Genomic DNA, 114,933 nt, shown 5'->3' with positions numbered 1-114,933 from the left:
CAGATCGCCGGAACCGAGGTGCAGGGGTTTCGGGACAGGGCGGCGCAAAAACACGCCGGTCAGGGTGTCCGGATCTGCCTGCGGGGCGGGTTTTGTTGCAATCTCTGGTTGAGTAACTATGGGCGCCGACATGATGCGGGGCACCTCGCGCGCGGCGATCAAGCGTAGCGCATCGCGGTTGCGGTCGGGATTATATAGAGAGGGACGGACCTTTGCCTCGGGCGAAGAACGCGACATCGCGTGATCCGCCAGAACCGCGAATGCGAAGGATATCGCTGCCGCCGAAACGCTTGCGCCGAAGAACAGGATGGGCTTCATGGTCCGTATGCTCCTTATCAGTTGACGCTAACACACGCAGAAAAAACGCTCAATCAACGTCAGGGCGAAAATGCTTCCGATTATGACAGTTCGCGCATCATTTCTGATCTTGCTGGCATGCTGGGTGCCGCAGGGCGCATCGGCGTCCTTAAGTCTGTGCAATCAAAGCTTTGACGTGCTGAACATTGCCATTGCCGAACCCTCTGGCGGGCAGTTCAGGACCCGTGGCTGGTGGCGGGTTGCGCCGAATCAATGCGCGACATTGCTGCATGACGCGCTGCATTCCCGCTTCTACTATCTGTTCGCTGCCGATGTGTTCGGAAACGAGGCGCTTCCGGGATCGACACCAATGTGTATCGCAACCGCGAAGTTCGACATCACGGGGCAGCAGGATTGTCTGATACGCGGCTATCTGGATGCACGTTTCTACGAGGTCGACACCCAGGAACAGGACAGCTGGACGATCTTCGTCTCGCCGCGGCCATAGCTGTTCAGTTGCCCGGTGATCCCGCAGCGGATTCGTCGGGCGTATCAGGTTGCACGTTCTGCGTGTCCCCGTCCGGTGTTGATGGGGTTGATGCCGACCGGATGTCGAGCGCTGAAAGCGCGGCGGCCGCAGATGCATCGCCCGACTGCAATTCCTTCAGCACGGCTGGCAGGACGGTGGCGGCACCCGCCCCGGCAGGTGCCGCCGCAAGCGCGATCGGCGGCTCGTCCGATGCGAGCGCCAGCAGCAGGTATGACCCTGCATCCGCGCTTGCACCCGGCGGCAAGTCGATCCGCGCGCCCATATTCACGGTACCATCGGCGGCAGCGGATGATTGCGCGGTCATGTCATAGACGGCCCCGTCTGGCGCGATCAGTGCGAGCCACAGGTTGCGTCCGCTCAGCCTGGCGACAGTCGCCTCGATCTGAAAACCCGATTCCGTCGCACGCGCGGCGGAGCCCAGAAGCGGCGGCGCGGCGCTGCGCCCGCTCAGCATATTCACGAAATCGACGACCGGGCATTGCGACGCGGTGACGCGTTGCTCGGTCAGGGTCGGGCGCGTTGCGAATGCCTGCTCGAATGGGTCGAGCACGCGCGAGGCAGCGACAGGTTCGGCCGCGTAGAGCGCGATCATGCCGCTTTGCGGCCCGCTGGTGATGCGCTGCGCCATCGCACATGAACCAAGCGGCAGTTCCGCCAGCACGCCGTCGCGGCTTGCAGGATCGCGCGGAGGCAGCGACGGGATATCCGTTGCGGCGACGGTTTCCGGATCGACAGGCGGCGGCGCAGAGGGTCCGCGCAGCAAAAGAAAGGCCGCGCCAGCCGCGGCAATCAGGGCTGCCGCACCGACAGCGATGGCGACCGGCGCGCGGCCGCGACGGCGCGGCTCTGGCGGCGGGGCGGCTGGCATTTGCGGAAGCGGTGCCGGATGATGCGTCCCGAAAGGCGACTCTGATATGCCAGCCGCGTCCATCGCAGCGGGCGGCGTCGTCGTTTCCGCCTGCCAGAGCGGCAGGCGATACCGCGCCGGAATGCGCATCGGATCGTCCAGCATCGCAATGACTTGCCCCATATCGGCGGGGCGGTCTGCAGGGTCCGGTTCCAGCATATGTTGAAGCAGCGGGAAAATCCGGTGCGAGAGCCCCGAGAGATCGGGTATCGCCTGACGCGCGGCAGAGGCGCTGACAACCGAATCCCCCATATCGAGCGGCTGGCCACGGATCACCGCAGCCATCAGAAGCGCCAGCCCGTAAGCATCGGTCGGCGGCCCGACGACACCATCGTAATGGCCAAGCTGTTCTGGCGCGATATATTTGAACTTGCCGGCGAAACGCCCAGCCAGCCCGTCGCCGAGTTCTGTCGAGCGCGCGATGCCGAAGTCGATCAGCACCGCCTCGTCCACGCGATCATGGCGCAGGATGACATTGTCGGGGGAAAGGTCGCGATGCGTGACACCTCGCGCATGTGCGCGGCGCAACCCGCTGGACAGACGCCGCAACAGTCGCACCGCCTCGTCATCCGCCATGACCAGACGCTCGCGGATGCGGCTGCCCAGATGGGTGCCCTCGACAAACTCCATGATCAGGCAGTAACGGTCCAGACCCTGATCGAGAATGAAGTTGTGATAGCTGACAATCGCGTCGTCGCGAAGCTGGACAAGAACGCGCGCTTCGCGACGGAACAGGTCGATGATGTCGTTATCGCGGGCGAGTTCGGGCAGGATCACCTTCACCGCGACGGGATCGCCGGTGAACACGTTGATCGCGCGATAAACCTCGCCCATGCCGCCGGCGCTCACCAGGGCTTCGATGCGGTAATTGTTGTTGATGAGCGTCCCGGCCTCGACCAGACGGGACGGCATGCTGGGAAGGGCAGGCGCGATGTCGGCGACAACCGTCGGCATCGGCGGGGGCAGGCCATGCGTCAGCGCATCTTCGCCAGCCCGCGAACCGGGCCTGCCTTGCGCGGACCCGGTGCCGACGCCAGAGATGCGCGTGCGCTCTGCACCATGCTCATCGGCGATATTGCCCGAGATCCGGGTGCGCTCATCCGGCTCGGGGAAGCCTGTGACCGATCTGCGTCGATCCGTTTCGGGCAGCGCGTCAGACGCGGGCGCGGCTTCGGCCTTGTCAGGGGGCGGGCGGGCAGGGCGGTCTTGCGCGGCTTTGGCCTGCGGTGCGGCAGGTGGGGCCGTGGCCCTATCTTCAGCGCGGTCTGCGTCCGTCAACCGCGCAGGGGCGTTGAGGTTTTTTGACGCGGGCAGGGCATCAGCTTTGCCGTCGTTTACCCGATCAACGGGTGCCTGATCCTCTGCGCTTTTCTCATCCTTGGGCGTGCTGGACATGTTCAGCCATCCGTGTCGATCTCTTCGCCCGCCTCGGCGCAGTCGATGACCACGACCGTCACATTGTCGCGCGCGCCGCGTTCCAGCGTCACGCCGATCAGCCGGTCTGCGGCCTCGGCAACGGCGTGGCGCGGATCAAGGATCAGTGCGATTTCGGCGTCGGTCAGATGCTCGGTCAGGCCGTCGGAACAGATCAGGAAGCGGTCGCCGGGCCGGGCGACGCCGGTCACGACGTCCGCCTGTGCCTCCGGGCCGATGCCGATGGCACGGGTGATGACGTTGCGGCGCGGCGAATTGCGCGCTTCATCTGCGGTGATCGTGCCCTCGGCCAGCATGGCCGCAACTTCGCTGTGATCGGTCGTCAGCGCGGTCAGGTCACCCTTGCGCCGCAGATAGACACGGCTGTCGCCTGCCCAAGCGCAGGACAATTCCGTCCCGAAGACAAGCATCGCCGCGACGGTCGTGCCAACCGTGTCCAAACGGTGTTCAGCGGCGTGGCTGCGAATGCGATGATGCGCGCGATCCAGCCGCTGAAGAAATCGCGCGCGCTGATCGGCCGCCGCGACCGCAACGCCGACCGAGGACATTTCTTCGACGATAATGGCGCTGGCAATATCGCCTGCTTCATGGCCGCCCATGCCGTCGGCCACAACCCACAGGCCGAATTCGGGAAGCACGGCGAAGCTGTCCTCGTTATGGTCACGCACACGCCCTTCATGACTGCGCGCCGCAGTCTGGAAAACGAGCGACGGGTTGGGCGCATTCATGCCTTCGCCTCGTCTGCCGTGGCGCTGGTAACGGCGGCCTCGATCTCGGCCTGCGTGCTGTTCCCGCGCCCGAGAAGCCAGCCGATCTCGGCCGGGCCGGGCCAGCCTGCGCAGGCAAGCAGTCCGCTTGGCGTGGCCGCGCGTTCGTCGGCGGCGAACCACCAATAGCTTCGCGCGGCCTGCGCATGCGCGATATCGGTTGTCTGCAACTCTGCCAGCAGCTCCTGCGCGCTGCGATTAGGGTTCAATGCCCAGAAGCTTGCGCCGCCTGCACCGGGCAGATCCGCGGGTTGAGGCAGGGCGGCAATCAAGTCAGAGGCCGCTTCGCGCGGATCGAAACGCTCGGCCCCGGCGAGATCGCGAAGGGCGGCTTCGGCATGTTCGTGAAAGCCTTGATCGCTGTCGGTGACGGGGGCCACCCCGTGTGTCGCCTGCGCAATCGCCAGCGGAAAGCGCCGCCCGCTGCGATCACGCGACGGGATCAGCACACCGCGAAGCGCCGTGCCGTTGGAAAGCTGAGCCCCGATCCAGAAGCGCAGCGCCGGGGCGTTGTCGAAGCTGGCCTGCCAGCCATCGCCCGCGCCGTCGCGCCAGCCCCCCAGCACCTGCGCCAGCCAATCCATGATCTGGCCCGAAGCTTCGCCCGGAAGCGTTCCCGCGATCACGAAATCGCCGAAAGCCTGGTGCTTGCCGAAAAGGGCGGCCGCGTTCAGTTGACGCTCTGCGGACATTCGAATTCTCTCAGTTCAGGCATGGTGAATGGGTTTACTATGGCGTTGATGGTAAAATTATAGGTGATGCTCCGCCCGCCAAGCGTATAGGTCGCCCGCAGGGTATCCCCGTTCTGCTGGCGGGTGCTTGCGGCGTTCAGAAACTCGATGAAGGTCCAGGCACTGCCGTCGAACCGCATCTGCGAAACATCGGCTTGCTGTGGCGAAAGCTGAAGCAGTGTCGATTTTCCGGTGCCCGGCCAGACCACGGTGCGCGGAAGCTGACCGCTGACGGTCGGGACCAGCGTGTCATTGATCGACAGAAGCGCACTTTCGACCGTGGGGCTGGCATCCACCTGCGCCACGGTGATTTCGATTGACGGCTCGGCACCACCGCCGGCAAAGAAGGCGCTGCGTATCTTCTCGGCCCGCTCGAACTGCTTCAGCGTATTGACCGAAAGGCGCTGCGTGATCTCCTTGTCGCTGCGCCAGACAAGACCGTCATCAGTGCGCTCGACATATGGGTCGAGATATTCGGTGAAATAGCGGTCCATTGCGCCACCTGCGCCGAAGAAACGCGAGAAGGCGTCGATGGACAGGCTGCGCGGCGAATCCGCGAAGGGGAATGACACCGCAATCGTATCGCGGCAGGTAAAGGTGATCTGATCGCTCAGCGCGCGGTTCATCTCCTCGATTGTCGAGTTGGAGGCGCCGGTGCGGAAATCGTCCTCGGCGCGGGTGACCATACCCGACAGCGATTCCGGCAGGCGCGAATTATCTCGCGTCAGCGTGCTGAGAAGCGTCGGAAGCGCGGCATCGGCAGGGCCGGGATTGCTGACGGAATCGCGCCGGTTCATCCAGATCGCGCCCAGATTTCCAAGCAGGGTGTCAATCGGCCGGACATTGTCGCTGCCCGGCAGCAGCATCGCATGCCAGTTCTCGAACTCATTCGAGATCGCCTCGATCGGGGCAAGCACCCCGCCGCCGCCAGCGCCTTGCTGCGCGCCGTCCCCGCCGGAAGGATTGTCGCTGGGACGCACCTGCGTCTTGCGCGCATTGGCCGTCAGTGCCTCGCCGATGATCCGCTTGACACCCGAGGTGCGCGACAGCATCCGGCTTTGAACCTGCGTTGCGACAGAGCCCGCCACGCCGGACGCGCCGGCTGCGCCTTCACCTTGTCCTTCAGCCGCGGGAAGGCCGAAGACCGTGGGATCGACATTTGCCGCCTCGTCGATCTCGCGTTTCAGATATGTTTCGCGGTCCACGGCCTCCACCAGTCGCAAAAGCGGCGATCCCTGCGCGGATGAAGCGGTGCCGAGCGCCGCATATTGCGGCTTGTCGGCGACCATCGAAACAAGCGTCAGATTGCCGAGCATTACCTTCCACGCGGCGACGAATTCGGCGCGATACCGCTCCATCAGATCGCGGTCCAGCCGTTGAAGACGGCGCTCGATATCGCTCGACGCAGCCTGCTCGCCCAAGACCCACTGGTCGCGGCGCAGCTGTTCGCCGACGACCTCAAGCTGGTTGAAGAAATAGCCCCAGAAACCTTCATATGTGTAAAGCGCCGGCACGCTGAGCGTCGACAGATCGCTTCCATCCACCGTTGCGAAAACGCTGCCCGCATCGCCTTCGATCTTCTGCGTCAACTGCCAGTCGCGCAGATCGCTGTTGATCGAGTTGTCGACGATCAATGCATAGGCCTGTTCGTCCAGCGGAAGCTGCGCAATGGCAGCGCGGGCGCGATCGACCGTTACCTGATCCAGCGCGACCAGCGGCTTGCGCTTGTCATCCAGCGCCAGCATCGCATCCAGATGCTGTTCAAGCTGGTCGCTGAAATTCAGCCCTTCGAGACCGGGATATTCCTCGGCCCAGCTTTCGGCAAACCACGCCTTGATGGCGGTGTCGTCCGTCGTCTCTCCCTGCATTCCGAGCAGAAGATAGACCTTCAGCGCGCGATAGATCTGCGTCATCTCACCCGATCCGATGATCTGCGGCATGCGCTGTTCCAGATCAAGGATCAGCCGCGGGCGCAGCATCCGTTCCAGGGCCTGCGAATAGGTCTCGGTCGCGACGACGTTCAGCCGGTCGCGCTGACCGAGCCCGACTTTTTCGGTGATCGGGGCATTCGCGCTGTCGCCGAAGCCGGCCGGCATCGCGCGCATATCGTTCAGCAGCGGCACGATGGGGCGAAGGTCGGTATCGTCGATCACATCGCTATTCAGTTCGTCCACCGCTGCACGCGCATAGGCGGCAGTCTCTGCCTCGGCATTGCGCACGAGGCGCAGGTTCTGCCAATAGCTGTACCCGAGCGCCCCGGCCGTGCCGACCGTCAGCAGCGCAATGGCCGACAGCAGCGCCGTGCGGATCACCATCGCGCGACGGACGGCCTTGCGGTCATGGCTGACCCAGCCCTGTTCGGGGATGATGACACGCTTCAGCAGATCGTGGATGAAGAAGCTTTTTCCCCGGCCCGACATGAAGGCAGGCTGAAAGACCGACGGGCCGTCGCTTCCGGAATTGATCGCCCCGAGAACCTGGTCAATCGGCGTGCCTTCCTGCGTCCCCGAGGTGAAATAGAAGCCGCGAAGGATCGCATTGGTCTTGTAGCGCGTGGGTTCAAACACACGGCGCAGGAAGTCCGAGATATTGTCGCGAAGCAGCGCCATCTGACCGGGCAGACCGAAAATCGCGATCCGCGAAATACCGTCGGGTTCTTCGGACAGGCGGTCGGCGACTTCGTCCGAAAGTCGCGCGACGAGGCGGTCGAACTCCTGCGGCACCGCCTCATGCGTGATGGCTTTGCGGTCCGCGGTCTGAAAGGTGTGACCCCAGACGAGCTTGCGGCGGTTCTGGCTGAAGCTGGCGAAATACTCACGAAAGCCGGCGATCAGGTCGGCCTTCGTGAACATGACATAGACGGGGAAGTCGATCTTCAACTGTTCGTGCAGTTCCGCAAGCCGGGCGCGGACCGTCTCTGCATGGCGGTGCAGGGTTTCGGGGTTCTCGTTCAGCATGTCCTCGACCGAGAAGGACAGGATCACGCCGTTGATCGGCTGGTTTGGCCGGGTCTTCTTCAGCAGTTCAAGAAACGCATCCCAGCTTGCCTTATCCGCCGTCAGGTCGCTGTCCTGCGTCGTATAGCGACCGGCGGTATCGATCATGACCGCATCTTCGGCAAACCAGAAATCCATGTTCCGGGTGCCGCCGAAGCCTGACAAAGCGCGGTCCTGCGCAAGCGGAAACTCCATGCCGGAATTGGCGATCGCAGTCGTCTTGCCGGCACCTGGCGGGCCGATGATGACATACCAGGGCAGGTCGTAAAGCGAGGCAGAGCCACCGGATTTCTTCAGAACGCCAAGCGCGTCCTGCATCTTCTCGGCAAGAACCTTGCCGTCGCCCTCGGGCTCTGCGGGGATCAGGGCTTCTTCGATCGCGCGCGCGGCGCGCACGCGGCGACGCCAGCGGATGAACACGATCAGGAGGAAAATGCCAAGGATCGCCCCGATCAGCGTGGCGCGCAGCCAGACCGTCGTCAGCGGACCCCAGCCGGTCATCGGACCGCCAAGCCAGATTGCCACGCAAAGGCCGGTCAGCCCGAGGATCGTCAGAAGCCAGCGCCACCACGCATGTTCGCGCCAGCGAGGGAAACGGAGATAGTAGCCGAAAATTCTCACTGAGCCGTCTCCGTCTGGGCTGCCGGCGCCTGATCCGCTGCGGGCTGACCGGCATCGGTCGGCGCTGCGCTGTCACCCGCCGCCGCCAGATTTCCGTCAACCTCTGCGACGGGGGCGCCGAAGGTGCCTTCGCGGGCGAGCATGATCTCGACACGGCGGTTTTCACTGCGTCCGGCATCGGTCGAATTATCGCCGACCGGGTCATCCTCGCCGCGACCGGTGCTGGTCATGCGCGCTGCATCGCCAAGCAGCGGTGAAAGGACGGTGCTGACGGCATCCGCGCGGGCCTGCGAAAGCTGATAATTGTCCTTATACTGACCAAGTCCCGACATCGGCACGTTATCGGTGTGACCCTCGATCAGGATCGGGCCTGTTTCGGCGTTCAGAACCTCGGCGATGCGGGCCGCAAGCTCGGTGAAGCCGGGCTTCACATCGACATTGCCGGTATCGAACAGTTGAAGGTTGCCGACGCGGATAGCGATATAGTCACCCTTCTCCTCGACCGTGACGCGGCCATCGGCGATCTCGTCTGCGAAAGCGTCGCGAATACGCTGCAACTGCGTCGTTGCAGGCGCCTCATAGGCGATCTGCGTCGTGCGGTCGATCTGAAGGGCAGGCGCGCCTTGGTGCAGCGCCCTCATTTCTGCGGCCACCGCAGAGCCGTCACGATTGATGAGTGTCGAGAGCGTCGCGAAGATCGCCAGCAGGGCAACCGCCGCGATCCCCGCCATCGCCGGGATCGGGATCGCCCCGAACCGCCGGCGCCGCCCCTGTTCGACCGGCGCCCATGTCACGGAAATATCCTCGTCCGGGCGCGGCTTCACGCGGCGCAGGCTTTCGTAAATCGCACCACGATACCGGGCAAGCTGAACGCTTCCATTCGGCGCGGTTCGAAACTGCCCTTCGAAACCGAGTGACAGACAGACCAGCATCAGCTCCAGCAGGTTATAGCGCTGTGCGGGTGCCTGAAGCGCCTTCTCGACCTCCTGAAAGAAGCCAACACCGGAATCGCGTTTGTGAAAGAAGCGCGCGACCATCGAATATTGCTGCCAGTCGCCGCGATTTCCGCCGGGCAGGTTCTGCACGATATCGTCCGCGGTCCCCGACAGCGCGTATTTTGCAACCAGCACTTCATGCGGGTCGGCACCGGCCGCACGGGCGTTATGTTCGAAACGCTCGATCTCTCGGGTGACATGTTCCATCAGGGGCGCGACCTGCAACTCGACCAGACCCGTGCGCAACCGGCCAAGCAGGATCAGCAAACTGGCCGCCGCCGCAAGAAGGGGGTTCGAGGACGAGGCCGCACCCAGATCACGGACCTGAAGCGCCTCGTGCAGCGGAATACGCGGGGTCGCGGCGCGCGGGGTGGTGTCGGGCTGATGATATTGCGGAAAGAACCCTTCGTCGCGCTGACCTGCGGCGCGACCGATCTGACCCGATTGATCGAACGGGCTGGCCGAGCCGCCGCCCGCCGCAGACTGAGGGCCGGGCTGATATCCGCCCGGATACCCCCCCTGATAGGCTTGCCCCCCGGACGCGTTGCCAGGCGCGCCCGGAAATGGCGATCCTGAGGGCGCGGGCGATGATGACGGTGCGCCGACCCAGGTTCCGCCCGATGGCTGCGAGGCGGCGGGGCGATAGCCGCCCTGCGCCTGTGGCGTCGATGCGGGATATCCGCCGGGATAGGGCGGTTGCTGGCCGGGCGCGCTTAACGGACCGCCGATCACCGTTCGGTCATCGGACCCGGCTTGCTGGTATCCTCCGAACGGCGATTGCCCCTGTGCGCCGGGCTGTCCCGTCCCGAACGGAGAGCCTGCCCGACCCTGATCGCCTGCATCTGACGGACCCCGACGCGCGCCGCCCTGCGGATCGCGATGGGGCCGGGCAGGCCCGCTGCCCAGATCGGTGCGATCATCGTCGTCCCCGCCGCGTCCGGCCATCACGAACCCTCCGGTACGGCCCAGAATTCAAGCTGCAGGTCCGGCCAGTCGCCCGCGAAATGCATACCTACAGCCGGCGCGACCGAAAATTCGCGCCAGAGCGGCGAATTCTTTTCGAGGCGGAAATAGACATGGCTCGACAGCACGCGAATCTGGCGCGGCGGGTTCGGCATATGCTGAAGCTGGATGCCGGGCAGGTTGTTGTTCACGATCTCGGCCATGCGGGTATTCGGGCCGACCTTGCAAAGTTCCGGGAATTGCGACTGAACCTGCGTCAGCGGTTTGGCACTTTGCACCTCGATGATGAAAGTGGCCTCGCGGAACAGGTTGCGGTCGGCGATCTGCGCGAGATACGAGTTCTGGCGCACCTGTTGCAGCGGCAGACGGATCGCGCGGCCGATATCGCGCGACAGGAAACGCTGAATATCCGCGACGATGGGCGAAAAACTTTCCTTCGGGTTTTCATGGTCATAGGCCGGATAATCTGCCGCCATGCGGTTTGCCCCGTCAAAGGTCGCAAGCTCTCCGGCGAGCGAGACGAGATAGCGATAGAGCATTTCAGGATGAAGCGCGAAGGTCTTGGACAGGTGGCGCAGCAGCCCGATATTGCGGTTCAGCACCATCAGCATCAGGTAATCCGCCGCCTGCATCCCACCCCCGGCAGACGGATCGGCTGCAAAGCGCGCAAGGCTTTCCAGCCGCGCTTCGATCCAGCCGATGACGCGGGTCAGATAGCCAAGGATCTGCGGATGCGCCCCGATCACCAGTGCTGGCGGCGGTGCCGTCTCGTCCAGCGTGACGACGCCATCGCGGACCTCGGAAATCCGGGCGAGGCGCAGGTTCTGATAGCCCGGCCGTGGTGTCTTGCGGACCACGACCTCAAGCCGCGGGACAGCCAGTTCAAGAACCTGCTCGTTGCGGCTTGCAGCAGAGGTGTCGGCCACAGCTTCGGTCATGACGCCCCATCGTGTCGAACTGCCCTCTTCCTGATAAGGGGCCATGTCGCGCATGTTGGGCGAACTGTCGGGCAGGGTCAGCCAGACAAACTGGCCCGCTGAATCGTCCGGGACATCGATGGGAACGGGCAGGGGACCGGTGCCGGGCGCATCGAAAGGCGTGCCGTCGGGCATGACCCCGGAAATCGCACGCAGACTGATCCGGCCCTGCTGACAGGCATCGCGGTCGATGGTCAGATCGCTGACACCCCAGGGATAGGGCGTAACCAGTCGCGTGCGGGCGTTGACCAGGTTCTCGACATAGCGGTCAGCCTGTTGAAGATGCTGAGGCTGCATGAACAGCCCCTCTTTCCAGGCAACCTTACTGAACCACGACATCGGGACGCTCTCCCCAGGTAATGAAATCGACCAGGCCGGGCAGGATGGGTCTGCCCGGATCAGCCCCGCAGACTAAATCACTGTCCGCCGTATGCAATCAGAACTGCCACCGGATCTGGCCGGTTACGCCGACGCTGTCGATCGCACTGCCGAAGCGGCCGTCGATGCGCGCACTTGCCGAGAACTGGCGCCCGCCGCCGGCCCGGCCGGGATCAAGAACCTTGACATAGCTCGCGCCCACACTGATCTCGCCAAATTCCTTGAGGTTTTCAGAGGTCATCGTCTGCGTCTCGAACCCTTCGAGGGTGTCGTTATACAGCCGCGACACCGCCGAATCCGCGAAATCCTTGTAATAGGTGCCCGTCGCGAAGGTCTGCAGAGCAGAGTTCGCCTCGACATTGACGAAGGCCTTGCTGACGGTCGCGCCAAGAAAGCCGATCTTGCGTTCGGAATCTTCGAACGTCATCAGGAAGTTGTCGTCGAAGATAATGTCGTCGGTGCTGTATTTCGAATAGGCGAAACCTGCGGTCGGTGTGAAGTTCCATCCGGTTTTCGCGATCGGCATCGAATAGCTGACCGAGCCGGAAAGCGTGTAACCTTTGCTGCCGAAATCCGGATCGGCAATACCAAGCCCTGCCTGCGACGATACCGGCTTGTTCTTCAGCTCGAAATCCGTGTTCTCGACGCGGAACTGCAGGTCGGCAGTCCAGCGATCCTTGCTGGCCGTTGCATAGACCCCGCCATAAACCTGCTGGAAGTCCGTTGTCGTGATGCTGGCGAGCGTGTTCGTCGTGGCCTGCGAATTGGTTCCGTCCACGGCAAAGATCGGCTGGTAGGAATCGCCGATGTTGACGCCGGCAAGCACGCCGAAGGCCATGTTCCAGCCATCGAAGCGATTGTCGAAGCACGCCAGATCCATGCCGGCCTGCATGCCGTAATAATCCGCCGATACCTCGTTATCCAGATCGCTGATCTGGTTGTTGGTCTTGCCGCGAACGGTGGCATTACCGCCTGTCGCACGGCCCCAGCCGCCGATCCCGCATGGCTTCTCGCCCGGATCGGTTACAAGGCCCGACACGAACGGGCTGGTCGGGCGGTTGACGACCGCACCGATCAGCGACTGGACGAGGGTGACGTTGGCAAACATCGCGCCCATGGCCGGGTTAAGCTGACTGACCAGCACCAGATCGCCGTCCGCGCCGACCTGATCGACCGAGAAGACGATTTTCTCGGATGCCTGGCCGATGGGGTCGAAACTGTAGCTGAAATTGTTCGTACCACCGAAGTTGTCATCGACCTCCAGCACCGTGGTCTTGTCGCCGATGGTCGAGCCGGTCACCCCGACATTGTCGCTGAAGCTCAGATGAACCGTGCCGGTGGTCGCACCACCCGATACGACCACCCGGTCCGAGGTCAGCTCTTCTGTCGTGATGTCCATTGCGATGTTGGTGGCACCTGACAAACCGCCTGTGCGCAGAACGGTCGATGTGCTGCCATTCCGCAGATCAACCGTGCTGCCAGTGGCGTTGCGCAGGTTGCCGCTGATCGTGGCAGCGTCATCCGAAACCTTCAGCGTGCCGTTATTCCTGACAGTGCCGTTCAATGTCCCGCCAAGCTGAAGGGTGCGGCCGCTGGCGATCTCGGTCGAGGCGGCGTTTATGGTCAGGCCGTCAGCGATCGCATAGTTGCGGTTCAGCGCCAGCGTTCCACCGATCCTCAGCCCGTCGGAAAGGCTCAGCACCCCCCCGCCGCGCGTATCGTCGCCATATATGACATTGCCGGTCACCGTGCCGCCAAGCGAGGCACTTCCCGCAAGAAGCCCCAGATCGCCGTTCAATGTCCCGGTCTGCAGGTAGATGCCGCTATTGACGACATCGCTGACCAGCGTGCCACGCACGTTCAGCGTCCCGCTTGATGTATTTGTCGTACCCTTCGCGACCTTGACCGTGGCACCCTTGCGGATTGTAACGACGCCATTCGGGCCGGTCGCGGCGACAACCGACGACGCGTTCAGCGAACGCTGCGTCAGCGCCGTATTGTTCGCAAGCGCACGAGAGTTGATGATCCGGCCTTCGATCGTCAGGTCACGGCTGAAGTCGATGTTTCCGCCCCGGTTTTCCAGATTACCGGTTATGGTGCCGCCCAGATTGGTGGTCGATCCGGTGCGTGTCGTCAGCGTACCGTCCAGCCGGCCCGTGCCATTCAGCGTGCCGAGGTTGTCGAAATCGCCTTTGATGGTCCCGTTGCGCAGAATGGTCGTCCCGCGTACCCCGTTGGTGACATCGGCGGCGAGCGTCCCGTCGACCGTCGCACGACCAGCATTCGTTACCCGGCTGTCAGACGTCAGCACAGTGCCGAAACCGACATTCAGCGTGCCGTTATTGGCAAGGCTCGTGACTTTCAGATCGCCCAGACTGTTGGACGTGCTGAGCGTCGCGCGGTTGTCGACCCTGGACAGCCTGCCGGCGAGCGTCGCTGTGCCGCGGTTGGTCAGGGCGCCGTTGATCGTGGCCCTGCCGGTCATGCTGCCGTCATTGACGACCGCACCGGAAATAGTGCCGCCCGAAAGCGTCACATTTCCGCCGTTCGCGAGCGATGCGTTCAGCGTCCCGGCAATCGACATTGTGCCGTCATTGGCGACATTGCTGGCCGAGGTCAGGACGTCGCCCGACCCGATCGCCACGCTGGCATTTGCCCGGTTCACCAAAGAATTGACCGAAAGCGCGCCGAGCACATCCAGCTTCCCGCTATTGTCCACGTCAGCGGCTTTGCCACCGATCGTCGCGGTGCCGCTGTTCGTAAGCCGGCCTGACAGTGTGCCAGTCCCCGTGATCGTGCCCTGATTCTGGACAGGTCCGATCAGCCTGCCGCTGTTCAGCACGATCTTGCCGCGCTTCCAGTTGTTGATCTGATCGCCGGACACCACACCCGCGACATTCATTGTTCCGCTATTGCTTGTCGTCGTCGTCGAAAGCCTGTCACCGCCCAGGACATTCACGATCCCGCTGCTTGCAAGCGTCCCGACGCGAAGATTTCCGGCGGTCGTCAGCGTGCCGGCATTGTTGAACTGCTGCACGGTGCCGCTGATCGTGGCCGTCCCGGTATTGTTCACCGCGGTGACAGAACCGCTTCCGCGCAGGGTGCCCTGATTGTTCACGGTGCCGACGATGGCGCCGCCATCGCGCAGCGTCGTCGTGCCGGCCGTCAGGTTGTCAACCTGCCCGGTCAACTGCCCGGCGATTGTCAGGTTGCGCGCGTTCTTGGTCGTGTTGACCGCCAGCACGTCATCCGCGGCGACTGACATGACATTGTTGTTCGTCACCGTGCCGTTGACCGCACCGCTCCCTTGCAGGATGCCCGCATTCAGGACGTCGCCCGCAATCGTCCCGCCGGCCATGACCGTCCGCGAATTCGCAAGATTGTTCACCGAACCCTGCAGCAGATCTCCGGCCTCGACCCGCACGGTGCCGCTATTGCCGAGCGAGGCGACCGTCAGATCGCCGGCGGTCGCGAACACTCCGCTGTTGCGCACGGCCTGCAAGGAGCCGGCAAGGATCGCGGTGCCCTGGTTGACCAGCGTTCCGGTGATCGTGCCATTGCCGCTCAACCCGCCCTTGTTGGTCACATCGCTGGCGATGGTTCCGCCAATCAGGCGCGTCGTCTTCTGGGCTGCGTTCTCGAACTCGGTCGCGGCCAGTGTTCCGGCAACATTCATCACGCCGTCATTCGTGACCTTCGTTGCCGAGTTCAGGCTGTCGGCATCGGCAATCGTCAATGTGCCGGTATTTGTCAGGTCGTTGACGTCAAGATTGCCGTTCGTTCTGAACTGCCCTTCATTGTTCAGCGTCGTGATAGAGCCGCCAAGGCTCGCAGTGCCGCTGTTGTTCAGGGTTTGCCGGATGGTGCCGGTTCCGCTGATATTGCCTTCGTTGCTGACATTGCGGGTGATCGTGCCGCCGTCGAGCCGCGTCGTCGCGGTCTGCGCGTTGAACAGCCCGGCATCAAGCGTGCCCGCAATATCAAGCGTCTTGCGGTTGATGACAGGCTCGCTCACGATCAGCGTGCGTCCGCTGCCGATCCCGGCTGTGCCGTAATTGGTCAGCGTCCCGTCTATATTTCCGCCACCGCGCAGGACACCGTAATTGTTCACTGTGCCGGTGACAGTGCCGCCGGCCATATGAACGGTCCCGTTCGCGGTCGTCGTCAGCGGAGAGGTCAGCGATCCGGCGATGGTCATGACGCCGCCGGTGACATTGGTCTGGTTCGCGCTGACAGTGCCGGTGCTGTCGATGGCGAAAGTCCCGTTCCCGGCATTGGTCAAGACATTGACATTATACAGGTTGCCGGTCGAATTGCTGTCCGCCGTAACGCGGAAATCACCGTAATTGGTGATGTTATAGTTGTTCGCGTTCAGCGCCGCAGAGACCGTGACCTCGCCGCTGGCCTCGTTTGTCAGTCCGCCATTGTTCAGCGTTGCAGCCGTCTCGTAGGTCAGAACGCCGCTGTTCGAGATGCTGCCGTAAAGCGTCACGCCGGTATTCGCGACCTGCGAACCCGCCCCGAATTTCAGCGTGCCTGCGGTGATTGTCAGGTTCTTGCCGGGTTCGACATTGACCACGCCGTCGTTCAGGAATGTGCCTGTCACATCAAGCGTCGTCGCGTCCGAAGCGCCGGTGATGGTCGCCCTGTTCGTCAGATCGCCCGAAATATTCGACCCGCCGGTCAGCCAGACCGTGCCTTTATTCGTCACGTTCCCGATCACGCTGCCGCTGTTCAGCGAAACCAGATCGTTGTTCAGAACGTCACCCGTCAGCGTGCCGCTGAGATTGACAGTCTGGTTGTTCACAAGCTGCGTGCCGGTGCTCAGCCTTCCGGCGACGCTGATCGTGCCGGTATTGGTGATCTGCCCAGACGAGGTGACCTCGCGGGCAGCGTCCACATTGAACGTTCCGCTGTTGACCAGGCTTCCGACATCCAGATCGCCGGTCAGAACAAGCCCGGCCGACCTGTTCTCAAGCTCGCCGGTGACCGCGCCAGAGATCGATGCCGCACCGTCATTGGCAAGCCCGCCAAGCGTTCCGTTGCTGATAAGCTGCGCGCCAGCGCGGTTGGCGACCGTGCCGCCGATGCTGTCATTGTTCGTCAGCACTGCGCCGCTCAGGTTATCTGCCGAACCGGTGATCGTCCCGTCATTGACCAGACCCACGGCCGAGCGGTTGACCACATTTCCGTCGATAAGGTTGTTGTTCTGTGCGGAGCCACCTGCCTGATTGTCGACCGAACCTCTGATCGTGTTGTCGTTGACCAGCGTGCCACTGTTGACGACGTTGCTGGCCAGTTCACCCGCAACGCTCAGCGTACCGCTGTTGCGCGTCCCGCCGGTGGTGGACAGGGTGATGTTGCTGTCAACGTCAAGCGTGCCGCTGTTGACCACGGAACCCGCATTCAAATCGCCGCCGAGATCGAGCGTATTCGTGCTGTTATCCAACCTGCCGGTAACAGTGCCGGAAATGGTCGCGGCGCCATCGTTATCCAGGCTGCCAAGGGTGCCGGTGCTGGAAAGCGTGCCACCCGCGCGGTTCGCGACAAATCCGCCGATCGTTCCGGAGTTGTTCAACTGACCACCGCTCATGTTATCGACAGAGCCGGTGATCGTGCTGTTCAGGTTATTGTTAAGCGTCGCGCCAGCGCGGTTGACGACATTGCCTGCGATACGATTCGCATTGGTAATCGTCGCGCCGTTCTGATTGTCGTAGCTGCCGGTCATCGTGCCGGTATTGGCGATGATCCCGCTGTTGAACGCGTCGGCGTTCAGCCCGCCATACACATTCAGGACGTTCGTATTCTCGATCTTGTTGGCAGAGGTCAGTGTCGCCGCGCCGTTGATGTCCAGACGGCCGGTATTGATCATATCGGCGACGCCAAGATTGCCGGTGACCTGCACATCAAGACCGCTATTGTCGAAAAAGCCGTTGATCGTGCCGGCCAAACGCGCTTTGCCGTTATTGTCCAGGTTTCCGTTGATCGTGCCGGTACTGGTCAGGTCGCCGCCTGCCGCGTTGCTGACAGGACCGGTAATGGTGCCGCTGTTGTTCAGGGTCGCCAAGGTTTCGTTGACGACGCTGCCCGTGATCGAGCCGCTATTGCCAAATGTCGCGCCGGTATAGTTGGTGATCGCGATGCCCGCCGGGTCATCATCATTCGCCCGAAGCTCGCCGCCATTATTGACGATCCCGCGGTTAGCGAGCGTATTCGCCTCGATTGACGATCCGCCCGACAGGGTCAGCGTAGCGCCCGCGCGGTTATCAAACTGGTCAAGCCGTTCGACGAAGCCGCCGCCATAGATGTTGAACGTGCTTTCGTTGGCGATGTCGTAAAATTCCAGGTTGGACCCGGAGGCACCGTTCCAGCCGCTCAGGCCTGCATAGATATTGAACGTGCCCTGATTTCGGACCCCGCCATCCACCGCGCCTTCGCGCAGGCGGCTGTAGGTCAGGATATCGACCGTGCTTTGAACGACTTCGGTCCCGCGCAGGATCACATCGTCATCAATAGAGGAATTCCCGAGCAGCAGGATTTCGGCGGCATTTATCGTGAGATACCTGTTCCCGCCGCCCCAGCCAGAGACGATCCGGCCGTTATTCGTCAGTCGGCCATCGATCGTCAGCGTTCGGTCTGTGCTGCCATCCGAATAGATCAGCCCGTCATTGCCGCTGGCATTCGTGTCGGTGCGATTGAAGAAATCGCCCGTTACCACGCCGCCCGATGCCACGACGTTGAAATCGCCCTCGTTCAGAACGCTACCGTCCAGCGTTCCGTCCTCCATATAAACGAAGCCGTCATCGGTCGATGTCACATCGGCCTTCAGCGTCGCGCCGGACTGGACAAAGACCGCACCGGAATTCGCGACCCCGCCCTGAATCTCCAGATCGCCGGTCGTGCTGTTGGCCGATACGCGCCCGCTGATATTGTTGGTGACGCTGCCGATGACGGTGCCGCTGCCGGACAATGCGCCATAATTCACGACAGAACCTGTGATCGTCCCGCCTGCCAGACGCACCACACTGTCGGTATTGCCAAGAATATCGACATTGCCGCTGTGCTGACCGGCGATATTGACGGTCCCTCCGGCATTCATTTTGCCCTGCGTGATACCCGATGCGGTCACATTCAGTACGCCGCCTGTCCGGACATCGGCATTGGTCATGCCGGTTGATTGGCCGCTATAGGTCAGCGTTATGCCGTCATCGACGATGAGATAGGCGTTCAGCGCTGTGCCGACGAAAATCTCTGCATCCACGGTGTCCGCGCGCGCAAAGGTCAGCCCTGACCCGGTGCCCTGGAAGCTGCCGCCGGTCAGCGTAAAGCCGGTCTGTTTCACACGGATTTCATCGACTGAAATCGTGCCCACCACGGTAAGCGTCGCGCTGGTATTGCCGCCTGCGAAATCACCCAGAACCGCGATGCCGCCATTCGACAGCGTCGTATAGCTGCTGCTCGCCACGTCATACCAGATCGCATCCGACGCGCCCCAGTTGCCGTCCACTGCCTCGTAACTGGTCGGATCGGTATTGGCGTTATCGAGATAGACCTGTGCCTGACCGGGCTGCGCAGAACCGATCATCGGAAGCAGAGATATCAGTGCGGTGGAGCGAAGCAGAGAGGCGTGGCGCGCGGCGCGAGAGACAGTCAAAAGGCGAGGGGACATGGTTACTCGGTCTCGTCTGAACAGCATTCAATGGGCAGAAATAATTCGCCTTAGTATCGCGAAGATTTTACGGATCACAAGGTTTTGTGCGCTGATTTGTCGGTGCTGGAACAACCCGTTCAAATTGCATGGCGAATCTGGTCAATCGCGGCGATGAAGGCGCGCACTTCGGGCGAAACCGGTGCCTCTGTAACACCCGCTGGGGCGGAATCGCCCGCAACCGCGCGCGCGCCGCTCATCTTGCGCTCGGCCCAGTTTTGCAGGTCCGCGATACGGTAACTGCGCAGGAACGGGTTCGCCCGGATCACCGCCTGGCCCATGACCGCCGCGACGGAACTGGCCGGATCGGCGCGCAATGCCTGATCGGCACCCGCGGGACCGAGGAAGTGCGCCAGATACAGCCGCCCGGCCGTGATCTGATGCCCGCGCGCACGCAGATAGGCCTCGTTCTCCTGCGCGAGATGGCGCACCATCTCGCGCGACAGACCGGCATCGAAGCGCAGATCCAGAACCTCGCCGCGCGTCATGCTGGACAGCAGGTCTGGCCGATAGGTGCGCATCATCCGCAGCCATGTGCTTTCGATGAACTGGCCCAGACCCGACGCAGTCGAAAGCGGGTTCTTCGCGCGTGCATTGCCGGCGCTTTCGACATGGATGATCCGTCCGATCAGCGCCTCGACAGCGCCGGAACCGCGTGCCTCGACGGCCCCGCCAAGGCGCGCCGACGGATCGACCGCCGCGCCTGCGACGACAAGCTGGAAGGCGATGCCCGGTTGATTTTGGCCGGGCAGCCTGCCAACTGTGCCGATCTGCGCGCCAGCTTCGAGCTCGGCGCCTTGCACTACGGTTTCGGCGATGCTGCCAAGCCCGCGATAGCGCGAGATGCTGCCATCGTCATGGGTGATCTCGACCGACGCTCCGACCGAAGGGTCGAGCGTCATGGCCGTGACCCGACCCGCTGCGACCGCGCGCACGGGACTGCCTTGCGGCGCAGACCAGATGACGTGGCCGCGCTGAAGATCTGCGGCTTGCGCCCCGGACCCGCTTGCCGCCTCGGCGCCGGTCAGGGGCACGAAGCGCTGCGTGACGATACCCGAAACCGGCGGGATCAGTGTGCTGGCGACCGACGCATCGGCCGCAACGCTCTGACGCGTGAAGCAGCCGGGACCGGCATCCTTTTCTGCGCCTTCGCCGACAATGTAGCAGGGCTTGTCGCCCGACGGCCCGCTTACGCCGATGAACAAGACCTGACCTGTCAGCCCCGGCGGGGTTTTTTCGCGGATCACGGTAAGCCGGTCTGCGGGATCGGCAAACCCGTCGAGATCGTGGATCTTGGCCATCATCGCCAGCGCCGAGCCGGCTTCTTCGGGGCTGAGATTGGATCTCAGCGCCGCGGAATAGATCATGTCGAGCAGTCGCTGCGGCTTGTAGTCATCCTGTGCATCGCTTGCCAGAACCTCTGTCACCTGCTGCTGTTCGGCCCAGGGGTCTGCGGCGGGCACAAGCTGACCCGACGCCGCCATCCCCATCGAGCCGATATATGCACCTGGTCGGTAAAGGCTAAGCTGAATAAGCTGTCGAGAGTCCCCCTCGCCACGATAGCGCATCATCAACAGGCTGCCCGGTGCGATCGTCTCGCCCAGATCGAAGCTTGCCGCCATGCGCTGGCTGATCCGGGCCGCGTCGTCTTCGCTCTGGCCGCTCTCGGCCAGAATCGCGGCAAGGCTGCGCGGCGTCGTGACCCGCACCACGCTGTCGGTCCAGATCGGCGTGCGGTAGGCCGGTTCGCGAAGATAGACGGTGCCCGAGACGGCAGGCTCATCAATAGCCGCGAGCGCAGCTTGCGCGCCGGTCGCATCGGCACCTGCGATTGCCGCGTCTTCGGCCGCGCGGCGCGCGCGGCTGCGCTCTGCCTGAAACATCGCGAATTCCTCGCGGGTCGTCGGAAGCGACGCGACGAGGATCTGATCGGGTGCGCGCAATTCGGTATTCAGCACCGACAGCTCTCCCGCGCGGTCCATCCCGACGCGCGCATCGGCATTCGCTTTTATCAGGGCTTGCGGCGCAATGACTGTCTTGCCAGCCGCAGCCTCGTCCTGCTCCATGCGCGGGATAATCATCGGATCGCCGGGCACGTCTGTAAATCCGTCGCCGGGTGTGACGGGGGCGATGTCGAATTCATCGGCGACTTGCGTCATCTGGTCGGTGCCGTTCAGCCGCGTCCACAGATCCGTGATCCGGGGCGAGAACTGCCAGACCAAAGCCCCGCCGACGGCCAGCACCACGACCGATGCGATACCGCCACGCAGCGCCCCCGCCCTGCGCCTGCGTCTGCGCGCAGTCCGGCCCATCTGGCGAAAACGGGGGTCGACCTCCACGGCGATCTAGCGCGGCACACCCGAGCCGAGCCCGCCGACGCGGTTCGGGTCGATCCTGGGTCCGCCCGTCGTCGCGGCTTGTGTCGCAGCAGGCTGCTGGCTCGGCTGCCTTTGCGTGGGCGTGCGCTGCACGCGCGGCGTGTTCTCTGTGCGCGTGCTGCGGCTGCCGCCACCGCCAGTTCTTCGCGGGCTGGTCGATACCGTCGTCGGCTGCGCGCGCGGCGTGGTGACACGGGGTGCGGGGCAGGTTACGGACTTGTTCGTGATGATCTGGCGGTAAAGCGCCGGGCCGGGCACCGTCGCGGCCTGGGCGCTGCCAAGCGTGCTGAAATAGCGCTGAAGCGCGCTCAGCGATCCGCCGCCCCAATCACCGTCGATCGCACCGCTATAGCAATTCATCTGCTGAAGCTCGGTCTGGATCGCGGCGGCATATTGTTCGCCGCGCGGGTCGAAACGACCGTCTCTCATCATCGTGTCGAAAAAGTCCGGGTCAATCTGGCGGATGCGGTCGCGCACCTCGCGCGGGACACCCATTTCGCCGCGCTTGTCCGCACCGAGAAGGCTGGCCAGCTCTCCGACGATGATCGCGGGCTCGGGCTGGTCGGCGCGGCGGGGCAGGGTGGCGGGAACCGCGACTGATGTGGTGGATTGTGTCGCAACTGCCTGCGGCGCGGCAGGGGCGCTGGCGCGGATCACCGTGGCAGGCGCCCCGCTGAGCGCTGCGCCGGGCGGCAAGGCCGAGATCACCAGCTTGCCGCCAAGTGACGCGGCCGCATTCTGTGCCGGGTTCGGGTCGCGTTGACCGGCGGTTGCCGACGCCTCGCCAGTCGAAGGACCGATTCCCGACAGCGTCATGCCGCCGCCGATCAGCACGGCAAGCCGGTCACGCGCCGGCGCATTCGTGGCCTTGCGAGCGACCGACGCAATCTCATCGGATTTGCAATCCGCACCCTGCGGCTGCACTAGCCAGACCGGGCCGGGAAAACGCTGGCGAAGTGCGCCAAGCTGCGCTTCCGGATCCTGCCAGCCGCAACTGTTGGCGACGACAATCACGGGCGCCGCTGGCGGACGCCCGGCAAGGCGTGCGGGCGCGGCCGGGGCAGGGTCGCCCGCAACCGGAGGAGCGTCGATGTAAATCATGCGGATCGAGCGGTCGGCGATGCCCTTCAGCGTCGTGGCGAAATCGTCCCCGGCGTCAGGAATTGCGACATCGCCCCGGTTCTCCGACAGGGCCGGACCGGGAAGCGCACTCGTCAACAAACTCATAGCCAAAACAGCATGCCGCATGGGCCGGGTTCTCCGCTAATCGTTCCGTTCTAGCAGAGCTGATTGTCCCGTTGAACCCTGCAACTTGGGCGGGCAATGAAAATCCGGTGAGGCATTGCGGACCGGCCGGGCGCGCGCTGCGACCGGCCGGTTCACCGAGGTCAATGCGCCTCGGACACGCCGAAAACGCGGTTCCAGCGGATCGAGGACCAGAGCGAGACACCGATCAGCGCCGCCCCGCCAAGGCCGGTAATTACTTCGGGGATATGCACGAAGCTTTGCAGGAACATGATAAGCGACAACGCGATGATCGCGTAGAACGCGCCATGTTCCAGAAAACGATACTGCGTCAGCGTCCCCTTCTCGACCAGCATGATGGTCATGGAGCGCACATACATCGCACCGATCCCGAGGCCGATGGCGATGACGAACAGGTTCTGCGTCAGCGCGAACGCCCCGATCACCCCGTCAAAGCTGAACGAGGCATCCAGCACCTCCAGATAAAGGAACGCGCCGATACCGCCCTTTGCGCCGGCCGTCATCATTTCCTGACTGCTGTCCAGAAGGCCGCCAAGCACCTCGACCAGCAGGAAGGTCAGAAGCCCCCAAATCGCGGACTTGAAGAATATCTGCGATTCCGCGGGTTCGAGAAAGCGCGCGAAGACCAGAACCATTACCAGCGCGATCGCGACTTCGATTCCGCGGATCGTGGCGTATTTCTGCATTCTGCGTTCAAGCCAGCGCACCCAATGGACCTCTTTCTCGTGATCGAAAAAGAAGCTCAGCCCGACCATCATCAGAAATGTGCCGCCGAAGGCCGCGATCGGCAGATGCGCATCATGCATGATACGGGCGTATTCCTCGGGTTCCGACGCGGCAAGAACCATGGCCTGCCACGGGCCGATCTTGGCCGCGATCACCACGATCAGAAGCGGAAAGACAATCCGCATCCCGAAAACGGCGATAACGATACCCCAGGTCAGAAAGCGATGCTGCCATTTCGGCGTCATGTCTTTCAGCTTGTTCGCGTTGACGATGGCATTGTCGAACGAGAGCGAGATCTCCAGCACGGCGAGCACCGCGCAGATGAAGAAAACGGCCAGCATTCCGCCGACCGTTCCGGTCATCTGCCAGCCAAGCGCCGCCCCGAGCATAAGCCCGATTACGGTAACGATGAATGCCCATTTGAAATAGTGCAGCATCCCCTTCACGGATGCTGCGGCGTTGTCGGTCTGCATGGCAGACTCCCCCTGCGGCGGATCACGAATTAAGTGCCGACATCACGAATGTGCCGCCACATCCGCCAGAGGGGCCCGGTCACCAGGCTTATCCGCAGGTCCGCGGATGCTGCGACAGATGGGCTGCCGGTCACGAATTTGCAAGCGATTCCTGGCCAGAGCGGCGCTGGCGGCAAGGTTTTGCTAGCGCTTTGTGGCCTTCTTGCGACGGCCATAGCCCTGCGCATAGACGCCGACCAGCCACAGCACGCCGATGGTCCACAGATCGACCGCAAGCCGACGCACCCAGCTTGTCATGCCGGGCGTGTTCATCAGCGCATCGCCCAGAACCGACAGCAGGACGCAGGCGACAAAAGTTATCAACCCGCCGCGCCCGATCAGCGCCAGCGCGCGGCCGGGTGCGCTTTCTGCCACCCAGGCAAGCGGACGCGCCAGCGGCACAGCCACCAGCCAGCTTGCGGCTATGATCGAGACATAGCGCATCTCGTCCAGACCCCATTTGTTCACGGGTCCGACCAGCTCCCACAGCATCTTCGAAATGGCCTTGGCTTCGGGGCCGTAGCGCCAAAGCTGCGCCATCGCGAGCGAATACAGCACGATCACCGTCGCAATGGCGGTCAGCCATGTCCGGTAACGCAGCAGGAACGGCATAAGCTGCTTGCGGAAGGCACCCATCGCGATGCCGGTATGAAACAGCACCTGCCACCCGAAGGGGTTAAACAGAAGTCCGCCTTCGACGCGCTGATTGGGCAGCGCCTCGTTCAGCGGACCCGAGACAGCCCACAGCGCCAGCGAACAGATCGCGAAGGCGAACGGGTAGCGCAGAAGAAGCGGCACGGTAAGCGGGACAAACGCCAGCAGGATGACATACAGCGCCAGCACATCCAGCAGGTTCGGCTGCATCCAGAGCGTGGCGAGCGTGACAATATAGCCGACCGGAAATTCGATGATCCAGCGGGCATATTCAGTCCAGACGGCGGTGTGCGGAAAGCCTGCTTCAAGCAGACCGCGAGACAGCAGCGCCAGAAGAATGCCGCCGGCCAGAAGCGCAAGCCAGACCTGCCCGGCGCGGCGCAGAAAGCGCCACTGGGCGGCGCGGCGTCCCTGCTTGGCCTCGATCGCGACCCAGACGAGGCCGACAAGAAAGCCCGACAGAAGGACGAACAGCTCTGCCGCGTCGAAGACCGCAAAATTCGCGAGCGTATAGCCGCGCAGCACGCCGACCGGCATATGGTCGAGCATGATCGCAACCAGCGCGTAGCCGCGCAGCATATCGAGCGCCAGAATTCGGTTCATTGTGGCAGCCGCGCCCATAGTTCAAGCAATTCGGGGTCGTTCAGCAAGGCGCTCCGCTCGGCACGGTCAAGAAAGCCGAGGGCTTCGGTCTGGCTGGACGCAACACCGATCTTCGCCTTTGCGGAAATCTCGGGCAGGCGCTTCGAAACCGGGCGTTCTGGCATGACCGGCACCATCGAGACATAGCTCGCAAGCGCCGCCGGATCGCGCCCGAGTTCCGCCGTTGCGTCGGCAGGCACCCGAAGATGCCGGGCCTGCGTGGTCGCGGCGCTGAGGATCGGCGGGACGTCGCGTTCTTCCGGGGTGACAAGAAGCCCTGCCGCACGCGCCCAACGCCCCAGCACTGCAGACGCGCTCCACCGCGAGGTGAGGGGGGCGAGAACGAGCCCGATCAGGATCGGCGCCAGCCATATCAGTTGCGCGGGCGACAGATAGGCGATGAGCGCGCCGACCAGCAGACCCGCAAGGACGTGAATCCAGTGGCGCCGCAGAACCACGCCCCAGGGGGGCATGGACCCCTTGCGGACCTGGCTTTCCCAGCCGGAACTGCGGCCCATCAGGATTTCCGAGATCTGCCGCGTCTGGATCAGCATCTGCACGGGCGCAATCAGCGCCGACATGATGATCTCGAACACCGCGCTCAGCGCGACCATCGGCTTGCCGCCGGAATTCTGCGCAAGCGGACGCCGCCAGGCGCGCACGATGGCAATGGCCTTGGGCAGCAGAAGCAGCGCCGCCGACGCGGCCAGCAGCCAGATCATGCGCCGCGCGTCGAAGGTCGGCCAGTCCGGGAAAAGCTGGTAAGTGCTGGGAAAATACACCGGGCTCGACAGGATCACATAGGCGGTCAGGATCAGGCCCGAGATGATGAGCGCAAGCCAGATCGGGCTCATCAGGAATCCCAGAATACCGATCAGGAAATGCACCCGCGTAATCGCGGTAAATCCCCGCGCACCCAGAACGCGCACATGCTGCAAATTGCCCTGCGCCCAACGACGCTCGCGGACTGCCATGTCCAGCAGCGTGGGCGGGCTGCCTTCATAGCTGGCGCGCAGATCCCAGTCGAGCCGCACCTTCCAGCCGGACCGGCGCAACAGCGCTGCTTCGACGAAATCGTGCGACAGGACCGTTCCACCCCAGGGCGGACGACCCGGCAGTTCCGGCAAGCCGCAACATTCGGCAAAGGCGCGCACCCGGATCATGGCGTTATGGCCCCAGAAATTGCCGTTATCGCCAGACCATGCCGCCACACCGCGCGCGACCGCCGGGCCATAGACACGGGCCGCGAACTGTATCACGCGCGCGAAAATGGTCTGGCCCTGCACCAGCACGGGCACCGTCTGGATCAGTGCCAGCGCCGGATCGGCGGACATGCGCGCCGACATCTGCCTGATGACATCGCCAGACACGACGCTGTCGGCATCAAGCACGACCATCTGATCGTATCGCCCGCCCCAGCGACGCACGAATTCTGCGATATTGCCTGCCTTGCGACCGGTATTTTCGATGCGGCGACGATACCAGACCGGGATCGGCGCGGCCTCGCGCAGCTTGCCCGCCGCAAGCGCTTCGGCCGCGAAACTGTCGGGATCGCGGCTGTCGGACAGAACGAAGATCTCGGTACGCGCGCCCAGACCTTCGGCTGCAATCTCGTCGGCGAGCGCGGCCAGAAGGCCCATCGTCTCGGAAGGGTCTTCGTGATAGACCGGCATCACGATCGCGATGCGGGCATCACCTTCGTCTGCAGGCGTGCTGTGCTGCGGTGCCAGAAGCCCGGCCAGCATCGAGCAGAAACTGAAACCGATCCAGGCAAAGGTGATCGTGAACAGGACCAGCAGCACATATTGCATGGGCTGAATATTCGTCCCGAAAGCCGCCCACATCTGCCATGCACCCAGCACCGTCACCGCCAGCGCGCCGCCGAACGCGATCAGCCGCGCGATGCTCACCTCCAGCGCGGGGCGCTGGAAGCCGGGGCCGGGGGGCGGTGCTGCGCGAAAATCCTGGACTGGCATCTCCAGCGGCGCATCGGGCGGGACCGCGGCGCTCGGTTCGTCCCTCGCAGGCGTGGCACGGTGCACCTGCGGCGTATTCTCAGCCGGGTTCGTCACCGATCAGCCCTCGGACCAGCGAAACAGCCAGGTTTCGGTCAGGTTCGTCTCGCCTTCCTTCAGCACGGCGCTGATGTCGGCCATCGCCGCCCCGTCGGGTTTGTATTCGAAGGCCAGCCGCATCAATCCATGCTCCGGCAGCCGCAGCAGATACGGATGCTCGACCGTGCCGCTTGTCGCATTGACCTGAATCGCAGGATCGTCCCGCCCGTCGAAAGGGGTAAGGTCGAAGTCGACAAAGAAGCTGCGCGCGCCCTTGTTGTTGATGGACACGCCCGAGCGGGTCGCGACGACCTGCGCGAGCGTCGTCGGCGCGATCACGTCGTTTCCAAAACCGAGCGTATATGCGAAATCCGTACGGTTGCCGGCTTCAAGCGGCGCGGCGGGCTGCCAGAAGCTGACGATATTGTCGTGGAACTCGCTGTCGACCGGGATTTCGATCAGCGAGACATTGCCCTTGCCCCAATCCCCCATCGGGCGAATCCAAGCGGAAGGGCGGCTTTCGTAATTCGCTTCGGCGTCCTGATATTCCTCGAAGTTTCGCGGACGCTGTATCAGCCCGAAGCCGCGCGGTCCGTCATCGACGAAGGCAGATATCTGAAGCTTCGCCGGATTGGACAGCACACGCCAAAGCCACTGACCGGCCCCTGTCTCCATCTGCAATCCGTCGCTGTCATGCACGGCCGGACGGTAATCGTCCTGTCCGGCGGCATCCGCAGGTCCGAACCAGAACATCGACGTCAGCGGCGCCACACCGAAATTCGTCAGCTCCCGCCGTGCAAACAGGGCGACACGCGTGGTCAGCAGGGTCTCCGCGCCGGGGGCGATGACAAATTCGTAACCGCCGGAAACCGATTTGCTGTCCAGAAGTGCCTGAATCGTGATCGTGCCCGTCACCGGGTCGGGATCGTGAATCCAGAATTCGCGGAAGACCGGAAACTCCTCGCCCTCGGCGGTGCCGGTGCCGATAGCAAGCCCCCGTGCCGACAGCCCATAAAGGCTGCCGCGCCCGAGAACGCGGAAGTAAGAGGCGCCCTGGAACACCGCCATTTCGTCCAGAATGTCAGGCTTGTTCAGCGCGCTGCGGATGCGGAACCCCGACCAGCCCATCTCGTCGGGGCTGGACTGCGCGGCATCGGGCGGGAAATGCGCGGGGTCGAAATCGAAGACCGACGGATCGAAGGGCATTGGCTGCGGAACGCCGTCGCGGACGATATTGATCCGCACCGGCTCGTAAAAGATCATTCCCGGCGACAGCAGATCAAGCCCGAAGCCGGGGATATCCTTCCATGGGTCCGCATCACGCTTGAAGCGGATCGCCCGATAGGCGTCATAACCGATGTCCTTGAAAGGTCCGGTCAGCGGCGCGGCAGGCGATTCCCAGTCCCGCGATGCGACACCGGCGGCAATGGCGGCCACGCTCTCGAAGCCGAATGGCGCTGCCGGTTCGGTCGACGGTTGAGGTTCCGCATCGGCTGGCGAGGTTTGCCCAAGCGCGCCCGAGCTGTGCCCGAGTGCGATGACCGCCGACATGGTCCCGAGGAAGTTACGACGTTTCACGCTGATAGATCCGGCATAATGCTGTTACCCGTGTGTTATGGCATCCCCGCGGCAACGGCAAGAAATCGCGTTCATCCTAACAACATTTGGGCGGAAATTCGACCCTTTAGCATCATCTTACGCCAGTCTGAAGGTGTTATCATCGGCTGCGCGGCGTTGCGATGCAATCGTCGTCGCAAGCGGGGCCGGCGTTTATGTTGACAGTTATTGTCAGGTTTGAAATACGCTCTGTCAGCCCACTTGCCACCAATCACGGCCCAGCAAGCGAGAAACTTCATGCCGCAGACTGCATTTCATCGCGTTACCTTTGTCGCCTGCCTCGCGATATTTTCGCTCGGCGGTGGTCTCATGGCGCAGACCCCGCCTGCCGACAGTCCCGCCATTGCGGCGCCGACACCCGTTGCGGATGCAGCTGACCCAGACGCGGCAGCACAGGACGCGGCAAGCCCGAGCGCCCCTGATCTGAATGCGCGCCCCGATGCGGCTGGAAGCGACGAAGCTGTGCCGCCTTCCGCCGAACCTTCAGCGGATAATCGGCGCGCCGCACTGTCCGGGCTTGCGGCGAGGTTGCCCCATGACCTTTCGCCCTGGGGCATGTTCATGAATGCCGATATCGTCGTGAAGGCGGTGATGATCGGGCTGGCCTTTGCATCCGTCGTCACCTGGACCGTCCTTGTCGTCAAACTGCTGGAGATCGTCGCGGCGAACCGGAACGCGTCCCGAAGCGCCGAACTGATCGCCCGCGCATCCAGCCTTTCCGACGCCGTCGCCGCGTCCGGCAATCGCAAAGACCCGGCAAGCCGCATGCTGCGCGCCGCCGCGACAGAGCTTGACCGCTCCACCCCCGCGCTTGATCGTGCCGGCTCGGCCGGGCTGAAGGAGCGCGTGACGTCATATCTTCGCAGTATCGTGTCTTATTCAGGGCGGCGCGCGGGTGTCGGGACGGGTATTCTTGCCACGATCGGATCGACCGCGCCCTTCGTCGGTCTTTTCGGCACGGTCTGGGGTATCATGAACAGCTTTATCGGCATCTCGGAATCGCAGACGACGAATCTCGCCGTGGTGGCGCCGGGTATCGCAGAAGCGCTGCTGGCGACGGCACTGGGCCTTGTCGCGGCAATTCCTGCCGTGGTGATCTACAATTTCTTTGCGCGCCAGATTTCCGGCTATCGCCTGCGCCTGACAGAAGCTGCGGCGGGTGTCGAGCGACTGCTTAGCCGCGATCTGGATTTCCGCACGATATCCGGGCGCTGACCGATGGCGGGCGGGATACAGGACGACGACGCGCTTGTCGAAAATCACGAGATCAATGTAACGCCGTTCATTGATGTGATGCTGGTGCTGCTGATTATCTTCATGGTCGCCGCGCCGCTTGCGACAGTTGATATCAACGTGGATCTGCCGGCCTCGCGCGGGGTTGCCTCGCAGCGCACGGATGACCCGGTCTGGCTGACGTTGTCGGGCGATGGCGCGATTGCATTGGGCAACGACGTCGTGGCGCGCGATAATGTCATTGCCAGCATTGATGCGCAGACCGGCGGCGATCACGAGGCGCGGATCTATCTGCGTGCCGACAGGCAGGCCAGCTATGGCGACGTGATGGAAGTGATGAACCTGCTGCGCGACGCGGCCTATACGAAGATCGCGCTTGTCGGGCTGGACGCAGCAACCACGGGCGATGTCGCCGCAGACGCAGCGGACCCCGTGCAGTGAGTGCGGCCGGCTGGATGGGCGATGCGACGCGGTGGGGTGCCGCAGGTGCGGCCGTTCTGGCCGCGCATATCGCCGCCGGCCTGTGGCTGATCGATGCAACGCGGCAAAGCACGGTCATGCAGCCGCCCGAGCCTGTCTTTGCCGAACTCGTGCCCGCGCAACAGATGCAGCCAGCAGCTGCACCCGCGCCTGATCCCGTCGCGCCAAGTGCAGCCGCAGTCGAACCTGCCGAGACAGCCGCAGAAACTCTGCCTGACTTTGCCCCGCCGCCGATGCTGGAATTGCCGCCGGTTGACGATGTCACCGATCTCGTCCGGGACGAGCCGCCCCCCGATTTTGCAACGCCACCTCTGATGGAGTTGCCGCCAATCACCGATTTCGCGGAACTCTTGCCTGACTCTGCTCTGTTGCTGAGCACGTCAGATCGTCCGATGGCGCGTCCGGTGCGACGCAAATCCGCACCGGAACCCGAACGCCGACAGGTCCGCGAGCAGAAACCGCGTCAGGAAACCCAGACGGCGCCTCGGCGCGCGCGCGCGGCTGAACCGTCGCGGCAGCAGACGGGGCAGCAGGCGGGGCAGCAGACCGATCAACGGGCGCGCAGCCAGCCACAACGCGGCACACCGACGCGCCAGAGCGCGGGCGCGAGCCAGCAGCAGATGGACCGCTGGATCTCGCAGGTCCGTTCCCGCGTGAACCGCCACATGCAACGCGCCAACATCCAGGCCAGGGTCCGGGGCGGGCTTCAGGTTCAGATTGATGTCACGATCGCCGCGAATGGTGCCGCGAGCGGAAGGATGCTCGGGTCCACTGGTGATGCGCGGATCGATCAGGTGCTGGCGCGTCAGGCCGCCCGCCTTCCCGCGATGCCAAGGCCGCCGAATGGCCGCGCTGCAAGTTTCAGAGGCGTGGTGAATATCGTTCGCTGAGAAAGGGTTTTGCCGATATGAGACACGATCCCCTGCCGCCCTTCCAGTCCGAAGCGACGGTCGGCCTAGATTTTAAAATTCTCGACGCGAGACTGCGCCGCGAGGCGGCGGAACACGGGCTTGACCTGCATTCCGGGCATGGCCGCTCGACCTGGATTGTGCTGGGGACAGGGGAATTCGGCGCGCGCAAGCAGGGTAATGGCGCGGTTGTTTATGCCCGCGCGCATGAACGGGACTGGCTGTTCACGCTGAAAGAGGCCGTCGCACATCATGTCGCGGCTATTGCAGGCGCGGTGCCCCTTGACTGGTCTGGCCCGGAACAGGCCGGAGAGCTTCCGCCGAATTTCAGTCTTGCCCGCGTCGCCTCGGTCCGCAGGCTGAGCGCGCATTTCCTTCGTCTCCGGCTGGAGGGGCAGGGGCTGGGCCGGCTGGCACGTGACATGATTCATTTTCGCCTTGTGCTGCCTGTTGCCGAAGGGGCGACCGAGTGGCCGCGTCTTTCAGAAACCGGGCAGACGGTCTGGCCGCAGGAACTGCACCGGCCTGCCTATACGGTTGCTGCGATCGACCCGAGTGCGGGCTGGCTGGAGACCGACATTTTCATTCATAGTGGGGGCCGGATCTGCGCATTTGCGGCAGAAGCCGTGACGGGGACCGAGATCGGGCTGACGGGGCCGGGCGGTGGCGGCATCCCGCAATCCGACATGCTTCTGATCGGCGGCGATGAAACCGCCTATCCGGCGCTCTCGCGCATTATCGCCGCGCAGGCGCCTGACGCCCGGATCACCTGCCATCTGTTCGGCGCCACCGCTGACTATCCGTTCGCGGGGCATCCGAACCTGCATCTGTGTCATGACCCTTCCGGCGAGGCGCGGCTTGCGCGGCGTCTCTCGACCGAAGGCACGCACGCAAGCAGGGCGTGGATCGCGACGGAAAGGGCGCGGCTCCAGCCCCTGAAGCAGGCGGTTCTGGCGTATCTGCCGAAGTCACATGCCCATCTGGCCGCCTATTGGAATGCCGACAGTGACAGATAACAACGAGGGTGCCTGAACTGAAAGCGGGAGGGGACGCGCCCCTCCCGCAGTGTTTCAGCCGAACATGGAGTTCGGGATCAGCAGCGCGATCTGCGGGATCATGATGATAAGGATCAGCCCCACGATCATCGCCAGCAGAAACGGTGTGACACCGCGGAAGACGGTCGTCAGCGGCACATCGCCCGCGACGCCGCGCACGACAAAGACGTTCAGACCGACGGGCGGGGTAATCATCCCCATCTCGATCACGATCACCGCGACAACGCCGAACCAGATCGGATCGAAGCCCATGCCGGTAATCACCGGAAATACGACGGGGATCGAGATCACCAGCATCGACAGCCCGTCCATGAACATCCCCATGACGACATAGGCAAGGATGATGACCAGCAGCGTGCCGTAAGGCCCGAAGCCAAGCGACTGAAGCGCTTCGCCGAGTGTGGCGGGGATCTGGGTCACCGCGAAGAACGGGTTCAGCACATTCGCGCCGATGACAATCATATAAAGCATTGCCGTCGTTTTCAGCGTATCCAGCATCGCTTCGTAGAAGCCCGCCCAGTTCAGCTTGCCGGTGACAAGCGCGAGCAGAATGACCAGAGCCGCGCCGATCCCCGATGCCTCGACCGGAGTGAAAGCGCCGATATAGATTCCGCCGATGGTCAGCACCATGACCGCCAGCAGCGGCGCGGCCTGACCGAGGATGCGGAAACGCTCTGCTATCGGGACATTCGGGCCGGCCGGTGCCTCGGCGGGATTGCGCAGTGCGACCAGCCAGACGGTCAGGATGAACAGCGCCATCAGCAGGACGCCCGGCAAAATACCCGCCATGAACAGCCGGCCGATGGATTGCTCGGTCAGGATGGCATAGATGACGAACCCGGTCGAAGGGGGGATCAGGAAGCCAAGCGTGCCGCCCGCCGCGACCGATCCGGTGGCGAGCCCGTCGGCGTAGCCCAGGCGTTTCATCTCTGGCAGCGCGACCTTGCCGATGGTCACGGCGGTCGCGACAGATGAGCCCGAGACGGCCGAAAACGCCGCGCAGCCAAGCACTGAGGCTGATGCCAGACCGCCCCGGAAATGCCCGACCCACGCATATGCCGCATCGTAAAGCCCGCGCGAAAATCCGGCCACCGAGGCGATATTGCCCAACAGAACGAACATCGGCACGACGATCAGCGTCTCTGAAGCGATGGCACCATAGCTTTCGGTCAGGATAAGTGCCCCCGCCGTGCGCAATCCTTCCAGCGCCCACATGCCGATAAAGCCCGCCAGAAGCATGGCGAAGGCAACAGGCGTGCGGAAAATCATCAGCAGGAACAGCAGAGCGATGCCGAGAAGGCCGATTGTCGTGCCGCTCATTTCAGTTCTCCGCGCTTGAAGATATCGAGAAGCTGGACAGCGAAAACCGCCACGCAAAGCGCCGCGCCAATCGCGAGGACCGTGTAGAACGGCCATATCGGCAGGTCGAGCATATTGGTCGCGTCCTCGTATTCCCAAGCGTCCAGTGCCTTCAGGCCTGCGCGCCAGACCAGAACCGACAGCACGAAGATGGACAGAAGGCGCGATCCGACATCGCCGATAAACCGACCGACAGGTCCGATGGCATTGTCGAACACATCGACGCCGACATGCCCGTTATGCAGCGTGCAATAAGGCAGCGCCGCCATGACGAGAACAACGGCAGTCAACTGGTTGATTTCGTTCAGACCCAAAAGGGGCGTGCCGAACATATAGCGAAGGACCACGCCGGTCGAAATGATGACGACCATGAAGATCAGCGCCAGGCCGGCCAGCCATGCGAGCCACACCGTGAAGCGGTTGAGCAATCTGGCGCGGCCCTGATCGGTTATGTCGCGCATGGTCGTTCCTTTCCTGTTGCGGCGCGTGCGCCTGACGCGCATTCTTGTTTCGACATTGCTTATCCTCCTGCGCGGAAATTCGTTGGAACCGGCATCTTTGCCGGACAGCGCCCCGCCATGACGCAGACTAGGCCCGTCACAGGAGTTTCTGAAATAGAAACCGCCGGTGCGTGCATAAATTTGCGCTATAGATGCGTCTTTGCTGCGGTTCGTTTCGACTGGATTTCTGAATCTGCATAGCAGAAATTTATGGATAACGCCGCGGTTCCAATTTGCCTGGCGCGGCGTCTGGCGGCATGCTGATCGCCAAAGGATCATTGCCCGCTTCCCGGAGGAAAATCATGGCCGACAAATCCGCACTCGTCATTTCCGCGCATGCTGCCGACTTTGTGTGGCGCTGCGGCGGTGCCATCGCCCTGCATGCCGAAAAAGGCTATGACGTGACCGTAGTCTGCCTGTCCTTCGGCGAACGCGGCGAATCCGCGAAGCTGTGGAAGCACGAAGGCATGACCATGGACAAGGTCAAGGATGCCCGGCGCGCCGAATCCGAAAAAGCGGCAAAGGCGCTTGGTGTGCATGATCTGATCGAATTCGATCTGGGCGATTACCCGCTGCATCTGACGCAGGACGACAAGTTCCGGCTGGTCGATGTAATCCGCAAGGTCCAGCCCAGCTTCATGCTGTCGCACAGCCAGTATGATCCCTATAACACCGACCACATGTATGCGACGCAGGTGGCGTTGGAATGCCGCATGATCGCGCAGGCTTGGGGCCACAATCCCGGCGAGAAGGTGCTGGGCGCGCCGCAGCTTTACCTGTTCGAGCCGCATCAGACCGAACAGATGGGCTGGAAGCCGGATACCTTTCTGGACATCACCCCGGTCTGGGAAAAGAAGCGCGCCGCCATCGAATGCATGGAGGGGCAGGAACATCTGTGGGACTATTACACCCGCGTCGCTGAAAACCGCGCCAATCACTTCATGCGCAATTCCGGCGGGCAGGGCGGCGGCCGCAAGGCGAAATATGCCGAAGGTTTCCAGTCGATCTTCCCGCGCACCGTTGACGAGTTGTGACGCGCGCGCCCGGTATCGCCGCCCGCGTCTGATACAGCCACGACTTCAAGGATGCAGACATGCCTGATCCGACCAATTCCAGCATGGACCTGGCCCATCTGGGCCATGTCGAGATGCTGACCGACAAATTCGATGAAAGCCTCGATTTCTTTACCCGCATCTATGGGTTGAAACTGTCGGGGCAGGACGCCGAAAGCGCCTATCTGCGGGCGTGGGACGATTATGAATATTGCAGCCTCAAGCTGACCCGCGCGGACACGACGGGTGTCGCCCATATCGGCTATCGCGCCGCCTCGCCCGAGGCGCTGGCGCGACGGGTGCAGGCGATAGAGGCGTCGGGTTACAAGATGCATGGCTGGGTGAACGGCGATCAGTCGCATGGGCGCGCCTTCCGTTTCGAGGACCCGTTCGGCCATGTGTTCGAGATCTATTATGACACGGTCTGGTATGAACCCCAGGAACAGGCGGAACGCGCTGCGCTCAAGAATACGGCTAGCGCGTTTTCGGGCGCCGCGCCGCGCAGGCTCGATCACCTGAACCTGCTGGCCGATGATGTGACCGAATTCCGTCGCTTCATGGAAACCTGCCTCGGCAGCCGCGTGACAGAATATATCGAACTGGATAATGGCCGGCTGGGCGGCTGCTGGTTCACGATCAACAACAAGACATATGATCTGGCGTGCACCGAAGAACATGGCGGCGGGATGGCGCGGCTGCATCACGTCACCTACGCCACCGATCAGCGCGAAGACATTCTGCGCGCCGCCGATATTTTCCTGCAGAACGGCGTTCATATCGAAACCGGCCCGCACAAGCACGCGGTGCAGGGCACGTTCTTCCTATATGTCTGGGAACCCGCCGGAAACCGGGTGGAACTGGCCAATGCCGGTGCGCGGCTGGTCCTGGCACCTGACTGGCAACCCATCAAGTGGACGCAGGACGACCGCAAGAAGGGCCAGGCCTGGGGGCTGAAAACAATCGAAACATTCCACACTCACGGCACACCGCCGGTCAAGAAAGGCTGATGACATGCCCAAAGTCGTCCAGAATATCGAACGCGCCTCTGCCGGGACCATTGCAGGTCTGTCCGAGGCAGGCGTCGCCACCGTTCACGAAGCGCAGGGCCGCATCGGCTGTCTGGCAAGCTATATGCGTCCGATCTATGCCGGCGCACGTATCGCCGGGTCGGCGGTGACGATCAGCGCCCCGCCGGGCGATAACTGGATGGTTCATGTGGCGATCGAGCAGCTGCAGGAGGGCGATGTTCTTGTCCTCGCCCCGACCTCGCCCTGCGATAACGGCTATTTCGGCGATCTGCTTGCGACGAGCGCGATGGCGCGGGGCTGCCGGGGGCTGGTGATCGACGCGGGTGTCCGCGATGTGCGCGACCTGACCGAGATGGGTTTCCCTGTCTGGTCAAAGGCGATCAGCGCACAGGGCACCGTCAAGGAGACGCTCGGGTCGGTCAATGTTCCCATCGTCTGCGCCGGGCAGGCAATCGGGGCGGGCGATGTGATCGTTGCCGACGATGATGGTGTCTGTGTGGTGAAACGCGCGGACGCAGAAACTGTACTTGCCGCAGCACGGAAGCGGCTGGACGCCGAGGAGGCCAAGCGCAGGCGGCTGGCCTCGGGCGAATTGGGATTGGACATCTACGACATGCGGCCTCGGCTGAAAGAGAAGGGGCTGGATTACATCTGAAACAGGGCAGCGGGTGCCTCGCCCGGTGCCGGACGGTCGCCCGCAATGTCACGGGCCACCCAAGAAGGAGCGGTTGATGAGCGTGATGGACGGCATTCCATGCCTGTGGATGCGGGGCGGAACCTCGAAGGGGGCGTATTTTCTTGCCTCGGACCTGCCGGGCGATGAGGCGGCGCGCGACGATTTGCTGCTGCGGATCATGGGCAGCCCTGACAAGGCGCAGATTGACGGCATCGGCGGCGCCGACCCCCTGACCTCGAAGGTGGCGGTGCTGAGCCCGTCCTCGCGCGCGGACGCAGATGTCGACTATCTGTTTCTTCAGGTATTCGTCGATCAGGCACTTGTGTCGGGTGCGCAGGGCTGCGGCAATATCCTGGCCGGGGTCGGGCCAGCGGCGATAGAGCGCGGACTGGTCCAGGCGCAGGAAGGTGCGACAGTCGTGCGCATCCATATGGTCAATACCGGCGAGGTCGCGACTGCGACCATCCAGACGCCGGCGCGCCGTGTCAGCTATGTAGGGGACACCGCGATTGACGGGGTGCCGGGCACGGCGGCGGCGATACCGCTGATGTTTCAGAATATCGACGGCTCCATGACCGGGGCATTGCTGCCGACCGGAAACCCGGTCGACAGGATCGAGGGCGTTGACTGCACGCTGATCGATAACGGGATGCCGATCGTGGTCATGCGCGCGTCCGATTTCGGCCTGAACGGCAATGAAACGCGCGACGAACTGGAAGGGAATGCCGATCTGAAGGCACGGATCGAGAAGATCCGGCTGGCCGCAGGACCGATGATGAATCTGGGCGACGTCACCGCGAAATCGGTGCCGAAGATGACGCTTGTTTCGCCACCCGCGCATGGCGGCGCGATCAGCACCCGCAGCTTCATTCCTCACCGCGCCCACGCCACGATCGGCGTGTTCGCCGCCGTCAGCGTCGCCACCGCCTGTACGCTTGAAGGCTCTCCGGCGGGGGCGTTGGCGGTCATCCCCGCTGATGGGCGATTTCTGATCGAACATCCGACAGGCGCGGCCGAGGTTCTTCTTGAAACCGGTTCCGACGGCCAGATGACCGCCGCCGGAACGATGCGCACCGCGCGCAAGCTGTTTGACGGGCGCGTTTTCCCACGTTTGTAAGATTATTGGAGTAATGGCCATGAAATTACTAAGAATTATATCCCTATGCACGATTGGCATTGTTTTGTGCGCGGCTTCGCGTGGCGATGCGGCGACGCTTGAGGCAGTTGCGCCAACAGCATCGTGCGAGAGCCTTGCCGAAACCGATATGACGGCTATCGGCGGGGCAGGCAGCACGATTACTGCGGCCACCGAGACGACGAGCGACGGAATCGCCGTCTGCAACGTCACCGGCACATTGGCGCCACAGGTGAATTTCCAGGTGGTGCTGCCGATGGAAAGCTGGACGCAGCGCTACCTTCAGGTCGGTTGTGGCGGGCTTTGTGGAAATATCACGCTGACCTCAGGGGCATCGACGGGATGCAAGGTGTTGAACGATGGCGGCTTCGTCATGGCGGCAACCGATATGGGGCACACCGGCAATGACGGGAAATGGGGCCTCGACGAAACGCAGAGGGCCGATTTCGCCTATCGTGCGCAGCATCTGACGGCCGAGGCCGCGAAGGCGCTGATCGCAGCCTTCTATGGCCAGCCCCCGCAATACAGCTATTTCAACGGTTGCTCGGATGGTGGACGCGAGGCGCTGATGGAGGCGATGCGCTTCCCCGACGATTTCGACGGCGTCATTGCCGGTGCCCCCGCAATGCTGTTTCAGGTGCAGAACACGCTTTATCACGGATGGATGGCGGCCTCTAATTACGATGCCGATGGTGAGGTGATCCTGACCTCGAGCAAGCTGCCGGCGCTGCATGCGGCGGTTGTTGCCGCCTGTGATGAGAGCGATGGGGTGACGGACGGACTGATCGCGCAGCCCGCGCTGTGCAGTTTCGATCCGCAAAGCATTGCCTGCGCGGCGGATGCCGCAGAAAACGATCAATGCCTCAGCCCCGCGCAGGTCGAGGTGGTGCGCAAGTTTTACGCTGGTCCTCAGGATGCCGAAAGCGGCGCATATCTGACCGCCGGGCAGCCGCAATACGGATCGGAACTGGAATGGCAGGGCGTCTATGTCGCAGACAATGCCGATAGCGAATTGTTTTCGCAGATGATTGTCGATCCTGTATTGAAGTATCTTGCCTTCGATCCGGCGCGCCCCGAGATGGAATTGGCCGATCTGAAATTCACCGAAGCGACGCTGACCGAACTTCGCACGCGGCACCCGTTTTTCGATGCGACCAACCCGGATCTCTCGGCGTTCGAAGCTGCAGGCGGCAAGCTTATCATGTGGCACGGGCTGGCTGACCCGCATATCTCGCCCGCCAATACGCTGGCCCTGCATGAGGGGATTGCGGCGACGCTTGGGGCGGATTCCGCTGCCGGTTTCGAACGCCTCTATCTGTTGCCGGGCGTCGGCCATTGCGGCGGTGGCCAGGGGCCGGGAAGCCTGGACCTTCTGAGCCCGATGATGGCGTGGGTCGAGGACGGGACCGCGCCCGAGGCGGTGATGACATCAAGCTCGGGCGAGGAGTCCGGTTTCGGGCAACCCGATGGTGTCGGAAGTGACGGCGGCGAGCGGGGGCAGGCGCTGGATCTGGGTGTGGAACCTCTGCCGGCGATGACCCGTCCTGCCTATCCTTACCCTCATGTCGCGAGCTGGTCGGGCGAGGGCGACGTGAATGACAGCGCGCAATGGTCCATGGGACCGGCCACGGAAATCGTCTCGCTTCGGGACTGGCCGGGGGCTGATTTCTTCACACCCTACGCTTTCTCCGAATAGCAAAACCGGGCTCAACAACGGGGCGGCGGGGCGTATGTGACGCTCCGCCGCATCATGGTAACGCGATTTTATGAATAAAATCGTGGCGTTGCGCGAGAATGACGGCTACAATTGCACGAATTCCCGGAGAGTTCGATGCAGCCCAGCATCCGCCACTTGCGCATGTTCCTGACCCTGGCAGAAACCCATTCTGTCACCCGCACGGCCGAGGCCTGTCATGTCTCGCAGCCGGCGGTGACGCAGGCGATGAACAAGCTGGAACATGACGCCGGCCAGGCGCTGTTTCATCGCAGCAATCAGGGCATCTACCTGTCCCCGGCCGGCGAAGCGCTGGCAAAGCGGACGAGGCGGGCGCTGTCATTCCTTGATGGCGCAATGGCGGATATGTCGCGCAATATCCGCCATCACGCGACGCGCGCACAGCTTTCCGCGCTGATCGCCGTGACCGAGCTCGAGAATTTTACCCTCGCCGCGCGCCAGTTGGGGCTTGCGCAGCCAACGGTCCACCGATCTGCCAGCATGCTGGAACAGTCGGCAGGCGTTCAGTTCTTTGAACGGACCGCACATGGGCTGATCGCGACGCGGGCGGCAAGGCAGCTGTCACAGGCCGCGAGACTTGCTTTCGCCGAGATGGAGCAGGGCGAAACCGATCTCGCCGCCCTTGCTGGCCGCGAGGTCGGGCGCATCGTTGTCGGGGCGCTGCCACTTTCGCGTTCCAGCCTGCTGCCTGCTGCCATGCTGCGTTTCAGGGCGCTGAGACCGAGTTTTCCTGTCGAAGTGATCGACGGGCGTTATGACGAATTGCTGACCGGCCTTCGCCGGGGCGAGATTGACATGATGATCGGCGCGCTGCGGATTCCCAGCCCGATTGCCGACATCACACAAGAGGCGCTGTTTGACGATTCTGTCGCGATAGTGGCGCGCAAGGATCATCCGCTGACGAAGCGTGCCAGCGTCTCGGTCGAGGAGCTTTCTGAATATCCGTGGGTCATGGCGCGCGCTGGCACGCCCATTCGCGCTGCGCTGGAAGATCTTCTGCCCGCGACGGTTATCCGCAGTGCTGTCGTGACCTCCTCGGTCATTCTGCTGCGCGAACTGCTTCGCGACAGCAACAACCTTGGCGCGCTGTCGCGTATCCAGACCCTCGCAGATGCAGAGGCGCATTCGCTTGCCGTGCTGCCCGTCGACCTGCCACATTCGCGCCGTCCGATCGGCATTACCACACGCGCCGGATGGGAGCCGACGGCGGCACAAAGCGATTTCATCGGCCTGCTGCGCGAAAAAGCCGCCACCATGGGAGAGCCGGCGACACAGGTGAACGCCGATCCGATGACGGAAATGGCCGAGCTGTCGCCGCGCTGATGTCGCCGGAATCGGAGGCTGCGCGGGTGAAGCGCAGAATGGCTGGCATATCCGGCGCTTTCGCCGAATCTGTCAGAGTAGTTCGCCAGAAAAATCGGCGGTGCAGTTACGTGCTTTGACTAAACCTGATGTTGCGACCTTTGCGAAGATGCGGTCATTGAAAAGGCGGGGCGCCTTACGCACCTTGCGCAGAAAGATGAGCGAAACGCCCACGCCACGTCAGCCAGATCGACACGGTCAGCGATCAACGCGCGCCCGGCATGCAACAGGACCAGCCGGCGATAGACCAAGCACGACCGGCAACAACCGAACCGACAGACCCATGAAGTAGCATGTGACAAAGGCCGAATTTATGCGGCTCCGGGCCTTCGGCATCATGATCAATAAGCGAATCCCGCTCCAGCACGAGAGGGCGCCCCGAGATCTACGTGTCCGGGATCGCGGCGCTGAGTCATGTCACCGATTTTCGGGTGAATGCGGCCGGCCAGATCACCCAGACCATGCGCCATGACGAGCTGATCGAGTTCCGAGAATATGACGCCATAGTCGTCTGACTCTGATCCGCGATTTCAACAGCGCCGAGAGGCAAGCCGCTCTGGCGCGAGCCGGGCGATGGACATGGCAATGCGCTTATCGCCGCCGAGGCCGGGCCTGACGCCGTCGGCATCGAACCTGCGGTGGTCAGGACAATGACGGTTTTGCGTGATGCAATGCCCGACGCCATCGCCGCCAGCCAGCGTCCCGGCACGAAACAGGCGCAGCACGTCGCGATGTTAGAGGCGCCAGAAGGCGCGACCATCGCAAAGATCGCCGAATCGATGGAATGGCAGGCACATTCGATTCGGGGTGCCATTTTCCGGATCGCTGAAAAAGAAGCTGGGACTGCCGGTGACCTCTAAAAAGATTGAGGGGTGTGGCCGTGTGTACAAACCGGCAGAGGGGCGAGGCACCGCCTCGCCCGACCATCTCATCCATCGTCCAGCAGCTGATGCGCCGGAGCGCAAAGCGCATACTGTACAACCAGCGGGACCACGCCGTTGCCACAGAGGCGGAGCCGGTCCACCCGCCGACCTGGGCCCGTGCATCTTGGCGTTTCGGGCATAGGTGCGCAGCCGTTCGGACTTCTTCCTGCCGGTCCGGGTGCTGCCACCCCTGTTCAGACGGGTGTTTCTGCAGGCGCTGCGTGCGGCCTTCGACGCCGGACAGTTGCAGTTCTTCGGCGAGATCGAAGGGTTGGCCGATCCACAGGCCTTCGCCCGGCTTCTGACGGCAGCAGGCCGCCGCGACTGGGTGGTCTACGCCAAGCCGCCCTTCGGCGGGCCGGAACAGGTGCTGGCCTATCTCAGCCGCTACACCCATCGGGTCGCCATCGCCAATTCCTGCCTGATCGGCATGGAAGATGGCAGAGTGACTTTCCGCTGGCGCGCCTACCGTCATGGCCGCAGGCCCAGAAAGATGACCCTCGATGCCGATGAGTTCATCCGACGCTTCCTGCTGCACAGCTTGCCGGACGACGTTCATCGCGTCCGCCATTATGGCTTCCTCGCCAATGTCCAGCCCACTACCTGCCTCGCGGCCTGCCGGGCCCTGGTGGCAGCACAGGTTCCGGCGACGATGGTTCGCGCCGGACCGACAATTAAGGCACCACCCGTTCCGCATCCTTGCCCCTGCTGCGGTCGCCCGATGGCAACACTCGCCGTCTGGTATCACGGGCAGGCACCGCCTCGCGGCCCCTTCTGGAACGACAGCTCATGAGTCCCCGCGACAGACCACTGCAAAGCGATCCACAGCTGATCCGCACACGGACCGGAAAGATGGCCTGTACGTCGGCGACCCGTTTCCGACCGTCGCGACAGCTGATCTGCCACCAGAATGGTCCGTTGCGGCCGGTCATGGGGGACGATACCGTCATCGGAAGCACCCCGGGCACCATCATTCACTGCCGCATCCGCCGTCGCGCACCCCATTCCGGACCAGCGCCCAAGCCACAATCACCATAGCGCCCCACAGGCCCGCAGCTTCGTTCAATCCGGCTTCAATGAGGTCCGCGACAGCACCCGGCATCGACCTCACCAACACGGACCTCACGGAATCCACCAGATTCCAAGGGGATTCCCCGGTGAAAACGGCTGACGCTGGCAAGCTTCCGCGCTGTGCCCCCCGAATACGGGTGCGGCCCAGAAGGAACCATGACAGGGGGAGGGTTGGAAGTTTTGCGAAGAGCGTCTGAAGCGGGTCTGTTCTCCGGGCGCTCGTCTTCGATATTTGATTCATGAGTCAAGAGGGGCACCAATGTCAAAACTGTTTTGTTGCCGATCTGTTCGCAGCCTTTCCGGGGCACCCACGGCGCCCGTTTCGGCATGGCATCGGTCACGTCGATACTTCGCAGCATGCCACCGTCGCGCAGTCCTTCCCGCACCCAGCCCAGCGCCGGCCACGACTGTTCGTAATGCCGATGCGCGGCGGCGATCTGATCCGGGTGCGGCGAGAAAGTCACCGGGCAGTCCCGCAGCTCGACCGTGCGCCACTTGCCGCGTGACACGATCCGGGCGGTGCCGACGGCGATCGTGATCGACCGTTCGCCGTGCTGGTCGCGCTTCATCTCGACCGGTACGCAGCGCGGAACGGTGCCGGGCATGCAGTCCGGCGTCAACCCTGCCCGAGCCAGTTCGGCGATGCGGATTGCCATGCGCAACGCGCCCACAGAGGTCGGCAGGCCCGCGACACAGGCTGCGATGACCTCGGCACCCTCGTGGGTGGAGCTGTCCGGCTTGTACAGTTCACCGTAGATGCGGCAGCCAAGCGCGGCGCGTTGCATCAGCACATATTCGAGCCCAAAGCCCAGGCCTTCGCCGCGTTCAAGTCGGGTGCTTCGGGGAGTTCCAGCCGGGCCTTCTCCAGGAGCACGGACAGGGGGATCATGGAGCGGGTGAAGGGAATCGAACCCTCGTCGTAAGCTTGGGAAGCTTCTGCTCTGCCATTGAGCTACACCCGCATCACGCCTCCGCTATCCCAGCGGTGGCGCCGCGTCAAGCCTTGGCCGAAAGACCTAGCGCAGCCCCATATCGGCCAGCTCAGCAGCAAGCGCCGCGGGAAGCGCATCGTCGTGGGCGCGCTCGGCGGCAAGATCCGGGGGCGCATCGCCCGCGTCCAGATAGCGCCAGCCCTGAAACGGGCGGCGCGGGACGGCGGCGGTGCGAATCAGGTCCGGATCGAGGATCAGCGCGCAGCGGCGTATCCCATCCGTTCCGATACGCTCTTCAAGGCTGATCAGGCGTTGGCGGGCCAGCAAGACGCCCTTGAATACCCAGTAAAGCGATCCGCCGGCCAGAAGCTCTGCCTCGCGGCGGGGCCACATCCGGGTGACATGCGCGGCCGGCTTGCCGCTGAACCGCTGCTTCTGCCATGCCTCGAGATCGTCTGGCCCATCGGCGCCGACACAGAGTTTCACAAGATTAACGTGCTTGACCATGACATCGATATAGGGGACTGCGGGGTCAGGGCAAAGGGTGATCGGGATATGTCTACGCGCAAGCAGGTAATCTGGTGGGGAACGGCGGGCGCGGTGCTGCTGCTGGTGCTTTGGCTGCTTGGGCAGGCCATTTTGCCATTCATCATCGGCGCAGGCGTCGCCTATCTGCTGGACCCGTTGGCAGACCGGATGGAACGCGCCGGGCTGAGCCGGACGATGGCGGTGGTGACCATCACGCTGGGTGCGCTGCTGGTTTTCATCACGTTTGTCCTGTTTCTTGCGCCGATCGTGCTGCGTCAGGCCTCCCAGCTTGTCGAGGCAGCGCCCGACATGATCAACCGGCTGCAGGAGTTTCTGGTCGCGCGCTTTCCCAGCATTCTGGCCGAGGGTGGGCCCGTCGAATCCTCGCTGAACAACCTGTCTTCGCTGATCGGCGAGAAGGGGGGGCAGGTCCTGACATCGGTGCTGAGCTCGATCTCGGGCGTCGTCGGGGTGATCGCACTGTTCGTCATCGTCCCTGTCGTGGCTTTCTATCTGTTGCTGGATTGGGACAGAATGGTTGAACGTGTCGACAAGCTGCTGCCGCGCCAGCACGCGCCGACCATTCGCCGCCTTGCCGCCGAAATCGACAATACGCTTTCGGGTTTCGTCCGGGGGCAGGGCACCGTGATGCTGATACAGGGCACCTTCTATTCCGTCTCGCTGATGGCGGTCGGGCTGCCCTATGCGGTTGCTATCGGGATGGGTGCCGCAATCCTTGGGATCATTCCCTATGTCGGAACGCTGATCGGCGGGGCGACGGCCATCGGTGTCGCGATGTTCACCTTCTGGGACGAACCGCTCTGGATCGCCGTTGTTGCCGCGATCTTCATTATCGGGCAGGTGGTCGAGGGCAACTATCTTCAGCCCAAGATCGTCGGAAACCATGTCGGCCTGCATCCGGTCTGGCTGCTTCTGGCCTTGTCCGTATTCGGCTCTCTGTTCGGCTTCGTCGGCATGATGGTCGCGGTGCCGCTGGCGGCGGCGCTTGGCGTTCTGGTCCGCTTCGGGACGGATCGTTACGTCGAAAGTCCGCTTTACACGGGCGTCGACCCCGACCCCGAGCTGCCAGAGCCGGTTCTGGTCGAGATGGTGCCTGCCGGGACGCTTTTGACGATGATGCGCGAGACGGCGGGCGACGACACGCTGCCGGTCGCAGGGCAGGCCCGCGCGCAGCCCGCCGATTGAGCCGCCTGCCAGATGCCAAGGCAACTGACACTCGATCTCGGCCACAGGCCCGCGCTTGGCCGTGACGATTACCTCGTCACGCCGGCCAACGCGCTTGTCATGGCCGCGCTTGATATGCCGGATGCCTGGCCGCAGGGCCGGATGCTGTTGCTGGGGCCAGAGGGCGCGGGCAAAACCCATCTCGCATCGATCTGGGCGGCAGAAACAGACGCGATCTGGCAAGAGGCATCCGCACTGACGCCCGAAAAGGCTGATCGTCTGGCCGTCGAGAATGGCGCGGTCGTGGTGGAAAATGCCGATCTTGCCGCTGGCCTTGGCGCGGCGGAACAGGCGATGTTTCATCTCTGGAACCTGTGCGCGGCGCGCAGCTGCTGGCTGCTTCTGACCGCAAGATTGCCGCCGCGCGACTGGGGGCTCTCGCTGCCCGATCTGCGCAGCAGGATGTCGGCAATGGCTGTAACGCGCATCCAGCCCCCCGATGAGACGCTTCTGACAGCCGTGCTGGTCAAGTTATTTGCCGACCGGCAGCTTGTCGCGCCGGCAGGGCTGATCGAATGGCTGGTGCCACGCATGGATCGTGATCTGGGCCTGGCGCGACACCTTGTCGCGGCGCTGGATACCGAAACCATGGCAGAGCGGCGGGGTCTGACGCGAACCCTTGCAGGCGACCTGCTGGCGAAGCTGAGCGCCGAGCGCGACGCGACCGATACGCCCGACTGACTGGCGCTTCATGCACCCGGTATGACTGGACATCATGCGCCCGGCTGACGCATGATCCTGTCGATATTTTCCGGCCCCCAGATGACGCAAGCAGACTTTCTCAAACATCCCGCGCCCCCGCCAAAATCGCTCGACAAGGTCAGCCCGACCGATCCCGGACGGTTCTTCAACCGCGAACTCAGCTGGCTCAGCTTCAACTGGCGCGTGCTGGACGAGGCGCGGAACAGCCGGGTGCCGCTGCTGGAAAGGCTGCGTTTTCTGGCAATTTCTGCGACCAATCTGGACGAATTCTATACCGTGCGCGTGGCGGGGCTGCGCGAACTCGCGCGCGAAGGAAACACCTCTCTGTCTCATGACGGGCTGAGCCCTGCTGAACAGCTGCGACACATAAATGCCGACGCGCGACGCCTGATGCGTGCGCAGCAATCGGTGTGGAACGCCCTTCGGAAAGAGATGGAGGCCGAGGGCATCGTCATCCTGTCACGTTCGCGGCTGACCCGGTCCGAGGCGGATTACCTCAGCCGATATTTCTTCGATCAGGTCTTTCCGGTTCTGTCGCCGCTGGCAATTGACCCGGCGCATCCGTTCCCGTTCATCCCGAATGCGGGCTTCTCTCTGGCGCTGGAACTGGCGCGCGAATCCGATGGACGCAGGATGCAGGCGCTGCTGCCGATCCCCGCGCAATTGCCGCGCTTCGTGCGACTGCCGGGAACATCGCGCTTCCTGCGGCTTGAAGATCTTCTGCTGATGAACCTCGCCAGCCTTTTCCCGGGCTATCGCGATACCGGCTCCTGCGCGTTCCGTGTCTTGCGCGACAGCGATCTGGAGGTCGAGGAAGAGGCAGAGGACCTGGTCCGCGAATTCGAAACCGCGCTGAAACGGCGTCGGCGTGGCAGCGTGATCCGCCTGAAGATCACCGAGGGCGCGCCTGACGCGCTGCGCCGGATCATCATGGAGGAGTTGCACGTTCACCCCGAAGAAGTGGTCGAGGTGTCCGGCCTTCTGGGCGTCACTGACCTGAAAGAGCTTGTTCTGGACGATCGCCGCGACCTGCAATGGCCAGCGTTCACCCCGCGCGTGCCTGAACGGGTGCAGGACCATGACGGCGACATGTTCGCGGCGATCCGCCAGAAAGACATGCTGCTGCATCACCCCTATGAGACTTTCGACATGGTGGTGCGCTTTCTGGCGCAGGCGGCGCGAGATCCGAATGTGCTGGCGATCAAGCAGACGCTGTATCGCACCAGTCGCGACAGTCCGATTGTCGAGGCGTTATGCGAGGCCGCCGAATCCGGCAAATCCGTCACGGCGCTGGTAGAGCTGAAGGCGCGCTTCGACGAGGCTGCCAATATCCGCCAGTCGCGACGGCTGGAACGCGCGGGCGCGCATGTCGTCTATGGCTTTGTGAACTACAAGACCCACGCGAAGATTTCGACTGTGGTGCGCCGCGAGGGCGACGCGCTTGTGACCTATACCCATTACGGGACCGGAAACTACCACCCGATCACTGCGCGCATCTATACCGATCTGTCGCTGTTCACCTGCGATCCGGCGCTTGGCAGGGATGCGACCAAGATCTTCAACTTCCTGTCCGGCTACGTGCAGCCCGAAGGGCTGGAAAATATCTCCATCTCGCCCATCTCGATGAAGGAACGGCTTATCGAACTGATCGGGCGCGAGGCGGAATATGCACGCGCCGGAAGGCCGGCCGCGATCTGGGCGAAGATGAATTCGCTGATTGAGCCAGACGTTATCAACGCGCTTTACGCCGCCAGTCAGGCAGGTGTGAAGGTCGATCTGGTCATCAGGGGCATCTGCGGTCTGCGGCCGGGCATCGCCGGCCTGTCGGAAAATATCCGCGTCAAGTCGATCATCGGGCGCTTTCTGGAACATTCGCGCATCGTCTGCTTCGGCGCGGGGTTCGGCCTTCCGTCGCGCAAGGCGCGGGTTTTTATCAGCTCCGCCGACTGGATGGGGCGCAACCTGAACCGGCGTGTCGAAACGCTTGTCGAATGTCTTAACGATACGGTGAAGGCGCAGATCGTCAGCCAGATCATGGCCGCGAATATGGCGGACGAGGCGCAAAGCTGGATATTGCAGCCGGACGGACGTTATTTGCGCCATCTGCCCGCTGGTCGCGACGACCTGTTCAGCTGCCATCGCTTCTTCATGGAAAACCCGTCGCTTTCGGGTCGCGGGCGGGTTGGTGCTGGCGATGTGCCCGCCTTGACCCATAGCCCTGATTAGGCAAGAAGTCAGTCAGTCACGACGCCGTGACCAAGCAATCCAGGAGTGACGCCATGAACGGCAAGGCGAAAACGAGCGATCCTTTCGAGGGCCTGTTCGAGGATGCCGCGGCGCGCGCGCTGTCCCGTGTCGGCGTGGTCGATGTCGGCTCGAACTCGATCCGTCTGGTGATCTTCGATGGGGCCGCGCGCTCTCCTGCCTATTTCTACAATGAGAAGGTCATGGCGGGCCTTGGCAAGGATATGGCCACGACGGGCCGGCTGAACCCCGAAGGGGTAGAGCGCGCCTTTGCTGCCCTCAGCCGTTTCGCAACCATTGCCGAAGGGATGAAGGTGCGCCCGATGACCGTCGTCGCCACCGCGGCCGTGCGCGAGGCGGATGACGGCCCCGCATTCCGCAAGCGCGTCGAAAAAGCGACCGGGCTGAAGCTGACCGTTATCGACGGCGAGGAAGAAGCGCGTCTGTCCGCGCAGGGTGTGCTTCTTGGCTGGCCCGATGCGAAGGGTCTGGTCTGCGATATTGGCGGCAACTCGATGGAGCTGGCCGAGGTTGATGGAGAGGGCGGCATCGGTAGGCGCGTTACCTCGCAGCTTGGCCCGTTCCGGCTGCAACAGGTCAAGGGCGGCGAGGACGGGCTGAAAAAGCATATTGCGGGGATCATGAAGGATCTCGGCAAGGCGGTCGGCACCGATCATGACCGGATCTATCTGGTCGGCGGGTCATGGCGCGCCATCGCGCGCCTTGATATGGAGCGGCGCGGCTATCCGATGACCGTGCTGCACGAATATCGGATGACGCCTGACGATGTGCGCGAGACGGTCGAATGGATCGCCGACCATGACCTTCAGAAGCTGCGCAGCAAGGTCGGCATCTCGAATTCCCGGATGGAACTGGTGCCGCTTGCCAGCCTTGTGCTGCGCGAACTGGTCGATACGTTCAAGCCGAAGGAACTGGCGATTTCGTCCTATGGCATCCGCGAGGGGCTGCTGTACGAACACATGTCGAAAAGCCTGCGTGCCCGCGACCCGCTGCTGGAATCGGCCAAATTCACCGAAAAGCAGATGGCGCGGATGCCGGGCTTCGGCAAGAAGCTGTATCAGTTTCTGTCGCCGCTTTTCCCGGATTCTCCGCCGCAGCGTGATCGCCTGATCCGCGCGGCCTGTCTGCTGCACGACACGGCCTGGCGAACGCATCCCGATTATCGCGCCGATGCCTGTTTCGACAACGTGACCCGCGCCAACATGGCCGCGCTTTCGCATCCGGAGCGTGTCTTTCTTGGCGTGGCGCTGCTGCACCGCTATCGCAACTCGCGTTCTGACTCGGCCATGATGCCGCTGTTCGGACTGCTTTCCGACGAAGAGCTGAACGACGCCGAGGTGCTGGGCAAGGCGATGCGCTTCGGGGCGATGTTTTCTGTCAAGGACCCCGACGAGGCGGGCGAGCTGAAGCTGTCCAAAAAGAAAGACAAGCTGGAACTGTCCCTGACCAAAACCGGCCGGGCGTTGTTCGGAGAGGTCGCCGAGGCGCGCTTCCAGTCGCTGTGCAAGTCGATGGGGGTTGAGGGAGTTGTGAAGGGGTGAGGGCGTGCAACCACCGATCACACACTTGGTTGAAGTTAAGCAGTCAATGGAGCGTAAATGCTCCTTGCAGCATCTTACAAATAGTTGTTGACCGCTGCCTCAATCGCGGCTGCATGGTGATAGATGTCAGCGATCCGGTCAATTTTGACTTTGGTCTCGCTTTTGTCTGCATCGAACAGCCCGATCTGCATGTTTTTCTCAGAGTTGAAATATAGACGACACACGGGCTTGCGGTTGTTGTCATCCATCAGAATTGCGCAATAGCTTTTGGCGTCCCGCAGATTGATCCGTTCGACAGCGGCAACTTTAGCAGCGATCGCGCGAATTATCATGAAGCCTTCCCGCTCGCTGTCTGTCGTAATGATATCTGGGTCAGCGGCATCAGCTCCGGGATCTTTTGAAACAGGTTCGGACGAGAAGGTAATGCTCAGCTTGTCTTGAATCCTGTTGCGCACCAGTTCGTCCAGAGCGCCGGTGATGGCCGGTCGAACCTGCTCCAGGACATTCTTCGTGATTGACCCGTCGTAAATGCTCTTGGCGACCAACCGAATGAAATCATCTTCTGGGCTGCTCAACTGGCGTTTCAGGTAGGACGCAGCTTCGCGCATATATTTGAGGTTCGACGCAGCTTCGATAATGGATTCAATTGCGAAACTACCCTTTTGAAAGCGCGACAGCTCTTCGACTTGCGCGGGGTCGTGTTCCTGAAGGTCGAACTTGAAGAAGGGCTTCTTGTCCATCTTGTTAGGCTCGTCGGTGTCGGAAAAGAACCAAGCTTCACGACCATTCATCAGGATAGCAAGTCTGGCGTCGGTCACAGCGAAGTAGCGAAACAATTGCGAATATTGTGTTTCGCCCAGCCTGGCATGTATCGGCTTGGCTTCAATAAGCATTGCCACCTTACCGTCGATCTTTACAGCAAAGTCTACCTTTTCGCCCTTCTTGATCCCGACATCGGCGATATATTCAGGAACGACCTCATCAAGATCGAACACATCGAAACCAAGAGCTTGCAGGAATGGAAGTATAACCGCGGTCTTTGTAGCTTCTTCTGTCTCAGCCTGCTTTTCCGCTGATTTCGAGCGCCGCGAAAGCGCTGCGATCATTTCCCTGAATTCCATTTATCCCTCGGAGTTTTGTCTGTTTGATCGGATGATGGGAGAGGACATCAGATTTATCTATCGCTAAGGTTGAGTATGCGCATGAAAAAAAGCCGCCCCTCTCGGGACGGCCTCTCCATTTCTGCCACAGATGGCAGAGGATGATTACATCATCCCCATGCCGCCCATGCCACCCATGCCGCCCATGTCGGGGGCGCCGCCCTGGCCTTTCGGCTCGGGCTTTTCGGCGACCATGGCTTCGGTGGTGACCAGCAGGCCGGCGACCGAGGCTGCGTCTTCCAGCGCGGTGCGCACGACTTTGGCCGGGTCGATGACGCCGAACTTGAACATGTCGCCATATTCTTCGGTCTGCGCGTTGAACCCGAATGCCTTGTCGTTCGATTCGCGGATCTTGCCCGCGACGACTGCGCCGTCCACACCAGCGTTTTCGGCGATCTGACGCATCGGGGCTTCCAGCGCGCGGCGAACGATCGAGATACCGGCGTCCTGATCCGAGTTCGCACCCTTCAGGCCTTCCAGCGCCTTGCCGCCCTGAACCAGCGCGACGCCGCCACCGACGACAACGCCTTCCTGAACGGCCGCACGGGTCGCGTTCAGCGCATCGTCAACGCGGTCCTTGCGCTCTTTCACTTCGACTTCGGTCATGCCGCCGACGCGGATCACGGCAACGCCGCCAGCCAGTTTGGCAACGCGTTCCTGCAGCTTTTCCTTGTCGTAGTCGCTGGTGGTTTCTTCGATCTGCTGACGGATCTGGGCCACGCGTGCCTCGATCTCGGCCTTGTCGCCTGCGCCGTCAACAATGGTCGTGTTGTCCTTGTTGATGGTCACGCGCTTGGCGGTGCCCAGCATGTCGACGGTCACGTTTTCCAGCTTCATGCCCAGATCTTCGCTGATGACCTGACCGCCGGTCAGGATCGCGATGTCCTGCAGCATGGCCTTGCGGCGATCGCCGAAGCCCGGTGCCTTGACGGCAGCGATTTTCAGACCGCCGCGCAGCTTGTTGACGACCAGCGTTGCCAGAGCCTCGCCTTCGACGTCCTCTGCGATGATCAGCAGCGGTTTGCCCGACTGGATGACCGATTCCAGCAGCGGAACCATCGGCTGCAGCGACGAAAGCTTCTTCTCGTGCAGCAGGATATAGGCGTCTTCCAGCTCAGCGACCATCTTGTCGGGGTTGGTCACGAAATAGGGCGACAGATAGCCACGGTCGAACTGCATGCCCTCGACGACTTCGACGTCGGTTTCCATGCCTTTGTTTTCTTCGACGGTGATGACACCCTCGTTGCCGACTTTCTGCATGGCTTCGGAAATCATCTTGCCGATGCCTTCTTCGCCGTTCGCCGAAATGGTGCCGACCTGAGCGACTTCTGCCGAATCCTCGACAGGACGCGAGGCGGCCTTGATCGACTCAACAACCTTCTGCGTCGCCAGATCGATGCCGCGCTTCAGGTCCATCGGGTTCATGCCGGCGGCAACCGCCTTCATGCCTTCCTTGACGATGGCCTGGGCCAGAACCGTCGCGGTGGTGGTGCCGTCGCCGGCCTCGTCATTGGTGCGCGAAGCGACTTCACGGACCATCTGGGCGCCCATGTTTTCGAACTTGTCCGACAGCTCGATTTCCTTGGCGACCGACACACCGTCCTTGGTGATACGCGGCGCGCCGAAGGAACGGTCGATCACCACATTGCGGCCTTTCGGGCCGAGCGTGACCTTGACCGCATCGGCCAGGATGTTGACGCCTTTCAGCATGGCGTCGCGGGCAGAGGTGTTGAACTTGACGTCCTTACCAGCCATTTTTCTCTCCTAGAATATCTTGTGAAATTAGGCGTTTGCTTGGAAATCCGGCGATCAGCCGATGATCCCCATGATGTCGCCTTCCTTCATGATCAGCAGTTCTTCGCCGTCCAGCGTGACTTCGGTGCCGGACCATTTGCCGAACAGGACGCGGTCGCCTGCCTTGACCGAGGGTGCGATCAGCTCGCCCGAATCCTTGCGGGCACCTTCGCCGACGGCGACGATTTCGCCTTCAGCAGGTTTTTCCTTGGCGCTGTCGGGGATGATCAGTCCGCCCTTGGTCTTCTCGTCCGATTGGACGCGCTTGACCAGAACGCGGTCGTGCAGTGGTTTGAAGGCCATTTGAACACTCCGGTGTTTCAGGTTGCAGTGTCGTGTTGGCACTCGGACTTGCTGAGTGCCAATGCAAGCCGATCTAGGGTTTGCTCACGCGCCTGTCAACGGGAAGCAGCGGGAAAATTCCTGCAGGGCGGCTGGTCTTTGCCGTGCCACTGTGGAAGCCTGCGCTTGAACCGACGGGGGATCGCATGAAACATCTTTTAGCCGCCGTAGCACTGTCTTTCGCCGCGCCAGCCGTATCCGCCAATGAATGCGTTGGCAACAACCTGATCGACGAGTTGCCGGCTGCGGATCAGCAGATGATCCGGGCGGCGACGGACGCGCAGCCATATCATGAAGGGTTGCTGTGGCGGGCCACGAAAGGCCCGGCGCAGATCACCATGGTCGGCACCTTTCACTTTGATTTGCCGGAACATCAGTCGATGGTGGACAGGCTGGCCCCGGTCATCGCCGAAGCCGACACGCTGCTTGTCGAACTTGGCCCGGCGGAAGAAAAAGAACTGCAATCCGCACTGCAATCCGACCCCTCGCTGACCATCGACACAACCGGCCCGACGCTGCCGGAACGACTGAGCGCGGATGACTGGGCACAGGTTTCCGAGGTCATGCAGGAGCGGGGCATTCCGGCCGTCATGGTCTCGCGAATGAGGCCCTGGTATCTTTCGATGATGATGTCGATCTCGCCCTGCATGATGGCTGAGATCGCCAAGGGCGGCGGCAATAACGGGCTGGACTGGCAGTTGATGGAGGAGGCAGAGGATACAGGCGTCCCGATCCGCGCGCTGGAACCGTGGGACACGGTTTTCAGCATGTTCGGGGATATGACCCCGCAGGAAGAGCTGGACATGATCGTCTATTCGCTGTCGGCGGCACGCCACGCCGATGACTATGCGGCGACATTGACCGATGCGTATCTTGCCGAAGACGTCTGGCAGATATGGGAATTCGGTCGCATCGACGCCTATCGCAACTCTGGCCTGCCCAGGGCCGAGGTCGACCGCCTTACTGCCGAGGCTCAGGTGCTGATGATGGATGCCCGCAACGAAAGCTGGATTGCGCCACTGACCGAAGCGGCCAATGATGCGGCAGCAAAGGGCAAGGGCGTGGTCGCGGCCTTCGGGGCGCTGCATCTTCCGGGTGAAAAGGGCGTGCCGCACCTGCTTGAGATGGACGGCTGGACCCTTGAAAGGCTGACGAAATGAGCGATGAACTGTGGCGGCTTGAACAGATGTGGTGGACCGGCGGCGTCGCCGAGGCCCTGCGTCATATGGCGCCGAACTGCATCATGGTATTCCCCACGGCGGTCCTGCAGGGCACCGAAATTGCGCAATCCCTCTCGGGCGTGCCCCGCTGGGACGACCTGACCATGACCGACAGGCGCACCGCCGAGAGCGATGATGTCGTGGTCCTGAGCTATCGTGCCGAGGCACGTCGCGGGTCAGAGCGGCCGCACCGTGTCAGGTGTTCGTCATGCTGGGTCAGGCTGGGCGGCTGGCGGCTGATCTGTCATCAACAAACGCCTGTCTGACGATGTTCGGTGATCTGCGCCGCCACAAGCGGTTCCTGGGCGCAGCCCTGTTCGGTATTCTGATTGGCGCGCTTCTGTGGCATTGGCCGATGACCGATCGCATCCTGCTGGGTGCCGATATGTTCTTCGCGGTCTTTCTGGCCCTGACCCTGCAGGCGCTTCCGCAGAAAAGCCCCAGCATGCTGCGCAAAAACAGCGACGATGTTGACGAAGGGCTGCCGATCATCCTGCTGATCGCATTGACCGCCATCGGGCTTAGCCTGTTCGGTATCATCGAAACGATGCGCGGCACGACCGGCGGGTCGCATTTGCGCAGCGGGCTGGCGCTCGCCTCTATCCCGCTTGGCTGGGCGACGCTGCACTGTGTCATGGCGTTCCACTATGCAGGGATGTGGTATGCGCTGACCGGTGACGGGCAGGACAGGAAGGCGCTGGATTTCGGCCCCGGCCAGCCCGATCCCGATATGTGGGACTTTTTCTATTACAGCTTTACCATTGGCATGGCAGCGCAGACCGCGGATGTCGCGTTGCGCAGCCGGCACTTTCGCAAGATCACCCTGATGCATGCGGTGCTGTCCTTCTTCTTCAACACGGTGATCGTGGCGCTTGCCGTGGGCGCTGCCTCGACGCTTGTGCAGTGATGGACTTTGCGGGCCGGGCGCGATAGGAGGACGGCAAATCCCAAGGCCCAGATCTCTCGAGGAGACATGCGATGATTACCGTTCTTGCCCACAAATCGCCCGACACCGACGCCACCGGCTCTCCGCTGATCTGGGCGTGGTATCTGAACGAGGTTCGCAAGAGCCCCGCACGCGCAATCCTGCAGGGCACGCCCAATACCGAAGCCGCCTGGATGCTGACCCGCTGGGATCAGGACATGCCCGAGATCGTGACCGAAGTCGGCGCGGGCGATCAGGTGGTGATCTGCGACACCAACAACCCGGCTGAACTGCCCGCGGCAATCAATGATGCCGAGGTGCTGGAAATCATCGACCACCATATGCTGGTCGGCGGCATCAAGACCCGCACCCCGATCAATATCACCATCCGCCCGCTGGCTTGCACCGCGACCATCATGCATGACCTGATCGGCGACGATCTGGCGGCGGCGCCGGAATGGGTGAAGGGCGTGATGCTGACCTGCATCCTTTCCGACACGCTGGAATTCCGCTCGCCGACCACCACCGCGCATGACAAGGCCGTTGCAGAAAAGCTGGCCGCTGATCTGGGCATCACGATCGGCGATTACGCGTCCGAGATGTTCGCCGCCAAGTCCGATGTCTCGGCCTTCGGCGACGAGGATCTGCTGCGTATGGACAGCAAGGAATTCGAACTGGAAGGCAAGAAGCTGCGGGTTTCGGTTCTGGAAACGACCGCGCCGCAGGTCCTTCTGGACCGCAAGGACGCGCTTCTGGCTGCGATGCCCGCCGTCGCCGCGGCAGACGGTGCCGATGAGGTGTTGCTGTTCATCGTCGACATTCTGAACGAAGAGGCGACGCTGCTGGTGCCGAACGATTACGTCAAGCAGGTCGCAGAAGCCTCGTTCGATGCCAAGGTCGATGGCGACAGCGTCGTTCTGCCGGGCATCATGTCGCGCAAGAAGCAGATCATCCCGGCGCTGAAGCTCTGACTTCGGCGGCGACGCGTTTCGGGTCCGGGGCATTCGCGCGCCCGGACCCCACATTTCCCGCACAGGTGAACGACATGACCCGCATCATCGGATCTCTGGCCGAGGTCGCCTCTGACTATGACGTGCTGTTCTGCGATCTTTGGGGCTGCGTGCATAACGGCATCCGCGCCTATCCGGCGGCGGTCGCAGCACTTCAGGCGTTCCGGGGTGGCGGCGGTCAGGTCTGCCTGATGACGAATGCGCCGCGACCGGCGGCCCAGGTCGAGGCGAGCTTTGAACGTCTGGGCATTCCGCGCGACGCCTGGGACGTGATCGTCACCTCGGGCGATGCGGCGCAGGATGCCATGTTCGCAGGCGCAGTGGGGCGCAAGGTCTGGCATCTGGGACCGGCAAAGGACGATGCCTTTTTCGAAGTGCCGCCCGAATGGAAAGATGCCGCACCGATCGAGCGCGTCGATCTGGAAGAGGCCGAGGGGATCGTCTGCACGGGTCCTTTCGACGAAGAGAACGAAGCGCCAGAGGATTATCGCGCCCGTCTGATGATCGCGCGCGAAAAAGGTCTGGGCCTGCTTTGCGCCAATCCCGATATCGTCGTCGATCTGGGCGAGCGGCGGATCTATTGCGCCGGCGCAATTGCCGAATTCTACACCGAACTTGGCGGCGAATCCCTCTACTTCGGCAAGCCGCATCCGCCCATCTATGATCTTGCCCGGCGCAAGCTGGGAATCAGGGAGGGGGCGCGGGTTCTCGCCATCGGTGACGGGATCAATACCGACATCGCAGGCGCGACAGGTGAAGAGGTCGATTCGATTTTCATCACCGGCGGACTTGCGGCAGAGCATATGGGCGCGGATGTCGAAAACCCGGACGCCGCGCAGATGGATGAATGGCTGCGCCAGCGGCTGATTGCGCCAACCTTTGCGATGGGCCGGCTGCGCTAGGTGGCGCTTTATTTTGCCTATGGCTCCAATATGCTGACGGCGCGCCTGAAGGCGCGCTGTCCGTCTGCGACGGCGCTCGGGGCCGTTTTCCTGCCGGATCACGATCTGGCTTTCGACAAGATAAGTGCCGATGGATCGGCCAAGGCGACACTTGCGGTGGCCAAAGGCAGCCGGGTTGCTGGTGTCCTGTTCGAACTGGACGAGGGTGATCTGGGCGCGCTCGATCAACTGGAAGGCACGGGGTTTGGTTATGACGCCGCACGGCTGGCCCTGCCTTGGCAAGGTGCGCCGGTGTTTGCCCGCAGCTATATCGCCCCGCCGGGATTTCGCGATGCGAAGCTGCGGCCCTATGATTGGTATCTTGGGCTTTGTGTGGCAGGGGCGCTGGAACATGGGCTGCCCCGCGATTGGATCAGGCGGCTGATCGCCACGCCGCGCTGTCCCGACCCCGACCCGGCCCGACCGCGTCGTATCGAGGCGGACGCGCTGTTGGCGTCCTGTCCGGCCGAATGGCGGCTGTCCTGACGCTTGCAACCTGTCCGCCGCTGCGCGATACGCGATGGAACGAGGCGGGCGATCACCCGCAGGACTGACCATGCCGGGGCACAATATCACCGGAAGGGGGCGCATTGGACATCCATCACCACTGGACCGGATTGCCGGCCGACGCCCGCGGGACCACCGTGGCGATGGGCAATTTCGATGGCGTTCATCGCGGCCATCGCGCGGTGATAGACTGCGCGCGCGCAGCCATTGATGCCCCGCTTGGCATCGTCACATTCGAGCCGCATCCACGCGAATTCTTCGCCCCCGACGCGCCGCCTTTCCGGCTGATGAACTCGGAAGCGCGCGCGAACCGCCTTCGGCGCCTTGGCGTCGAACACCTGTTCGAGTTGCCCTTTGGTGCGGTGCTTGCAGGCCTTTCGCCGGAATCCTTCGCGCGTCAGGTGCTGGCCGAGGGTCTGGGCGTCGCCCATGTCTGCGTCGGTCAGGATTTCTGTTTCGGCAAGGACCGCGCCGGCGATGCGCAAACCCTGCGCGAGATGGGCGCGCGCTTCGGCTTCGGCGTCACCATTGCGCCGCTGGTCGGCGAGGAAGGGCGGGATTTCTCATCCACAGCGATCCGTCAGGCGCTGAGCGAGGGGCGGACGCGCGATGCCGAAAAGATGCTGGGCCACTGGCACAGGATCGAAGGTGAGGTGCTTCACGGCGAAAAGCGCGGCCGCGAGCTGGGCTATCCGACCGCGAACATGTCCGTTGAAGGGCTGCACCTTCCGAAGCTCGGCGTTTACGCCGTGATCGCGGATGTTCTTGGCGGCCCGCATAAGGGAAGCTGGCCAGGCGTCGCAAGCCTGGGCGTGCGCCCGATGTTCGGCGAAAATCACCCGAATCTGGAAGTGCACCTGTTTGATTTTGACGGCGATCTTTACGGCGAACATCTGTCTGTCGCGCTTGTCGAATATCTGCGTGCCGAGGAGAAATTCAGCGGGCTGGATGCGCTGATCGCGCAGATGGATCGGGACAGCGCTGCCGCCCGCGCGATCCTGTCGGCACGCTGATGCGCGCGCAATTCTGGAAACTGCCGCTCAAGGACCTCGACCCGCAAGAGTGGGAGGCACTTTGCGACGGTTGCGGCAAGTGCTGCCTGAACAAGCTGGAATTCGAGGATACCGAGGAACTGGCCTTCACACGCATCGCCTGCCGCTTGCTTGACGGCGAAACATGCCGGTGCACGCGCTATGAAACCCGGCATCGCTACGTGCCGGAATGCGTGACGCTCTCGCCCTCGAAGATCGACAGCATCAGCTATTGGCTGCCCGCGACCTGCGCCTACCGGCTGCGTCACGAAGGGCGACCGCTGCCAGAATGGCATTATCTGATCTCGGGCGACCGCGATGCTGTTCATCGCTCGGGCGAATCGGTTCGCGGTCGCACGCTTTCCGAGGCCGAAATTCCCGAAGAGGATTGGGAAGATTACATTATCGAGGACCTGTCATGAACTTTGCCTCTGACAATGCATCCGGTGTTCACCCGGCAGTAATGGCGGCAATGGCAGCCGCCGACGATGGTTATGTGCTGGGCTATGGCAATGATGCGCTGACGCAGGCCGCGCAGGAACGCGTGCGCGAGGCACTGGAAGCGCCGGAAGCGGCGGTTTTCTTCGTGACGACGGGGACTGCCGCAAATGCCATCGGCCTTGGCGCAGCGGTCCAGCCGTGGCAGCGGATTTTCTGCCATGAGGATGCCCATATCGAAACTTCGGAATGCGCCGCGCCCGAATTGTTCACTGCCGGTGCGAAACTGACCCTCATGCCCGGCGAAGGCGGGCTGATCGACGCCGATGCATTGGATCACGCGGCAGAGTTCTGGGCCGGCGAAGGTCTGGGCGGCGGCAAGCCGGGGGCCGTTTCGATCACCAATTCGACAGAATGGGGCCGCGTCTGGATGCCCGAAACGCTGGGAGAGATTGCCGCCGTCGCCCGACAGCACGGATTGGTATTCCACATGGACGGGGCGCGATTTGCCAATGCTGTTGCCGGCAGCAGTCAGGCCCCGGCTGACATTACCCACCGCGCCGGTGTCGATCTGCTGAGTTTCGGCGGCACCAAGAATGGCGCGATGGGGGCCGAGGCCATTGTCGCCTTCGATCCCGCCATAGCAGAGCGCATGGCCTATATGCGCAAGCGCGGCGGACATCTCTGGTCGAAGCACCGCTACCTCGCAGCGCAATTCTATGCGCTTCTCGAAGGCGATCTGTGGTTGCAGCTTGCCGGACATGCCAATGCAATGGCGACCCGTCTGTCAGCAGGATTGGCACAGGTTGACGGTGCGCGGCTTCTGCAGCCCGTCGAATCGAACCAGGTGTTCGTGACCCTTCCCGGCGATGCTGACGACAGGGCGCGCGCCGCCGGCGCCAATTATTACAAATGGACCTCGCTTGGCGAGGCGAGTGCCGATGAGGTGACGCTGCGATTCGTGTGCAGCTGGAACACCCGCGAAGCCGAGATCGAGGCCCTGATCGCAGCACTTCAGGGCTGACGAAGCGCGCGCCGTCAGCTGCGTTCCAGATTCATCCGCGTCAGATCGGCAAACTGCTCGGCATGGGTCAGGGGCAGCATATGCCCCGCACCCGGCACAGTCGCGCGCCCCACATCGGGCAACCGCGCGGCAAGTGCTTCGGCGATTTCATGAACGATGGGCGGTGATTGCGCACCGGCGATCAGCATCACCGGGGCGTCGATGCCTTCCAGTCCACCCGCGCGCAGGATATCCGAGCGATCCTGCATAAGTGCGCGGTTGGTATCGACAACCATGCGCATCTGCTTGCGCAGACGTTCCAACCTCGGGCCTTCAGTCGGGATCTCGCCGCCGGGGGCACCCCAATCCGACAGGAACTGGTGCAGCATCCCGTCGATGTCTCCTGCTGCCTCGAACGGGGCGAGGCGATCATTTTCGGCTTGCCGTGTCGCGGGCGATGCGGCGGCGAACAGAACTGGTTCCACCAAAGTCAGGCTGCGCACGGCCTGCGGTGCCCCGACCGCGATCCGCAATGCGACGGTCGCCCCGAAACTATGCCCGATCAGGTCCAGCGGGCGCTGGATCATCGCAGCCGCATGGCGCGTCACAAAGCTGTGCAGGTCCGGGTCATCGCCGCCCGGCCAGTCAGGGCTGCGGCCGTGGCCGGGAAAATCAAAACTGCGCAGATCGACGAGACCGCCCAGATGCGCCATCAGCGGCTGGAACAGCCCGGTGCCGCCCATCATGCAATGAAGTCCGATCGCCGGGCGTTCCGGATCGCCGGGAAAGTGCCGTTCGTTCAGCTTCATAGCGAGGCCAGATGCGCCTTCAGGAAATCCAGCCGGTCCTGTCCCCAGAACTTCTGCCCGCTTTCGCGCACGACATAGAAGGGCGAACCGAAGACACCCGCTGCGACGGCGTCTTCAAGGTTGCGGCCGTATTGCTCTGCCCCGACAAACAGACCCTTGTCGGCAATTGCGGGATCAAAGCCATTTGCGGCAAGCACGTCGCGGATCACCTCATCATCGGCGATATCGCGATCCTCGGCCCAGCAGGCGCCAAGAAAGCCGCGCACCAGACCACCCAGATTGCCGCCCCCTGCTTCCTGCGCAGCGATCACGGCATAGGACGAGGGCGCCATATTCGTCGGGAAATGCGCGGGGTGCAGGTTGAAAGGCAGCTTCAGAACGGCAGCCCAACGGGTCAGTTCCTGAAGCCGGTAATCCTTGCGGCTTTCATGCCGTTCCGCCGGTTTCAGCCCGCCGGTGCGCGGGAAAAGCTGCATCAGATCGACCGGCTTATAGGTGATCGTCGCCTTGTGTTCGCGCGCGATGCGTTCCAGCCGGTCGCCGGCAAGATAGGCCCAGGGGCTGATCGTGCCGAGATAATAGTCGATATGGGCCATTTGCTGTCCAATCGGTCGGTTGAGGTTTGCGGCAAGGCTATCGCGGTGATAAGTCCGCTGCAATCGCCCGAATCCCGTGCCTGAAGGATGCCACCATGCCTGCGATGACCGAACCCAAGCTTATTTCCGGCAATGCCAACAAACCCTTGGCGACGTCCATCGCGCGGCGCATGTCCATGCATCGTGGCATGAACGTGGCGCTCGTCGATGCACGGGTAGAGCGTTTCAACGATCAGGAAATCTTCGTCGAGGTTTTCGACAATGTCCGGGGCGAGGACATGTATATCATTCAATCGACCTCGAACCCGGCCAATGACAACCTGATGGAACTGCTCATCATGACCGACGCGCTGAAGCGGTCGTCGGCCAATCGCATTACCGCCGTCATTCCGTATTTCGGCTATGCCCGTCAGGACCGGCGCGCAAAGGCACGGACGCCAATCTCGGCGAAGCTGGTGGCGAATATGCTGACAAAGGCGGGCGTCGATCGGGTGCTGACAATGGACCTGCATGCGGCACAGATTCAGGGTTTCTTCGATATTCCGGTGGACAACCTCTATGCAGCGCCGGTCTTTGCGCTGGATATCAAGCATCACTTCAAGGGTCAGATGGACGATCTGATGGTCGTGTCACCTGACGTCGGCGGCGTTGCACGGGCGCGAGAGATCGCGCAGCGCATCAATGTCCCGATGGCCATTGTCGACAAGCGCCGCGAAAAGGCGGGCGAGATCGCGGATATGACCGTGATCGGCGATGTCGATGGCAAGACCTGCATTATCGTTGATGACATCTGCGACACTGCCGGCACGCTTTGCAAGGCGGCGCAGCTTCTGGTCGATCACGGCGCGAAAGAGGTTCACGCCTATATCACCCATGGTGTCCTGTCCGGGCCGGCGGTCGAGCGGGTGCAGAAGTCGGTCATGAAATCGCTCGTCATCACCGATTCCATCAACCAGCCAGAGCCGGTGAAGAACTGCCCGAATATCCGCATCGTCCCCACCGCGCCGATGTTCGCGCAGGCGATCATCAATATCTGGAACGGCACCTCGGTAAGTTCGCTCTTTGACCTCGACACGCTCGGCCCGATTTATGAGGGGCTTTACAGCGACGGCTGACCCAGCCGCGCTTCGGAGGTTTCAGGCGGCGATCCGTCAGTCCCCGGCGTCGAAGCCGTAGGTTTCGGTCACATAGTCGATATCCTTGTCGCCCCGGCCCGACAGATTCAGCAGGATGGTCTTGCCGGGGTTCTTCGGTGCCTCGCGCAGCGCGAAGGCCACGGCATGGGCGCTTTCCAGCGCCGGGATGATGCCTTCGCGGCGTGACAGGCGATAGAAGGCATCCAGCGCCTCGCGGTCGTCTGCGGCGACGTAATTCGCCCGGCCTGTGCGATGCAGATAAGCATGTTCCGGCCCGACACCCGGATAATCCAGACCCGAGGCAACCGTATGGACCGGCGCTGGATTGCCGTCCTTGTCCTTCAGCACCATGGTCTTGAAGCCGTGAATGTCGCCATCCTCGCCAAAGGTAATGGTCGCGGCGTGATCGCCCATATCGGACGAGGTGCCAAGCGGTTCGACCCCGTACAGCGCCACGCCGTCATCGTCGATGAAACCCGCGAACATGCCCATGGCGTTCGATCCGCCGCCGACGCAGGCCGCGACCATGTCGGGCAGGCGGCCGGTCATGTCCAGAAACTGCTCGCGTGCCTCAATCCCGACGACGTGCTGGAAGTCGCGGACCATCATTGGGAAGGGGTGGGGGCCGACGACGCTGCCGATGGCAAACAGCGCGTGTTCGGCCTGCGCGACATAAGATTGGAAGCAGCTATCGACGGCTTCCTTCAGCGAACGACCGCCAAAGCCCACCGGCACGACCTCTGCCCCCAGAAGCTTCATCCGGGTGACGTTCGGGGCTTCCTTGGCGATGTCGATCTCGCCCATATGGATTTCGCATTCCAACCCGAAATAGGCCGCCGCCGTCGCCAGCGCCACGCCGTGCTGGCCGGCACCGGTTTCGGCCATGACCTTGGTCTTGCCCATATGCTTGGCCAGCAGGGCCTCGGCCATGCAATGGTTCAGCTTATGCGCGCCGGTATGGTTCAGATCCTCGCGCTTGGCATAGATCTGCGCGCCGCCGCAATCCGCCGACAGGTTGCCCAGGAAGCTGACGGGCGTCGGACGGCCCTGAAAATGCTTGCGGATATAGCGCAGCTCATTGATGAAATCGGCAGAACGCGACAGCGTCAGATAGGCCTTTTCGATGGCCGCGAACTGGTCAACCAGAACCGGCGGCAGATCGGCCCCGCCATAGGGACCGAAAAAGCCCTTCGCGTCAGGATGCGAATTCAGATAAGTCATGTTGTCCTGCCTGTCAGCGTCCGTCGAGACGCACGAAATCCATGACGCTGCCGTCGCCGGGGCGGACGTCTTTCCAGTCGTCGATCTGGAAATCCACAACCAGTGTCGCAGCAGTCGGGAATTTACGGAATTCGGGGTCAAGCGGCACCCGCGCCGGCAGGCTGGCTGCGAATTCGGCGATGCCGGGATTATGGCCGATCATCATGACGGTCGGTTCGGTCGCCGATTTCAGGATGTCCAGCATATCCTGCGGGCGCGCATGGAAAAGCTTGTCTTCGAAGCGCAGGATGGGGCGCACTTCCAGCGGGGCCCCGGCAACACGTTCCCATGTCTCGCGGGTGCGCCTGGCGGGCGAGCAGATGACCTCTTCGGGTTCATATCCGCGCGAGGCCATGAAGTCGCCAAGCTCCTGCGCCGAACGGCGACCGCGATCGTTCAGCGGTCGGTCGAAATCTTCCAGCGTCGGGTCGTCCCATGCCGATTTCGCGTGACGGGTCAGAATCAGGCGACGGTAACCGGAAGGTGTCATGTGAAATGGCCTCTCATGCCGGGCGATGTGATCGGAGCCTGCCATAGCTTTCCGGACCGGGCAAGCACATGTGAAACGTGGAACGTCATGGAATTGTCACGCGCATTCAAGACGATGAATTGCGGCGGGATCTACAGACCGCTATCACCCTGACGCAGACCACGGGGCTTGACGCGCGGTTCGGTCGAGCGGATGAGGCTGCCCGCGCCGTGTTCGGTGAACAATTCCAGCAGCGTGGCATTGGGCACGCGCCCGTCAAGGATGACAACTGCGCGCACGCCGTCCTCGATCGCCTTCAGCGCGGTTTCCGTTTTCGGGATCATGCCGCCCGCGATTGTGCCGTCTTCGATCATGGCCCGAACATGGTCCGGGGTCATCTGGGTGATGACCTCGCCCGATCCGTCCTTGACGCCCGACACGTCAGTCAGAAGCAACAGGCGGTCGGCCCTCAGCGCCCCTGCAATGGCCCCGGCGGCAGTGTCACCGTTGACGTTGAAGGTTTCGTTATCCGCCATGCCGGTCGCCACCGGCGCGATGACCGGGATCAACCCGGCCAGATACAGGTCGCGGATGATCTGGACGTTCATCTCGACCGGCTTGCCGACGAAGCCCAGTTCGGGGTCATCGACCTCGCACACCATCATGTCGTCATCCTTGCCGGATATGCCGATGGCGCGGCCCCCGGCGTCGTTGATCGCCTGCACGATGCGCTTGTTCACAAGGCCGGACAGCACCATCTCGACCACCTCGACCGTTTCCTTGGTGGTCACGCGCTTGCCGCGCACGAAGCTGCTTTCGATGCCCAGCTTGCCGAGCAGATCGTTGATCATCGGCCCGCCGCCATGGACCACGACCGGATGAATGCCGACTTGCTTCATCAGCACGATGTCAGAGGCGAATTTCGCCATTTCGGCATCGTCGCCCATCGCATTGCCGCCGAACTTGACCACCACGACGGCACCGGAATAGCGCTGCATATAGGGCAGGGCTTCGGACAGGGTGGCGGCGGCGGTGGCGAAATCTCGGGTCATGTCCTGCTGTCTCATCACTGTTCCCTGATGTGTCGGGGCAGGTTAGGCGCAGCCGTGCCAGAGGTCCAGTGCCGCCGGGATCAGTGAAAGTCGCGGCTTGGAAACAGTTTCTTCGCCTGCTCGCGCGGGTGCTGCGCGGGCGAGGCACGACGCGGTGCCGGTCGCGGGCGCGGCGCATCGTCCGAGGCCGGATTGGTGATGCCGATGGAATGATCCATCGGATGTCCCAGTTTCGCAAGCTGACCCGAGGCATCCTCGATATCCTCGGCGATCAGGTGCACGACAAGCCCCTCGCGCTGCAGCCGGCCCGTCACCCGCAGCAGGCGACCGCCCATGACTTCGCGCCGGAAGCGTTCGAATACCCCCGGCCAGACCACCACGTTCGAAACCCCTGTCTCGTCCTCCAGCGTCAGAAAAATCACGCCTGAAGCTGTGCCGGGCCTTTGCCGGGTGATGACAAGGCCGCAGACACTGACCCGGTGCAACGGAACCTCGGACAGTTTGTCATGCGGGGTAAGGCCGCGGAACAGGGGGCGCAGCAGTTCCATCGGGTGGGCGCGCAGGGTCAGGCGCATGGCGACGTAATCCTCGACCACCTCCTCGCCCAGATGCATGGCGGGCAGGGCGACCTCGGGTTCGGAAATCGCTTCGCCGTCCAGCGGGTCGGACAGAAGCGGCAGCGGCATCTGGCCGCAGATGGCCTTGGTTTGCCACAGCGCGTCGCGCCGTGTCAGACCCATCGCGGCGAAGGCATCGGCCTCGGCCAGCCGTTCCAGCACGGCAGGGATGACGCCGGCGCGCAGCCAGACCGTCTGCGGATCGGGATAGCCATTGCCGCGCGCCGCCGTGATCTTTTCGGCATCCTCCTGCCGGAAGCCCTTGATCTGGCGAAAGCCAAGGCGCAGCGCCAACGCACCGTCGGCGCGCCGTTCAAGGCTGTTGTCCCATGCGCTGGCATTCACGCAGACCGGCCGGATCTCCACCTGATGTTCGCGGGCATCGCGCACGATCTGGGCGGGCGCATAAAAGCCCATCGGCTGACTGTTCAGCAGCGCGCAGGCAAAAACGGCCGGATGATGGCATTTCAGCCAGGCCGAGACATAAGCCAGCATGGCGAAAGCGGCGGCATGGCTTTCGGGAAAACCGTAATCGGCAAAGCCTTCGATCTGGCCGAAACAGCGCTCGGCGATTTCGGATGAATAGCCATTGGCCAGCATCCCGTTGATGAACTTGTCGCGAAAGGCGCCGATCGTGCCCATACGCCGGAACGAGGCGAGCGAGCGGCGCAGGTGGTCGGCCTCTTCGGCGGTGAAGCCCGCCCCGACCACGGCGATCTGCATGGCCTGTTCCTGAAAAAGCGGCACGCCAAGCGTGCGATGCGTGACCTCGGCCAATGCCGGGCCGAAGGGTTCGGGCTGTTCCAGCCCCATGCGGCGGCGGATATAGGGCTGGACCATGCCGCCCTGAATGGGGCCGGGACGCACGATGGCGACCTCGATCACCAGATCGTAGAACGTGGCGGGCTTCATGCGGGGCAGGAAATTCATCTGTGCCCGGCTTTCGACCTGAAAGACGCCCACGGCATCGGCGCGTTGCAGCATCCGATAGGTTGTCGGGTCTTCCTGCGGAGTGCTGGCGATGGTCATGGGCAGGTTTTCGTGCCGGTCCAGAAGGTCGAACGCCTTACGGATGCAGGTCAGCATGCCAAGCGCCAGAACATCGACCTTCAAGATGCCGAGCGCGTCGATATCGTCCTTGTCCCATTCGATCAGGGTCCGGTCCTGCATCGCGGCATTCTCGATCGGGCACAGCTCGTCCAGCCGCCCGCGTGTGATGACGAAACCGCCGACATGCTGCGAAAGATGGCGCGGAAAGCCGATGATCTGGCCGATCAGGCGGATGGTCTGGGCAAGCCTGCGGTCATCGGGATCAAGCCCCAGCTCTCGCACCCGTTCGGGATCGGCACCCCCGCGGGAATAGCCCCAGATCTGCCCCGAAAGGCTGGCCGTGACATCCTGCGACAGACCCATCACCTTGCCAACCTCGCGGATCGCGGCGCGTGACCGGAAATGGATCACCGTCGCGCAAAGCCCGGCGCGGTGGCGGCCATATTTCCGATAAATCCACTGGATCACCTCCTCGCGGCGTTCATGTTCGAAATCCACGTCGATATCAGGCGGCTCGCCCCGGTATTTCGAGATGAAGCGCTCGAATACCATCGCGATCTGGTCAGGGCCGACATCGGTGATGCCCAGCAGATAGCACAGGATAGAATTCGCCGCCGAGCCGCGCCCCTGACACAATATCCCTTGCGAGCGGGCATAGGCGACAATGTCATGCACGGTCAGGAAATAGGCCGGAAAGCCAAGATCGGCGACGACCGCCAGTTCCTTTTCCATCAGCGCCAGAACGCGGTCGGGCGCACCGTCCGGGTAGCGCCGCCTCAGCCCCTCATGGGCCAGTCGTTCAAGGCGGCTTTGCGGGGTTTCGTTCGCGGCGATTTCGTCGGGATATTCATAGCTGAGTTCGCCCAGATCGAATGAACAACGCGCCGCGATTTCCATTGTGCGGCGAAGCGCTGCGGGGTGATGGCGGAACAGGCGGGCCATATCCGCGCCGGATTTCAGGCGGCGTTCGGCATTGGGAAGCGCGCGGGTGCCGATCTCGTCAATGGTCAGATGCTCGCGGATGCAGGTCAGCACATCGGCCAGTTGCCTGCGGTCGGCGCGGTGCATCAGCACATCGCCCATCGCCACCATCGGTGCCGAACTCAGCATGGCCAGTCGCGCCGATGCCGCAAGATGCGCCTGATCGCTGCCGTCATAGCGCGGCACCGCGCCAAGAAAGACCTGCCCCGGAAAGCGCTTGCGCATCCGCTGAACCGGGTCGGCTGCATCTTCCAGCGCGCCCTGTGGCAGAGCAATCAGAACCATCCCCTCGCACCCATCCAGCAGATCGTCCAGGTCAAGATGGCATTCTCCCTTTTCCGCCCGTCGTTTCCCAAGGGTCAGCAGTCGGCACAGGCGTTGATAAGCGGCGCGGTCGCAGGGCAGGGCGATCCAGTCCACCGGACTGTCGCGCAGCACCAGCCGGCAGCCCACGATCAGCCGGGGCAGCCTGTTCCATGCAGCGGAATCGAATGGCGCGGGATCACCGGATTTGAGACGAGAGGAAGGATCGGTCTGCTGCTGGGACCGGATACGCAGCGAATCGGCCTGCGCTTCGCTTGCGGCGCGCTTCAACTGTTTCAGCGCCGACCACGCCCGCACCACACCGGCGAGCGAATTCCGGTCGGTAATGGCAATGGCGGACAGGCCCAGTTCGGCCGCCCGCGCGACGATCTCTTCGGGATGAGAGGCGCCGGTCAGGAAGGTGAAATTGGTCGTGACGCAAAGTTCGGCATAGTCGGGGGCGGTCATGGAAACTCCCCATGCACGAACCAGCCGGGATTCTGGGGGGTGTGAAACATCCATAAACGCCGCCCCTGCATCGTCTCGATCCTCCAGTAATCGCGTAACCCCCGATGCCAGTCCTGGTGTTCGGCCCACCATTCCGGCGCGATCCGTTCAGGTCCGGTAGCGCGCGCGAGGCTGAGCGACATGCGTCGCCAGCGAAAGCGCTGCGGCGGCTCGGAACCGCTGGCGGTGACTGGCTCAGGCGGAAAAATGTGAAGTGGACGTTGCCCGTGGCAGGACCATTTCGGGCTGGCAGTGCTGTGCGCGGCCGCAACCGAGATGAAGCCGCGTTCCGGGATATGGCTGTCGGCTGGCAGGAAACGGCGGATATTTTCCAGCCCGATCCGGGTGCCGATCCGGGTCATGAGATCGTCCAGACGGGCCGCATCGGCCACAGTTTCGCCCCCAAGCTGGCGTGCGGGCAGGGCATCGGTCTGGACTGCCTCCAGCCGCATCTGGTCGATTCCGAAACCGGCATCGACTTCATCCACACTGCGCTGGAAAAGCGGCAGGATGCGGACCGGATCGCGCAGCGGTGCAGCCAGCCGCAGCGCAATCTGCTGGCTGTCGCGATCAACCCGCCGCAGCGTCAGATGCAGCATGCGCGCGCCGGTTTCGTGCCGCTTCATCGTCTCGCACAGCCGGTCCAGCAAGCGTTGCAGAACCGCCATCACATCGCTGGTCAGCCCGATCGGCTCTGGCAGGGTCATCCTTGTCGCGTAATGGGGCGGATCGACAAGCGGCGAGATCTGTTCGGGCTGCTGGCCAAGCGCCTGATCCAGCCGCAGCAGAAGGTCCGGCCCGAAACGGCGGTTCAGTGGCGCGCGCGCCGCCCCTGCGAGGTCGCCAATGCTGCGCAGCCCCAGACGTTCCAGCGTTGCCGTCATCCGATCTTCCAGCCGCAGGGCGGCGACGGGCAGGCGGCCAAGTGCCGCCAGCGCGTCACCGGGCGGCGCAATGGGGGGGACGCCGTCAACAGGACCGTGATGCGCCAGCGCCCATGCCGCGCCGCGGGTGTCGGCCAGCCCCAGACGCAGCGCATAGCCGGCCCCTGTCAGCCGCTGGCGCATATCGGCCAGCATCGCTGCCTCGCCCCCCGCCAGATGCGCCGCGCCGGTAATGTCCAGAACCAACCCGTCCGCGCCTTCGATCCCGACCCAGGGGCAATACCGCGTCGCCCAACGCCGCAGCAGATGCAGCGCCCGGTAATCGGCTTCGGGATCTGCGGGGCGGGTCAGCAGGCTGCGGCAGAAGGCGCGGGCATCGGTGGCAGCCATGCCGCGATGCAAGCCGTGGTCTTCTGCCTCGGTGGTGAGGCAATAGATCCGGTCGGCGCTGCCCTGGCGCTGGATCAGCGCGAAAGGCCCGTCAACCGGCTGACGCCGTCGGGCCCGGTCGCTCGCCAACCGGGGAAACCACATCGAGACGATGCGCCTTTGCGTCCCATCGAACATGCCAGTGCCCAAGTGTTCCTGATTTGTTCTTGATAAGCTTCCATTCCTGCAGAGTCGAGTCGGCCTTTTCGGCAGGATCGAAAACCGGGCTGCACAGCCAGCGTGTTTCTGTGGCATTGCTGCCCAGACCTTCCGGGATAAGACCCAGCCCGATGCTGGACCCGGCCTGTGCTGCCAGTTGCAGACGGCGTCCCTGCGTCAGGCTGAGAGGCTGGCTCAATTCGGTCACGATCAGCCGCAGCGCACCATCGCGCAGGGCTTCTTCGGCCACGGCAAGCGCCTCGGTCTGGTCGGCGACCTCGGCCAGCAAAAGCCGTGCGGGATCAAGGAATCGGTGCAGCCCAAGCGGGTTCAGCCGACCCGTCACCCAACGCTCGCGGACCCACAGAAAATTGCCCGTCACACCGGCGGCGGCAATGGCGGCGAAGCTGGCGGCGGCGGGTCCGCAGGCTTCATGCGTGCGGCCGGGGCGCAGCCGGAACATGTCAGGAATGGTCGTGGTCATCGCAAAAGACTAGCGCGGCCGGCAGGGCATTTCCATATGGCGCGGGATCAGGTGCGCGGCGGAGGCAGACGCTGGCCTTCGGCATCGAACAGATGCGTCCGTCCGGCATCAAAAGCGAAGCTGATCCCGTCGCCTGCCTTCGTCGTATCCTGCCCGTTCAATACCGCAAGGATCTTCTGACCGTCATCCGTTGTCGCATGGGCCACGGTTTCGGGGCCAAGCGCCTCCATCAGATCGACGGTCGCAGTGAAACTTCCATCGCCGCCCGTTCCCGTGCGGATGTCATGGGGGCGGATGCCAAGCGTCGCGTCGGTGCCGGGCTGCAACGCGCTGCCATCGGCCGCGACCATGATCGACAAGCCGCCCGCGCCTTCGACACGGACTGATTGCGGACCGGCTTCGGCGATCTTGACCGGCAACAGATTCATCCGCGGCGCGCCGATGAACCCCGCCACGAACAGGTTCGCAGGGGTGTTGTAAAGATCCAGCGGCCGGCCAACCTGTTCGATCCGGCCGGCGCGCATCACGACGATCCGGTCGGCCAGCGTCATCGCTTCGACCTGATCGTGGGTCACATAGATCATCGTCGTCTTGAGGCGGTCATGCAGTGCCGAAATCTCGGCCCGCGTCGAGATGCGCAATTCGGCGTCGAGATTCGAAAGCGGCTCGTCCAGCAGGAACGCGGTCGGGTTTCTGACCACGGCGCGCCCGATCGCGACGCGCTGCTTCTGACCCCCCGAAAGCTGGCCCGGACGGCGGTCGAGATAGTCCGTGATCTCAAGCATCCGCGCCGCTTCGGTAATACGCTCGGCAATTTCAGCCTTCGGCATCTGGATATTTTCCAGCCCGAAGGCGAGGTTCTGGCGCACGCTCATATGCGGGTAAAGCGCATAGGACTGAAACACCATCGCAAGGCCACGATCGGCGGCAGAAACCTGCGTCACATCCTTGCCGTCGATCTCGATCCGCCCGGCGGTCGGCTTGTCGAGCCCCGAGAGCAACCGGAGCAGCGTGGACTTGCCGCAGCCGGAAGGCCCGACCAGCACCACGAATTCCCCATCCGCTATGTCGAGATTGATGTCATGCAGCACCTTCACATTTCCATAGGCGCGCTGAATGTCGGAAAGCGTGATCTGTCCCATGAAAAACCTATTTCAATCCGCTGCCGGCAATACCGGCGGTGATGTATCGTTGCAGAAACACGAAGACGAGGACGACCGGGATCATCGTCACCACGGTCATGGCGAGGATATAGTGCCACTGCACGTTCAATTCCCCCGCATAGGTGTTGAGCCCGACCTGAAGCGTGTAAAGTTCTTTCCGCGACAGCACGACAAGCGGCCACAGAAAATCGTTCCAGCGCCAGACGATCGAAAAGATCGCCAGCACCGCAAGCGCGGGTGCCGCCAGCGGCAGGATGATGCGCCAGTAGATTTGCCATTCGCTGGCATGATCCATCCGCGCCGCATCCAGAAGTTCGTCCGGGATCGTCAGCATATACTGGCGCAGCAGGAACACGCCGGTCGGCGTCGCCACGGTCGGCAGGATCACCCCCCAAAGCGAATCGAACAGCCCGACCGCGTTGACCACCGAATAAAGCGGCACAAGAATGACCGAGAGCGGCACCATCAGCGTCGCCACGATCAGCAGCATGACCCCATCGCGCCCCCGGAACCGGTATTTCGACAAGGCGAAGGCCGCCATCGAATTGGTCAGCAGCGTGATGATCGTCGCCATGACGGTCACGAAAACAGAGTTTCGAAGATAAAGCAGGAAGTCATTCTGCTCCAGCGGGACGACATAGTTTTCCGTCGCGAAGGCAACCCGGCGCTGCGGCGTGCGTTCGGCGATATTCACCTTCACGATCTCGTCCGGCGCATCGGGATCGACCATCTGGGCGATGGTGCCCACGCGGCGGACCTGCGCAAGCACCTGTTCAGATCCGTCCGGCATCGACACGCTGTATAGCTCCAGCGGGTTGTCATATCCTTCGACCATGACCTGCTCGGTCGCCATGGGCAGAACGGTCGGCGGAAACTCTGCCAGCGCGGCAGGGGTCTTGAAGGATGACAGGACCAGCCAGACTGCGGGCCCGAACATCACGAAGATGCCGGCGATCAGCCAGACCCAGGTGAAGATGTCGGTCCAGTCCCAGCCCGATCCGCCGCGACGGCGGGTAAGGAATTCGGCAACACGGCTCATTTCCGCTCTCCTGCCTTTTCATTGCGCCGGCCAAGGCCAAGCTGGATCAGCGTCAGCACCACGAGGATCAGACCCATGATGATGGATGCCGCCGCCGCAAGGCCCGGATTGCGCAGAAGCGAGGCGAAGCCGACCTCATAGATATATTGCGTCAGATACAGGGTCGATGTGCCCGGCCCGCCGCCTGTCAGCACATAGGCTTCGTCGAAAATCTGCACGGCGCGGATCAGCGCCAATACGATCACCACCAGAAGGTTCGGCATCAGCAAGGGCAGCGTGATACGCCAGAAAACCCGGCCCGCACGCGTGCCGTCCATCTCGGCGGCTTCGTAAAGATCGCGCGGTATCGCCTGAAGCCCGGCCAGCAGGATAAGCGTGTAAAAGCCCATATGCGCCCAGACCGAGACGCCGACAGTCGCCACGAAGGAATAGAAGCGGTCGGTCAGCCAGACATGCGGTTCCAGCCCGACATTATACAGAATGAAATTCAGCAACCCCTCGCGCTGAAGTATCCAGCGCCAGATCAGGCCGACCACGACCGGCGACAGCAGCACCGGGAAGAAGAAGACGGCGCGCCAGAAGCCGCGGCCGCGGATTTCCCTGTTCAGGATCAGCGCGGTAATCATTGCGACCACGGTCATCATGCTGACCTGAACGACAACGAAAAGCGCTGTATTGCGCAGCGCAATCCAGAACAGATCCTCGCGGCAGGTGGTCGGATCAAGATAGTTTCCGCAATCCATCAGCCGGGCATATTGCTCGCCCCCGACATAGCTGCGGTCGGACAGGAACAGCGCCTGCCCGGATGTCATCGAATAGGCGAAGTTGATGACCAGCGGCAGCAGGACGAAAATGCCGAAGATCGCCATGTTCGGCGCCAGAAAGAAGGCTGCCATGCCGCCTGTGCCGGTCATTCCCTGCCACCATTTCAGCGGCAGGTTCAGAAGCCGGGCCAGCCAGATGACCGGCGCCGCCAGAACGGCACCGATCCGCGATGATATGGAGCGCGTGGCCATCAGTTCCCTTGCGCGACCTTGTCGGCGATATCCTGGTCGATCCTGACCCAGGCATCGTCGAGCGACATCTCACCCGCCATGACCTGACTGATCCGGGTCACGAGCGCGCCGTAATAGGCGTTGCCCCAAACCCATGCGGGCAGGGCATCCGCAGCGGGCAGCGTTTCAGAGCTGGCCTTGACGAAAGCATCAAGTGCCGGGCCGACATTCTTGTCTTCCGTCACCCAGTTCAGCCCGCCCTTTTCGATCACGCCTTTATGGGCGGGCAAGAACAGGGTGCGCTCGGAGAACTCTTTCACGACATCCTCGCGCGAGAGGTATTCCATCACCTTGACGACGTCATCCTGGTTCTTGGTGTATTTTACCGCGACCAATGCAGCACCGCCCTTCAGGCCCGAACAGCCGGCGGTGCCACAGGGCGAACCCGTCGCCACCCAGTCGAAGCCGTCGCCGATCTTGCTGGACAGGTTCGCGACCTGCCAGCTTCCGGAATAATAGAACGGGATCTGCGCATTGATGAAGTCGTCCGCTGCCGCGCGATAGGTGGACCCGGCAGCCGCGACCCAGGTGTCCTTCAGCATCAGGCCTTCATTCGTCCAGTCGACAAGCTTTGTCGCAAAAGTCTTGGTGCCGTCATCGACCGGCGCGGGCATCCCGTCGGGGCCGATATAGTTCGCGCCATATGACACATTCGGCCCCGAGATACGGTGACCGGAACGGTCGATCGCGAATGCCGCGGGGGTCTGCTGGCTTTGCATCACCTCGGCCGAGGCTGCGATCCAGTCATCCCATGTCGCACCTTCGCCCGGCATTTCGACGCCCGCCTGTTCGAACAGCGTCTGGTTGGCAAAGCCGCCGGTCAGGGTCAACTGGGTCAGGAAGCCGGGAATGGCGTCCGATCCGTCCGGGCGCATCCAGTCGAACTGATCGCCGAAATTGGTGTCCCAATAGGCCGGGTCGGACAGCAGCGGGCGCAGGTCAAGCCAGTGGTTCGCAAGCTCTTTGATGTTCGTCACGCGGGCGATGTCGGGGCCTTCGCCGGATTCGAGCTGGATCGGCAATTGCTCCATAATGACCTTGTAGGCGACATTATCCAGCGTGACGTTGATATCGGGATTTTCCTCCATGAAACGGTTGAGCAGGTCCTGAATGACCTCGCCCTCGACGCCGTCGGAATACCACATCAGGCGGACATCGCCCGCCTGAACCGCGCTCGCGCTCAGCAATGCAGCGAAGCTTGCCCCCAGCACCCTTTTCGTTCCGTTCATGTTTCTCCTCCTCCTTGTTGGCGGGGCGGCTTTTGCCGCATCCCTCTATGTCTTGCCGAATTCGGTCGCAGCTCCCTCTACGCGCCAATCGGCCGGGTCAAGTTCGCGTCCCTCGGCCTTTATGCTGCCATCGGGCCGGAACAGAACGGAGCCATATTCCGGGTCATCAACCTCGATCACACCGTCATCATGGCGATGAAGTTCCAGCGGGGCAAACCTTTCCCCGAATGCCGCCATGTCGCGATCTGCGCTGCGGTCGCCAAGCCTTACAAGCCAAAGCGTATTCGGTCCGTCGGCGCGCAGTTCATTGCCGGCGGTCGGCCCGGTTTCAAGCATCCGCAGCGCGACATTGGCGCGAATCAGCGCGAACGCATCGCCCGCTTCGGCGAGGGCCTGATGTCCCGAGACTTCGCTTTGCGTGAACTCCGCAGCGGGGAACCAGGCGTGGGTGAAACCGGGCTGACCCTCGTGAATCGCGAATTCCGCAATGGCGAGTGCCTTGTATTGATGCAGGCGGGGCAGGGTGCCAGAGCCGCCCCAATAGGACGGGCGGCCATAGCCTGACTGCAGCACTTCGCCGGGATGGTTGATCCATATCTGCGCATTCGGGTTCTGGCCAAGGCGAAGATGCAGGACGGTTTCCTGATAGCCCCATTCGTTCCAGCGATAGGCGGCGGCGCTGCCCATGGCGAAATCGGCGGTCTTATAGTGGTAAAGCCGGGCGAAGGCATCTTCGCCCTGCGCAAAGACCCATTCCCATTGCGTCCCGGCTGGCACCGATGCGATGGGGGAAAGACCGTCCGGCACGTCAAGGCCGTGATCACGCAGGCACAGCGCAAGCTGGGGCAGTGCATGGAAGCGCATCCCGTAATTGCCTTTGCCCCAGATCATCCGCGCGATGCCAGAAAGCTCCAGCGTGCGCGCCGCGCGCAGCGTATGTTCGTATGACCGCCCCTGCGCGGCCGTAAGGATGCCGTGATGGGCGGAGCGCGCGACGATATACAGCAAACGCTGAATGGCACGACCGGCGCGGTCGCGGATATCGTCATCAGGGGCAAGCGCGTAAAGCGCGCAGAGGCCCTTCAGGTCAATCGGGAAATAGGGCGCGGAATTGAACTCTGCCATCTCCCATTTCTCGAAATGATCCAGCCATGCGCGCACTCGCGCGGCCCCCGTCGCCGACTGCTCGGCGCCCGTGCGACCCGACCGCACAAAGCCCGCGTCAGGCAGCAGATCCCCGGCAAGATAGGCGGCGGTATGGAACAGAAGTGCATGGTTTTCCGAGAAATACCACTGAACGTCATTGCCCTTTTCATCCATCCAGTAGCGATAGTTCAGGATTGCCGCGTCGATCCGGTCGCGCAATGCCGGATCAATCGCATCGCCATAAGCGATGCGGCACCACAGCAGCGGAACGAGGATGAAATCCGCGCAGTCGTGGCAATCCTCGATCGCGGGCAAGGCATTCGCGATCATTGCATCCGTTTCTGGACCCGCCTTTCCGGTCGCCAGTCGCGCCAATGCGCGCACGGTGTCGGCCTCGGCGTGCTCGGCGACTTCGTTCAGCGCCTCGGCTATCCTCGCAGGCAGGGTCGCGGGCGCGTCGCCCTGCCGCGCTGCATGGCTGATCTCGACCCCGAAGGTGCGCGAGACTGCGAGATCGCCTGCGCGCAGCGTCACGATAAAGTGGCGAAAATCGGCGGGCAGGTCGACCGCATCGGCAATGGCAAGCCGCGTCTCGCCCTGCCGCAGCGGGATCGAAAAGCGGACCGGCTCTTCGATCGACATGAAATCGCCCTCGACGGAAATCTCCGCCGTGATATCTGCGGGGATCGGGTTGCCGGCGATCAGCGCGACCTCGCCGCGGTCATAGGCCGGGCGTTCGAAACGCATCGACGCAAGCGCCTCCTCCATCGCATCGGCGACCGAGGGTTCGGCGGCGATGGGCAGCGCGTGGCGGACCGACGGGCCGTCAAGAAAATCCAGCTGAAAGTAATAGCGCGCGTCGCGTTCAGCCAGATCGTCGAACCAGACGCGAATGATGTTGTCCCCTGCCAGAAGCGGTGCAGAGAACTCTGCCTCGTTTTCCAGATTGCGGATATAGGGGGCCATCCAGCCGATTTCCTGGCCATTCACGAACAGGATCGCGCCGCCGCAGGTGCGCAGGCGCAGCCGAGCCTTCCCGGCCGTGTCGGCGCGCAGCACGGTTTCGGCCCATGTGCCGATGCGTGTCGGGCGGAACCAGAACCCCGACAGATCCACACGGGGGGACGCGAAGGGCAGCCAAAGCTTTTCGGCGGCAAAAGGCACAGTCTCCGAAGGGCGCTTGCCACGATTGGCGGCGGCGAATTCGGTGCGGCACGGATATTCGTGCGGTATGAAATTCTTTGTCTTGGTCAGGAAAAAGAAGGGGTCCATCTCTCCCTTCATCGGCTGATCGGCGACGTCGAAGCGGCTTTCGGCGGTTTCACCTATTCGCCAATAGGTGACGGGCTCGCCGGGACCAAGCGGGCGCAGCAGGGCTGCTTCCGGTTCGCGCAGATCAAGGCTGCTCATTTCAGATCCTTCACGGGCACTGGGCTGACATCGTTGTAGGCCTGGTTCTCGCCAGTCATCCCCCAGACGAAAGCATAAGGTCCGGTGCCAGCGCCCATATGGATCGACCATGCCGGCGACAGAACCGCATCGCCATTCGCGATCATCAGATGACGGGTATTTTCGGGTCGCCCCATCAGATGCATCACGCGGTCCTCGTCTGCCATGTCGAAATAGCAATAAGCCTCCATCCGGCGCTCATGCAGATGGGGCGGCATCGTGTTCCAGATGCTGCCCGGCGCAAGATCGGTAATGCCCATCAGCAGCAGGCAAGAAGGCGCGACTTCAGGGTGAATATACATCGCCAGCCTGCGCTTGTTGGCGCGTTCCGCCTCGCCCAGTTCCAGCGGCTTGGCTTCGGCCCTTGTGATCAGACGGTGCGCAATGTCGGCACCGGCCGGGACCGAGTTCATATAGAATCGCGCGGGATCTGCGGCATCATCGCTTTCCAGCGTCACCTCTGCCGCGCCGCGCCCGATATAGAGGATGTCGCGATTGGCAAGCTGATACCGCACGCCGTCCACAGTGACGGCACCGGCACCGCCCAGATTGGCAATGCCCATCTCGCGCGCGCTGAAAAACAGGGGTGTGCCGACATCCTCGCCCCCGCCAAAACGAAGCGCCGCACCTTCAGGCACAGCGCCGCCCAGAATCATGCGGTCGAGATGGGTATAGACGAAGCGGATCTCGCCGCGCGAAAACAGGTCCTCGACCATGAATTCGGCGCGCAGCCGGTCCGTGTTCATCCCAGAAATATCGCCGGGCGATGCCCCGTAAATGCTGCGCATCATGCGTGTTCCCGTGTGTTTTCGCCGTGAAGGCGCTCGGTCAGGCACAGGATCGCAAGAGCCTGCCCATATCCGGTCGGTTGAATTGGTATGTCGCGGTAAAATTGCAGGTCATGGCCCATGCGCGTTCCGTAAGAGACGTTTTCCACCACGCCCCCCGGCCCGATATTGGACATGACCGCCTCGGCCGCGCGTCGCCCCGCATCTGCCGCCGCGGGCGGTGCCAGCCCAAGCCGCGCGGCCTTCATCAGCCCATAGCCGAAGCCTGCCGTCGCAGAGATTTCGATATAGGATGCAGGATCGTCCAGCAGCGTATGCCAGCCGCCCGATGCATCCTGAAGCGCCAGCAATGCATCAATCTGCGCGCCCAGCACGCCAAGCAGATAGTCGCGCACCACAGAGGAGATCTCTGCCATCTCGATCAGTTCCAGAATGCCGACCGTGATCCAGCTATTGCCGCGACCCCACAGTGCGCGCGCGAAATTGTGGCGTCCGTCAAAGCTCCAGCCATGAAACCACAGGCCGGTATGCGGATCGGCAAGATAGCGCGCGTGAACGAGGAACTGGCGCTCGGCCTCTTCGACCAGATGCCGCTGTCCGGATGCCTGACCGTAAGAGGCAAGAAACAGGGCGACCATGAACAGCGTATCGTCCCACAACTCGTCATCGTTGATGCGGTCCGAGACATTGTGCTGAAACCCGCCTTCCGGCGTGCGCGGCATCGTCTCGACAAGGATTTTCGCCCAGTCGTCCAGCACTTTGCCATAACGCGGCTGCCCCCGCCGACGCCAGATCTCGCTTAACGCCAGTATCGGGGCGGTCGTGTTGACGTTCATTCCCGGCAGTCCGGCCTCGATGCGGCGGTCATACCAGTCTTCCAGCGTCTGAAGCAGCGCCGGATCGTCATTCTGCACCCACAGGCGCATCAGGCCGTAAAGCCCGACGCCCTGCGGCCATTCCCAGCTGTCAAAAGAAACATAGTCGCCGGGCGTCCCGTCCAGATTCGGCTCGTCAAAGCGCCCATCGTGGCGCAGACCCGTCATCCCCCGGACCAGAGCGTCCAGCTTTTCCGCGATGTCCTGTTCAGACGACGCCATGGCTCCCCCCGCCTCGCCGTATCTCACTTCACAGGTTCACACGGCGATAATATTCGCGCAAGATGAAAATAATTTGCAGAAATGGGCGTGGCAGGGCACGAGATGAAACACGGCAGGAAGGCGCGGGGCGTGCGACTGGATCAGGTGGCGGAACGCTGCGGGGTGTCAATCAGCACGGTGTCGCGCGCGCTCAGCAACAGCCCCGGCGTGCGCGACGACCTGCGCAACCATATCATCGACACGGCAAGGGCCATGAACTATCCGCTCCTGCCGTCCGTCGTGGGACGAAAGGTGATGCTGGCGGCCAGCAGCGTCGCCATGCTGGACCATGCGCGCAGTCAGTTTACCATGTATGTCCTTGATGGCCTTGCGGAGCGTGCGCGGGCGCTTGGCGTTGAATTGCTGACCCGCCCGGTCGCATGCGATGCCGACGAGGTCGCGCTGCTGGAGGAGGCGGCTGCCGACGAGGCGATCACCGGCTGCCTGTTTCTGACACTGGACGCAGACGAGATGCTGACGCGGGCGAGCGGCTTCGCAAAACCGATCGTGCTGGTGAACGGGGATGATCCGGCAATGCGTCATTCATCGGTCACGCCCTGCAACCGCTCGGCGGCCTATCTTGCGACCAGCCATCTTCTGTCGCTTGGTCATCGGCGCATCCTGTTCCTTCAGCGACCGGGGCGGCGGACGATCCGGCGCAGACTGGAAGGGTGGCAGGACGCGATGCGCGGGGCCGATATCGATGTGGACGATCTGACGGTTGACGTCGATGACTGGCTTCCGGAACTGGGCGAGGCCGCAATTCTCAGCCGCATTGCGGCGAAAGCGGATTTCACAGCCGTGCTGGCGGCGGGCGACAGCCTTGCCTATGGGGCGATGCGCGCGCTTCAGCAAAGCGGGATTGATGTGCCGGGGCAGGTGTCGGTGATGGGCATCGACGATCTTCCCGTCTCTGCGTTCAGCAGCCCGCCGCTGACCACGATTCACGTGCCGATGCAGGAAATCGGCGCGGCAGCGCTTGGCTTGCTTCTGGACGAACTGGACGGTGCCGACAAGCCGCCGCGCAGGATCGAACTGGCCTGTCGTCTGGTCCTGCGCGAATCCACCGGTCCCGTGGTCTGAGCGCGGCGCCTACATCTCGTAGCCGGGCTTCTTGTAAAGCTTTGCCAGCCGGGGCTTGATCTCGGGGTCGTAAACCTGCGCCTTCCAGTCGGCGCTTTCGACATCCTCGATCGCCACCGAGATCGAGCCTGCGCCCGAGCCCAGAAACTTCATCACATCGCGGGTAATTGCATCGGCCAGTTGCTGCTTCTGCTCCTCGGTCTGGCCGGGCCAGCATTTGACGATCACATGCGGCATCTGGCTTTCCTTTCGCGCTCACTTTGCAATTCGGTTAGCAGTCTGGGACGGCGTCATCAACGCCTGCGTAGTTGCAACTCGGCAAGCGTCACGACGTGCCGATATGGTCGGTCAGGGCGCGTATCTGTGCAAACATGGTCGCGTTAAGCTGCGAAAGCGTCATCTCGGGTGTTGTCGCAAAGCTGCTGAAAAGCCCGTTGAGACTGAGGAAAATCATCTCTCCCAAGGCGCGCGCATCGACATCCGCACCAATCTTGCCCGTTGCCTTCAGCTGCTCCATCAGCGCCACCACCTGTTCGGAAAGCGCATGATCCAGCGCCCGGTAGCGCCGCGAGAACGGTGCGTCAGGCGTCTGAATCGAAAGCGCCATCGCCGTGCGCCACATTTCCTTGGTGAGGTAAACCAGCGAATGATCGTAATAAGTCGCGATCAACGCGCAGATCGCGTCATATGCTGCGGACGGGGGGTGGGCCAGAACAGCTTCGCCCTGACGCAGCACTTCTTCGACCTCCATCACCACGATAGCAAGCAGAAGGTCTGCCTTGTTTTCATAGTAATTATAGAAGGTTCCGACCGAAACCTCGGCGGTTTCGGCAATGGTTTCGATCCGCGCGGAATCGTAGCCGGACTGCTTAAAAAGTGCGCTCGCTGCCTCGAGGATAGCGCTGCTTCGCCGGGCTTTTTGTCTTTCGCGAAGTCCGGCCATGGGGCCTCCTGCCGATCCTAAAATTATCATTGACTATAAAAATGAATGTGTTCAACTTTTTCTGCAAGACGAGAAAATTCGCTGCGCCAAAAAATATGGGGAGATTGCCATGACCATCAAGCAAGGCTGCGTCACGCTGGCGCTTCTGGCCGGCTTCGCGCCCGCCGCATATGCCGAGGATCTGAATGCGCTGATCTGGTGCGACCATGCCGATCCGGCTTTGCTGGAACCCTTCGAGCAGGCCCATGATGTCCGCGTCAACGTGAAGGAATATGAAGGGACTGCCGCGGGTCTGACGCTGCTGGAACAGTCCCGGCCGGGCGACTGGGATGTGATGGTGATCGACGCCGTCGATGTTGGCCGCGCGGTCGAACGCGGATTTCTGGCGCCTTTGCCCGCCGATCAACTGCCAACGGCCGATTTCTTCCCCGAGGTCGTGCTTCAGGATCACACCACCATTGATGGACAGACCTATGCGGTGACCGAAAAGTTCGGCTATAACACCCTGGCCTTCAACAAGGCCAAGGTCGATGCCGCAGATATGGAAAGCCTTGGCGCGCTGTGGTCGGGAAAATATGACGGGCGCATTGCGATCTATGACTATTACCTGCCGGTTCTGGGTCTTGTCGGTCTGCAGGACGGCATTGCGACGAAAGATCTGGATGCGGCCGCATTGGACAAGATCCGCGAACCTCTCATGTCGCTGAAAGCGGCCTCGCGTCAGGTGTCCGACGTGGTGGCCAGCCAGACCGCGCTTGCAACAGGAGAGGTTGATGTTCTGATCGGCGGGGGCGAATGGCTGACGGCGGTGCTGAATGCCGAGAACCCCGATCTCGACTGGACGATCCCGAAGGAAGGCGGCCTGCTATGGGCGCAGTCCATCGCCATGGTGGAGGGGACCGAGAGGCCGGAACTTGCGCTGGAATTCATCAAATATATCACCTCGCCCGAGGGGCAGGCGCGACTTGCGACCTCGTCCTGCTATTGGGGGATGCCGGTGAACAAGATGGCGGGTGACGTTCTGACGGACGAGCAGAAGGCGATTCTGCGTTGGGACGATCAGGCCGAATATCTGTCGCGCGCGCAGCTTTACCCGGTTCCGAATGCCGCCACCGATACGGCGATGCAGGATCTCTGGACCGAGATGCTGCAGAACTGAGGTCGCGCGGATGAGCATCGAGGCCCGCGAAAGACGACAGGGTGCGGCACTGGTCGCGCCCGCGCTGATCTGGGTGCTGATCTTCTTCATCATCCCTTTCGCGGGCATGGCTTTGATGAGCCTTGCGCATCTGGACGGCCGCGAGGTGGTGCAAAGCTTCGACCTGAGCAATTTCGCGAAGATCTTCACCGATCCGTCGCTGCGCAAAGGGATCTGGGTCTCGTTGCAGATCACGGCGCTTGTCACGGCGATTTCGGTGCTGCTGGCATGGCCGCTGGCCTGGATCATCGCGACGCGTGTGCCCGCGCGCTGGCAGCGGCTGGCGCTTCTGATCGCGGTGCTTCCGTTCTGGACGTCTTACGTCGTGCGATCCTACAGCTGGGCGCTGGTTCTGGGCGAGAATGGCGTCATCATGAAGACACTGACCGGGATCGGCCTGCTGGCCGAGCCGGTCCAGATCATGGCGACGCGCGCCGCGACCGTGACGGGGTTCGTGCATTTCTTCACGATGCTGCTGACGCTGACGATCTATTCCAATCTCATCCAGCTTTCCCCGAACTATGCCCGTGCGGCCCAGGATCTGGGTGCGTCGCGGCTGCAGGTGATCCGGCTGGTGATCCTGCCGCTGACGCTGCCCGGCATCATGACCGGCGCATTTCTGACCTTCGTGCTGTGTATCGGCGACTACATCACGCCGCAGATCCTTGGCGGGAATAATGAATTGACGTTGCCGCAGCTTATCATGCTGCAACTGGGCAGGCGCGGCGATTATCCGATGGCCTCGGCACTGTCGCTTGTGCTGATGGCAATCGTGACGCTGGCCTATGCGGCAACCTCGCGCTGGCTGCGGATGGATCGTCTGTGATGCGGGTGCTGGCCTGGGCATATCTGCTGGCGATGTTCGGCTTCATCCTGTTGCCGGTGGTGGTGCTGATCGTCTTTTCCTTTCAGGACAGCCGCCTGCCGGTACCGCCTTTTGATGGGCCGACGCTGCGGTGGTATGCGGAAATCATAGCCGACCGCGCATTGATGGAAGCCCTGATGAATTCGCTGCTGGTGGCGTTGATTTCATCTGCGGTCGCGCTTGTGCTGGGCTTTCTTGCGGCATCGGGGCTTGCGCGGGTGCTGCTGCCGGGATCGGCACTGATCCGGGGCGTGCTGATCGCGCCGATGACGGTCAGCTATCTAATTATCGCGCTCGGTCTGTTGCAGATGTTCAACGCGGTCGGCCTGCGCCCGTCGCTCGTGGCAACGGGCATCGGCCATGTCGTCATCAACCTGCCTTTGTGCTTTGCGATAATCTATGCCTCGATGGGCGAGCATCAGAAAAACGCGATGCGCGCTGCGCGCGATCTCGGCGCGGCAGAATGGCAGGTGCTGTGGCATGTCTCTGCCCCGATGCTGCTGCCATCGCTTGCGGCGGCGTTCTTTCTGGCCTTCACCTTCAGCTGGGACGAGTTCATCATCGCCTTCCTGCTGACCCGCTTTGATGTGACGCTGCCAGTCGAGATCTGGTCGATGCTTCGGTCCGGGCTGTCGCCTGCCACGAATGCGGTCGGCTCGATCGTGTTTCTTGTTTCGGTGGCAATCGTTCTGGTGCTGGAACTGACACTGTTCAGAAGGAGGGGCGCATGACTGCCGATGTCAGCCTGCAGGGGATCGAGCATCGCTTCGCTGGCTTCACCGCGCTGCACCGCGTCGACCTGAAGATCGCGGCGGGCGAGTTTGTCGTGCTGCTTGGTCCGTCCGGCTGCGGCAAGACCACGCTTCTGTCGATTATCGGCGGCTTCCTGACGCCATCCGAAGGGCAGGTTCTGATCGGCGCGCGCGACATGACGCAGGTTCCCCCGAAGGACCGGCCGACGACGACGATGTTTCAGGACTATGCGCTGTTCCCGCATATGTCGCTGCGCGACAATGTCGGCTTCGGGCTGCGCATGCGCGGCGCCGGGCGGGCGGTGCGCAACGACAAGGCAGACGCCATGCTGGAGATGGTCGGCCTTGCCGCGCAGGCGGGTCGCCGCCCGCACGAGCTGTCGGGTGGGCAGCGCCAGCGCGTCGCGCTTGCGCGGGCGCTGGCGGTGGAGCCGGACGTGCTGCTGCTGGACGAACCGCTTGGCGCGCTGGATCTGAAACTGCGCCGACAGATGCAGGACGAGTTGAAGGCGATCCAGCGCCGCGTGGGCACGGCATTCGTTCACGTCACGCATGATCAGGAAGAGGCGATGGCCATAGCCGACCGGATCGTCGTGATGAATCAGGGCCGGGTCGAGCAGGCGGGAAGTCCTGAAGATGTCTATCTGCGCCCGGCGACGCTGTTCTCGGCAGGTTTCATGGGAGAGATGAACCGCATTCCCGCGACCCCCGACGGGGACGGGGTGACGACGCCGCTGGGGCATCTTCCGCTGCCCCCGCAAAGGGGCACGCTGTGCCTCCGGCCCGAGAATGTCGGGCTTCGGGGCGATCTGCGCCTCGGCCCGGCGCGGATGATCGAGGCGTCGTTCTTCGGCGCGCATCATCGCTGCCATTTTGCGCCGCTGGCCGCGCCCGACATGATCCTGACGGCGAACCTGCCGCAGGGCGCGGTGCCTGAACGCGGCGCAGAGGTCCAGCTTTTCGCCACTGACCCGGTCATCCTGTCCGAGACGGCGCAATGAACCGGATTGCGCCCGCAGACTGGTATCGTCAGCGTCCGGCCGGCGACGGCATCACCTGGATTGATGAGCCGCATATTCAGGAATTCTATCGCTGCAATATCTGGCATGTCCGGGGCCGCGACCGTGATCTGATGGTCGATAGCGGCATGGGCGTCGTCTCGCTTCGGGAATGGGTGCCGCTGGTCAGCGAACGCCCGCTGGACGCCGTCGCCAGCCATACCCATTTCGACCATATCGGCAGTCATCACGAATTTCCGTGCCGCCTGTGCCACAGCGCCGAGGCGGACATTCTGGCTGCCCCAACGCGCCCGAACACGCTGGCCGATCCCTATGTCACCGACGAAATCTTCGATGCGCTGCCGGATGTCCCCTACAGCTCCACCACCTACGCCGTTAAGGGCGCGCCCGCGACGCGCCTGCTGGAGGACGGCGATATCGTCGATCTGGGCGACCGTCATTTCGAAGTCATCCACACGCCCGGCCACAGCCCCGGCGGGATCGCGCTGTGGGAGGCCGCGACAGCTGTGCTGATCTCGGGTGACATCGTCTATGATGGACCGCTGATCGAGGATACCTATCACGCCGATGCGGGCGACTATATCCGCTCCATGCAGCGGCTTCTGACGCTTCCGGTCAGGGTGGTACATGGCGGGCATTTCCCGTCATTTTCCGGGGACCGGTTGCAGGCGCTCATCGCTGGATGGCTGCGGGAAAAGGGGGTCTGAGTATGCCGATCAAACTGGCGCTGTGGCAGGGGGAAAGCGTGGCCGGTGATAGGGGGCGGGCGCTGTCCGAAATCGCCCGTGCGAGCCGCGCGGCAGGACAGATGGGGGCGGCGGCGATCACCTTTCCCGAGCTGTTTCTGTCGGGCTATGAACGCGACGACCTTGGCGAACTCGCCATGACGCAGGACGAGGTCGCGGGACATCTGTCCCCCATGGCGCAGCGCGCCGCCTGCGCGATCTGCATCGGCTATCCGGAGCGGCTGGCAGAGGGGATCGCGAATTCTGCCATCTGTCTCGGCGCAGATGGACAGGTCCTTGCCAACCACCGCAAGATCCAGCTTTTCGGCCAGACAGAGGCCACGCGCTTCGTGGCGGGGGACCGTTACACGACCTTTGCCCTTGCAGGGCGCAAGGCGGCTGTTCTGATCTGCTATGACGTCGAATTCGCACCACATATCGCGGCGCTTCAAGGGCAGGGGGTGGACCTGATCCTCGCGCCGACGGCCAATATGCGGCCCTTCGAACATGTCGGCCACCATGTCGTGCCGACGATGGCCGCGAACCATGCGCTCAGCATCGTTTACGCGAATTACTGCGGGCGCGAGGCGCATCTTGAATATTTCGGGGAATCGTCGATCACCGGGCCGGACGGGCGGATGCTCGCGCGTGCCGGACAGCATCCCTGCCTGCTGATCGCTGACTTGCCTGACGACTATGAGCCGGCGCATCTTTCCACGCAGTCGCGCGATTTCAGGCAGGTTGCGCCATGATGCAGCGTGCCGCATTCAGGGGCGAAAACCCGCCCAGATATTATGCATTTGGGGAATCCGCTGACGCTGATCCGCGCAAGGGGTTTTCCTGCCGGATGATATATCCGATGTCAGGCGCATGATGAGGAAACCGGAATGAGCGAGCATCGCTTCAATCAGCCGCTTGGCGGCAATACCATGCCCCGGACGGGAGGGCCCGCCACGATGATGCGCCTGCCTGCCGCCGAAAGCGCGGCGGGGCTGGATGCCTGTTTCATTGGCATCCCGATGGATATCGGCACCTCGAACCGGCCCGGCACGCGGCTGGGGCCACGCCAGATCCGCGACGAAAGCCGGATGATCCGGCCCTATAACATGGCCACGGGCGCGGCGCCCTTCGATCACCTTCAGGTCGCGGATATCGGCGATGTGCCGATCAACCTGTTCGATCTGAAGAAGTCTGTCGACATCATCGCGGATCACTATCGTGAGGTGCTGAGCCACGGCGCAATCCCGCTGACCCTTGGCGGCGATCACACCCTGACATGGCCGATCCTGCGTGCCATGGCGGAAAAACACGGACCCGTTGCGCTGATCCATGTTGACGCGCATTCCGACACGAATGACGAGATGTTCGGCGAAAAGGCCGCGCATGGCTGTCCCTTTCGGCGCGCGTGGGATGAAGGGCTTTTGCAGAATGACAAGGTGTTTCAGATCGGTCTGCGCGGGACGGGCTACAGCGCCGAAGATTTCGACTGGGGCCGTGATCAGGGCTGGACATGCATTCAGGCCGAGGAATGCTGGCACAAATCGCTGACGCCTTTGATGGCCGATATCCGTGACAGGATCGGCGATGCCCCGGTCTATCTTTCCTACGATATCGACAGCCTCGACCCGGCCTTTGCGCCGGGCACCGGCACGGTCGAGGTGGGTGGGCTGACAACGATGCAGGGCCTTGAAATCATTCGCGGCACGGCCGGGCTGAACATCGTGGGCTGCGATCTGGTCGAAGTCTCGCCGCCCTATGATCCGGCAGGAAATACCGCTGTCATCGCGGCGAATTTCCTTTACGAGATGCTCTGCGCGCTTCCGGGCGTGCCGCAGCGCCGATCAATCAGATAAATAACAGGGAGTAACACAATGAACAGACGCGATCTTCTGAAAACCGGCGCAGCGGGCGCCATGATCCTTGCCGCGCCGTCCGTGCTGCGGGCGCAGGACACCGCGCTGAAAGTCGGCACCTATGGCGGCTATTTTCAGGACAGTTTCGACAAGCATATCTATCCTGATTTCACGGCCGCCTCGGGCATCAACGTCGAAAGCATTGGCGAGCCGACGGGCGAGGCGTGGCTCGTGCAGCTTCAGCAGGCTGCGCGCGCGCGTCAGGCCCCGGCCGACGTCTCGATGATGGCGCAGGTCGCGCGCATCAAGGGCGAACGCTCTGAACTGTGGGCAAAGCTTGACGAAAGCAAGATGCCGAATGTCGCCAACCTGCCCGATCACTTCATCCACCGTTACGAAGATGGCAGTCTGAACGGCACCGGCGCGGTCAGTTGGTATATCACGCTGGTGACGAATACCGAAAGCTTCGCCGAGGCCCCGACCTCCTGGCAGGCATTCTGGGACAGCGCGAATGCCGACAAGATCGGGCTTATGTCGCTGGCCTCGAACTCTTTCCTGTTGGAAATCACGGCGACAACTTTCTTTGACGGAACCGAAATTCTCGGGACCGAAGAAGGCGTTTTGCAGGTGATGGAAAAGCTGGCAGAGGTGAAGCCCAATGTGCGCCTCTGGTGGCGGGACGAAGGGCAGTTCCAGCAGGCGCTGGAAACCGGGGAAATCCCGATGGGGCAGTATTACCACGACGTGACAGGTCTTGCGGCATCGCAGGGCAAGCCGGTTCGTTCCACCTTCCCGGATGAAGGCGCGGTTCTCGACAGCGGGTCATGGGTGGTGTCGAAGGCGTCGCAGATGCTGGATCAGGCGCAGGTGTTTATCGACTATATGGCTCAGCCCGAAATTCAGGCGAAGCTGTCGCGCATGGTCGGCACCGCGCCTACCGTGGCCCGCGATCTGACCGATCTGACGGATGAAGAATTCGCCGCTGTGTCGTCGGAAAAGACCCCGATCCTGCCCAAATACGAGATCTATGTGGATCGCGGCGACTGGATCAACCAGCAATGGTCCGAGAAGATTACCGGCTGATATCTGTGCGCCGCGACCCGGTGTCGCGGCGCCCCAATTGGAAAGGGTCGCGATGACCGAATTGCGGATCGACGGCGTGTCGAAGGAGTTTGGCAGCTTCCGGGCGCTCGACAATGTGTCGCTGGACATTCCGAACGGCAAGTTCGTCTGCCTTCTTGGGCCGTCGGGCTGCGGCAAGACGACGTTGCTGCGCGTTATTGCCGGCCTTGAAAGCCCGACTGCCGGGCGCGTTCATGTCGGGGGCGAGGATCAGACAGAACTCGCCACCCATAAGCGCGGGATGGGCATGGTGTTTCAGTCGCTCGCGCTGTTTCCGCATCTGAACGTCGCCGAGAACGTGACATATCCGCTGACGATCCGCGGCGTCGCGAAAGCCGAACGTGACGCGCGCGCCGAGGAATTGCTGGATCTGGTTCGCCTGCCGGGAATGGGTGCGCGCCGTATCCACCAGCTTTCAGGTGGTCAGCGCCAGCGCGTGGCCATTGCGCGCGGTCTTGCGATCAGTCCCAAGGTCTTCCTTCTGGACGAACCGCTGTCAGCGCTTGATGCTGCCCTGCGCGAGCATATGCAGATCGAGCTTCGCCAGATCCAGCAGCGCCTTGGCGTGACAACGATCGTTGTCACGCATGACCAGAAAGAGGCGCTGACCATGGCCGATCTTGTCATCGTCATGAAGGATGGGGTGATCCAGCAGGCCGGTGCCCCGATGGAGGTGTATCACAACCCCGCCAATGCCTTCGTGGCAGGCTTTATCGGCACCACGAATCTGATCCCCTGCGAGGTCGCGGACGGCACCATCTCGGCGCTTGGCCATACCATGCCGGTTGTCGACGGGGACCGCGTCGCCGCTGGCAGCGGACCCGCGCAGCTTTCCGTCAGGCCCGACCATGTCCTTATCCTGCCAAAGGGGCAGGGTATCCCTGCCGAGGTGACGTTCCTGCGCGATCTCGGAGACAGCCGGCAGGTGATGCTGAATGCGGACGGGCAGGAACTGGTGGCGAACCTGCCGCAAGGCAGCGACGTGCAGCTGACGCCCGGCCAGCACGTCGGCCTGGACTTCCGCGCCGGAGAGCGCGTGGTGGTGACATGAGCGCGACAGTCACCGAAACCTCCGCCCCCCGCTGGCTCGGCCTTTGGCCCGCGGCGATGCTGATGCTGTTTTTTCTTGTTCCCTTCGCGATCATGCTGGCTGTCTCGGTCGCGCATCGCGACCAAAGCGGCTTTTACGAATGGGGGTTCGAACTGGACAGCTATGCCCGCTTCATGTCGGGCTTTTTCGCCAAGGTCATGGCGGTGTCGCTGTCGGTATCGCTCAGCGCCGCAGCAATCTGCGTGGCGATCGCCTTCCCCTTCACTGTCTTTCTCGCGCAGATGAGCAACCGCACCCAGACATTGGTGCTCGTGGTGCTTCTGTCGGTGCTCGCCCTGTCTGAAGTCATCATTGGCTTCGCGCTGTCAACGCTGCTGTCGCAGACGGCCGGCATCGGAAACCTGTTTCACTGGCTTGGCCTCATCGCCGAGCCGCAGGCCTATACGCCGTCGCTTTTCGCGCTGATTACCGGGCTTTGCTATATCGGTTTTCCCTTTGCCGTGCTGGTGCTTTATCCGCCGGTTTCGCGCCTCGACCCCGAAATCGTCGAGGCGGCGCGGGTGATGGGCGCATCCGGCCCGCGCGCGTTCTTCGGGGTTATCGTTCCCAGCCTGCGCGGCGCAATCGTGGGCGCGTTCATCCTCGTGTTCGTCTTTACGCTCGGTTCGTATCTGCTGCCGCAACTTCTTGGTCGGTCCGAGGATTGGACCCTGTCCGTCCATATCACCGATCAGGCGGTCTATCAGTCGAACCTGCCCTTCGCCGCGGCCATGTCGATCTTCCTGATGCTCGTGGCGCTGGCACTGGTCGGGCTGGCCTCGCTCGCCGGTCGCGACAGGGGGGCGGCAGCATGAGCAAGGCCCTGAAGCTGACATATATCCTGATTGTTCTGGCGCTGCTGGTCCTGCCGCTTGTCGTGGTGGCCGCCGTCTCGCTGAATGGGCCGCAGACATTGCGGTTTCCGCCGGTCGAGCCGTCACTGCACTGGTATGCGCGGCTGTTCACCGACAGCGAATGGCTGGTGCCGCTGCGCCATTCGCTGACCATCGCGCTTTGTGCCGCCGCGCTTGCGGTCGCGATCGCGCTGCCGCTGGCGCTTTATGTCTGGGAACGTCGCGGCGTAGCCGTGCAACTGCTGACCGGGATGGGGCTTGCGCCCTTCGCGCTGCCGCCGGTCATCTCGGCGCTTGGCTTCATGATCTTCTGGATGACCGTGGGCGGCTATGGCCAGATCTGGGCGACGATCATTTCGCATGGCATCTTTCTGGTGACCTTGCCGCTGGTGACGATCTCGCTCGGTCTAAGGGGGATCGATCGCTCGCTGATCGAATCCGCGCGGGTCATGGGCGCGAACCGTTGGGCGGTGATGCGCACCGTGATCCTGCCGCTGCTTCTGCCCTATATCGTCTCGGGCTATGCCTTCGCCTTCGTTCTCAGCCTGAACGAATATATCATCGCCTATATGGTCGCGGGCTTCACGGTCGAGACGCTGCCTGTGAAGATATTCAACGCGCTGCGCTATGGTTACACGCCCATTCTCGCCGTCGTCTCGGTGTTGTTCGTGGTCATGTCGGCGTTGATTTTCGGGCTGATCGGCCGCTTCGGCAATCTGCCCAGACTTATGGGGGCGGAACGCAGTCAGCGCGACTGAGGCACGCTGCACGGCGCGCCTGTCAGACAGGCAGCGCGCCGCCTTATGTTCCATTTTCGCATCACAGACAGGCAGAAAGCCGCCTTCCGGCGATGTCCTGCGACAGCCGGATGCTGCGCCGCAATCCGGCTGGGTATAAGCTGAGTGCATAAATTCAATGAGGATACGTGCCGACCCGTTCGGCGGGCCGGCCTTGCGAGGCGGCATGAACACCTTACTGAGAAGCTTTCTGGAACATTATATCACAAGCGGCAATCTGACCGTCATCGGCAGCAATGGCGAAAAGGTGGTGGTCGGGGACGGCTCTGGCCCGAAGGTCGTCGTGCGTTTCAATGCGGCCTCTGCCGAGCGCGCGGTCGCGACCAATCCTGCCCTGAAGCTGGGCGAGTGCTTCATGGATGGTGAGATCGATATTGTGGAAGGCACGATCTATGACCTGAACATGATCGGCTATGCCAATGCGGGTCGCGGCCTGATGCCTGCGGTCTGGATGAAGGCCTTCGAAAAGATGCGCATCGCGGCCCGGCGCCTTCACCAGATCAACACAAAGATCCAGTCGATCGGGAATGTGCAGCGTCACTATGATCTGTCTGCCGATCTCTACCGGATCTTTCTGGACCCGGACATGCAGTATTCCTGCGCCTATTTCCCGACGCCCGAGACCGGCATTGCCGAAGCGCAACTTCTGAAAAAGCGGCATATCGCGGCGAAACTCCTGCTGGAGGAAGGGCAGGACGTGCTGGATATCGGCTGCGGCTGGGGCGGAATGGGGCTTTACATGGCGCGGGTTGCCCGCGCGCGTGTTGATGGCGTTACACTGTCGGACGAACAGCTCGCAATAGCACGCCAGCGCGCAGGCGCAGAAGGGCTTTCAGGTCAGGTCGGGTTCCGCCTGCAGGATTACCGCGAGATCGAACAGCAATATGACCGCATCGTCTCTGTCGGCATGTTCGAGCATGTCGGCATCAACCACTTCGACGGGTTCTTCCGCAAAACGGCCTCGCTGCTGCGCGAGGACGGGGTGATGCTGCTGCATACCATCGGGCGCGCCGATCCACCCGGCGCGACCAATCCGTTCCTGCGCCGATACATATTTCCGGGCGGCTATATCCCCGCGCTTTCCGAAGTGATGCACTCGGTCGAGAAGTCCGGTCTTGTCGTCACCGATATCGAGGTGCTTCGCCTTCACTACGCTGACACGCTGCGCGCATGGCGCACCGCCTTCATGGCGCGGCGCGACGAGGTCAAGGCGCTTTACGACGAAGCGTTCTGCCGCATGTGGGAATTTTACCTCGCCGGAAGCGAGGCGTCGTTCCGCGAAGGGGGCATGGTGGTTTTCCAGATCCAGCTCGCCCATCGCGTCGACAATGTCCCCGTCACCCGCGACTATATCGCTGCTGCGGAATGCACGCTCGCCCGGCTGGAAAGCGAACGCGGCATACCCGGTCCCGCATGGCCGGATGACTGGTCCGCAGATTGGCTGAGCGGTGAAGGCGCGGCACTGCCCGCCGCCGCACATGGCGGCAGAAGCTGACGGGCAGTGCCGCTGCGTCGCGCCGGCCGGTGGCACCTGCATAGTTGCGCCGGGGGGCGTCGCACGGCAGAATCCGTCAAGCGGACATGTCTGCCGGAGGAGAGGATGACAAGCAGTCCCGAAGCCAGCCTCGGCACACATCAGGTCACCAACCAGCCCGAGCCGGTCGGCGATCGTGACCTGCTGGGCGTGGACCCGCTGTTCGAAACCATGCTATCTCGTTCCGGTGTCGGGCTTGCCGAACTGCGCGCTTACGGGCAGGCGCTTGGGCGGCAGTCGATGCGCGACGCGGCGCGGGACGCGAACCGCAACAGCCCCGATCTGCGCCTGTTCGATTCCGCCGGACGGCGTCTTGACGAGGTCCGTTTTCATCCGGCCTATCATGGCTTCATGCAGCTTTCAGCCGCCGCAGGTTATCACAGCGTCGCATGGGAAGGTGGCGCGAATGGCAACCTTCGTCACGCGGCGATGGTCTATCTTGCCAGCCAGGTAGAACCCGGTCATTGCTGCCCGCTTACCATGACCTATGCCGCGGCCCCGGTTCTTGCGCAGGCAGACGGGTTGGCCAACTGGCACAGTGCGATCCTGTCGCGGGATTATGACCCGTCGGTCAGGCCCGTCAGCGAAAAGCGCGGGGCGACGCTTGGGATGGCAATGACCGAGAAGCAGGGCGGATCGGATGTTCGCAGCAACAGAACCGAGGCTGTCCGCGATGGTGGTGACTGGCGGCTTCGCGGGCATAAATGGTTCTGCTCGGCCCCGATGTCGGACGGCTTTCTGACACTGGCACAGGTCGATGGCGCGGGGTTAACCTGCTTTCTGGTGCCACGCTGGCTTGAAGACGGGCGCAACGCCATTCGCCTTCAACGTCTGAAGGACAAGCTGGGGAACAGGTCCAACGCATCTGCCGAGATCGAGTATGATGGCGCGCGCGCTAATCTGGTCGGCACGCCGGGCAACGGCATCCGCACCATTCTCGGCATGGTTCATCACACGCGGTTGGATACCGCGATGGCCCCGGCCGGACTGATGCGCGCCGCACTTTCCGAGGCCGTCCACTGGACCCGTCACCGTCGCGCTTTTGGCAGGCAATTGATCGACCAGCCGCTGATGCAGGCGGTTCTGGCAGATTGCGCGCTCGACTGGGCCGGTAGCCTTGCCCTTGGCCTGCAAGTTGCGCAACGCTTCGACGGGACGTCGGAAGATGACCGTGCATTCACACGGATCGCTGTGGCCCTTGCGAAATACCTTTCCAACAAGCTCTGCCCTCAGGTCGTCTGCGAGGCGATGGAAGCGATTGGCGGGTCCGGCTATGTCGAAGATGGCGTGCTGCCCATGCTTTATCGCGAGGCACCGCTGAACGGCATCTGGGAAGGATCGGCGAATGTCATCTGCCTTGACGCGCTGCGAAGCATGAAAGGCGATGGTCACAGCGCCGAGGCTCTTCGGTGGACGCTGGAAGCTGCGCGCGGGCAGGACACGACCTATGATTCAGCGCTTCGTTCATATCAGTCGCGTTGGACCACGCCCCCGTCAGAGGCCGACGCGCGCTGGTTTGTCGAGGATACCGCAGCACTGTTGACAGCAGCCGTATTGCTCGCGCAGCAGATCCCGCTTGTCACAGAGGCTTATCTGCAGACAAGGCTGGGCCAGCAACGCGGGCGCTTTTATGGTTCATTGCCGGCAGGACAGGCGGACGGTATTCTGGACGCATGCTTTTGCGGCTAAAACAGTTCGACATTGCTGGCTGCAGCACCCCCCCGAGAACCATGGGTAAGCGACTGTCCGACATCCTTAACCTTCAGTTCGGCAAGGATGTGCTGCCAGTCCGGCACCGAGGTGTCGCTGACGTTTTGTGAGGCTGCCAGAAACACCGCAGAAAGGTCGGAAAGCACCTGCGTCATCCTGTCGAGCGACTGCAGAATCGTCAGGTCGATCGCGTGTTCATTGCCAGGTGTCGCGCTTGCGGTGATCGCGGCGTTCACGAATTCGGCCAGATGCAGTTGCATGCCATGCGCATCGCGCACTGTCATGTCGAGCAGCATCGAGGCGTTGTGCAGAAACCTGCCAAGCGGAATGTCCTTCGGGGCTTCGGTCATAGGCGGCCGACGACAGCCTCAAGGCAGGATCGGAGGTCCTGCACATCGAATGGCTTTTTGAGGAAGTTGTTCATGCCAAATGACTTACCGCTTTCGACAATCTGCCTGTCCGCCTTGCCGGTGATCAGGATGAAGCCGACGCCGCGGGTGCGCGGGTTGGCGCGCAGGTGACCGAGAAGCTGAATTCCATCCATTCCGGGCATGTTGTAGTCGGACAGGACCAGATGCGCGGGTTGCCGGGCGAGCAGGCCAATCGCTTCTTCTCCGGTTGACGCGAGATGGATATGCTTGATGCCAATCGCCTCAAGCGCCTGAACGATCAGGCCGCGACTGGTCGACATGTCGTCGACGACAAGAATCTGCAGCTGGTCTCTGATACTCATGAACTCTCTCGCGCGGTCATTGGGGCTTGCGATATGCGGTGATGCCGGCGGGAACCAGCAGGTCGTGCATATCTGCGGGGACACGTTCGGAATGGCCGATCAGCAGCCAGCCACCCGGACGAAGGCACGCATGGAAGCGATACCAAAGCGCGCGCTGCGTCGCGGCGTCGAAGTAAATCGCGACGTTCCGAAAGAAGATCACGTCGAAGAGCCGGGCATTCTTCCATTGTGAATTGAGATTCAGCTGTCGAAATTCGATCATTGAGGCCAAGACCGGCGCGACCCGCATCTTGTCCGTCTGGTCGGTCGCGGTGCAGGCCGAAAAATATCTGCTGCGCAGATCGGCTGGCAATGCCGAAAGTTCGCTGAATTTGAATATGCCGGTCTTCGCCGCTTCAAGGACGCGCGCGTCAATATCGGTGGCCAGGATACGCGTTCGCGCCGCCGCGTCTGCGCAGCGTTCACGCAGGCTCATCGCGATCGAATATGGCTCCTGCCCGCTACTGCAGCCTGCCGACCAGATATCAATACTGCGATCGGGTTCGGCAAGCGACGGGATGATCTCGGCTGTCAGCATTCTGAAATGGTGCCGCTCGCGGAAGAAGCTTGTCACATTGGTGGTCAGCGACGATACGAACATGTTTCGTTCCGCCGCACCTGACAGGCCATTCAGAAGTTCCACATAGTCCGCGAGCGAGGACAGCTTCAGCGCTGACACACGCTTTTGCAGCCGCGCCAGCATAAGGCTTCGCTTCTCTGGCCCGATCACGATGCCAGAAAACGCGTAGATGATTTTGCTGAGCTGATCGAACTCCCGATCGCTCATCGCCGCGTCGCGCGGGGCGCGGCCGCTATATGTCATGCCGCATCCTGATTTTCCCCCGGCAGTATGGTTTTCAGGTCGAGCACGCGGATCAGCTTTTCGTCCGTGACGATCAGCGCCCGGATATATCTGCCCGACCGGCCGGCGGCGATTTCAGGGGCGGGCTGCATGTCTTTCTCGGACACGGTCAGGATGTCCGATACCGCATCAACCAGCAGGCCGGCCGTGATTTCGCCGACGCTGACGACGACGATCACGTTGCGATCGACACCCTCTATCGGGTCCATCCCCAGTCGTGCCGACAGATCGATCACCGGCAGGACGATACCGCGCAGATTTATGACCCCTTTGACATGCGGCGGCGAATGCGGAAGCGGGGTTGCGCGCGTCCAGCCACGGATTTCGCGAACCAGCATGATTTCGACACAATATTCCTGCGTGCCGACACGGAAGGACAGAAGCTCGGTTTCATCTTCGGACGCGTGAAGTTGGTTATCGGCCATCAGCTTATCCTGCCTTTGTGTCGAAATGCGGGGAACTAGCACCGCCCCAGACAAGGTCGCCCGGGTCCAGGATGAGCGCGATTTGTCCATCGCCCAGAATGGTTGCTGCAGCGACCCCCGGAATGTGCCCGCAGGTCTGGCCAAGCCCCTTTATAACGACCTGGCGCTGTTCCATGATCGCATCGACGATCAGCGCGGCGCGTCGACCATCCTCTTGCACGGTCAGAAGGACGATGCCCGCAGCTGCGATGTCGCGCATATCGCGAAACCCAAGCTTCTGGCCAAGATCGAAAAGTGGGACAAGTTCCTGCCGAAAGCGCATCATCATGCCCGATGCGCTGAGCCGATGGATATTCTGTTCTTCCAGCTTCGCAGTTTCGATAATCGCCGAAAGCGGGACGACGAGGGTCTGACCCGCCGCTTGTACAACCATCCCGTCAAGGACCGCGAGTGTGAGCGGCAGAGAGATCGAAAATTTCGTTCCCTGACCCGGCACGCTCGTCGTCGTGATCCTGCCGCCGAGAGAGGTGATCGCCGCCTTCACGACATCCATGCCGACGCCGCGCCCTGACAGCGCAGATACCTCTGTCGCGGTCGAGAAGCCGGGCAGGAAAAGCAGCTGGTCGATTTCGGCATCCGTCAGGCTGGCATCGGGGGCGATCAGCCGCTTCTGGATCGCGATATCCCGCACTTTCGGGCGATCGATACCGGCGCCGTCATCCTCGATCTCGATCAGCACGCGGCCTGCACGATGACTGGCAGAAAGGGTTATCTGGCCTTCTGGCGGCTTGCTGGCGGCGCGTCTGACATCCGGACGCTCCAGCCCGTGATCGACGGCGTTTCGGATCATCTGGGTCAGCGGGTCGGCAAGGCGTTCGATCACGGTCTTGTCGACTTCGGTGTATTCGCCGACCGATTTCAGGCGCACCTCCTTTTCGACGCTGGCCGAGGCCTCGCGCACGATCCGCGCCATGCGCTGGAACAGCGACTTGACCGGCTGCGCGCGGATCGTCATCACGCTTTCCTTGATGTCCCGCGTCAGGGTCATGAAGGATTCAAGACCGGCCATGATGTCGCTTTGCTGGCTCATTCCGGCCGTCTCGACGCTTTGGGCGAGCATCGCCTGGTTGATGACAAGCTCGCCAATGAGGTTCACCAGCCGGTCGATTTTTTCCATATCGACGCGGACCATCGTGGCAGGCTCGTGCGCGTTCGTGTCGACTGGCCGTGCGGGACGGGGATGAGGAACAAGGCTGACTTTCGAAGCGGCGGACGATATGGGGCAGGCGTCGTCCCCGGCAGGCTTCTTCGCGCTTGTCGACCCGACCGGCGGCAGCGCGGCCTCTGCCGTCGGCGAAATGCGTTCTGGCCGCGTTGGTGCGAGATCATCGATAACCTTGCGGGGCGAAATCTGCAGCTGGCAGACGTCGTTCACAAAATCGAAGACCTGGCGGATATCTGACTCTGGCACGTCCTCTTCAAGGATGATGCGCCAGGACAGAAGTGGCGTTTCTGCATTGCTCTCATCAGGTGGCGGCAGGTCCTCGGGCACCAGGCACCTGATCACGCAGTGACCAAGATTGGAAAGGCTTCGCAGGATAAGCAGAGCCTCATTGCCGCTGGCGTAAAGGCCGGCATTGGGCGTGAACGTAATCGTCCAGCCGAAATCGTCGTCAATCTCGGCAGGTGCAACGTCAATGGCTGGGGCGCCGAGGTCAAATTCAAGGCTCAGTCCGAGCGGCGTGAACGCGACAGGCTCATCCAACTCCTGAGCGTCTTCGTGAAGCAGCGCCTTCAGCAAGGCCAGCATGTCTTCGATGCCGGGCGGCGGATGCTGTTCATCGCGCGTCGTGCGCACAATGTCCTGCAGCATGTCGGCGGCCCGGAAGAACAGCTTGATCGCCGAGGCGTCGGGGACAAGCCGACCCGAGCGAACCTCGTCCATCACGGTCTCATACTGGTGGGCAAAAGATACCAGCGCGTCAAGGCCAAACGCGCCCGCGCCGCCCTTGATCGAATGCACGGCGCGAAAAACGACATTGATCGTTTCGGAATCGTGTTCACCTTCGTCCATGAGGTTGAGCGCGTCTTGCAGGCTCTCCAGCAGTTCATCGCATTCCGCGAAGAAAGACGTGCGGATCTCTGCCATCGGATCTGTCGTCATCTGATCCCCCGTCCTCAGCCGGTGACCATCTGAAGCGAGCTGAGCAGCTTTTGGGGATCGAAGGGTTTCACAATCCAGCCGGTGGCGCCGGCATTGCGCGCACGCGCCTTCAGTTCGGGCGCGCTTTCAGTGGTCAGCATCAGGATCGGCGTCGCACGCAGCCGGTCGATACGGCGCACGGCTTCGATGAAGCCGAAACCGTCAAGGCGGGGCATGTTCACATCAGAGATGATCGCGTCTGGATGAAGCGCCTCCAGCACCTCCAGCGCGTGGACACCGTCATCGGCGGTCGTGACCAGCATTCCCGCCCCGGTCAGCGAGATGCGCAGCATGTCACGCATGGTGCGGCTGTCGTCTACGGCAAGGATATTCAGGCTCATGCAGTGGCCTCTGAATCGAGGAGGCCGGGCGCAATGCCGAACAAGCTGACGGCATCTTCGAAATCGACCGAGCTGGCGACGACGGAAAAGCCGCGTCGCGCCGCGATGCAGTTCTGGCGCGCGGCCAGCAGGATCTGCAGGCACAGGCCGCCCATGAACTTTACCTGCGATGCGTCGAGAAGAAGGTCGCCACTCGACGCGGCAATTTCACGCGCCAGTGGGCGCGCAGCGATCAGGTCAAGCCGTGCCGGCAGGGTCAGATTCGTTGTCAATTCAGTGCCACCCTTTCAGTGCCACCCCTGGCAGCCGGTTCGATGTTGGATTGCGCATTATTCGCGTCCTTGCCTCGGTCGGATCAGGCTGTTCTGGCACAGTCGGGTTAAGTTTTGGTTGATCGCCATTCGAAGAATAGCCGGATGACAGCCGGCATTGCTGTGCGAAGAACTTAAAACTTGAATAATCGCATGGCCACGCGACGATAGAACTTGCCAACCCTTTTGAATGCGCTTATGTGCGGCGCACTTCACAGGCAGAGGCGGGCCTTCCGGGGAGACATCCCGGTCTGGTCCACCGGTTGGGGGAAACCCTGAAATCCTTTGCCAAGGCGCAAACCGGAAAGGAAAATGGACATGGCGCTTCCCGATTTCTCCATGCGTCAGCTGCTTGAAGCTGGCGTTCACTATGGCCACCAGACCCAACGCTGGAACCCCCGGATGTCGGAATACATCTATGGCGACCGCAACGGCATTCACATCATTGACCTGACCCAGACCGTTCCGATGCTGGAACAGGCGCTGAAGGTCATCCGCGACACCGTCGCCAAGGGCGGTCGCGTCCTGTTTGTCGGCACCAAGCGTCAGGCCCAGAAAGCCGTCGCCGAAGCCGCAGAAAAGTCCGCGCAATTCTACATGAACCACCGCTGGCTGGGCGGCACGCTGACCAACTGGAAAACCGTTTCCCAGTCGATCAGCCGGCTGAAGGCGATCGACGAAGCGATGGAGCAGGGCGCCGAGGGCCTGACCAAGAAAGAGCGTCTTCAGCTCGAGCGTGAGCAGGCCAAGCTGCAGGCATCGCTTGGCGGTATCCGCGAAATGGGCGGCCTGCCGGATCTGATCTTCGTGATCGACGTCAACAAGGAAGACCTCGCGATTCTGGAAGCCAAGAAGCTGGGCATCCCGGTCGTGGCTGTTGTTGACACGAATTGCTCGCCCGATGGCGTGGATTACGTGATCCCCGGCAACGACGACGCTGCCCGCGCGATCGCGCTTTACACGGACCTGGCCAGCCGCGCAGCACTTGACGGCATGTCGGCACAGATGGGCGCCGCGGGTGTCGATCTTGGCGCGCTTGCCGAAGCTCCGGCCGAAGACGTCGAGACGGAAGAAACCGTCGCCGCCGAATCCGACGCCTGATCCGCGCACGTCATTGAAATGTCACCGGGCGGGACTATGTCCCGTCCGATCCCTATAGAAGGAGAGGCCAGATGGCTGTCACCGCTCAGATGGTGAAGGAACTGCGCGAATCGACCGGCGCAGGCATGATGGACGCGAAGAAGGCGCTGACCGAAACCGACGGCAATATGGAAGCCGCCGTTGACTGGCTGCGCACCAAGGGCCTGGCCAAGGCGGCCAAGAAGTCGGACCGTATCGCCGCAGAGGGTCTGGTCGCGGTTGCCGTCAAGGATGGCAAGGGCGTCGCCGTCGAGGTAAACTCGGAAACCGATTTCGTCGGCAAGAATGCCGAGTTCCAGAACATGGTCCGCGGCATTGCTGAAACCGCGCTCTCGGTCGACAATGTCGATCAGCTGCGCGATGCCCAACTGAACGGCAAGCCCGTCAGCGAGGTCATCACCGATGCCGTCGCCAAGATCGGCGAAAAGATGGATCTGCGCCGCATGGCAGCGGTCAACGGCGACACGGTCGTGTCCTATGTGCATAACGCGGCTGCGGAAGGCATGGGCAAGATCGGCGTGCTGGTTGCGCTGAAGGGCGACAATGCCGAGATCGGCAAGCAGATCGCGATGCATATTGCCGCGACCAACCCGGCCTCGTTGTCGGAAGCGGATCTGGACCCGGCGCTTGTCGAGCGTGAGAAAACGGTTCTGACCGAGCAGGCCCGCGAATCGGGCAAGCCCGATGCCGTGATCGAGAAAATGATTGTCGGCCGCATGGCGAAGTTCTTCGAGGAAGTGACCCTTCTCGGCCAGAAATTCGTCATCAACCCCGACATCACCGTGGCGCAGGCTGCGAAAGATGCCGGTGTCGAAGTCATCGCCTTCGTACGCATGGCGGTTGGCGAAGGGATCGAGAAGAAGGAAGAAGATTTCGCAGCAGAGGTCGCAAAGACCCTCGGCGGAAACTGATCCTCAGCTTCAGATCAGAAGCGCCGGTCCCGCAAGGGGCCGGCGTTTTTCGTTGAAGATGCTGGTCAGATCGTGAGAGAACGCGGGCAAAAGCAACGGGATCGAAATGCCATTCACCATCGCAATCGACGGGCCGGCCGCCTCTGGCAAGGGCACGATCGCGCGCGCGCTCGCGCAGGGGTTCAGCTTTCATCACCTCGACACGGGGCTGCTTTACCGTGCGGTCGGCGCGAAGGGCGGCGATCCGGTCCGGGCGGCGCGTGAACTGACCCCGGCGGATCTCGAACGACCCGACCTGCGCAGCAATGAAACCGGGCAGGCCGCAAGCCGCGTGGCCGCCATCGCCGAAGTCCGCCAGGCTCTGGTGGAATTCCAGCGCAGCTTCGCGATGAAAGAGCCGGGTGCCGTGCTCGACGGTCGCGACATCGGAACGGTCATTTGTCCCGGCGCGCAGCTCAAGCTTTATGTCATCGCCTCGGATCAGGTCCGCGCACGTCGCCGCGCCGCCGAAATCGACGCAGACGAGGCAGAGACATTGGCCGCGCTTCGCGAACGTGACGCGCGCGATATGGCCCGTGCGACAGCACCATTGCGTGCTGCGGACGACGCGGTCGTTCTGGACACGACATATATGAGCATTTCGGAAGCGGTCTCGCGCGCCATCGCCGAGGTTGAGGCGCGCTATCCCGCACGCTGATCTGCGCCGAACGTCATGGCGCAGAACGCAGCGCGAATTCCTGTTTCTCTGTTGGGGTTTGGTATGCGGCAAATCGGCGCCTGTCAGCGGTCGCCGGTCTTGCCAAGGCGCAGAATTCTCATTATATGCGCGCCCAAGTCTAACGAATGACATTGGCCATAACAGGCCGCTTCTGATCGGGTCGGGCGATGCGCCACGACCCTTTGTCGTTCCAAAGACCTCATAAAGACCGGCGGAGCCAACCGTCAGGCCAGCATATCATTGTAAAGGAAACTGAAAGCTTATGGCTGAACGCGCAAGCATGGAAGATTTCGAAGCGATGCTCAACGAGAGCTTCGAGATTGATACCCCCGACGAGGGTTCTGTCGTCAAAGGCAAGGTCATCGCCATCGAGGCAGGCCAGGCCATCATCGATGTCGGCTACAAGATGGAAGGCCGCGTCGATCTGAAAGAATTCGCAAATCCCGGCGAGGACGCCAACCTGAACGTTGGTGACGAAGTCGAAGTCTATCTGGACCGCGTTGAAAACGCCCGCGGCGAAGCTTCGATCAGCCGTGAAAAGGCCCGCCGCGAGGAAGCCTGGGACCGCCTGGAAAAAGCCTATGCCGCAGAAGAGCGTGTCGATGGCGCAATCTTCGGCCGCGTCAAGGGTGGCTTTACCGTCGATCTGGGCGGTGCCGTGGCCTTCCTTCCGGGTTCGCAAGTCGATGTTCGCCCTGTGCGTGACGCAGGCCCGCTGATGGGTCTGAAGCAGCCTTTCCAGATCCTGAAAATGGACCGCCGCCGTGGCAACATCGTTGTGTCGCGCCGCGCCATTCTGGAAGAATCGCGTGCTGAACAGCGTGCCGGAGTCATCTCGAACCTCACCGAAGGTCAGGTTGTTGACGGCGTCGTCAAGAACATCACCGAATACGGTGCCTTCGTGGATCTCGGCGGTGTTGACGGCCTGCTGCACGTCACCGACATGGCATGGCGCCGCGTCAATCACCCGTCGGAAATCCTGTCCATCGGTGAAACCGTCAAGGTTCAGGTCATCAAGATCAACCGCGACAGCCACCGCATCAGCCTGGGCATGAAGCAGCTTCAGGCCGACCCGTGGGATACCGTGGCCGACAAGTTCCCGATCGGTTCCGTCCATCAGGGCCGCGTTACCAACATCACCGATTACGGTGCGTTCGTTGAACTGGAAGCCGGTATCGAGGGTCTGGTCCACGTTTCGGAAATGAGCTGGACCAAGAAGAACGTCCATCCCGGCAAGATCGTCTCGACCTCTCAGGAAGTCGACGTCATGGTGCTGGAAATCGACGAAGCCAAGCGCCGCGTGTCGCTGGGTCTGAAGCAGACCATGCGCAACCCGTGGGAAGTGTTCGCGGAAACCCACCCGGCCGGCACCGTCATCGAAGGTGAAGTCAAGAACATCACCGAATTCGGTCTGTTCGTTGGTCTCGAGGGCGATATCGACGGCATGGTTCACCTCTCGGACATCTCGTGGGATGCCCGTGGCGAGGACGCCATTCAGGACTTCCGCAAGGGTGATGTGGTGAAAGCCGTCGTTCAGGAAGTCGATATCGACAAAGAGCGTATCTCGCTGTCGATCAAGGCGCTGGAAAACGAAGCCATGGCCGAAGCCGTTGAAGGCGTGAAGCGTGGCGACGTGATCACCGTGACCGTGACCGCGATCGAGGATGGCGGGATCGAGGTGGAATATAACGGCGCCAAGTCGTTCATCCGCCGTTCGGATCTGGCCCGCGACCGTCAGGATCAGCGTCCCGAGCGTTTCGGCGTCGGCGACAGTGTCGATGTGCGCGTGACCAATGTCGACGCGAAATCGCGCCGTCTTGGCCTGTCGATCAAGGCCCGCGAGATCGCCGAGGAAAAAGAAGCCGTCGAACAGTATGGCAGCTCGGATTCGGGTGCCTCTCTGGGCGACATTCTTGGCGCTGCGCTGAAAAGCCGCGAATAATCCAGGTCCTTCTCTGGATCGGCTGAAAATCGCCCGCTCCCGGCCTTTGCCGGGGGCGGGTTTTTTCTCATCCACGGGTAAAGCTGCCACACCCGCTGCAACCAAATGATAACTTTCGCGTTTCCTCTGTAACAGGCCGCCGAGTTGGCCTTATCTCACAGGACTAGCTACGTTTGGGGGTATCATGATCCGTTCCGAACTCATTCAGAAGATCGCCGAAGAAAATCCGCATCTCATTCAGCGCGACGTTGACCGGATTGTATCAACCATATTTGACGAGATCATCGACGCGATGTCGCGGGGCGAGCGGGTCGAGTTGCGAGGTTTCGGTGCGTTCTCGGTCAAAAGACGGGATGCCCGCGTCGGCCGCAATCCCCGTACAGGCGAATCCGTTCCTGTTGACGAGAAGCATGTGCCCTTCTTCAAAACCGGCAAGCTGTTGCGCGACAGGTTGAACGGCGAGGCCTGATCTGTCACATCTGGACAGGCTTCGATCAAAGGTAATCCGATGAGATTCATCCGTCTTCTGTTCGTCATCCTGCTGGCCGTGATCCTTGTCGGGATTGCGCTTGCGAACCGTTCCGCCGTGACGCTGAAGGCCTTCCCGGCCAGCCTCGACCAGTATTTCGGCGAAAGCTGGCAGATCACCTTGCCGCTGTTCCTGGTGATTTTCATCGCGATTGCCTTCGGGATCATGGTCGGCTTCATCTGGGAATGGCTGCGAGAGACGCATATCCGGAACGAATCGTCGCGACGCGCCAGTGAAGTCGCCCGGCTGGAGCGCGAGGTCGGAAATCTGCGAGAGCAGCACAGCGCGCCGCGCGATGACGTTTTGGCGATTCTCGATCAATCCAGAACGCCGTCTTCGACGGCAACCGCTACGACGGGGCAAACCCTTCCCGCACGGCGCTGAAGTGGCCCAGGTCAAGATCTGCGGCCTGACCCGGCCCGAACACGTCGCGGCAGCGGTCGAAGCTGGCGCGGCTTTCGTCGGGTTCGTTTTCTTTCCCAAATCGCCACGGAACGTGTCCGCCGAGGTTGCGGCCGCGCTTGCCGCTGATGTTCCTGCAGGCGTGGCGCGGGTCGGTCTTTTTGTCGATCCTGACGATCAGATGCTGGACGATGTGCTGGCAAAAGTTCCGTTGGACATCATACAGTTGCACGGCGGAGAAACCCCCGACCGCGTCGCCGAGCTGCGCGCGAGGACCGGGCTTCCGGTCATGAAGGCTGTCGGTGTGGCCGGCCCCGAGGATCTGGACGCGCTGTGGGATTATGGGCTTGTTGCCGACATGATCCTTGTCGATGCAAAGCCCCCGAAGGATGCGGAACTGCCGGGCGGAAACGGACTGTCCTTCGACTGGCGGCTTCTGGTCGGGCGCAAGTTTCTGCGCCCCTGGATGCTGGCCGGGGGGCTGACCCCGGAAAACGTCGCCGAGGCCGTGCGGCTGACTGGCGCGCAGGCGGTCGATGTTTCATCCGGGGTTGAGGCTGCGCCGGGCATCAAGGACCCGGCGCGCATCCGTTCCTTCATCGACGCGGCCGGTTGAGCGTGCCCGGATGACAAAGCCCGGTGCAGAAAACCCAAGTCTTTCGTTTCGTCCTGCCCGGCGTCAGGATGTGCCGGCAATCGTTGCGCTTCTTGGGGATGACGTTCTGGGTAAGGGCCGGGAACTTGCGACCATAGACGTCTATTACAGTGCATATGACGCGATGGCGGCCGAGCCAGGGAACACGATCTATGTCGGAGCGCGCGACGGGCGCGTCCTGGCAACCTATCAGTTAACGGTGATTTCCGGGCTTTCGCTTTCCGCCGCGCGGCGCGCGCAGATCGAGGCAGTGCGCGTCGACGCGAGCCTGCGCGGGCAGGGGGCCGGTGCCGAACTGATGGCCGATGCCGAGGCGCGGGCGCGCGCAGCAGGCGCGACGCTGATGCAACTGACCAGTAATGCCAGCCGCCACGATGCGCACCGCTTCTATCAAAGGCTGGGCTATAGCCCGAGCCATATTGGTTTCAAGAAAGCCCTTTAGGGCTTCAGCGCGAGCCCACCCGTCGCAGACCGGATCTCCAGCCCGCGCATGCGCGACAGCTGCGTGGTCGAGATGGGCAGCGCCACATTGATGGCATCGACCTGTGGATTGGCGGGCATCCGTGCCTCGGGGCTGTCCGGCAGCGGCGGGTTGCCGACCACGACAAGTCGCAGAATGCCGTCATCATCCGGCCGAAGCTGGCCTTCGGGCTGCACGCGCTCTGTAATGATCTCCAGATCCCACCATCCCTTGACGGGCGCAAATGCGCGCACCATCAGCAGCGCGCCCTCGTTCAGCGGTTGGAAACTGGCCGAGAGGATCTGCGGAACCGGCTGGCGGGGATCTTCGGCCTGCGTTTTCCAGCCTCCCTTCGGCTCCAGCGTCGTCGGCACGCTTGGCGTCGAGCGGAACCAGCCGAACGGGTTCAGGCCGCTGTCGCTGCCGAAGCGGGAACAGCCGGTCACCGCAAGCATGGCGCCGAGGGTCAGGGCAAGGGTTGCGAAGCGCATGATCTCTCCACCTTTTCGTGTTGGGCCAGTGATAGGCGATCGGCGGCCGGTGCGCAAAGCCTCTTTGACCTTCCGCGCGGGGCGCGATAGCAGGAACCACCGCCAAGGAGGGCGGAGAGATGAGCACGGACGCTTTCGAAGACATCGTCGAGACATTCGAATTTCTGGACGACTGGGAGGACCGCTATCGCCACCTGATCGAAATCGGCAAGGCGATGCCGGCGATGGACAGCGCGCTTCAGACCCCGGCCAGCAAGGTTGAGGGCTGCGCGAGTCAGGTCTGGATCGTGCCCAGGATCGAGGACGGGCGCTTCGATTTCATTGGCGACAGCGACGCGCTGATCGTTCGCGGGCTGGTGGCGGTCGTCCATGCGCTGTTTGCGGGTCTGCCGGCAGCCGAGGTTGGAAAGGTCGATGCGGCAGCCGAATTGCGCCGGCTGGGGCTGGAGGATCACCTTTCTGCGCAGCGTTCAAACGGCTTGCGTGCGATGGTGGCGAGGATCCGCGATCACGCGGCCGCAGCGACCTAGATCAGTCGGAACAGAAAGACTGCGCTCATTCCGAAGCCGACCGCAGCGATCAGTTTGCGCAGCATCGGCATCGGGATGCGCCGCGCGACCGGCGCGCCCGCAAGCCCGCCCAGAATGGTGCCCAGTCCCATCACCAGCGCTGGCACCCAGACGATCTTGCTGTCAGCGGCGAAGATCAGCAGTGAAACCACTGATAACGCAAAGCTGAGCCAGCATTTCAGGCCGTTCATCGCGTGCAGGTTTGTCATTCCCCACATCGAAAACAGCGCCAGCAGCACGATCCCCAGCCCGCCATTGAAATAGCCGCCATAGATCGCGACCGGAACCAGCGTGCCCGCCCCGAAGGCTTTAACCGCGCCGCTGCGGCGCGCGGCCCATTCGCGGATCTGCGCACCCTTCAGAAAGACGAGCGTGGCACCCAGCAGCAGGAAGGGCACGAGCAGGGCAAACGCGCTCTCCGACGACATCAGCAGCAGACTGGACCCGACCGCACCACCGGCGACGGTCCAGCCGGTCAGGCGCAGCAGCAACTTTCGGTTCAGTTCGGCAATGTCTTCTCGGAACCCGATGGCTGCGGACAGATAGCCCGGCAGCGCCGCGACCGTCGATGTCGCATTGGCCGCGATGACAGGAACGCCGGCAAATACCAGTGTCGGGAACGTGATGAACGTCCCACCGCCCGCGATGGCGTTCAGAAGCCCGCCCAGCAAGCCTGCCAAGAATATCAGAATCAGATCGGCCATGCCGCGCAAGCTGGCACGGCCAAGTGTCGGGGAAAAGGCGTAAAAGATTGGCCTGCCGCAGGTCGCGCAGACGGGCTGCCGGGGCCGAACAAGCGGCCCCGGCTGAAATCCCTCAGTCGTCAAGCACGAAGGTGACCATCATGTTGACGCGGTAACGCGAGATCGTGCCGCCTTCGCAATCAACGGATTGTTCTTTCACCCAGGCTGCTTTCACGTTGCGCAGCGTCTCGTTCGCGCGCTGAACGCCTTGCCGCACGGCATCCTCGAAGCCCTTCTCAGAGGTGGCGGAAATCTCTGTCACTCTGGCGATTGTCATGTCTTCCTCCTCGGTTGATGGTCAGGCCCAACGTCTGAAGCGGTGGAATGTTTCGACTTTCTTCCGTCACGCCCCCGCGCTTCTGATGATGCGCGTGGCTTTGCAAGATGCTAGAACGCAACGTGGCCGGGGCCAGAGCGGGGGCTGTCCTGTCCGGAAACTTTACCGCCCGCAGACGAACAGACAGCGCGCCGAGGGGCGCGCACGGCACTGATGGGATGGCAGGAATGGACAAGCAGCAAACCGAATTCACCGTCGAGCAGGCGACATCGCCAGTTTCCGCGCAGGATCGCGAGGCGATGCTGGCCAATCCGGGTTTCGGCAAATATCTGACCGACCATATGGTCACGATCAGCTATTCCGCCGAAAAGGGCTGGCATGACGCCAAGATCGGGCCACGGCATGATCTGCAGATGAACCCGTCGACGATGGTGCTGCATTATGCGGGCGAGATATTCGAGGGGATGAAGACCTATCGCCATCCCGACGGTGGCGCGGGTCTGTTCCGTCCCGAAGCGAATGCTAGACGTTTCAACAATTCTGCGGCCCGCCTTGCGATGGCGCAGATCCCCGAAGATCTGTTCGTGAACTCTGTCCGTGAACTTGCGCGGATCGACCGCGACTGGATTCCCTCCGAAGGCGAGGGCTCGCTTTACATGCGTCCCTTCATGATCGGGACCGAGGTCGCGATCGGGAACCATCCGTCCGACGCGTTTCTTTACGCCGTGATCGCGTCTCCGGTCGGGTCTTACTTCAAGGGCGGCGTCTCGGGCGTGTCTGTCTGGGTCTCCGAGGAATATACACGCGCCGCGCCGGGCGGGACGGGGGCCGCGAAATGCGGGGGCAACTATGCGGCCGCGCTGGCTGCGCAGGCCGAAGCTGCGAAGCATGGATGCGAGCAGGTTGTGTTCCTGGACGCCGTCGAAAGGCGCTGGATCGAGGAACTGGCCGGCATGAACGTGTTCTTTGTTTTCGACGACGGGACCATCCAGACGCCACCGCTGACGGGCACGATCCTGCCCGGAATTACCCGCGATTCGCTGATTCGTCTGGCGCGTGACAAAGGCATGACCGTTCGCGAGGAACCTTATGGCATTGACCAGTGGCGTGCCGACATCGAATCCGGTCGGCTGGTAGAGGTGTTCGCATGCGGCACGGCAGCCGTCGTCGCGCCGATCTCGCAATTGAAGGGCAAGGATTTCGATCTGACAATCGGCGATGGTGGCATGGGTCCTGTCACGGCCGACCTGCGTAAGACCCTGACAGATATACAATTCGGTCGTAGCAATGACCCGCATGGCTGGGTTGACCGACTGTTCTGATCGGACGATCAGATGAAGCGGAACCGCCCGGGCGCCGAATGCGTCCGGGCTTTTTTGTGTGAACGCCAGCATCACTGCTTGGCCCAGTAACTATAGCGCCAGATTATGCTGAGCTGGCGATTATTTCATCGCCGCATCGGTCTGCGCCGCGTTATAAACAGGGTTAATCGGCGCTCACGCCGACAAAAAACCTTTTGGGAGGAATATCATGTTCGCAGCAAAACTCGGTGCGGCCGCTGCCACCATCTGCTTCACTGCGCTTGCAGCACAGGCAGACGAACTGAAGCTCGCCGATTTTCAGCCACCGACCCATTTCGTGGTCGAACAGGTCTATAATCCATTTGCCGAGGCGGTTTCGGCCGGGACGAATGGCGAGATCACGATCAAGCAGTATATGGGTGGCGAACTCGGGCCGGGGCCGGCGGATCAGTATAACCGCGTTGTCGACGGGCTCGCCGACATCGCGTTCAGTCTTCCGGGCTATACTGCGACCACGTTCCCCAAGACCCTGCTGGCCGAACTGCCAGGCGTGATTTCAGCCGATACCGGCACTGAAAAGCTCTCTGCGCATACCGACATGCTGGAAGACGAATATAAACGGGTCGTTCTGCTGGGCCTGTGGAATAACGCGCCGAACCTTTTGCTGATGGGATCGAAGCCGGTGCGCACGCTGGAAGATATGAAAGGCATGAAGATTCGCGTGCCCTCGCGCAATGCCGGTCTCGTGGTCGAAGCATGGGGCGGATCGCCGGTTTCGATGCCCGCGCCCGAAATCTATAACGCCATGCAAACCGGCGTGCTGGACGGCGCGATGATCGACGCCACCGCGCTGAGCGCGTTCAAGCTGGCCGAAGTGACCGGCTCGGTCACGCAGGGCATGGAAACCTCGATTTCGGAATTCTTCCTGATCATGAACCGCGACAAGTTCCGCGATCTCAGCGAAGATCAGCAGAAGGTCCTTCTGGACGCGGGCAAGCAGGCTGCGACGGATGGCAGTGCCGCGTGGAACGGCGTTGCCACCAAAGCGCTTGAGGATTTCGGCGCGACAGAGGGCAAGGAGGTCATCACACTGGCCCCCGAAGAGGTCGAGAAATTCAACGCGGCTTCTGCCCCGGTCGTCGAAAAAGTGATCGCGGACGCTGATGCAGAGGGGCTGGACGCAACTGCGTTCGTCGAAGCGCTGAAGCAGTAAACCCTGAAAGATCAGCAATTCAGACGGCCCGCCTTGAATCGAGCGGGCCGTTTTTTCAGTCAGTTCCGGTCCAGCAGGACGCCTGCGAAAAAATCGGCAAGTTGCTGATGCGCGTCGATTGGCAGAACATGCGCCACATACTGATCGGGCCGGACAATCACGATGGCACCCCGCGAACGGTCGATCTCTCGAAGATCGAAGATGTCGCGTCCCGATTTAAGGTCCGGGCAGAACATTTTTTCATAGTCGACAAGACCCAGCTTGCCTTTCTTCGGAAGCAGCAGCGCGGGCATTTCTTCGACCGCAAGGTCACGATAGGGCTGCTGGAAGATCGCGCGAAAGTCGATGACGCTGTCGATATCGGCACCTTTCGGCGTGTGACGGATAATGGGCGAAGCTTCGCTCTGCAGGAAATCGCATAGCCGGGCGATCGCAGATCCCTCTGCCGATGGCTGCTCGTCAGGGCTGAACGCGAAGATGCGCCACCGCGCGTCGGCCTTGACGGTCTCGCCCAGTTCCATAGGCTTGGCATCGGCCAGACGGATGACGGGCGCAGAATGGAAGCGGCTGCCGATCTCAAACCCTTTCGCCAGGTTCTGATGATCCGTGGCTCCGGTCAGCGCCGAGCGCTCGTAAGTTACCGACATTCCAGCCGTATAGCGCCCATGCTTGATGAAATAGTTCTGGAATTTCGGCACATCGCTGTCATCGCTGGCGGTTTCCGGGCGCTCGCTCATGATCTTTGACCACTCGCGATCGAAGCCGATCAGATCCTGCGCCACCGCCTGTCGTTCCTCTGAATAGCTTGCCAGCAATTGCGGCGCGGATTGTCCGCGCAGGACCGCGGCCAGCTTCCAGCCCAGATTGAAAGCGTCGCCCATGGAAACGTTCATCCCCTGACCTGCCTTGGGACTGTGGGTGTGGCAGGCATCGCCGCAGATGAAGACATGGGGCAGGCGGTCATCGCCTTCCGGCACGTCGTCGAACTTGTCGGTCAGGCGCTGCCCGATTTCATAGACCGACCACCACGCAGTTTCCTTGACCTCGAAGCGATAGGGCCGAAAAATCCGCTGTGCCGCTGCGATCAACTGATCCAGCTGGATATTGCGGTTGGCCACACGTTCATCGCGATCAAGCTTGTCGAGCTCGATATAAAGGCGCGTGAGATAGCCGCCTTCGCGCGGGATGATGATGATATTTCCCTCGTCCGCGGACTGGATCAGCGTCTTGCAGCGAATGTCGGGGAAATCGGTGTCGCAAAGCACATCCATGACCCCCCATGCCTGATTGGCGCTGTCGCCTTTCAACTGCCGCCCAAACGCGCGGCGCACATTGCTGCGCGCGCCATCGCAGCCGACAACATACTTCGCGCGCAGGCGCACCTGCTGGCCCTCGTGTTCAGGATCTGTCCGTTCCAGCGTCACCTCGACGGGATAGTCACCGCCCTGATCTATGTGAAGATCCGCCAGTTCAAGAGAATAGTCCGGCTCCAGCCGCGATGGAGATTTGCGCATGATCTCCAGATACATGTCGTGTACGCGCGCCTGATTCAGGATGACATGAGGCATCTCGGAAAGCCCGTCCTCCACATCCTGAATACGCCCGTTGCGCATCAAATGTTCAGGCTTTGCCGGGTTGGGTTTCCAGAAGGTCGTTTCGTTGACCCAGTAGCCCTGCTTGAGAACCTTTTCGGCAAATCCGAAGGCCTCGAACATCTCCATCGAGCGACACGAGATTCCGTCCGCCTGACCCTTTTCCATCGGGCCGTCCTTACGTTCGACAATGCGGGTCGTGATCTCCGGGAAGGCGGAAAGTTGCGCGGCGAGCGTCAGGCCGGCGGGTCCGCAACCAACGATCAGGACATCGACCTGTTCGGGCAGTATATCGCGATCTGCCGGCCGGCCCGGCGCTGCCTCGGCCAGTTCCGGGTCACCGGGGCGAAAACCATTAAGATGATACTGCATGCGATCCTCCCTGACTGAATTGATATGTGTGCTTACTATAAACTTGTCGACACGGCAAGAATTAATATGTGCAGATACTAATTTTCGTGTATCCTGCCTGAAAAAGTTGGGGAGAGGGGACGCTTTGGCGCGCAGCACGGAAAT

The 114,933-nt window shown here is 62.4% G+C and carries 102 protein-coding genes, 1 tRNA gene and 1 pseudogene (2 of these 104 cut by a window edge); 54 read left to right on the top strand and 50 right to left on the bottom strand.

Annotated elements, in window-relative coordinates; genetic code table 11:
* Nucleotides 1-318: the 5' portion of a hypothetical protein gene (locus FQV27_RS04920; protein WP_147096688.1), read on the bottom strand. Its footprint begins 132 nt before the window's first position; 318 of the gene's 450 nt are visible here — the first part of the coding sequence; the start codon lies at nucleotides 316-318; its stop codon lies beyond the left edge, outside the window.
* 82 nt (nucleotides 319-400) lie between these two features.
* On the opposite strand from FQV27_RS04920, the gene FQV27_RS04915 reads away from it, so the two are divergent.
* Complete coding sequence (locus FQV27_RS04915) at nucleotides 401-805, top strand: DUF1036 domain-containing protein (protein WP_147096687.1); 405 nt, start codon at nucleotides 401-403, stop codon at nucleotides 803-805.
* Nucleotides 806-809: 4 nt separating this feature from the next.
* On the opposite strand, the gene FQV27_RS04910 is transcribed toward FQV27_RS04915, so the two are convergent.
* From FQV27_RS04910 to FQV27_RS04850, 13 genes are all read right to left on the bottom strand, one after another.
* Nucleotides 810-3,149, bottom strand: coding sequence for a serine/threonine-protein kinase (locus tag FQV27_RS04910; RefSeq protein ID WP_147096686.1), 2,340 nt, complete (start codon nucleotides 3,147-3,149; stop codon nucleotides 810-812).
* A gap of 2 nt (nucleotides 3,150-3,151) precedes the next feature.
* Nucleotides 3,152-3,916 carry a PP2C family protein-serine/threonine phosphatase gene (locus FQV27_RS04905; protein WP_147096685.1) on the bottom strand — a complete coding sequence of 255 codons (765 nt, stop codon included), beginning with the start codon at nucleotides 3,914-3,916 and terminating at the stop codon, nucleotides 3,152-3,154.
* Entirely contained in the window at nucleotides 3,913-4,647 is a 735-nt protein-coding gene (gene tagF, locus FQV27_RS04900; RefSeq protein ID WP_147096684.1) for a type VI secretion system-associated protein TagF, read from the bottom strand. The genes FQV27_RS04905 and tagF overlap by 4 nt, the downstream gene beginning before the upstream one ends.
* Nucleotides 4,626-8,303, bottom strand: coding sequence for a type VI secretion system membrane subunit TssM (gene tssM, locus FQV27_RS04895; protein WP_147096683.1), 3,678 nt, complete (start codon nucleotides 8,301-8,303; stop codon nucleotides 4,626-4,628). Before tssM ends, tagF begins: the two co-directional genes overlap by 22 nt.
* Complete coding sequence (gene icmH / locus FQV27_RS04890; RefSeq protein WP_147096682.1) at nucleotides 8,300-10,243, bottom strand: type IVB secretion system protein IcmH/DotU; 1,944 nt, start codon at nucleotides 10,241-10,243, stop codon at nucleotides 8,300-8,302. The genes tssM and icmH overlap by 4 nt, the downstream gene beginning before the upstream one ends.
* A complete protein-coding gene (tssK, locus tag FQV27_RS04885) occupies nucleotides 10,243-11,577 on the bottom strand; it encodes a type VI secretion system baseplate subunit TssK (RefSeq protein WP_147096681.1) in 1,335 nt (444 codons plus the stop codon). Before tssK ends, icmH begins: the two co-directional genes overlap by 1 nt.
* Before the next feature lie 97 nt (nucleotides 11,578-11,674).
* The gene (locus FQV27_RS04880; protein ID WP_147096680.1) at nucleotides 11,675-19,285 is read right to left on the bottom strand and encodes a hypothetical protein; all 7,611 of its coding nucleotides are present in this window, start codon (nucleotides 19,283-19,285) and stop codon (nucleotides 11,675-11,677) included.
* Nucleotides 19,286-19,404: 119 nt separating this feature from the next.
* Entirely contained in the window at nucleotides 19,405-21,663 is a 2,259-nt protein-coding gene (locus FQV27_RS04875; RefSeq protein WP_147096679.1) for a M23 family metallopeptidase, read from the bottom strand.
* A 6-nt stretch (nucleotides 21,664-21,669) separates the two neighbouring features.
* Nucleotides 21,670-22,929 carry a hypothetical protein gene (locus FQV27_RS04870; protein ID WP_147096678.1) on the bottom strand — a complete coding sequence of 420 codons (1,260 nt, stop codon included), beginning with the start codon at nucleotides 22,927-22,929 and terminating at the stop codon, nucleotides 21,670-21,672.
* Nucleotides 22,930-23,090: 161 nt separating this feature from the next.
* A complete protein-coding gene (locus FQV27_RS04865) occupies nucleotides 23,091-24,167 on the bottom strand; it encodes a DUF475 domain-containing protein (protein WP_147096677.1) in 1,077 nt (358 codons plus the stop codon).
* 183 nt (nucleotides 24,168-24,350) lie between these two features.
* On the bottom strand, nucleotides 24,351-25,463 hold the full coding sequence (locus FQV27_RS04860; RefSeq protein ID WP_147096676.1) for an OpgC domain-containing protein: 1,113 nt from the start codon (nucleotides 25,461-25,463) through the stop codon (nucleotides 24,351-24,353).
* Nucleotides 25,460-27,574: a glucans biosynthesis glucosyltransferase MdoH gene (gene mdoH / locus FQV27_RS04855; RefSeq protein WP_147096675.1), complete on the bottom strand. Its 2,115-nt coding sequence runs from the start codon at nucleotides 27,572-27,574 to the stop codon at nucleotides 25,460-25,462. The genes FQV27_RS04860 and mdoH overlap by 4 nt, the downstream gene beginning before the upstream one ends.
* Before the next feature lie 3 nt (nucleotides 27,575-27,577).
* Nucleotides 27,578-29,134, bottom strand: coding sequence for an OpgD/OpgG family glucan biosynthesis protein (locus tag FQV27_RS04850; protein ID WP_246132994.1), 1,557 nt, complete (start codon nucleotides 29,132-29,134; stop codon nucleotides 27,578-27,580).
* Between the two features lie 276 nt (nucleotides 29,135-29,410).
* Here FQV27_RS04850 and exbB point away from each other — a divergent pair, with 276 nt between their 5' ends.
* Genes exbB through FQV27_RS04830 form a run of 4 tightly spaced genes read left to right on the top strand, consistent with a single transcriptional unit; the run spans nucleotide 29,411 to nucleotide 32,810 of the window.
* On the top strand, nucleotides 29,411-30,388 hold the full coding sequence (gene exbB, locus FQV27_RS04845; protein ID WP_147096674.1) for a tonB-system energizer ExbB: 978 nt from the start codon (nucleotides 29,411-29,413) through the stop codon (nucleotides 30,386-30,388).
* Between the two features lie 3 nt (nucleotides 30,389-30,391).
* On the top strand, nucleotides 30,392-30,847 hold the full coding sequence (gene exbD / locus FQV27_RS04840) for a TonB system transport protein ExbD (RefSeq protein WP_147096673.1): 456 nt from the start codon (nucleotides 30,392-30,394) through the stop codon (nucleotides 30,845-30,847).
* Entirely contained in the window at nucleotides 30,844-31,776 is a 933-nt protein-coding gene (locus tag FQV27_RS04835) for a TonB C-terminal domain-containing protein (RefSeq protein ID WP_147096672.1), read from the top strand. The genes exbD and FQV27_RS04835 overlap by 4 nt, the downstream gene beginning before the upstream one ends.
* 17 nt (nucleotides 31,777-31,793) lie before the next feature.
* Nucleotides 31,794-32,810, top strand: coding sequence for a siderophore-interacting protein (locus FQV27_RS04830; RefSeq protein ID WP_147096671.1), 1,017 nt, complete (start codon nucleotides 31,794-31,796; stop codon nucleotides 32,808-32,810).
* A gap of 54 nt (nucleotides 32,811-32,864) precedes the next feature.
* Here the strand turns inward: FQV27_RS04830 and FQV27_RS04825 are convergent, their stop codons facing one another.
* Nucleotides 32,865-34,169: a TRAP transporter large permease gene (locus FQV27_RS04825; protein ID WP_147096670.1), complete on the bottom strand. Its 1,305-nt coding sequence runs from the start codon at nucleotides 34,167-34,169 to the stop codon at nucleotides 32,865-32,867.
* Nucleotides 34,166-34,669 (bottom strand): TRAP transporter small permease, encoded by a 504-nt coding sequence (locus tag FQV27_RS04820; protein WP_147096669.1) that lies wholly within the window; start codon nucleotides 34,667-34,669, stop codon nucleotides 34,166-34,168. The genes FQV27_RS04825 and FQV27_RS04820 overlap by 4 nt, the downstream gene beginning before the upstream one ends.
* Nucleotides 34,670-35,010: 341 nt before the next feature.
* Here FQV27_RS04820 and FQV27_RS04815 point away from each other — a divergent pair, with 341 nt between their 5' ends.
* From FQV27_RS04815 to FQV27_RS04780, 9 genes and pseudogenes are all read left to right on the top strand, one after another.
* Nucleotides 35,011-35,742 carry a PIG-L deacetylase family protein gene (locus FQV27_RS04815; RefSeq protein ID WP_147096668.1) on the top strand — a complete coding sequence of 244 codons (732 nt, stop codon included), beginning with the start codon at nucleotides 35,011-35,013 and terminating at the stop codon, nucleotides 35,740-35,742.
* Between the two features lie 59 nt (nucleotides 35,743-35,801).
* The gene (locus FQV27_RS04810; protein WP_147096667.1) at nucleotides 35,802-36,767 is read left to right on the top strand and encodes a VOC family protein; all 966 of its coding nucleotides are present in this window, start codon (nucleotides 35,802-35,804) and stop codon (nucleotides 36,765-36,767) included.
* Between the two features lie 4 nt (nucleotides 36,768-36,771).
* Complete coding sequence (locus FQV27_RS04805; RefSeq protein WP_147096666.1) at nucleotides 36,772-37,443, top strand: 4-carboxy-4-hydroxy-2-oxoadipate aldolase/oxaloacetate decarboxylase; 672 nt, start codon at nucleotides 36,772-36,774, stop codon at nucleotides 37,441-37,443.
* 76 nt (nucleotides 37,444-37,519) lie between these two features.
* Nucleotides 37,520-38,581, top strand: a complete 1,062-nt coding sequence (locus tag FQV27_RS04800; RefSeq protein WP_186827211.1) for a 4-oxalomesaconate tautomerase — start codon at nucleotides 37,520-37,522, stop codon at nucleotides 38,579-38,581.
* A 148-nt stretch (nucleotides 38,582-38,729) separates the two neighbouring features.
* A complete protein-coding gene (locus FQV27_RS04795; RefSeq protein WP_186827210.1) occupies nucleotides 38,730-40,295 on the top strand; it encodes a tannase/feruloyl esterase family alpha/beta hydrolase in 1,566 nt (521 codons plus the stop codon).
* A gap of 135 nt (nucleotides 40,296-40,430) precedes the next feature.
* Nucleotides 40,431-41,657, top strand: coding sequence for a LysR family transcriptional regulator (locus FQV27_RS04790; RefSeq protein ID WP_147096664.1), 1,227 nt, complete (start codon nucleotides 40,431-40,433; stop codon nucleotides 41,655-41,657).
* Between the two features lie 428 nt (nucleotides 41,658-42,085).
* Nucleotides 42,086-42,211 carry a hypothetical protein gene (locus FQV27_RS19250; protein WP_281290015.1) on the top strand — a complete coding sequence of 42 codons (126 nt, stop codon included), beginning with the start codon at nucleotides 42,086-42,088 and terminating at the stop codon, nucleotides 42,209-42,211.
* Between the two features lie 135 nt (nucleotides 42,212-42,346).
* On the top strand, nucleotides 42,347-42,556 hold the full coding sequence (locus FQV27_RS04785; RefSeq protein ID WP_246132993.1) for a DUF3489 domain-containing protein: 210 nt from the start codon (nucleotides 42,347-42,349) through the stop codon (nucleotides 42,554-42,556).
* 205 nt (nucleotides 42,557-42,761) lie between these two features.
* Nucleotides 42,762-43,412, top strand: a pseudogene (locus FQV27_RS04780) (IS91 family transposase); the annotation flags it as partial.
* Between the two features lie 280 nt (nucleotides 43,413-43,692).
* On the opposite strand, the gene FQV27_RS19300 reads toward FQV27_RS04780, so the two are convergent.
* The 3 genes from FQV27_RS19300 to FQV27_RS04765 all read right to left on the bottom strand — a co-directional run bounded on the left by FQV27_RS19300 (nucleotide 43,693) and on the right by FQV27_RS04765 (nucleotide 45,129).
* Nucleotides 43,693-44,475: a hypothetical protein gene (locus FQV27_RS19300; RefSeq protein WP_186827209.1), complete on the bottom strand. Its 783-nt coding sequence runs from the start codon at nucleotides 44,473-44,475 to the stop codon at nucleotides 43,693-43,695.
* A 103-nt stretch (nucleotides 44,476-44,578) separates the two neighbouring features.
* Nucleotides 44,579-44,652: transfer RNA gene (locus FQV27_RS04770), tRNA-Gly, on the bottom strand.
* 54 nt (nucleotides 44,653-44,706) lie between these two features.
* Entirely contained in the window at nucleotides 44,707-45,129 is a 423-nt protein-coding gene (locus FQV27_RS04765; RefSeq protein ID WP_147096663.1) for a DUF1489 family protein, read from the bottom strand.
* Between the two features lie 48 nt (nucleotides 45,130-45,177).
* Here FQV27_RS04765 and FQV27_RS04760 point away from each other — a divergent pair, with 48 nt between their 5' ends.
* The 4 genes from FQV27_RS04760 to FQV27_RS04745 all read left to right on the top strand — a co-directional run bounded on the left by FQV27_RS04760 (nucleotide 45,178) and on the right by FQV27_RS04745 (nucleotide 50,903).
* Nucleotides 45,178-46,356 (top strand): AI-2E family transporter, encoded by a 1,179-nt coding sequence (locus FQV27_RS04760; RefSeq protein ID WP_147096662.1) that lies wholly within the window; start codon nucleotides 45,178-45,180, stop codon nucleotides 46,354-46,356.
* Nucleotides 46,357-46,368: 12 nt separating this feature from the next.
* On the top strand, nucleotides 46,369-47,076 hold the full coding sequence (locus FQV27_RS04755; RefSeq protein WP_147096661.1) for a P-loop NTPase family protein: 708 nt from the start codon (nucleotides 46,369-46,371) through the stop codon (nucleotides 47,074-47,076).
* 81 nt (nucleotides 47,077-47,157) lie between these two features.
* Entirely contained in the window at nucleotides 47,158-49,323 is a 2,166-nt protein-coding gene (locus FQV27_RS04750) for an RNA degradosome polyphosphate kinase (RefSeq protein ID WP_147096660.1), read from the top strand.
* Nucleotides 49,324-49,376: 53 nt separating this feature from the next.
* On the top strand, nucleotides 49,377-50,903 hold the full coding sequence (locus tag FQV27_RS04745) for a Ppx/GppA family phosphatase (RefSeq protein WP_147096659.1): 1,527 nt from the start codon (nucleotides 49,377-49,379) through the stop codon (nucleotides 50,901-50,903).
* A 74-nt stretch (nucleotides 50,904-50,977) separates the two neighbouring features.
* Here FQV27_RS04745 and FQV27_RS04740 read toward each other — a convergent pair whose 3' ends face one another.
* From FQV27_RS04740 to FQV27_RS04730, 3 genes are all read right to left on the bottom strand, one after another.
* Entirely contained in the window at nucleotides 50,978-52,009 is a 1,032-nt protein-coding gene (locus tag FQV27_RS04740) for a type I restriction endonuclease (protein ID WP_246132992.1), read from the bottom strand.
* 159 nt (nucleotides 52,010-52,168) lie between these two features.
* Nucleotides 52,169-53,818, bottom strand: a complete 1,650-nt coding sequence (gene groL / locus FQV27_RS04735; RefSeq protein ID WP_147096657.1) for a chaperonin GroEL — start codon at nucleotides 53,816-53,818, stop codon at nucleotides 52,169-52,171.
* 54 nt (nucleotides 53,819-53,872) lie between these two features.
* Entirely contained in the window at nucleotides 53,873-54,160 is a 288-nt protein-coding gene (locus FQV27_RS04730; RefSeq protein ID WP_147096656.1) for a co-chaperone GroES, read from the bottom strand.
* Between the two features lie 185 nt (nucleotides 54,161-54,345).
* Between FQV27_RS04730 and FQV27_RS04725 the strand changes: the two genes are divergently transcribed.
* The 9 genes from FQV27_RS04725 (at nucleotide 54,346) to FQV27_RS04685 (ending at nucleotide 61,295) form a co-directional block, all read left to right on the top strand.
* Entirely contained in the window at nucleotides 54,346-55,359 is a 1,014-nt protein-coding gene (locus FQV27_RS04725; protein ID WP_147096655.1) for a TraB/GumN family protein, read from the top strand.
* Nucleotides 55,356-55,685, top strand: coding sequence for a DUF4440 domain-containing protein (locus FQV27_RS04720; protein ID WP_147096654.1), 330 nt, complete (start codon nucleotides 55,356-55,358; stop codon nucleotides 55,683-55,685). The genes FQV27_RS04725 and FQV27_RS04720 overlap by 4 nt, the downstream gene beginning before the upstream one ends.
* Nucleotides 55,628-56,326 carry a DUF1345 domain-containing protein gene (locus FQV27_RS04715; protein WP_147096653.1) on the top strand — a complete coding sequence of 233 codons (699 nt, stop codon included), beginning with the start codon at nucleotides 55,628-55,630 and terminating at the stop codon, nucleotides 56,324-56,326. The genes FQV27_RS04720 and FQV27_RS04715 overlap by 58 nt, the downstream gene beginning before the upstream one ends.
* Before the next feature lie 71 nt (nucleotides 56,327-56,397).
* Nucleotides 56,398-57,315: a manganese-dependent inorganic pyrophosphatase gene (locus tag FQV27_RS04710; protein ID WP_147096652.1), complete on the top strand. Its 918-nt coding sequence runs from the start codon at nucleotides 56,398-56,400 to the stop codon at nucleotides 57,313-57,315.
* 74 nt (nucleotides 57,316-57,389) lie between these two features.
* Nucleotides 57,390-58,256 (top strand): TIGR01459 family HAD-type hydrolase, encoded by an 867-nt coding sequence (locus FQV27_RS04705; protein WP_147096651.1) that lies wholly within the window; start codon nucleotides 57,390-57,392, stop codon nucleotides 58,254-58,256.
* Complete coding sequence (locus tag FQV27_RS04700) at nucleotides 58,257-58,781, top strand: gamma-glutamylcyclotransferase family protein (RefSeq protein ID WP_147096650.1); 525 nt, start codon at nucleotides 58,257-58,259, stop codon at nucleotides 58,779-58,781.
* A gap of 104 nt (nucleotides 58,782-58,885) precedes the next feature.
* Nucleotides 58,886-59,815, top strand: a complete 930-nt coding sequence (locus tag FQV27_RS04695) for a bifunctional riboflavin kinase/FAD synthetase (RefSeq protein WP_147096649.1) — start codon at nucleotides 58,886-58,888, stop codon at nucleotides 59,813-59,815.
* Nucleotides 59,815-60,255, top strand: a complete 441-nt coding sequence (locus tag FQV27_RS04690; RefSeq protein ID WP_147096648.1) for a YcgN family cysteine cluster protein — start codon at nucleotides 59,815-59,817, stop codon at nucleotides 60,253-60,255. Before FQV27_RS04695 ends, FQV27_RS04690 begins: the two co-directional genes overlap by 1 nt.
* Complete coding sequence (locus tag FQV27_RS04685; RefSeq protein ID WP_147096647.1) at nucleotides 60,252-61,295, top strand: threonine aldolase family protein; 1,044 nt, start codon at nucleotides 60,252-60,254, stop codon at nucleotides 61,293-61,295. Before FQV27_RS04690 ends, FQV27_RS04685 begins: the two co-directional genes overlap by 4 nt.
* Before the next feature lie 14 nt (nucleotides 61,296-61,309).
* Here the strand turns inward: FQV27_RS04685 and FQV27_RS04680 are convergent, their stop codons facing one another.
* Nucleotides 61,310-62,083 (bottom strand): alpha/beta fold hydrolase, encoded by a 774-nt coding sequence (locus FQV27_RS04680; protein WP_147096646.1) that lies wholly within the window; start codon nucleotides 62,081-62,083, stop codon nucleotides 61,310-61,312.
* Complete coding sequence (locus FQV27_RS04675) at nucleotides 62,080-62,679, bottom strand: 2-hydroxychromene-2-carboxylate isomerase (protein WP_147096645.1); 600 nt, start codon at nucleotides 62,677-62,679, stop codon at nucleotides 62,080-62,082. The genes FQV27_RS04680 and FQV27_RS04675 overlap by 4 nt, the downstream gene beginning before the upstream one ends.
* A 95-nt stretch (nucleotides 62,680-62,774) precedes the next feature.
* On the opposite strand from FQV27_RS04675, the gene FQV27_RS04670 reads away from it, so the two are divergent.
* The gene (locus FQV27_RS04670; RefSeq protein ID WP_147096644.1) at nucleotides 62,775-63,794 is read left to right on the top strand and encodes a ribose-phosphate pyrophosphokinase; all 1,020 of its coding nucleotides are present in this window, start codon (nucleotides 62,775-62,777) and stop codon (nucleotides 63,792-63,794) included.
* A gap of 36 nt (nucleotides 63,795-63,830) precedes the next feature.
* Here the strand turns inward: FQV27_RS04670 and trpB are convergent, their stop codons facing one another.
* From trpB to bglB, 13 genes are all read right to left on the bottom strand, one after another.
* Nucleotides 63,831-65,036 carry a tryptophan synthase subunit beta gene (gene trpB / locus FQV27_RS04665; protein ID WP_147096643.1) on the bottom strand — a complete coding sequence of 402 codons (1,206 nt, stop codon included), beginning with the start codon at nucleotides 65,034-65,036 and terminating at the stop codon, nucleotides 63,831-63,833.
* A gap of 13 nt (nucleotides 65,037-65,049) precedes the next feature.
* Complete coding sequence (locus FQV27_RS04660; RefSeq protein WP_147096642.1) at nucleotides 65,050-65,565, bottom strand: SixA phosphatase family protein; 516 nt, start codon at nucleotides 65,563-65,565, stop codon at nucleotides 65,050-65,052.
* 131 nt (nucleotides 65,566-65,696) lie between these two features.
* Entirely contained in the window at nucleotides 65,697-66,596 is a 900-nt protein-coding gene (argB, locus tag FQV27_RS04655; protein ID WP_147096855.1) for an acetylglutamate kinase, read from the bottom strand.
* An 80-nt stretch (nucleotides 66,597-66,676) separates the two neighbouring features.
* Entirely contained in the window at nucleotides 66,677-70,015 is a 3,339-nt protein-coding gene (locus FQV27_RS04650; RefSeq protein WP_246132991.1) for an error-prone DNA polymerase, read from the bottom strand.
* Complete coding sequence (locus FQV27_RS04645; RefSeq protein ID WP_147096640.1) at nucleotides 70,012-71,505, bottom strand: Y-family DNA polymerase; 1,494 nt, start codon at nucleotides 71,503-71,505, stop codon at nucleotides 70,012-70,014. Before FQV27_RS04645 ends, FQV27_RS04650 begins: the two co-directional genes overlap by 4 nt.
* Entirely contained in the window at nucleotides 71,420-72,010 is a 591-nt protein-coding gene (locus FQV27_RS04640) for an ImuA family protein (RefSeq protein ID WP_147096639.1), read from the bottom strand. The genes FQV27_RS04645 and FQV27_RS04640 overlap by 86 nt, the downstream gene beginning before the upstream one ends.
* 47 nt (nucleotides 72,011-72,057) lie before the next feature.
* Nucleotides 72,058-73,152 (bottom strand): ABC transporter ATP-binding protein, encoded by a 1,095-nt coding sequence (locus FQV27_RS04635; protein WP_147096638.1) that lies wholly within the window; start codon nucleotides 73,150-73,152, stop codon nucleotides 72,058-72,060.
* Between the two features lie 7 nt (nucleotides 73,153-73,159).
* Nucleotides 73,160-74,212, bottom strand: coding sequence for a carbohydrate ABC transporter permease (locus FQV27_RS04630; RefSeq protein WP_147096637.1), 1,053 nt, complete (start codon nucleotides 74,210-74,212; stop codon nucleotides 73,160-73,162).
* Entirely contained in the window at nucleotides 74,209-75,228 is a 1,020-nt protein-coding gene (locus FQV27_RS04625; RefSeq protein ID WP_147096636.1) for a carbohydrate ABC transporter permease, read from the bottom strand. The genes FQV27_RS04630 and FQV27_RS04625 overlap by 4 nt, the downstream gene beginning before the upstream one ends.
* Nucleotides 75,228-76,496 (bottom strand): ABC transporter substrate-binding protein, encoded by a 1,269-nt coding sequence (locus FQV27_RS04620; protein ID WP_147096635.1) that lies wholly within the window; start codon nucleotides 76,494-76,496, stop codon nucleotides 75,228-75,230. Before FQV27_RS04620 ends, FQV27_RS04625 begins: the two co-directional genes overlap by 1 nt.
* A 45-nt stretch (nucleotides 76,497-76,541) precedes the next feature.
* Nucleotides 76,542-79,052 carry a hypothetical protein gene (locus tag FQV27_RS04615; protein WP_222611657.1) on the bottom strand — a complete coding sequence of 837 codons (2,511 nt, stop codon included), beginning with the start codon at nucleotides 79,050-79,052 and terminating at the stop codon, nucleotides 76,542-76,544.
* On the bottom strand, nucleotides 79,049-79,882 hold the full coding sequence (kduI, locus tag FQV27_RS04610; RefSeq protein ID WP_147096634.1) for a 5-dehydro-4-deoxy-D-glucuronate isomerase: 834 nt from the start codon (nucleotides 79,880-79,882) through the stop codon (nucleotides 79,049-79,051). Before kduI ends, FQV27_RS04615 begins: the two co-directional genes overlap by 4 nt.
* Complete coding sequence (gene bglB, locus FQV27_RS04605) at nucleotides 79,879-80,976, bottom strand: beta-galactosidase BglB (protein ID WP_147096633.1); 1,098 nt, start codon at nucleotides 80,974-80,976, stop codon at nucleotides 79,879-79,881. The genes kduI and bglB overlap by 4 nt, the downstream gene beginning before the upstream one ends.
* A 102-nt stretch (nucleotides 80,977-81,078) precedes the next feature.
* Here bglB and FQV27_RS04600 point away from each other — a divergent pair, with 102 nt between their 5' ends.
* Nucleotides 81,079-82,098, top strand: a complete 1,020-nt coding sequence (locus FQV27_RS04600; protein WP_147096632.1) for a LacI family DNA-binding transcriptional regulator — start codon at nucleotides 81,079-81,081, stop codon at nucleotides 82,096-82,098.
* Nucleotides 82,099-82,107: 9 nt separating this feature from the next.
* On the opposite strand, the gene pptA is transcribed toward FQV27_RS04600, so the two are convergent.
* A complete protein-coding gene (pptA, locus tag FQV27_RS04595) occupies nucleotides 82,108-82,335 on the bottom strand; it encodes a tautomerase PptA (RefSeq protein ID WP_147096631.1) in 228 nt (75 codons plus the stop codon).
* Nucleotides 82,336-82,423: 88 nt separating this feature from the next.
* Complete coding sequence (locus FQV27_RS04590; RefSeq protein WP_147096629.1) at nucleotides 82,424-83,041, bottom strand: TetR/AcrR family transcriptional regulator; 618 nt, start codon at nucleotides 83,039-83,041, stop codon at nucleotides 82,424-82,426.
* A gap of 109 nt (nucleotides 83,042-83,150) precedes the next feature.
* On the opposite strand from FQV27_RS04590, the gene FQV27_RS04585 reads away from it, so the two are divergent.
* The 13 genes from FQV27_RS04585 to FQV27_RS04525 all read left to right on the top strand — a co-directional run bounded on the left by FQV27_RS04585 (nucleotide 83,151) and on the right by FQV27_RS04525 (nucleotide 96,539).
* Nucleotides 83,151-84,200, top strand: a complete 1,050-nt coding sequence (locus FQV27_RS04585; protein ID WP_147096627.1) for a polyamine ABC transporter substrate-binding protein — start codon at nucleotides 83,151-83,153, stop codon at nucleotides 84,198-84,200.
* Nucleotides 84,201-84,210: 10 nt separating this feature from the next.
* On the top strand, nucleotides 84,211-85,065 hold the full coding sequence (locus FQV27_RS04580; protein ID WP_147096624.1) for an ABC transporter permease: 855 nt from the start codon (nucleotides 84,211-84,213) through the stop codon (nucleotides 85,063-85,065).
* Nucleotides 85,065-85,835, top strand: a complete 771-nt coding sequence (locus tag FQV27_RS04575; RefSeq protein WP_147096622.1) for an ABC transporter permease — start codon at nucleotides 85,065-85,067, stop codon at nucleotides 85,833-85,835. The genes FQV27_RS04580 and FQV27_RS04575 overlap by 1 nt, the downstream gene beginning before the upstream one ends.
* A complete protein-coding gene (locus FQV27_RS04570; protein WP_147096620.1) occupies nucleotides 85,832-86,857 on the top strand; it encodes an ABC transporter ATP-binding protein in 1,026 nt (341 codons plus the stop codon). The genes FQV27_RS04575 and FQV27_RS04570 overlap by 4 nt, the downstream gene beginning before the upstream one ends.
* The gene (locus tag FQV27_RS04565; protein WP_147096618.1) at nucleotides 86,854-87,582 is read left to right on the top strand and encodes an MBL fold metallo-hydrolase; all 729 of its coding nucleotides are present in this window, start codon (nucleotides 86,854-86,856) and stop codon (nucleotides 87,580-87,582) included. Before FQV27_RS04570 ends, FQV27_RS04565 begins: the two co-directional genes overlap by 4 nt.
* 2 nt (nucleotides 87,583-87,584) lie before the next feature.
* Nucleotides 87,585-88,352 carry a nitrilase-related carbon-nitrogen hydrolase gene (locus FQV27_RS04560; RefSeq protein ID WP_147096617.1) on the top strand — a complete coding sequence of 256 codons (768 nt, stop codon included), beginning with the start codon at nucleotides 87,585-87,587 and terminating at the stop codon, nucleotides 88,350-88,352.
* A 135-nt stretch (nucleotides 88,353-88,487) separates the two neighbouring features.
* The gene (gene speB / locus FQV27_RS04555; protein ID WP_147096615.1) at nucleotides 88,488-89,453 is read left to right on the top strand and encodes an agmatinase; all 966 of its coding nucleotides are present in this window, start codon (nucleotides 88,488-88,490) and stop codon (nucleotides 89,451-89,453) included.
* A gap of 18 nt (nucleotides 89,454-89,471) precedes the next feature.
* Nucleotides 89,472-90,536: an ABC transporter substrate-binding protein gene (locus FQV27_RS04550; protein ID WP_147096613.1), complete on the top strand. Its 1,065-nt coding sequence runs from the start codon at nucleotides 89,472-89,474 to the stop codon at nucleotides 90,534-90,536.
* A 52-nt stretch (nucleotides 90,537-90,588) separates the two neighbouring features.
* A complete protein-coding gene (locus FQV27_RS04545; protein ID WP_147096612.1) occupies nucleotides 90,589-91,626 on the top strand; it encodes an ABC transporter ATP-binding protein in 1,038 nt (345 codons plus the stop codon).
* Nucleotides 91,623-92,480 carry an ABC transporter permease gene (locus FQV27_RS04540; RefSeq protein ID WP_147096610.1) on the top strand — a complete coding sequence of 286 codons (858 nt, stop codon included), beginning with the start codon at nucleotides 91,623-91,625 and terminating at the stop codon, nucleotides 92,478-92,480. Before FQV27_RS04545 ends, FQV27_RS04540 begins: the two co-directional genes overlap by 4 nt.
* Nucleotides 92,477-93,277 (top strand): ABC transporter permease, encoded by an 801-nt coding sequence (locus FQV27_RS04535; RefSeq protein WP_147096608.1) that lies wholly within the window; start codon nucleotides 92,477-92,479, stop codon nucleotides 93,275-93,277. Before FQV27_RS04540 ends, FQV27_RS04535 begins: the two co-directional genes overlap by 4 nt.
* A 205-nt stretch (nucleotides 93,278-93,482) precedes the next feature.
* Nucleotides 93,483-94,811 carry a cyclopropane fatty acid synthase gene (locus FQV27_RS04530; protein WP_147096607.1) on the top strand — a complete coding sequence of 443 codons (1,329 nt, stop codon included), beginning with the start codon at nucleotides 93,483-93,485 and terminating at the stop codon, nucleotides 94,809-94,811.
* A 105-nt stretch (nucleotides 94,812-94,916) separates the two neighbouring features.
* Nucleotides 94,917-96,539, top strand: a complete 1,623-nt coding sequence (locus FQV27_RS04525; RefSeq protein WP_147096606.1) for an acyl-CoA dehydrogenase family protein — start codon at nucleotides 94,917-94,919, stop codon at nucleotides 96,537-96,539.
* Here FQV27_RS04525 and FQV27_RS04520 read toward each other — a convergent pair.
* Genes FQV27_RS04520 through FQV27_RS04490 form a run of 7 tightly spaced genes read right to left on the bottom strand, consistent with a single transcriptional unit; the run spans nucleotide 96,536 to nucleotide 101,435 of the window.
* A complete protein-coding gene (locus FQV27_RS04520) occupies nucleotides 96,536-96,910 on the bottom strand; it encodes a hypothetical protein (RefSeq protein ID WP_147096605.1) in 375 nt (124 codons plus the stop codon). The two genes, FQV27_RS04525 and FQV27_RS04520, sit on opposite strands and share 4 nt — an antisense overlap.
* Nucleotides 96,907-97,293, bottom strand: coding sequence for a response regulator (locus tag FQV27_RS04515; RefSeq protein ID WP_147096604.1), 387 nt, complete (start codon nucleotides 97,291-97,293; stop codon nucleotides 96,907-96,909). Before FQV27_RS04515 ends, FQV27_RS04520 begins: the two co-directional genes overlap by 4 nt.
* A 16-nt stretch (nucleotides 97,294-97,309) precedes the next feature.
* The gene (locus FQV27_RS04510) at nucleotides 97,310-98,155 is read right to left on the bottom strand and encodes a CheR family methyltransferase (protein ID WP_147096603.1); all 846 of its coding nucleotides are present in this window, start codon (nucleotides 98,153-98,155) and stop codon (nucleotides 97,310-97,312) included.
* On the bottom strand, nucleotides 98,152-98,619 hold the full coding sequence (locus FQV27_RS04505; RefSeq protein ID WP_147096601.1) for a chemotaxis protein CheW: 468 nt from the start codon (nucleotides 98,617-98,619) through the stop codon (nucleotides 98,152-98,154). The genes FQV27_RS04510 and FQV27_RS04505 overlap by 4 nt, the downstream gene beginning before the upstream one ends.
* Before the next feature lie 4 nt (nucleotides 98,620-98,623).
* Nucleotides 98,624-100,783 (bottom strand): chemotaxis protein CheA, encoded by a 2,160-nt coding sequence (locus tag FQV27_RS04500; protein ID WP_147096600.1) that lies wholly within the window; start codon nucleotides 100,781-100,783, stop codon nucleotides 98,624-98,626.
* A gap of 14 nt (nucleotides 100,784-100,797) precedes the next feature.
* Entirely contained in the window at nucleotides 100,798-101,163 is a 366-nt protein-coding gene (locus tag FQV27_RS04495; protein ID WP_147096599.1) for a response regulator, read from the bottom strand.
* Nucleotides 101,160-101,435: an STAS domain-containing protein gene (locus FQV27_RS04490; RefSeq protein ID WP_147096597.1), complete on the bottom strand. Its 276-nt coding sequence runs from the start codon at nucleotides 101,433-101,435 to the stop codon at nucleotides 101,160-101,162. Before FQV27_RS04490 ends, FQV27_RS04495 begins: the two co-directional genes overlap by 4 nt.
* Before the next feature lie 357 nt (nucleotides 101,436-101,792).
* Between FQV27_RS04490 and rpsB the strand changes: the two genes are divergently transcribed.
* From rpsB to FQV27_RS04450, 8 genes are all read left to right on the top strand, one after another.
* Nucleotides 101,793-102,575, top strand: coding sequence for a 30S ribosomal protein S2 (gene rpsB / locus FQV27_RS04485; RefSeq protein ID WP_147096596.1), 783 nt, complete (start codon nucleotides 101,793-101,795; stop codon nucleotides 102,573-102,575).
* Nucleotides 102,576-102,646: 71 nt separating this feature from the next.
* The gene (gene tsf / locus FQV27_RS04480; RefSeq protein WP_147096594.1) at nucleotides 102,647-103,525 is read left to right on the top strand and encodes a translation elongation factor Ts; all 879 of its coding nucleotides are present in this window, start codon (nucleotides 102,647-102,649) and stop codon (nucleotides 103,523-103,525) included.
* Nucleotides 103,526-103,631: 106 nt separating this feature from the next.
* Nucleotides 103,632-104,222, top strand: coding sequence for a (d)CMP kinase (locus tag FQV27_RS04475; protein WP_147096593.1), 591 nt, complete (start codon nucleotides 103,632-103,634; stop codon nucleotides 104,220-104,222).
* Between the two features lie 283 nt (nucleotides 104,223-104,505).
* Nucleotides 104,506-106,185: a 30S ribosomal protein S1 gene (gene rpsA, locus FQV27_RS04470; protein ID WP_147096591.1), complete on the top strand. Its 1,680-nt coding sequence runs from the start codon at nucleotides 104,506-104,508 to the stop codon at nucleotides 106,183-106,185.
* A 184-nt stretch (nucleotides 106,186-106,369) separates the two neighbouring features.
* Entirely contained in the window at nucleotides 106,370-106,654 is a 285-nt protein-coding gene (gene ihfB, locus FQV27_RS04465) for an integration host factor subunit beta (protein ID WP_147096589.1), read from the top strand.
* A gap of 39 nt (nucleotides 106,655-106,693) precedes the next feature.
* Nucleotides 106,694-107,098, top strand: a complete 405-nt coding sequence (locus FQV27_RS04460) for a LapA family protein (protein WP_147096588.1) — start codon at nucleotides 106,694-106,696, stop codon at nucleotides 107,096-107,098.
* A 1-nt stretch (nucleotide 107,099) separates the two neighbouring features.
* The gene (locus FQV27_RS04455; RefSeq protein ID WP_246132990.1) at nucleotides 107,100-107,732 is read left to right on the top strand and encodes a phosphoribosylanthranilate isomerase; all 633 of its coding nucleotides are present in this window, start codon (nucleotides 107,100-107,102) and stop codon (nucleotides 107,730-107,732) included.
* A 10-nt stretch (nucleotides 107,733-107,742) separates the two neighbouring features.
* Complete coding sequence (locus tag FQV27_RS04450) at nucleotides 107,743-108,213, top strand: GNAT family N-acetyltransferase (protein WP_147096586.1); 471 nt, start codon at nucleotides 107,743-107,745, stop codon at nucleotides 108,211-108,213.
* Here FQV27_RS04450 and FQV27_RS04445 read toward each other — a convergent pair.
* Nucleotides 108,210-108,722, bottom strand: coding sequence for a hypothetical protein (locus FQV27_RS04445; RefSeq protein WP_147096585.1), 513 nt, complete (start codon nucleotides 108,720-108,722; stop codon nucleotides 108,210-108,212). The two genes, FQV27_RS04450 and FQV27_RS04445, sit on opposite strands and share 4 nt — an antisense overlap.
* Nucleotides 108,723-108,841: 119 nt before the next feature.
* Here FQV27_RS04445 and FQV27_RS04440 point away from each other — a divergent pair, with 119 nt between their 5' ends.
* The gene (locus FQV27_RS04440) at nucleotides 108,842-109,252 is read left to right on the top strand and encodes a SufE family protein (RefSeq protein ID WP_147096584.1); all 411 of its coding nucleotides are present in this window, start codon (nucleotides 108,842-108,844) and stop codon (nucleotides 109,250-109,252) included.
* Here the strand turns inward: FQV27_RS04440 and FQV27_RS04435 are convergent.
* Both FQV27_RS04435 and FQV27_RS04430 read right to left on the bottom strand, forming a co-directional pair.
* Nucleotides 109,249-109,995: a sulfite exporter TauE/SafE family protein gene (locus FQV27_RS04435; protein ID WP_147096583.1), complete on the bottom strand. Its 747-nt coding sequence runs from the start codon at nucleotides 109,993-109,995 to the stop codon at nucleotides 109,249-109,251. The two genes, FQV27_RS04440 and FQV27_RS04435, sit on opposite strands and share 4 nt — an antisense overlap.
* A gap of 112 nt (nucleotides 109,996-110,107) precedes the next feature.
* Nucleotides 110,108-110,311 (bottom strand): dodecin family protein, encoded by a 204-nt coding sequence (locus FQV27_RS04430; protein ID WP_147096582.1) that lies wholly within the window; start codon nucleotides 110,309-110,311, stop codon nucleotides 110,108-110,110.
* Between the two features lie 227 nt (nucleotides 110,312-110,538).
* On the opposite strand from FQV27_RS04430, the gene FQV27_RS04425 reads away from it, so the two are divergent.
* Nucleotides 110,539-111,633: a branched-chain amino acid aminotransferase gene (locus FQV27_RS04425; RefSeq protein WP_147096581.1), complete on the top strand. Its 1,095-nt coding sequence runs from the start codon at nucleotides 110,539-110,541 to the stop codon at nucleotides 111,631-111,633.
* Between the two features lie 208 nt (nucleotides 111,634-111,841).
* Nucleotides 111,842-112,825, top strand: a complete 984-nt coding sequence (locus FQV27_RS04420) for a TRAP transporter substrate-binding protein (RefSeq protein WP_147096580.1) — start codon at nucleotides 111,842-111,844, stop codon at nucleotides 112,823-112,825.
* A 59-nt stretch (nucleotides 112,826-112,884) separates the two neighbouring features.
* On the opposite strand, the gene FQV27_RS04415 is transcribed toward FQV27_RS04420, so the two are convergent.
* On the bottom strand, nucleotides 112,885-114,789 hold the full coding sequence (locus FQV27_RS04415; protein WP_147096579.1) for an FAD-binding monooxygenase: 1,905 nt from the start codon (nucleotides 114,787-114,789) through the stop codon (nucleotides 112,885-112,887).
* A gap of 124 nt (nucleotides 114,790-114,913) precedes the next feature.
* Here FQV27_RS04415 and FQV27_RS04410 point away from each other — a divergent pair, with 124 nt between their 5' ends.
* A protein-coding gene (locus tag FQV27_RS04410) for a MarR family winged helix-turn-helix transcriptional regulator (RefSeq protein ID WP_342779869.1) crosses the window boundary here: on the top strand, nucleotides 114,914-114,933 show its 5' portion. It continues 439 nt past the right edge of the window; only the first 20 of its 459 coding nucleotides appear in the window; its start codon is at nucleotides 114,914-114,916; its stop codon lies beyond the right edge, outside the window.

This window comes from Paracoccus aurantiacus (assembly GCF_007993065.1).
Lineage (GTDB): Bacteria > Pseudomonadota > Alphaproteobacteria > Rhodobacterales > Rhodobacteraceae > Paracoccus > Paracoccus aurantiacus.
The sequence above is the reverse complement of the archived record's forward strand: the minus strand, read 5'-3'. Positions and strand labels throughout refer to the sequence as shown.

Excerpts from the sequence above, each read along its gene's own strand:
- FQV27_RS04915 (WP_147096687.1), top strand. The coding sequence starts at position 401 with ATGACAGTTCGCGCATCATTTCTGATCTTGCTGGCATGCTGGGTGCCG.
- FQV27_RS04910 (WP_147096686.1), bottom strand. The coding sequence starts at position 3,149 with ATGTCCAGCACGCCCAAGGATGAGAAAAGCGCAGAGGATCAGGCACCC.
- FQV27_RS04905 (WP_147096685.1), bottom strand. The coding sequence starts at position 3,916 with ATGAATGCGCCCAACCCGTCGCTCGTTTTCCAGACTGCGGCGCGCAGT.
- tagF (WP_147096684.1), bottom strand. The coding sequence starts at position 4,647 with ATGTCCGCAGAGCGTCAACTGAACGCGGCCGCCCTTTTCGGCAAGCAC.
- icmH (WP_147096682.1), bottom strand. The coding sequence starts at position 10,243 with ATGGCCGGACGCGGCGGGGACGACGATGATCGCACCGATCTGGGCAGC.
- tssK (WP_147096681.1), bottom strand. The coding sequence starts at position 11,577 with ATGTCGTGGTTCAGTAAGGTTGCCTGGAAAGAGGGGCTGTTCATGCAG.
- FQV27_RS04880 (WP_147096680.1), bottom strand. The coding sequence starts at position 19,285 with ATGTCCCCTCGCCTTTTGACTGTCTCTCGCGCCGCGCGCCACGCCTCT.
- FQV27_RS04870 (WP_147096678.1), bottom strand. The coding sequence starts at position 22,929 with ATGAGTTTGTTGACGAGTGCGCTTCCCGGTCCGGCCCTGTCGGAGAAC.
- FQV27_RS04865 (WP_147096677.1), bottom strand. The coding sequence starts at position 24,167 with ATGCAGACCGACAACGCCGCAGCATCCGTGAAGGGGATGCTGCACTAT.
- FQV27_RS04860 (WP_147096676.1), bottom strand. The coding sequence starts at position 25,463 with ATGAACCGAATTCTGGCGCTCGATATGCTGCGCGGCTACGCGCTGGTT.
- exbB (WP_147096674.1), top strand. The coding sequence starts at position 29,411 with ATGCCGCAGACTGCATTTCATCGCGTTACCTTTGTCGCCTGCCTCGCG.
- exbD (WP_147096673.1), top strand. The coding sequence starts at position 30,392 with ATGGCGGGCGGGATACAGGACGACGACGCGCTTGTCGAAAATCACGAG.
- FQV27_RS04830 (WP_147096671.1), top strand. The coding sequence starts at position 31,794 with ATGAGACACGATCCCCTGCCGCCCTTCCAGTCCGAAGCGACGGTCGGC.
- FQV27_RS04825 (WP_147096670.1), bottom strand. The coding sequence starts at position 34,169 with ATGAGCGGCACGACAATCGGCCTTCTCGGCATCGCTCTGCTGTTCCTG.
- FQV27_RS04820 (WP_147096669.1), bottom strand. The coding sequence starts at position 34,669 with ATGCGCGACATAACCGATCAGGGCCGCGCCAGATTGCTCAACCGCTTC.
- FQV27_RS04815 (WP_147096668.1), top strand. The coding sequence starts at position 35,011 with ATGGCCGACAAATCCGCACTCGTCATTTCCGCGCATGCTGCCGACTTT.
- FQV27_RS04810 (WP_147096667.1), top strand. The coding sequence starts at position 35,802 with ATGCCTGATCCGACCAATTCCAGCATGGACCTGGCCCATCTGGGCCAT.
- FQV27_RS04805 (WP_147096666.1), top strand. The coding sequence starts at position 36,772 with ATGCCCAAAGTCGTCCAGAATATCGAACGCGCCTCTGCCGGGACCATT.
- FQV27_RS04800 (WP_186827211.1), top strand. The coding sequence starts at position 37,520 with ATGAGCGTGATGGACGGCATTCCATGCCTGTGGATGCGGGGCGGAACC.
- FQV27_RS04795 (WP_186827210.1), top strand. The coding sequence starts at position 38,730 with ATGACGGCTATCGGCGGGGCAGGCAGCACGATTACTGCGGCCACCGAG.
- FQV27_RS04790 (WP_147096664.1), top strand. The coding sequence starts at position 40,431 with ATGCAGCCCAGCATCCGCCACTTGCGCATGTTCCTGACCCTGGCAGAA.
- FQV27_RS04785 (WP_246132993.1), top strand. The coding sequence starts at position 42,347 with ATGACGGTTTTGCGTGATGCAATGCCCGACGCCATCGCCGCCAGCCAG.
- FQV27_RS19300 (WP_186827209.1), bottom strand. The coding sequence starts at position 44,475 with ATGCAACGCGCCGCGCTTGGCTGCCGCATCTACGGTGAACTGTACAAG.
- FQV27_RS04765 (WP_147096663.1), bottom strand. The coding sequence starts at position 45,129 with ATGGTCAAGCACGTTAATCTTGTGAAACTCTGTGTCGGCGCCGATGGG.
- FQV27_RS04760 (WP_147096662.1), top strand. The coding sequence starts at position 45,178 with ATGTCTACGCGCAAGCAGGTAATCTGGTGGGGAACGGCGGGCGCGGTG.
- FQV27_RS04755 (WP_147096661.1), top strand. The coding sequence starts at position 46,369 with ATGCCAAGGCAACTGACACTCGATCTCGGCCACAGGCCCGCGCTTGGC.
- FQV27_RS04750 (WP_147096660.1), top strand. The coding sequence starts at position 47,158 with ATGACGCAAGCAGACTTTCTCAAACATCCCGCGCCCCCGCCAAAATCG.
- FQV27_RS04745 (WP_147096659.1), top strand. The coding sequence starts at position 49,377 with ATGAACGGCAAGGCGAAAACGAGCGATCCTTTCGAGGGCCTGTTCGAG.
- FQV27_RS04740 (WP_246132992.1), bottom strand. The coding sequence starts at position 52,009 with ATGATCGCAGCGCTTTCGCGGCGCTCGAAATCAGCGGAAAAGCAGGCT.
- groL (WP_147096657.1), bottom strand. The coding sequence starts at position 53,818 with ATGGCTGGTAAGGACGTCAAGTTCAACACCTCTGCCCGCGACGCCATG.
- FQV27_RS04730 (WP_147096656.1), bottom strand. The coding sequence starts at position 54,160 with ATGGCCTTCAAACCACTGCACGACCGCGTTCTGGTCAAGCGCGTCCAA.
- FQV27_RS04725 (WP_147096655.1), top strand. The coding sequence starts at position 54,346 with ATGAAACATCTTTTAGCCGCCGTAGCACTGTCTTTCGCCGCGCCAGCC.
- FQV27_RS04720 (WP_147096654.1), top strand. The coding sequence starts at position 55,356 with ATGAGCGATGAACTGTGGCGGCTTGAACAGATGTGGTGGACCGGCGGC.
- FQV27_RS04715 (WP_147096653.1), top strand. The coding sequence starts at position 55,628 with ATGCTGGGTCAGGCTGGGCGGCTGGCGGCTGATCTGTCATCAACAAAC.
- FQV27_RS04710 (WP_147096652.1), top strand. The coding sequence starts at position 56,398 with ATGATTACCGTTCTTGCCCACAAATCGCCCGACACCGACGCCACCGGC.
- FQV27_RS04705 (WP_147096651.1), top strand. The coding sequence starts at position 57,390 with ATGACCCGCATCATCGGATCTCTGGCCGAGGTCGCCTCTGACTATGAC.
- FQV27_RS04690 (WP_147096648.1), top strand. The coding sequence starts at position 59,815 with ATGCGCGCGCAATTCTGGAAACTGCCGCTCAAGGACCTCGACCCGCAA.
- FQV27_RS04685 (WP_147096647.1), top strand. The coding sequence starts at position 60,252 with ATGAACTTTGCCTCTGACAATGCATCCGGTGTTCACCCGGCAGTAATG.
- FQV27_RS04680 (WP_147096646.1), bottom strand. The coding sequence starts at position 62,083 with ATGAAGCTGAACGAACGGCACTTTCCCGGCGATCCGGAACGCCCGGCG.
- FQV27_RS04675 (WP_147096645.1), bottom strand. The coding sequence starts at position 62,679 with ATGGCCCATATCGACTATTATCTCGGCACGATCAGCCCCTGGGCCTAT.
- FQV27_RS04670 (WP_147096644.1), top strand. The coding sequence starts at position 62,775 with ATGCCTGCGATGACCGAACCCAAGCTTATTTCCGGCAATGCCAACAAA.
- trpB (WP_147096643.1), bottom strand. The coding sequence starts at position 65,036 with ATGACTTATCTGAATTCGCATCCTGACGCGAAGGGCTTTTTCGGTCCC.
- FQV27_RS04660 (WP_147096642.1), bottom strand. The coding sequence starts at position 65,565 with ATGACACCTTCCGGTTACCGTCGCCTGATTCTGACCCGTCACGCGAAA.
- argB (WP_147096855.1), bottom strand. The coding sequence starts at position 66,596 with ATGACCCGAGATTTCGCCACCGCCGCCGCCACCCTGTCCGAAGCCCTG.
- FQV27_RS04650 (WP_246132991.1), bottom strand. The coding sequence starts at position 70,015 with ATGACCGCCCCCGACTATGCCGAACTTTGCGTCACGACCAATTTCACC.
- FQV27_RS04645 (WP_147096640.1), bottom strand. The coding sequence starts at position 71,505 with ATGTTCGATGGGACGCAAAGGCGCATCGTCTCGATGTGGTTTCCCCGG.
- FQV27_RS04640 (WP_147096639.1), bottom strand. The coding sequence starts at position 72,010 with ATGACCACGACCATTCCTGACATGTTCCGGCTGCGCCCCGGCCGCACG.
- FQV27_RS04635 (WP_147096638.1), bottom strand. The coding sequence starts at position 73,152 with ATGGGACAGATCACGCTTTCCGACATTCAGCGCGCCTATGGAAATGTG.
- FQV27_RS04630 (WP_147096637.1), bottom strand. The coding sequence starts at position 74,212 with ATGAGCCGTGTTGCCGAATTCCTTACCCGCCGTCGCGGCGGATCGGGC.
- FQV27_RS04625 (WP_147096636.1), bottom strand. The coding sequence starts at position 75,228 with ATGGCCACGCGCTCCATATCATCGCGGATCGGTGCCGTTCTGGCGGCG.
- FQV27_RS04620 (WP_147096635.1), bottom strand. The coding sequence starts at position 76,496 with ATGAACGGAACGAAAAGGGTGCTGGGGGCAAGCTTCGCTGCATTGCTG.
- FQV27_RS04615 (WP_222611657.1), bottom strand. The coding sequence starts at position 79,052 with ATGAGCAGCCTTGATCTGCGCGAACCGGAAGCAGCCCTGCTGCGCCCG.
- kduI (WP_147096634.1), bottom strand. The coding sequence starts at position 79,882 with ATGATGCGCAGCATTTACGGGGCATCGCCCGGCGATATTTCTGGGATG.
- bglB (WP_147096633.1), bottom strand. The coding sequence starts at position 80,976 with ATGGCGTCGTCTGAACAGGACATCGCGGAAAAGCTGGACGCTCTGGTC.
- FQV27_RS04600 (WP_147096632.1), top strand. The coding sequence starts at position 81,079 with ATGAAACACGGCAGGAAGGCGCGGGGCGTGCGACTGGATCAGGTGGCG.
- pptA (WP_147096631.1), bottom strand. The coding sequence starts at position 82,335 with ATGCCGCATGTGATCGTCAAATGCTGGCCCGGCCAGACCGAGGAGCAG.
- FQV27_RS04590 (WP_147096629.1), bottom strand. The coding sequence starts at position 83,041 with ATGGCCGGACTTCGCGAAAGACAAAAAGCCCGGCGAAGCAGCGCTATC.
- FQV27_RS04585 (WP_147096627.1), top strand. The coding sequence starts at position 83,151 with ATGACCATCAAGCAAGGCTGCGTCACGCTGGCGCTTCTGGCCGGCTTC.
- FQV27_RS04580 (WP_147096624.1), top strand. The coding sequence starts at position 84,211 with ATGAGCATCGAGGCCCGCGAAAGACGACAGGGTGCGGCACTGGTCGCG.
- FQV27_RS04575 (WP_147096622.1), top strand. The coding sequence starts at position 85,065 with ATGCGGGTGCTGGCCTGGGCATATCTGCTGGCGATGTTCGGCTTCATC.
- FQV27_RS04570 (WP_147096620.1), top strand. The coding sequence starts at position 85,832 with ATGACTGCCGATGTCAGCCTGCAGGGGATCGAGCATCGCTTCGCTGGC.
- FQV27_RS04565 (WP_147096618.1), top strand. The coding sequence starts at position 86,854 with ATGAACCGGATTGCGCCCGCAGACTGGTATCGTCAGCGTCCGGCCGGC.
- FQV27_RS04560 (WP_147096617.1), top strand. The coding sequence starts at position 87,585 with ATGCCGATCAAACTGGCGCTGTGGCAGGGGGAAAGCGTGGCCGGTGAT.
- speB (WP_147096615.1), top strand. The coding sequence starts at position 88,488 with ATGAGCGAGCATCGCTTCAATCAGCCGCTTGGCGGCAATACCATGCCC.
- FQV27_RS04550 (WP_147096613.1), top strand. The coding sequence starts at position 89,472 with ATGAACAGACGCGATCTTCTGAAAACCGGCGCAGCGGGCGCCATGATC.
- FQV27_RS04545 (WP_147096612.1), top strand. The coding sequence starts at position 90,589 with ATGACCGAATTGCGGATCGACGGCGTGTCGAAGGAGTTTGGCAGCTTC.
- FQV27_RS04540 (WP_147096610.1), top strand. The coding sequence starts at position 91,623 with ATGAGCGCGACAGTCACCGAAACCTCCGCCCCCCGCTGGCTCGGCCTT.
- FQV27_RS04535 (WP_147096608.1), top strand. The coding sequence starts at position 92,477 with ATGAGCAAGGCCCTGAAGCTGACATATATCCTGATTGTTCTGGCGCTG.
- FQV27_RS04530 (WP_147096607.1), top strand. The coding sequence starts at position 93,483 with ATGAACACCTTACTGAGAAGCTTTCTGGAACATTATATCACAAGCGGC.
- FQV27_RS04525 (WP_147096606.1), top strand. The coding sequence starts at position 94,917 with ATGACAAGCAGTCCCGAAGCCAGCCTCGGCACACATCAGGTCACCAAC.
- FQV27_RS04520 (WP_147096605.1), bottom strand. The coding sequence starts at position 96,910 with ATGACCGAAGCCCCGAAGGACATTCCGCTTGGCAGGTTTCTGCACAAC.
- FQV27_RS04515 (WP_147096604.1), bottom strand. The coding sequence starts at position 97,293 with ATGAGTATCAGAGACCAGCTGCAGATTCTTGTCGTCGACGACATGTCG.
- FQV27_RS04510 (WP_147096603.1), bottom strand. The coding sequence starts at position 98,155 with ATGACATATAGCGGCCGCGCCCCGCGCGACGCGGCGATGAGCGATCGG.
- FQV27_RS04505 (WP_147096601.1), bottom strand. The coding sequence starts at position 98,619 with ATGGCCGATAACCAACTTCACGCGTCCGAAGATGAAACCGAGCTTCTG.
- FQV27_RS04500 (WP_147096600.1), bottom strand. The coding sequence starts at position 100,783 with ATGACGACAGATCCGATGGCAGAGATCCGCACGTCTTTCTTCGCGGAA.
- FQV27_RS04495 (WP_147096599.1), bottom strand. The coding sequence starts at position 101,163 with ATGAGCCTGAATATCCTTGCCGTAGACGACAGCCGCACCATGCGTGAC.
- rpsB (WP_147096596.1), top strand. The coding sequence starts at position 101,793 with ATGGCGCTTCCCGATTTCTCCATGCGTCAGCTGCTTGAAGCTGGCGTT.
- tsf (WP_147096594.1), top strand. The coding sequence starts at position 102,647 with ATGGCTGTCACCGCTCAGATGGTGAAGGAACTGCGCGAATCGACCGGC.
- FQV27_RS04475 (WP_147096593.1), top strand. The coding sequence starts at position 103,632 with ATGCCATTCACCATCGCAATCGACGGGCCGGCCGCCTCTGGCAAGGGC.
- rpsA (WP_147096591.1), top strand. The coding sequence starts at position 104,506 with ATGGCTGAACGCGCAAGCATGGAAGATTTCGAAGCGATGCTCAACGAG.
- ihfB (WP_147096589.1), top strand. The coding sequence starts at position 106,370 with ATGATCCGTTCCGAACTCATTCAGAAGATCGCCGAAGAAAATCCGCAT.
- FQV27_RS04460 (WP_147096588.1), top strand. The coding sequence starts at position 106,694 with ATGAGATTCATCCGTCTTCTGTTCGTCATCCTGCTGGCCGTGATCCTT.
- FQV27_RS04450 (WP_147096586.1), top strand. The coding sequence starts at position 107,743 with ATGACAAAGCCCGGTGCAGAAAACCCAAGTCTTTCGTTTCGTCCTGCC.
- FQV27_RS04445 (WP_147096585.1), bottom strand. The coding sequence starts at position 108,722 with ATGCGCTTCGCAACCCTTGCCCTGACCCTCGGCGCCATGCTTGCGGTG.
- FQV27_RS04440 (WP_147096584.1), top strand. The coding sequence starts at position 108,842 with ATGAGCACGGACGCTTTCGAAGACATCGTCGAGACATTCGAATTTCTG.
- FQV27_RS04435 (WP_147096583.1), bottom strand. The coding sequence starts at position 109,995 with ATGGCCGATCTGATTCTGATATTCTTGGCAGGCTTGCTGGGCGGGCTT.
- FQV27_RS04430 (WP_147096582.1), bottom strand. The coding sequence starts at position 110,311 with ATGACAATCGCCAGAGTGACAGAGATTTCCGCCACCTCTGAGAAGGGC.
- FQV27_RS04425 (WP_147096581.1), top strand. The coding sequence starts at position 110,539 with ATGGACAAGCAGCAAACCGAATTCACCGTCGAGCAGGCGACATCGCCA.
- FQV27_RS04420 (WP_147096580.1), top strand. The coding sequence starts at position 111,842 with ATGTTCGCAGCAAAACTCGGTGCGGCCGCTGCCACCATCTGCTTCACT.
- FQV27_RS04415 (WP_147096579.1), bottom strand. The coding sequence starts at position 114,789 with ATGCAGTATCATCTTAATGGTTTTCGCCCCGGTGACCCGGAACTGGCC.